118 protein-coding genes and 6 tRNA genes (1 of these 124 running past the window's edge) are annotated in these 107,860 nt (G+C 70.3%); 72 read left to right on the top strand and 52 right to left on the bottom strand.

Features of this window, described 5'->3' with window-relative positions; all coding sequences use genetic code 11:
* The 3 genes from FGM06_RS01190 to FGM06_RS01180 form a co-directional block, all read left to right on the top strand.
* Window positions 1–1,610 carry the 3' portion of a penicillin acylase family protein gene (locus tag FGM06_RS01190; RefSeq protein WP_144796656.1) on the top strand. The gene continues 835 nt to the left of window position 1, outside the view, so the window shows 1,610 of its 2,445 coding nt (coding positions 836–2,445); its start codon lies off the left edge, out of view; the stop codon is at window positions 1,608–1,610.
* A complete protein-coding gene (locus FGM06_RS01185; protein WP_144796654.1) occupies window positions 1,607–1,963 on the top strand; it encodes a hypothetical protein in 357 nt (118 codons plus the stop codon). Before FGM06_RS01190 ends, FGM06_RS01185 begins: the two co-directional genes overlap by 4 nt.
* Window positions 1,964–2,104: 141 nt before the next feature.
* The gene (locus FGM06_RS01180; protein ID WP_144796652.1) at window positions 2,105–2,935 is read left to right on the top strand and encodes a DUF7260 family protein; all 831 of its coding nucleotides are present in this window, start codon (window positions 2,105–2,107) and stop codon (window positions 2,933–2,935) included.
* Window positions 2,936–2,978: 43 nt separating this feature from the next.
* On the opposite strand, the gene FGM06_RS01175 is transcribed toward FGM06_RS01180, so the two are convergent.
* From FGM06_RS01175 to FGM06_RS01165, 3 genes are all read right to left on the bottom strand, one after another.
* The gene (locus FGM06_RS01175) at window positions 2,979–4,400 is read right to left on the bottom strand and encodes an MFS transporter (protein WP_144796650.1); all 1,422 of its coding nucleotides are present in this window, start codon (window positions 4,398–4,400) and stop codon (window positions 2,979–2,981) included.
* Between the two features lie 178 nt (window positions 4,401–4,578).
* Complete coding sequence (locus FGM06_RS01170) at window positions 4,579–4,761, bottom strand: hypothetical protein (RefSeq protein WP_144796648.1); 183 nt, start codon at window positions 4,759–4,761, stop codon at window positions 4,579–4,581.
* A 1-nt stretch (window position 4,762) separates the two neighbouring features.
* Complete coding sequence (locus FGM06_RS01165; protein WP_144796645.1) at window positions 4,763–6,469, bottom strand: L-lactate permease; 1,707 nt, start codon at window positions 6,467–6,469, stop codon at window positions 4,763–4,765.
* Window positions 6,470–6,979: 510 nt separating this feature from the next.
* Here FGM06_RS01165 and FGM06_RS01160 point away from each other — a divergent pair.
* Window positions 6,980–7,561 carry a universal stress protein gene (locus tag FGM06_RS01160; RefSeq protein WP_144796643.1) on the top strand — a complete coding sequence of 194 codons (582 nt, stop codon included), beginning with the start codon at window positions 6,980–6,982 and terminating at the stop codon, window positions 7,559–7,561.
* A 107-nt stretch (window positions 7,562–7,668) separates the two neighbouring features.
* Complete coding sequence (locus FGM06_RS01155) at window positions 7,669–8,706, top strand: NAD(P)/FAD-dependent oxidoreductase (protein ID WP_144796641.1); 1,038 nt, start codon at window positions 7,669–7,671, stop codon at window positions 8,704–8,706.
* A 50-nt stretch (window positions 8,707–8,756) separates the two neighbouring features.
* On the opposite strand, the gene FGM06_RS01150 is transcribed toward FGM06_RS01155, so the two are convergent.
* Window positions 8,757–9,035, bottom strand: a complete 279-nt coding sequence (locus FGM06_RS01150) for a hypothetical protein (RefSeq protein ID WP_241662509.1) — start codon at window positions 9,033–9,035, stop codon at window positions 8,757–8,759.
* A gap of 252 nt (window positions 9,036–9,287) precedes the next feature.
* On the opposite strand from FGM06_RS01150, the gene FGM06_RS01145 reads away from it, so the two are divergent.
* From FGM06_RS01145 to FGM06_RS01125, 5 genes are all read left to right on the top strand, one after another.
* Window positions 9,288–9,692 carry an abortive infection protein gene (locus tag FGM06_RS01145; RefSeq protein WP_144796639.1) on the top strand — a complete coding sequence of 135 codons (405 nt, stop codon included), beginning with the start codon at window positions 9,288–9,290 and terminating at the stop codon, window positions 9,690–9,692.
* 114 nt (window positions 9,693–9,806) lie between these two features.
* Window positions 9,807–10,109 (top strand): hypothetical protein, encoded by a 303-nt coding sequence (locus FGM06_RS01140; RefSeq protein ID WP_144796637.1) that lies wholly within the window; start codon window positions 9,807–9,809, stop codon window positions 10,107–10,109.
* Window positions 10,110–10,202: 93 nt separating this feature from the next.
* Window positions 10,203–11,123 carry a DNA adenine methylase gene (locus FGM06_RS01135; RefSeq protein ID WP_144796635.1) on the top strand — a complete coding sequence of 307 codons (921 nt, stop codon included), beginning with the start codon at window positions 10,203–10,205 and terminating at the stop codon, window positions 11,121–11,123.
* A gap of 108 nt (window positions 11,124–11,231) precedes the next feature.
* Window positions 11,232–11,681 carry a universal stress protein gene (locus FGM06_RS01130; RefSeq protein WP_144796633.1) on the top strand — a complete coding sequence of 150 codons (450 nt, stop codon included), beginning with the start codon at window positions 11,232–11,234 and terminating at the stop codon, window positions 11,679–11,681.
* Window positions 11,681–12,496, top strand: coding sequence for a DUF63 family protein (locus tag FGM06_RS01125; protein ID WP_144796631.1), 816 nt, complete (start codon window positions 11,681–11,683; stop codon window positions 12,494–12,496). The genes FGM06_RS01130 and FGM06_RS01125 overlap by 1 nt, the downstream gene beginning before the upstream one ends.
* Before the next feature lie 65 nt (window positions 12,497–12,561).
* Here the strand turns inward: FGM06_RS01125 and FGM06_RS01120 are convergent, their stop codons facing one another.
* From FGM06_RS01120 to FGM06_RS01100, 5 genes are all read right to left on the bottom strand, one after another.
* Window positions 12,562–13,044 carry a DUF456 domain-containing protein gene (locus FGM06_RS01120; protein ID WP_144796629.1) on the bottom strand — a complete coding sequence of 161 codons (483 nt, stop codon included), beginning with the start codon at window positions 13,042–13,044 and terminating at the stop codon, window positions 12,562–12,564.
* A 66-nt stretch (window positions 13,045–13,110) separates the two neighbouring features.
* Entirely contained in the window at window positions 13,111–13,692 is a 582-nt protein-coding gene (locus FGM06_RS01115; RefSeq protein ID WP_144796627.1) for a DUF2150 family protein, read from the bottom strand.
* A gap of 208 nt (window positions 13,693–13,900) precedes the next feature.
* Window positions 13,901–14,749, bottom strand: coding sequence for a TatD family hydrolase (locus FGM06_RS01110; protein ID WP_144796625.1), 849 nt, complete (start codon window positions 14,747–14,749; stop codon window positions 13,901–13,903).
* Between the two features lie 120 nt (window positions 14,750–14,869).
* A complete protein-coding gene (locus tag FGM06_RS01105) occupies window positions 14,870–15,325 on the bottom strand; it encodes a YbhB/YbcL family Raf kinase inhibitor-like protein (RefSeq protein ID WP_144796623.1) in 456 nt (151 codons plus the stop codon).
* An 88-nt stretch (window positions 15,326–15,413) separates the two neighbouring features.
* Entirely contained in the window at window positions 15,414–16,451 is a 1,038-nt protein-coding gene (locus FGM06_RS01100; RefSeq protein ID WP_144796621.1) for a succinylglutamate desuccinylase/aspartoacylase family protein, read from the bottom strand.
* A gap of 133 nt (window positions 16,452–16,584) precedes the next feature.
* On the opposite strand from FGM06_RS01100, the gene FGM06_RS01095 reads away from it, so the two are divergent.
* Window positions 16,585–17,940, top strand: a complete 1,356-nt coding sequence (locus tag FGM06_RS01095; protein WP_186310938.1) for a putative ATP-dependent zinc protease — start codon at window positions 16,585–16,587, stop codon at window positions 17,938–17,940.
* Between the two features lie 251 nt (window positions 17,941–18,191).
* Here FGM06_RS01095 and FGM06_RS01090 read toward each other — a convergent pair whose 3' ends face one another.
* On the bottom strand, window positions 18,192–18,788 hold the full coding sequence (locus FGM06_RS01090) for a DNA-3-methyladenine glycosylase family protein (RefSeq protein ID WP_144796619.1): 597 nt from the start codon (window positions 18,786–18,788) through the stop codon (window positions 18,192–18,194).
* A 152-nt stretch (window positions 18,789–18,940) separates the two neighbouring features.
* On the opposite strand from FGM06_RS01090, the gene FGM06_RS01085 reads away from it, so the two are divergent.
* Entirely contained in the window at window positions 18,941–20,935 is a 1,995-nt protein-coding gene (locus FGM06_RS01085) for a 3-hydroxyacyl-CoA dehydrogenase/enoyl-CoA hydratase family protein (RefSeq protein ID WP_144796617.1), read from the top strand.
* Complete coding sequence (locus FGM06_RS01080) at window positions 20,932–21,303, top strand: cyclophilin-like fold protein (RefSeq protein WP_144796615.1); 372 nt, start codon at window positions 20,932–20,934, stop codon at window positions 21,301–21,303. The genes FGM06_RS01085 and FGM06_RS01080 overlap by 4 nt, the downstream gene beginning before the upstream one ends.
* Before the next feature lie 57 nt (window positions 21,304–21,360).
* On the opposite strand, the gene asd is transcribed toward FGM06_RS01080, so the two are convergent.
* Window positions 21,361–22,407, bottom strand: coding sequence for an aspartate-semialdehyde dehydrogenase (gene asd / locus FGM06_RS01075; RefSeq protein ID WP_144796613.1), 1,047 nt, complete (start codon window positions 22,405–22,407; stop codon window positions 21,361–21,363).
* 256 nt (window positions 22,408–22,663) lie between these two features.
* Between asd and FGM06_RS01070 the strand changes: the two genes are divergently transcribed.
* On the top strand, window positions 22,664–24,343 hold the full coding sequence (locus FGM06_RS01070; protein WP_144796611.1) for a Na+/H+ antiporter NhaC family protein: 1,680 nt from the start codon (window positions 22,664–22,666) through the stop codon (window positions 24,341–24,343).
* A gap of 429 nt (window positions 24,344–24,772) precedes the next feature.
* On the opposite strand, the gene FGM06_RS01065 is transcribed toward FGM06_RS01070, so the two are convergent.
* The 3 genes from FGM06_RS01065 to FGM06_RS01055 all read right to left on the bottom strand — a co-directional run bounded on the left by FGM06_RS01065 (window position 24,773) and on the right by FGM06_RS01055 (window position 27,466).
* The gene (locus tag FGM06_RS01065) at window positions 24,773–25,318 is read right to left on the bottom strand and encodes a DUF7282 domain-containing protein (protein WP_144796610.1); all 546 of its coding nucleotides are present in this window, start codon (window positions 25,316–25,318) and stop codon (window positions 24,773–24,775) included.
* A 439-nt stretch (window positions 25,319–25,757) separates the two neighbouring features.
* On the bottom strand, window positions 25,758–26,837 hold the full coding sequence (locus FGM06_RS01060; protein WP_144796607.1) for a hypothetical protein: 1,080 nt from the start codon (window positions 26,835–26,837) through the stop codon (window positions 25,758–25,760).
* On the bottom strand, window positions 26,834–27,466 hold the full coding sequence (locus FGM06_RS01055) for a hypothetical protein (protein ID WP_144796605.1): 633 nt from the start codon (window positions 27,464–27,466) through the stop codon (window positions 26,834–26,836). Before FGM06_RS01055 ends, FGM06_RS01060 begins: the two co-directional genes overlap by 4 nt.
* Before the next feature lie 135 nt (window positions 27,467–27,601).
* On the opposite strand from FGM06_RS01055, the gene FGM06_RS01050 reads away from it, so the two are divergent.
* The 3 genes from FGM06_RS01050 (at window position 27,602) to FGM06_RS01040 (ending at window position 31,186) form a co-directional block, all read left to right on the top strand.
* Entirely contained in the window at window positions 27,602–28,582 is a 981-nt protein-coding gene (locus FGM06_RS01050) for a calcium/sodium antiporter (RefSeq protein WP_144796602.1), read from the top strand.
* 60 nt (window positions 28,583–28,642) lie between these two features.
* Window positions 28,643–30,370 carry a sensor histidine kinase gene (locus FGM06_RS01045; RefSeq protein WP_144796600.1) on the top strand — a complete coding sequence of 576 codons (1,728 nt, stop codon included), beginning with the start codon at window positions 28,643–28,645 and terminating at the stop codon, window positions 30,368–30,370.
* 81 nt (window positions 30,371–30,451) lie between these two features.
* Window positions 30,452–31,186, top strand: coding sequence for an MBL fold metallo-hydrolase (locus FGM06_RS01040; protein WP_144796598.1), 735 nt, complete (start codon window positions 30,452–30,454; stop codon window positions 31,184–31,186).
* Between the two features lie 36 nt (window positions 31,187–31,222).
* Here the strand turns inward: FGM06_RS01040 and FGM06_RS01035 are convergent.
* Window positions 31,223–31,295: transfer RNA gene (locus tag FGM06_RS01035), tRNA-His, on the bottom strand.
* 197 nt (window positions 31,296–31,492) lie between these two features.
* Between FGM06_RS01035 and FGM06_RS01030 the strand changes: the two genes are divergently transcribed.
* The 6 genes from FGM06_RS01030 (at window position 31,493) to FGM06_RS01005 (ending at window position 36,737) form a co-directional block, all read left to right on the top strand.
* Window positions 31,493–31,948, top strand: coding sequence for a DUF5814 domain-containing protein (locus tag FGM06_RS01030; RefSeq protein WP_094522079.1), 456 nt, complete (start codon window positions 31,493–31,495; stop codon window positions 31,946–31,948).
* A 514-nt stretch (window positions 31,949–32,462) separates the two neighbouring features.
* Window positions 32,463–33,356, top strand: coding sequence for a COX15/CtaA family protein (locus FGM06_RS01025; RefSeq protein ID WP_394348605.1), 894 nt, complete (start codon window positions 32,463–32,465; stop codon window positions 33,354–33,356).
* Between the two features lie 121 nt (window positions 33,357–33,477).
* Window positions 33,478–34,281 (top strand): basic amino acid ABC transporter substrate-binding protein, encoded by an 804-nt coding sequence (locus tag FGM06_RS01020; protein WP_144796596.1) that lies wholly within the window; start codon window positions 33,478–33,480, stop codon window positions 34,279–34,281.
* A gap of 1 nt (window position 34,282) precedes the next feature.
* Window positions 34,283–35,068 carry an amino acid ABC transporter permease gene (locus FGM06_RS01015; protein ID WP_144796594.1) on the top strand — a complete coding sequence of 262 codons (786 nt, stop codon included), beginning with the start codon at window positions 34,283–34,285 and terminating at the stop codon, window positions 35,066–35,068.
* Window positions 35,065–35,811: an amino acid ABC transporter ATP-binding protein gene (locus FGM06_RS01010; protein ID WP_144796591.1), complete on the top strand. Its 747-nt coding sequence runs from the start codon at window positions 35,065–35,067 to the stop codon at window positions 35,809–35,811. The genes FGM06_RS01015 and FGM06_RS01010 overlap by 4 nt, the downstream gene beginning before the upstream one ends.
* The gene (locus FGM06_RS01005; RefSeq protein ID WP_144796589.1) at window positions 35,811–36,737 is read left to right on the top strand and encodes an amino acid ABC transporter permease; all 927 of its coding nucleotides are present in this window, start codon (window positions 35,811–35,813) and stop codon (window positions 36,735–36,737) included. The genes FGM06_RS01010 and FGM06_RS01005 overlap by 1 nt, the downstream gene beginning before the upstream one ends.
* Before the next feature lie 180 nt (window positions 36,738–36,917).
* On the opposite strand, the gene FGM06_RS01000 is transcribed toward FGM06_RS01005, so the two are convergent.
* Window positions 36,918–37,178 (bottom strand): hypothetical protein, encoded by a 261-nt coding sequence (locus tag FGM06_RS01000; RefSeq protein WP_144796587.1) that lies wholly within the window; start codon window positions 37,176–37,178, stop codon window positions 36,918–36,920.
* Window positions 37,179–37,277: 99 nt separating this feature from the next.
* Window positions 37,278–38,354 carry an alcohol dehydrogenase catalytic domain-containing protein gene (locus tag FGM06_RS00995; RefSeq protein WP_144796585.1) on the bottom strand — a complete coding sequence of 359 codons (1,077 nt, stop codon included), beginning with the start codon at window positions 38,352–38,354 and terminating at the stop codon, window positions 37,278–37,280.
* A gap of 299 nt (window positions 38,355–38,653) precedes the next feature.
* Between FGM06_RS00995 and FGM06_RS00990 the strand changes: the two genes are divergently transcribed.
* Entirely contained in the window at window positions 38,654–39,757 is a 1,104-nt protein-coding gene (locus FGM06_RS00990) for a sensor histidine kinase (protein WP_144798490.1), read from the top strand.
* Window positions 39,758–39,780: 23 nt separating this feature from the next.
* On the opposite strand, the gene FGM06_RS00985 is transcribed toward FGM06_RS00990, so the two are convergent.
* A complete protein-coding gene (locus FGM06_RS00985; RefSeq protein WP_144796583.1) occupies window positions 39,781–41,298 on the bottom strand; it encodes a replication factor C large subunit in 1,518 nt (505 codons plus the stop codon).
* 84 nt (window positions 41,299–41,382) lie between these two features.
* Between FGM06_RS00985 and FGM06_RS00980 the strand changes: the two genes are divergently transcribed.
* A complete protein-coding gene (locus tag FGM06_RS00980; protein WP_144796581.1) occupies window positions 41,383–42,018 on the top strand; it encodes a DsbA family oxidoreductase in 636 nt (211 codons plus the stop codon).
* A 49-nt stretch (window positions 42,019–42,067) separates the two neighbouring features.
* Here the strand turns inward: FGM06_RS00980 and FGM06_RS00975 are convergent.
* The 5 genes from FGM06_RS00975 to FGM06_RS00955 form a co-directional block, all read right to left on the bottom strand.
* A tRNA-Pro gene (locus tag FGM06_RS00975) sits at window positions 42,068–42,138 on the bottom strand.
* 75 nt (window positions 42,139–42,213) lie between these two features.
* A complete protein-coding gene (locus tag FGM06_RS00970; RefSeq protein ID WP_144796579.1) occupies window positions 42,214–43,185 on the bottom strand; it encodes an RNA-guided pseudouridylation complex pseudouridine synthase subunit Cbf5 in 972 nt (323 codons plus the stop codon).
* A 24-nt stretch (window positions 43,186–43,209) separates the two neighbouring features.
* Window positions 43,210–43,788 carry a (d)CMP kinase gene (gene cmk, locus FGM06_RS00965; RefSeq protein ID WP_144796577.1) on the bottom strand — a complete coding sequence of 193 codons (579 nt, stop codon included), beginning with the start codon at window positions 43,786–43,788 and terminating at the stop codon, window positions 43,210–43,212.
* A 107-nt stretch (window positions 43,789–43,895) separates the two neighbouring features.
* Window positions 43,896–44,261: a hypothetical protein gene (locus FGM06_RS00960; RefSeq protein ID WP_144796575.1), complete on the bottom strand. Its 366-nt coding sequence runs from the start codon at window positions 44,259–44,261 to the stop codon at window positions 43,896–43,898.
* The gene (locus FGM06_RS00955) at window positions 44,251–45,291 is read right to left on the bottom strand and encodes a zinc-binding dehydrogenase (protein WP_144796573.1); all 1,041 of its coding nucleotides are present in this window, start codon (window positions 45,289–45,291) and stop codon (window positions 44,251–44,253) included. Before FGM06_RS00955 ends, FGM06_RS00960 begins: the two co-directional genes overlap by 11 nt.
* Before the next feature lie 268 nt (window positions 45,292–45,559).
* Here FGM06_RS00955 and FGM06_RS00950 point away from each other — a divergent pair.
* From FGM06_RS00950 to rpsB, 13 genes are all read left to right on the top strand, one after another.
* A tRNA-Ser gene (locus FGM06_RS00950) sits at window positions 45,560–45,645 on the top strand.
* A 57-nt stretch (window positions 45,646–45,702) separates the two neighbouring features.
* Window positions 45,703–46,227 (top strand): 30S ribosomal protein S13, encoded by a 525-nt coding sequence (locus tag FGM06_RS00945; protein WP_144796571.1) that lies wholly within the window; start codon window positions 45,703–45,705, stop codon window positions 46,225–46,227.
* Window positions 46,224–46,751 (top strand): 30S ribosomal protein S4, encoded by a 528-nt coding sequence (locus FGM06_RS00940; protein ID WP_144796569.1) that lies wholly within the window; start codon window positions 46,224–46,226, stop codon window positions 46,749–46,751. Before FGM06_RS00945 ends, FGM06_RS00940 begins: the two co-directional genes overlap by 4 nt.
* A gap of 6 nt (window positions 46,752–46,757) precedes the next feature.
* Entirely contained in the window at window positions 46,758–47,147 is a 390-nt protein-coding gene (locus FGM06_RS00935; protein WP_004046448.1) for a 30S ribosomal protein S11, read from the top strand.
* A gap of 1 nt (window position 47,148) precedes the next feature.
* Window positions 47,149–47,901, top strand: coding sequence for a DNA-directed RNA polymerase subunit D (locus FGM06_RS00930; protein WP_144796567.1), 753 nt, complete (start codon window positions 47,149–47,151; stop codon window positions 47,899–47,901).
* 167 nt (window positions 47,902–48,068) lie between these two features.
* A tRNA-Leu gene (locus FGM06_RS00925) sits at window positions 48,069–48,153 on the top strand.
* A 39-nt stretch (window positions 48,154–48,192) separates the two neighbouring features.
* Window positions 48,193–48,546: a 50S ribosomal protein L18e gene (locus FGM06_RS00920; protein WP_007999944.1), complete on the top strand. Its 354-nt coding sequence runs from the start codon at window positions 48,193–48,195 to the stop codon at window positions 48,544–48,546.
* Window positions 48,543–48,992, top strand: coding sequence for a 50S ribosomal protein L13 (locus tag FGM06_RS00915; protein ID WP_094557078.1), 450 nt, complete (start codon window positions 48,543–48,545; stop codon window positions 48,990–48,992). Before FGM06_RS00920 ends, FGM06_RS00915 begins: the two co-directional genes overlap by 4 nt.
* On the top strand, window positions 48,986–49,384 hold the full coding sequence (locus FGM06_RS00910; RefSeq protein ID WP_144796565.1) for a 30S ribosomal protein S9: 399 nt from the start codon (window positions 48,986–48,988) through the stop codon (window positions 49,382–49,384). The genes FGM06_RS00915 and FGM06_RS00910 overlap by 7 nt, the downstream gene beginning before the upstream one ends.
* 12 nt (window positions 49,385–49,396) lie before the next feature.
* A complete protein-coding gene (locus tag FGM06_RS00905) occupies window positions 49,397–49,591 on the top strand; it encodes a DNA-directed RNA polymerase subunit N (RefSeq protein ID WP_144796563.1) in 195 nt (64 codons plus the stop codon).
* Between the two features lie 2 nt (window positions 49,592–49,593).
* Window positions 49,594–49,773 (top strand): DNA-directed RNA polymerase subunit K, encoded by a 180-nt coding sequence (locus FGM06_RS00900; RefSeq protein WP_144796561.1) that lies wholly within the window; start codon window positions 49,594–49,596, stop codon window positions 49,771–49,773.
* Window positions 49,773–50,975 (top strand): phosphopyruvate hydratase, encoded by a 1,203-nt coding sequence (gene eno / locus FGM06_RS00895; RefSeq protein ID WP_144796559.1) that lies wholly within the window; start codon window positions 49,773–49,775, stop codon window positions 50,973–50,975. Before FGM06_RS00900 ends, eno begins: the two co-directional genes overlap by 1 nt.
* 16 nt (window positions 50,976–50,991) lie before the next feature.
* The gene (rpsB, locus tag FGM06_RS00890; protein WP_144796557.1) at window positions 50,992–51,792 is read left to right on the top strand and encodes a 30S ribosomal protein S2; all 801 of its coding nucleotides are present in this window, start codon (window positions 50,992–50,994) and stop codon (window positions 51,790–51,792) included.
* 93 nt (window positions 51,793–51,885) lie between these two features.
* Here the strand turns inward: rpsB and FGM06_RS00885 are convergent, their stop codons facing one another.
* The 3 genes from FGM06_RS00885 to FGM06_RS00875 all read right to left on the bottom strand — a co-directional run bounded on the left by FGM06_RS00885 (window position 51,886) and on the right by FGM06_RS00875 (window position 53,213).
* The gene (locus FGM06_RS00885; RefSeq protein WP_144796555.1) at window positions 51,886–52,236 is read right to left on the bottom strand and encodes a DUF4870 domain-containing protein; all 351 of its coding nucleotides are present in this window, start codon (window positions 52,234–52,236) and stop codon (window positions 51,886–51,888) included.
* A gap of 48 nt (window positions 52,237–52,284) precedes the next feature.
* A complete protein-coding gene (locus tag FGM06_RS00880) occupies window positions 52,285–52,473 on the bottom strand; it encodes an archaellin/type IV pilin N-terminal domain-containing protein (RefSeq protein WP_144796553.1) in 189 nt (62 codons plus the stop codon).
* Window positions 52,474–52,664: 191 nt separating this feature from the next.
* A complete protein-coding gene (locus FGM06_RS00875; protein WP_144796551.1) occupies window positions 52,665–53,213 on the bottom strand; it encodes a mechanosensitive ion channel domain-containing protein in 549 nt (182 codons plus the stop codon).
* Window positions 53,214–53,343: 130 nt separating this feature from the next.
* Here FGM06_RS00875 and mvk point away from each other — a divergent pair, with 130 nt between their 5' ends.
* From mvk to FGM06_RS00855, 4 genes are all read left to right on the top strand, one after another.
* Window positions 53,344–54,360 (top strand): mevalonate kinase, encoded by a 1,017-nt coding sequence (gene mvk / locus FGM06_RS00870; protein WP_144796549.1) that lies wholly within the window; start codon window positions 53,344–53,346, stop codon window positions 54,358–54,360.
* Between the two features lie 80 nt (window positions 54,361–54,440).
* Window positions 54,441–55,184 carry an isopentenyl phosphate kinase gene (locus tag FGM06_RS00865; protein WP_144798489.1) on the top strand — a complete coding sequence of 248 codons (744 nt, stop codon included), beginning with the start codon at window positions 54,441–54,443 and terminating at the stop codon, window positions 55,182–55,184.
* Window positions 55,185–55,252: 68 nt separating this feature from the next.
* A complete protein-coding gene (locus tag FGM06_RS00860; RefSeq protein WP_144796547.1) occupies window positions 55,253–56,305 on the top strand; it encodes an Mrp/NBP35 family ATP-binding protein in 1,053 nt (350 codons plus the stop codon).
* Window positions 56,302–56,640 (top strand): hypothetical protein, encoded by a 339-nt coding sequence (locus FGM06_RS00855; RefSeq protein ID WP_144796545.1) that lies wholly within the window; start codon window positions 56,302–56,304, stop codon window positions 56,638–56,640. The genes FGM06_RS00860 and FGM06_RS00855 overlap by 4 nt, the downstream gene beginning before the upstream one ends.
* 24 nt (window positions 56,641–56,664) lie before the next feature.
* Here FGM06_RS00855 and FGM06_RS00850 read toward each other — a convergent pair whose 3' ends face one another.
* Window positions 56,665–57,132 (bottom strand): hypothetical protein, encoded by a 468-nt coding sequence (locus FGM06_RS00850; RefSeq protein ID WP_144796543.1) that lies wholly within the window; start codon window positions 57,130–57,132, stop codon window positions 56,665–56,667.
* Window positions 57,133–57,272: 140 nt separating this feature from the next.
* Between FGM06_RS00850 and FGM06_RS00845 the strand changes: the two genes are divergently transcribed.
* Window positions 57,273–58,403: a CobW family GTP-binding protein gene (locus FGM06_RS00845; RefSeq protein WP_394348604.1), complete on the top strand. Its 1,131-nt coding sequence runs from the start codon at window positions 57,273–57,275 to the stop codon at window positions 58,401–58,403.
* Between the two features lies 1 nt (window position 58,404).
* Here the strand turns inward: FGM06_RS00845 and FGM06_RS15905 are convergent, their stop codons facing one another.
* Window positions 58,405–58,557 (bottom strand): hypothetical protein, encoded by a 153-nt coding sequence (locus tag FGM06_RS15905; RefSeq protein ID WP_004046465.1) that lies wholly within the window; start codon window positions 58,555–58,557, stop codon window positions 58,405–58,407.
* A 162-nt stretch (window positions 58,558–58,719) separates the two neighbouring features.
* Between FGM06_RS15905 and FGM06_RS15900 the strand changes: the two genes are divergently transcribed.
* Window positions 58,720–58,887, top strand: coding sequence for a hypothetical protein (locus FGM06_RS15900; RefSeq protein WP_186310937.1), 168 nt, complete (start codon window positions 58,720–58,722; stop codon window positions 58,885–58,887).
* A gap of 57 nt (window positions 58,888–58,944) precedes the next feature.
* On the opposite strand, the gene FGM06_RS00840 is transcribed toward FGM06_RS15900, so the two are convergent.
* Window positions 58,945–60,114: a glutathione-independent formaldehyde dehydrogenase gene (locus FGM06_RS00840; protein ID WP_144796541.1), complete on the bottom strand. Its 1,170-nt coding sequence runs from the start codon at window positions 60,112–60,114 to the stop codon at window positions 58,945–58,947.
* A gap of 248 nt (window positions 60,115–60,362) precedes the next feature.
* On the opposite strand from FGM06_RS00840, the gene FGM06_RS00835 reads away from it, so the two are divergent.
* The 3 genes from FGM06_RS00835 (at window position 60,363) to FGM06_RS00825 (ending at window position 63,334) form a co-directional block, all read left to right on the top strand.
* A complete protein-coding gene (locus tag FGM06_RS00835) occupies window positions 60,363–60,680 on the top strand; it encodes a DUF5785 family protein (RefSeq protein ID WP_144796539.1) in 318 nt (105 codons plus the stop codon).
* A gap of 519 nt (window positions 60,681–61,199) precedes the next feature.
* The gene (locus tag FGM06_RS00830) at window positions 61,200–62,291 is read left to right on the top strand and encodes a DUF1611 domain-containing protein (RefSeq protein ID WP_144796537.1); all 1,092 of its coding nucleotides are present in this window, start codon (window positions 61,200–61,202) and stop codon (window positions 62,289–62,291) included.
* Window positions 62,288–63,334, top strand: coding sequence for a dipeptide epimerase (locus tag FGM06_RS00825; RefSeq protein ID WP_144796535.1), 1,047 nt, complete (start codon window positions 62,288–62,290; stop codon window positions 63,332–63,334). Before FGM06_RS00830 ends, FGM06_RS00825 begins: the two co-directional genes overlap by 4 nt.
* 48 nt (window positions 63,335–63,382) lie before the next feature.
* Here the strand turns inward: FGM06_RS00825 and FGM06_RS00820 are convergent, their stop codons facing one another.
* Window positions 63,383–64,261, bottom strand: coding sequence for a PspA/IM30 family protein (locus FGM06_RS00820; protein WP_144796533.1), 879 nt, complete (start codon window positions 64,259–64,261; stop codon window positions 63,383–63,385).
* A gap of 166 nt (window positions 64,262–64,427) precedes the next feature.
* On the opposite strand from FGM06_RS00820, the gene FGM06_RS00815 reads away from it, so the two are divergent.
* Both FGM06_RS00815 and FGM06_RS00810 read left to right on the top strand, forming a co-directional pair.
* Window positions 64,428–65,399, top strand: a complete 972-nt coding sequence (locus FGM06_RS00815; RefSeq protein ID WP_144796531.1) for a sugar phosphate isomerase/epimerase family protein — start codon at window positions 64,428–64,430, stop codon at window positions 65,397–65,399.
* A 19-nt stretch (window positions 65,400–65,418) separates the two neighbouring features.
* Complete coding sequence (locus tag FGM06_RS00810; protein ID WP_144796529.1) at window positions 65,419–66,576, top strand: Gfo/Idh/MocA family protein; 1,158 nt, start codon at window positions 65,419–65,421, stop codon at window positions 66,574–66,576.
* Window positions 66,577–66,611: 35 nt separating this feature from the next.
* Here FGM06_RS00810 and FGM06_RS00805 read toward each other — a convergent pair whose 3' ends face one another.
* On the bottom strand, window positions 66,612–67,088 hold the full coding sequence (locus FGM06_RS00805) for a type IV pilin (RefSeq protein ID WP_144796527.1): 477 nt from the start codon (window positions 67,086–67,088) through the stop codon (window positions 66,612–66,614).
* A gap of 204 nt (window positions 67,089–67,292) precedes the next feature.
* Between FGM06_RS00805 and FGM06_RS00800 the strand changes: the two genes are divergently transcribed.
* Both FGM06_RS00800 and FGM06_RS00795 read left to right on the top strand, forming a co-directional pair.
* Window positions 67,293–67,907 (top strand): YIP1 family protein, encoded by a 615-nt coding sequence (locus tag FGM06_RS00800; RefSeq protein ID WP_144796525.1) that lies wholly within the window; start codon window positions 67,293–67,295, stop codon window positions 67,905–67,907.
* Between the two features lie 95 nt (window positions 67,908–68,002).
* Window positions 68,003–70,171 carry a DHH family phosphoesterase gene (locus FGM06_RS00795; protein ID WP_144796523.1) on the top strand — a complete coding sequence of 723 codons (2,169 nt, stop codon included), beginning with the start codon at window positions 68,003–68,005 and terminating at the stop codon, window positions 70,169–70,171.
* Between the two features lie 115 nt (window positions 70,172–70,286).
* On the opposite strand, the gene FGM06_RS00790 is transcribed toward FGM06_RS00795, so the two are convergent.
* Together FGM06_RS00790 and fer are read right to left on the bottom strand one after the other, a co-directional pair.
* Complete coding sequence (locus tag FGM06_RS00790) at window positions 70,287–70,841, bottom strand: DoxX family protein (protein ID WP_144796521.1); 555 nt, start codon at window positions 70,839–70,841, stop codon at window positions 70,287–70,289.
* A 123-nt stretch (window positions 70,842–70,964) separates the two neighbouring features.
* A complete protein-coding gene (fer, locus tag FGM06_RS00785; protein ID WP_144796519.1) occupies window positions 70,965–71,624 on the bottom strand; it encodes a ferredoxin Fer in 660 nt (219 codons plus the stop codon).
* A gap of 161 nt (window positions 71,625–71,785) precedes the next feature.
* Here fer and fen point away from each other — a divergent pair, with 161 nt between their 5' ends.
* The 4 genes from fen to gcvPB all read left to right on the top strand — a co-directional run bounded on the left by fen (window position 71,786) and on the right by gcvPB (window position 76,346).
* On the top strand, window positions 71,786–72,763 hold the full coding sequence (gene fen, locus FGM06_RS00780) for a flap endonuclease-1 (RefSeq protein ID WP_144796517.1): 978 nt from the start codon (window positions 71,786–71,788) through the stop codon (window positions 72,761–72,763).
* Window positions 72,764–73,030: 267 nt separating this feature from the next.
* A complete protein-coding gene (gene gcvH / locus FGM06_RS00775) occupies window positions 73,031–73,414 on the top strand; it encodes a glycine cleavage system protein GcvH (protein ID WP_144796515.1) in 384 nt (127 codons plus the stop codon).
* Window positions 73,415–73,586: 172 nt separating this feature from the next.
* The gene (gene gcvPA, locus FGM06_RS00770; protein WP_144796513.1) at window positions 73,587–74,915 is read left to right on the top strand and encodes an aminomethyl-transferring glycine dehydrogenase subunit GcvPA; all 1,329 of its coding nucleotides are present in this window, start codon (window positions 73,587–73,589) and stop codon (window positions 74,913–74,915) included.
* Window positions 74,916–76,346, top strand: coding sequence for an aminomethyl-transferring glycine dehydrogenase subunit GcvPB (gene gcvPB, locus FGM06_RS00765; RefSeq protein ID WP_144796511.1), 1,431 nt, complete (start codon window positions 74,916–74,918; stop codon window positions 76,344–76,346).
* A 28-nt stretch (window positions 76,347–76,374) separates the two neighbouring features.
* Here gcvPB and FGM06_RS00760 read toward each other — a convergent pair whose 3' ends face one another.
* Entirely contained in the window at window positions 76,375–77,031 is a 657-nt protein-coding gene (locus FGM06_RS00760; RefSeq protein WP_321167639.1) for a helix-turn-helix domain-containing protein, read from the bottom strand.
* Between the two features lie 262 nt (window positions 77,032–77,293).
* The gene (locus FGM06_RS00755) at window positions 77,294–77,770 is read right to left on the bottom strand and encodes a cupin domain-containing protein (RefSeq protein ID WP_144796509.1); all 477 of its coding nucleotides are present in this window, start codon (window positions 77,768–77,770) and stop codon (window positions 77,294–77,296) included.
* A 119-nt stretch (window positions 77,771–77,889) separates the two neighbouring features.
* Between FGM06_RS00755 and FGM06_RS00750 the strand changes: the two genes are divergently transcribed.
* The 4 genes from FGM06_RS00750 to FGM06_RS00735 all read left to right on the top strand — a co-directional run bounded on the left by FGM06_RS00750 (window position 77,890) and on the right by FGM06_RS00735 (window position 83,069).
* Window positions 77,890–78,822 carry an NADP-dependent phosphogluconate dehydrogenase gene (locus FGM06_RS00750; RefSeq protein ID WP_144796507.1) on the top strand — a complete coding sequence of 311 codons (933 nt, stop codon included), beginning with the start codon at window positions 77,890–77,892 and terminating at the stop codon, window positions 78,820–78,822.
* A gap of 106 nt (window positions 78,823–78,928) precedes the next feature.
* Window positions 78,929–79,273: a DUF5802 family protein gene (locus tag FGM06_RS00745; protein WP_144796505.1), complete on the top strand. Its 345-nt coding sequence runs from the start codon at window positions 78,929–78,931 to the stop codon at window positions 79,271–79,273.
* Between the two features lie 475 nt (window positions 79,274–79,748).
* On the top strand, window positions 79,749–80,657 hold the full coding sequence (locus FGM06_RS00740; protein ID WP_144796503.1) for a Vms1/Ankzf1 family peptidyl-tRNA hydrolase: 909 nt from the start codon (window positions 79,749–79,751) through the stop codon (window positions 80,655–80,657).
* Between the two features lie 225 nt (window positions 80,658–80,882).
* Entirely contained in the window at window positions 80,883–83,069 is a 2,187-nt protein-coding gene (locus FGM06_RS00735; protein WP_144796501.1) for a PGF-CTERM sorting domain-containing protein, read from the top strand.
* Here the strand turns inward: FGM06_RS00735 and FGM06_RS00730 are convergent, their stop codons facing one another.
* The 3 genes from FGM06_RS00730 to FGM06_RS00720 are packed head-to-tail and all read right to left on the bottom strand — an operon-like array spanning window position 83,070 to window position 84,819.
* Entirely contained in the window at window positions 83,070–83,477 is a 408-nt protein-coding gene (locus tag FGM06_RS00730; RefSeq protein ID WP_144796498.1) for a rhodanese-like domain-containing protein, read from the bottom strand.
* A complete protein-coding gene (locus FGM06_RS00725; RefSeq protein ID WP_144796496.1) occupies window positions 83,477–83,803 on the bottom strand; it encodes a cupin domain-containing protein in 327 nt (108 codons plus the stop codon). Before FGM06_RS00725 ends, FGM06_RS00730 begins: the two co-directional genes overlap by 1 nt.
* Before the next feature lie 59 nt (window positions 83,804–83,862).
* Window positions 83,863–84,819: an alpha/beta fold hydrolase gene (locus FGM06_RS00720; RefSeq protein ID WP_144796494.1), complete on the bottom strand. Its 957-nt coding sequence runs from the start codon at window positions 84,817–84,819 to the stop codon at window positions 83,863–83,865.
* A 274-nt stretch (window positions 84,820–85,093) separates the two neighbouring features.
* Here FGM06_RS00720 and FGM06_RS00715 point away from each other — a divergent pair, with 274 nt between their 5' ends.
* Both FGM06_RS00715 and FGM06_RS00710 read left to right on the top strand, forming a co-directional pair.
* A complete protein-coding gene (locus FGM06_RS00715) occupies window positions 85,094–86,602 on the top strand; it encodes a sulfatase (RefSeq protein WP_144796492.1) in 1,509 nt (502 codons plus the stop codon).
* Window positions 86,602–87,024, top strand: a complete 423-nt coding sequence (locus FGM06_RS00710) for a GtrA family protein (protein ID WP_144796490.1) — start codon at window positions 86,602–86,604, stop codon at window positions 87,022–87,024. The genes FGM06_RS00715 and FGM06_RS00710 overlap by 1 nt, the downstream gene beginning before the upstream one ends.
* A gap of 13 nt (window positions 87,025–87,037) precedes the next feature.
* Here the strand turns inward: FGM06_RS00710 and FGM06_RS00705 are convergent, their stop codons facing one another.
* From FGM06_RS00705 to trmY, 4 genes are all read right to left on the bottom strand, one after another.
* Window positions 87,038–87,739 (bottom strand): TVP38/TMEM64 family protein, encoded by a 702-nt coding sequence (locus FGM06_RS00705; protein WP_144796488.1) that lies wholly within the window; start codon window positions 87,737–87,739, stop codon window positions 87,038–87,040.
* 180 nt (window positions 87,740–87,919) lie between these two features.
* Window positions 87,920–87,992, bottom strand: a tRNA-Pro gene (locus tag FGM06_RS00700).
* Between the two features lie 95 nt (window positions 87,993–88,087).
* Window positions 88,088–88,555, bottom strand: coding sequence for a CHY zinc finger protein (locus tag FGM06_RS00695; protein ID WP_144796486.1), 468 nt, complete (start codon window positions 88,553–88,555; stop codon window positions 88,088–88,090).
* Window positions 88,536–89,168 carry a tRNA (pseudouridine(54)-N(1))-methyltransferase TrmY gene (trmY, locus tag FGM06_RS00690; protein WP_144796484.1) on the bottom strand — a complete coding sequence of 211 codons (633 nt, stop codon included), beginning with the start codon at window positions 89,166–89,168 and terminating at the stop codon, window positions 88,536–88,538. Before trmY ends, FGM06_RS00695 begins: the two co-directional genes overlap by 20 nt.
* Before the next feature lie 51 nt (window positions 89,169–89,219).
* On the opposite strand from trmY, the gene FGM06_RS15895 reads away from it, so the two are divergent.
* A complete protein-coding gene (locus FGM06_RS15895) occupies window positions 89,220–89,363 on the top strand; it encodes a hypothetical protein (RefSeq protein ID WP_186310935.1) in 144 nt (47 codons plus the stop codon).
* Between the two features lie 33 nt (window positions 89,364–89,396).
* Here the strand turns inward: FGM06_RS15895 and pyrF are convergent, their stop codons facing one another.
* The 5 genes from pyrF to FGM06_RS00665 form a co-directional block, all read right to left on the bottom strand.
* Window positions 89,397–90,227, bottom strand: coding sequence for an orotidine-5'-phosphate decarboxylase (gene pyrF, locus FGM06_RS00685; RefSeq protein WP_144796482.1), 831 nt, complete (start codon window positions 90,225–90,227; stop codon window positions 89,397–89,399).
* Between the two features lie 60 nt (window positions 90,228–90,287).
* On the bottom strand, window positions 90,288–91,037 hold the full coding sequence (locus tag FGM06_RS00680) for a class I SAM-dependent methyltransferase (RefSeq protein WP_144796480.1): 750 nt from the start codon (window positions 91,035–91,037) through the stop codon (window positions 90,288–90,290).
* The gene (locus FGM06_RS00675) at window positions 91,034–91,816 is read right to left on the bottom strand and encodes a hypothetical protein (RefSeq protein WP_144796478.1); all 783 of its coding nucleotides are present in this window, start codon (window positions 91,814–91,816) and stop codon (window positions 91,034–91,036) included. The genes FGM06_RS00680 and FGM06_RS00675 overlap by 4 nt, the downstream gene beginning before the upstream one ends.
* Window positions 91,817–91,888: 72 nt before the next feature.
* Window positions 91,889–93,595 carry a succinic semialdehyde dehydrogenase gene (locus FGM06_RS00670; protein ID WP_144796476.1) on the bottom strand — a complete coding sequence of 569 codons (1,707 nt, stop codon included), beginning with the start codon at window positions 93,593–93,595 and terminating at the stop codon, window positions 91,889–91,891.
* An 82-nt stretch (window positions 93,596–93,677) separates the two neighbouring features.
* A complete protein-coding gene (locus tag FGM06_RS00665) occupies window positions 93,678–94,697 on the bottom strand; it encodes an AI-2E family transporter (protein ID WP_144796474.1) in 1,020 nt (339 codons plus the stop codon).
* 139 nt (window positions 94,698–94,836) lie between these two features.
* Here FGM06_RS00665 and FGM06_RS00660 point away from each other — a divergent pair, with 139 nt between their 5' ends.
* The 4 genes from FGM06_RS00660 to speB all read left to right on the top strand — a co-directional run bounded on the left by FGM06_RS00660 (window position 94,837) and on the right by speB (window position 97,647).
* A complete protein-coding gene (locus FGM06_RS00660; RefSeq protein WP_144796472.1) occupies window positions 94,837–96,012 on the top strand; it encodes an aminotransferase class I/II-fold pyridoxal phosphate-dependent enzyme in 1,176 nt (391 codons plus the stop codon).
* Window position 96,013: 1 nt separating this feature from the next.
* Window positions 96,014–96,298 carry a hypothetical protein gene (locus FGM06_RS00655; protein ID WP_144796470.1) on the top strand — a complete coding sequence of 95 codons (285 nt, stop codon included), beginning with the start codon at window positions 96,014–96,016 and terminating at the stop codon, window positions 96,296–96,298.
* A 115-nt stretch (window positions 96,299–96,413) separates the two neighbouring features.
* Window positions 96,414–96,791, top strand: coding sequence for a translation initiation factor IF-5A (locus tag FGM06_RS00650; protein ID WP_144796468.1), 378 nt, complete (start codon window positions 96,414–96,416; stop codon window positions 96,789–96,791).
* A gap of 7 nt (window positions 96,792–96,798) precedes the next feature.
* Window positions 96,799–97,647 carry an agmatinase gene (gene speB / locus FGM06_RS00645; RefSeq protein ID WP_144796466.1) on the top strand — a complete coding sequence of 283 codons (849 nt, stop codon included), beginning with the start codon at window positions 96,799–96,801 and terminating at the stop codon, window positions 97,645–97,647.
* Window positions 97,648–97,669: 22 nt separating this feature from the next.
* On the opposite strand, the gene FGM06_RS00640 is transcribed toward speB, so the two are convergent.
* Together FGM06_RS00640 and FGM06_RS00635 are read right to left on the bottom strand one after the other, a co-directional pair.
* Window positions 97,670–97,921, bottom strand: coding sequence for a SelT/SelW/SelH family protein (locus tag FGM06_RS00640; RefSeq protein WP_144796464.1), 252 nt, complete (start codon window positions 97,919–97,921; stop codon window positions 97,670–97,672).
* 126 nt (window positions 97,922–98,047) lie between these two features.
* Window positions 98,048–99,673: an amidohydrolase gene (locus tag FGM06_RS00635; RefSeq protein WP_144796462.1), complete on the bottom strand. Its 1,626-nt coding sequence runs from the start codon at window positions 99,671–99,673 to the stop codon at window positions 98,048–98,050.
* Window positions 99,674–99,754: 81 nt separating this feature from the next.
* On the opposite strand from FGM06_RS00635, the gene FGM06_RS00630 reads away from it, so the two are divergent.
* A complete protein-coding gene (locus tag FGM06_RS00630) occupies window positions 99,755–100,204 on the top strand; it encodes a universal stress protein (RefSeq protein WP_144796460.1) in 450 nt (149 codons plus the stop codon).
* Between the two features lie 27 nt (window positions 100,205–100,231).
* Here the strand turns inward: FGM06_RS00630 and FGM06_RS00625 are convergent, their stop codons facing one another.
* Together FGM06_RS00625 and FGM06_RS00620 are read right to left on the bottom strand one after the other, a co-directional pair.
* Window positions 100,232–100,603 carry a hypothetical protein gene (locus FGM06_RS00625; protein ID WP_144796458.1) on the bottom strand — a complete coding sequence of 124 codons (372 nt, stop codon included), beginning with the start codon at window positions 100,601–100,603 and terminating at the stop codon, window positions 100,232–100,234.
* 100 nt (window positions 100,604–100,703) lie between these two features.
* A complete protein-coding gene (locus tag FGM06_RS00620) occupies window positions 100,704–101,699 on the bottom strand; it encodes an alpha/beta hydrolase (RefSeq protein ID WP_144796456.1) in 996 nt (331 codons plus the stop codon).
* A gap of 49 nt (window positions 101,700–101,748) precedes the next feature.
* Here FGM06_RS00620 and FGM06_RS00615 point away from each other — a divergent pair, with 49 nt between their 5' ends.
* A complete protein-coding gene (locus tag FGM06_RS00615) occupies window positions 101,749–103,182 on the top strand; it encodes a DEAD/DEAH box helicase family protein (protein WP_144796454.1) in 1,434 nt (477 codons plus the stop codon).
* 34 nt (window positions 103,183–103,216) lie between these two features.
* Here FGM06_RS00615 and udk read toward each other — a convergent pair whose 3' ends face one another.
* Window positions 103,217–103,912 carry a uridine kinase gene (gene udk / locus FGM06_RS00610; RefSeq protein WP_144796452.1) on the bottom strand — a complete coding sequence of 232 codons (696 nt, stop codon included), beginning with the start codon at window positions 103,910–103,912 and terminating at the stop codon, window positions 103,217–103,219.
* A 256-nt stretch (window positions 103,913–104,168) separates the two neighbouring features.
* Here udk and FGM06_RS00605 point away from each other — a divergent pair, with 256 nt between their 5' ends.
* The 4 genes from FGM06_RS00605 to FGM06_RS00590 all read left to right on the top strand — a co-directional run bounded on the left by FGM06_RS00605 (window position 104,169) and on the right by FGM06_RS00590 (window position 107,775).
* Window positions 104,169–104,798 (top strand): CBS domain-containing protein, encoded by a 630-nt coding sequence (locus FGM06_RS00605; RefSeq protein WP_144796450.1) that lies wholly within the window; start codon window positions 104,169–104,171, stop codon window positions 104,796–104,798.
* A gap of 102 nt (window positions 104,799–104,900) precedes the next feature.
* Window positions 104,901–105,482, top strand: a complete 582-nt coding sequence (locus FGM06_RS00600; protein WP_144796448.1) for a GNAT family N-acetyltransferase — start codon at window positions 104,901–104,903, stop codon at window positions 105,480–105,482.
* Between the two features lie 68 nt (window positions 105,483–105,550).
* Window positions 105,551–105,624 (top strand) — tRNA-Thr (locus tag FGM06_RS00595).
* Between the two features lie 138 nt (window positions 105,625–105,762).
* A complete protein-coding gene (locus FGM06_RS00590; RefSeq protein WP_144796446.1) occupies window positions 105,763–107,775 on the top strand; it encodes a DUF7845 domain-containing protein in 2,013 nt (670 codons plus the stop codon).
* Window positions 107,776–107,860 lie beyond the last annotated feature (85 nt).

Raw genomic sequence — 107,860 nt, 5'->3', positions numbered from 1 at the left:
GGTCGAACAGCTGGGTCGTCGCCGGCGAGCACACCGCGAGCGGGACGCCGACCGTGGCGTACGACCCGCACCTCTCGCTCACGGTCCCGCCGCTGTGGTACGAGCAGCGCGTCGAGACGCCCGAGCGCTCCGTCCGGGGCGCGACGTTCCCCGGCGTCCCCTTCGTCATCGCCGGCGCGAGCGACCGCGCGACGTGGTCGTTCACAAACGTCGGCGCCGACGTGCTCGACTGCTACCGCTACGAGGTCGACGAGGCCGGCGAGCGCTACCGCTACGAGGGGGAGTGGCGCGAGTTCGAGACCGAGACGCGGGAGATCCCCGTCGACGGCGGCGAGGACCGCACGCTGGAGGTCAGGCGGACGGTTCACGGCCCCTTCATCGAGCGCGAGGGCCGGCACGTCGGCGTCGCGTGGACCGGCCACAGCGCCACGCGCACGACGCTCGCCATCGACGAACTGGGGCGCGCAGACGGGTTCGACGACGCGCTGGCGGCGATTCGGAAGTTCGACCTCCCCACCCAGAACCTCGTGTACGCCGACGCCGACGGTCGAACCATGTACTATGCGACCGGACAGCTCCCGATCCGGCGGATCGACGGCGAGGTCGTCGCCGGCGACCGCGTGTTCGACGGCTCCGCGGGCGAGGGAGAGTGGGAGGGGTTCGAGCCGTTCGGCCGCTCCTCGTGGACGGGGTTCGTCCCCTTCGAGGAGAAGCCGCACGCGATCGACCCCGACGTCCTCTCGACGGCCAACCAGCACGTGACCGACGACCCGACCCACTACGTCGGGGTCGACTACGCGCCCCCCTACCGCGGTGCGCGCATCGCCGAGCGCCTCGACGCGGCGGTCGCCGGCGGCGACCCGATCGACCCCGCCTTCCACCGCGAACTCCAGCGAGACGTGCGCGACGGGCGGGCGGATCAGCTCGTTCCGGACCTCGTGGCGGCGGTCGAGGAGGAGGGAGCGGAGAACGCGAGCGGCTCGGCCGCCTCCGAGCGCATCCGGGAGGCGGTCGCGACCCTCGACGCCTGGGACCGCCGGATGGCCGCCGACTCCCGCGGCGCGCTGCTCTTCGACCGGTGGCTCGACCGGTTCCGGGAGTTGGTCTTCGAACCGGCCTTCGACGACGTCGACCTCGGCGAGGCGTACTACCCGAACGACTGGGTGCTCGCGACGCTGCCGCCCGACGACCCGCTGTTCGCCGACCGCTCGCGGGAGGAGGCGATGACCGCCGCGCTTTCGGCGGCGCTCGACGAGATAGACGAGGCGGGGTGGGCGACGTACGGCGACCGGAACACGACGGCGGCGATCGCGCACCCGCTCGGCGGCGAGGCCCCGTTCCTGAACTACGAAACGCTCCCCGCGGACGGCTCGCCGGCGACCGTGATGAACTACCGGTTCGACGACGCGGTCGGGTCGAGTTGGCGGATGGTGGTCCGCCCCGGCGAGGACGCCACGGCGGTGATCCCCGGCGGCAACTCGGGCGACTACTTCTCCGAGCACTACGACGACCAGCTCCGCGCCTGGCTGGCGAACGACCAGAAGCCGATGTCGCTCGCCCCCGACGGCGAGGGCGGCGAGACGGTCTCGTTCAGAGGTGAGTCGTCGTGAGCGACGGCCTCGGCGAGTCGGCCGGGTCGCCGTCGCCGCTCGCCCGGATTCGGGGGGACCCTCGGCTCCGCCTCGTCGCCTTCGCGGGCGCGGTCGCCCTCGGCCTCGCGCTGGCGTCGGTACACTGGATCGGGCTCGTCGCGGCCGGCGTCGCCGCATCGCTCGTCGCGCCCGCGTTCCGCCGCGGGGTCGCGTACGCTCTCGGGACCGGCGCGCTCGCGCTCGCCGCGTTCGCCGTCTCGCTCGGTCCCGCGGCCGCCTCGCTCCCCGAGATGCGCCCCGTGATATACGTCACCGTCGCCGCCGCGTTCGGCCTCCCGCTGCTGGGGTCGCTGGCGAGGGGCGTCGTCTGAACAGGGCGGCCCGAGACCGATTCCCCGAGCCGGATCGTCGGAGGGGGTTCGACCGACCGCTCGGGAGCGCTATTGAGCGCTCGGGACCGACCGATACCCCTCATATAAGCGTTTACGAGGGCGACCGGTCACGGATGTGGTATGCCAACTACTACCGGCGGATCGGACGGGTCCCGAGCGCCCGTCGACGACGCGCGGGAGGCGCTCCGGATCGAGCGACGGCGCACCGTCGACGAGCGCGAGGCCTTCCGGGCGTTCAGGGCCCGGGTAGAGTCGATCCCGACGGAGACGGTCGCGCCGGTCGGATCGGCCGGGAGGCCGAGTCCGACGGACCGCACCGACCTCACCCGCGCACCGGGCTCCGGCGGCGACGGCGGCGCGCCGCCCGGGTCGGGGCTCGCGGCGGTCAGGGACGCGTACGCGGAGACGGTGATGTCGGTGCCGCACTACGAGGAGGAGTACGACGACACCTACGAGCGCAGCGTCGCGGCGGAGCTCGGTCGGGAGCTGGCGTACGCGCTCACCCGGGGCTCAGGCTATCACCCCGAGTACGAGCGGGCCCTGTTCGACGCGATCGACGGCGCGATCGAGGAGCGCGACCGACTTGGAGAGCGGCTGCGGGTCGAGGCCGACTCGATCGACCGGGCCGGCTCGCGGCTCGCGGCGGTCCGGCGAGAGATCGCGTCGCTCGACGCAGTCGTCCCGGACGGCGACTTCGGCGCGCTCGACGCGAGTCGCGCTCGCGCCGGCGTCCTCGTGGAGGACTGCGACCGGATCGCCGCGCGCCGCCAGCGCGTGCTCGCGGAGCACGAGCGCGGGCTCCGACTCGACGGCGACGCCGTCGACCTCCCGACGTACCTGTATCAGTCGACCGACGCGACGTACCCCGTCCTCGCGGCGGTCGGATCGGTCGGCGACCGGCTCGACGACCTCACGCGGCGGACCGAGCGCGCCATCGCGCGGGTCGGGTGATGCGGCCTCCGATCGGAACGGAGGCGGTCGCGGACCGCGGAGGTCAGTCCGCCGCCGTCGGCGTCTCGGTCTCCATTCCCGAACCGCTCGGCGGGCGGAGGACGAGTGCCGCCAGTCCCGCGGCGATCGCGAGGCCGCCGCCGAGCGCGAACGTCGGGACCCAGCCGAACGAGGCGACGAGGTAGCCGGTGACGGTGCCGGCGAAGACGCCGCCGCCGACCTTCGCGGTGTAGAGGACCGCGTAGTTGCCGGAGGAGTTCCGCGCGCCGTAGTAGTCGGCGATCACCGACGGGAAGTAGACGAACAGCGGCGAGGAGAAGAACATCGCGGCCATCACCAGCGCAACGAAGGCGATCCCGGCCTCGGCGCGTCCGGCGGCGATCAGGGCGAGGCGGAACACCCCGGCGAGCACGAAGGAGGCGGCCATCACCTTCTTGCGGTCGAAGCGGTCCGAGGCCTCACCGAGGACCATCCGCGAGACGCCGGCGGCGACGGGCAGCAGGGTCGCCGCTGCGGTCGCGACGACCGCCGCCAGCCCGAACTGCTCGGCGAAGCGGACGACGTTGGCGATGACGATCAGGTCGGCGCCGGCCATCGCGACGAACATCGCGTACAGCAGCCAGAACTGCCACGTCGACAGCATCTCGCGAGTCGTGTACGCCCGCCCGCGGAGGGAGGCCGCGAGCCCGTCGTCGTTCCCGTCGTCCTCGCGGTCCTCTAAGCCCAGCCAGTCGTCCGGCGGGTCCCGCAGGAGGTACGCGCCGACGAGCGTGACGACAAGGATGCCGACCCCGACGTTCCGGAGCACGTCGCCGTACGCCGCCACGGTCGCGTTCGCGCGCACGTACGGCACCACGAGGGCGCTCCCGCCCGCGAACGCCATCGTGCCGATACCCGTCGTCAGCCCCGTGCGGTCGGGGAACCACTTGACCGCGGTGTTCACCGCGACCGTGTACACGATCCCCACGCCGACCGCGCCGAGCGAGTACAGCAGGTAGAGCTGCCAGACGGCGGTCGCGTACGCCAGCCCGATGTACCCGCCCCCGGCCAGAAGCGCTGCGAGGAACGTGAGCGCCCCGGGCCCGCGGCTGTCGCGCCACTTCCCGGCGGGGAACTGCGAGAGCGACTGGAAGACGACGTAGAAGGAGAACACCGCGCCGAGCGCCGGCAGCGCGATGTCGAGGCTCTGGGCGAGCGGCTGCTCGATCGACGACCAGACGTACTGATAGGGGCTCACGGCGGCCATCATCCCCGCGGCGGCGACGATCTGCCACCACCGCGAGAAGCCGAGGATCGACGACGCCCGGCCGGCGTAGTCGACCCCGCCGTCCGACTCGTCGACCGCGGGGTCGTCGCCGACGGAGTCCGGCGCGGGGTCGCCGTCGCCGACGAGATCGCTCCGGTCGGCGTCGGCCGGATCCCCCTCGTCGGCGGCGACGCCGCCGTCGCCGTCCTCGTCACCCATCGTTGCCGTCCGTCGACCGCGTGGTGGTGTTCGGTGTCATGTCGTGTGCCTCGGATCGCGCCGCGGGGACCGGTTCGCCGCGCCGCTCGCGTTCGTACCGGTACTGTTCGGACTGATCGATTAAAACGCGTCGTTGGGGTCGTTCTTGCCTCCTCGATCCCGGAAGAGGGGAGGGTTTTTACAGCGCGTCCGGATCCGCCGCGGTGAACCGGACCGCCGGCGGGATCAGCCCTCCGGCCGCCAGCATCGCGAGGCCGAGCACCCAGAGCGCCGCGAGCCCGGCGGTCGCGCCGTAGCTGATCAGGGGCAGCGAGAGCGCCATCAGGACGAACGCCAGCGTGAACCGGTCGAGGACGTCCATTTCAGGCCACCCCCAGCAGCCCCGCGGCGTTCAACAGGACGATGGCGAGCCCGACCAGCGCGGCGACGGCGGCGACCCACGGGATCGTCACCCGGAGGACGTCGCCCTCGCGGCCGACGATCCCGGCCGCGGTCGTACCGAGGATGACGTTGCCCGGCGAGATCGCGTTGCCGATGGCGCCGCCGGCGCTCTGCCCGCCGAGGATCAGCGCCTCCGAGATTCCGCCGAGCTGGGCCGCCGTCTGCTGCTGGAGCCCCCCGAACAGGATGTTCGACGCCGTGTTGCTCGACGTCATGAACGCCCCGAGCGAGCCGATCAGCGGCGAGAGGAACCCGTAGGAGTTCGGGGTCGCGACGCTCGCGGTCCCTTCCGCGAGGACGAGCACCTGACCGCTGTGGTCCATCAGCTTCGCCATGACGAGGAAGGAGATCACCGCGATCGACGCCGGGATAGCGGTCGCGAGGACCGCCCGCGTGAACGCCGAGCGCTCCCCGTCGACGCGCGACGCGGCGCTCTCGTAGTAGCCGCCGCGCCGGTACGCGAGGAACGCGGCCAGCGCGCTCACGAGCAGGAAGGTCCCCGGGTGCGACAGCGGCGCGAACGGCGAGTACGGCGCCGCCGCCTCGGTCACGACGCCGAGCCCGGTCGCGATCTCGGGAAAGCTCAGACCGACTCGCAGGCTCCCGAGCGCGTCGCCGAGCGGGGTCACGACCGCGGTGACGAACGCGACTGCGGCGAGCACGGCGAACGGTAACGCCGCGAGCCGGAGGCTCATGAGGTCGTCGTCGGGACCGACCGCGTCGGCGGGCGTCGCCACGCCGCCGTCGGCGACCGCCCCGGTCCCGTCTCCGTCGGCGCTCGCGGCGGGGCTCAGGTCCTCGGTCATCACGAGCCGCTTCTCGATCGCGTCGGTCGCGGCCGCGTACCGGTCCCACATCGCGAGCGGCCCGAGCGCGAGCAGCCCCACCGTCGCCGCGAAGAAGTTCGCAAACTCCGGCGGGATGACGGTCACCGCGGCGAGCTGGCCGCCGCCGTGGATTAGCGAAACGATCAGGATCATCGGGGCGGCGTACCGCACCGCGTCCATCCGCCCGTATATCCAGGCGATCGAGAAGCCGGCGATCAGGTTCGGGATCCACAGCAGGGCGGCGAGCGCGAGCGCCGTGACCGCGACGCTCTGCATCTCCGTGACCTGCACCAGCGCCAGCCACGCCACCCCGAGCGTGCCGAAGGTGTTCGCCCACGCGTGGCCGATCAGGGGGATCGCGACCGAGTACACCGGCTTCACGCCGAGCGCGAGCAGCAGCGGGGCGACGACGACGATCGGCGTCCCGAACCCGGAGATCGACTGCATGAACGAGACGAACACCCAGCCGAACGCGAGTACTAAGAACAGCTCGTTGTCGGTGAACGACTTGATCCGGGTGCGCAGCGCCTCGAAGCCGTCCGCCCGCTCGATGACGTGGTAGAACACCAGCGCCGGGAGGATCACGTAGAGGACGAACACCGCGTCCCACACCCCTTTCGCGCTCGCAACCGAGAGCGCCTCGACCGGCATCCCGTACGCGGTCAGCGCGACCGCGGCCGCCGAGAACATCCCGACCGACGCCGCCTCGTGGGCGCGCCACCGCAACACCACGAGCGTGAACAGCAGCAACAGCAGCGGCAGCGCCGCCAGCCCGGCGTAGATCGGGTTAACTGGCAGCACGGCCTACCCCCCGAGAGGCGCCCCCGTTGCACCGTCCCTCGAACGTCCGACCGTCGCGTGTGGTTCCATCTGTCGCCTTTCTCCCCGTACTTCCCTCCACTACGATGTGTTTCTCTACCATATATCGACGACACGATCGGGTTTCGTTAGAATAGTAAAAACATACTCATAATACACGTGTGACGACATGACTCGAGTAAGGAGTGTGAAAATACCTATTATTCGTGCAATTAAAAACTATATTTCGTAACGAATGAGTAGCGGTTTGGATAGTGTCGCCGTATCGCCATCGGTTCGGTCGCTGCGGCCGTCGTCGAGCGTGTCGGCTTTGTGGTCGTCTGTGGACGAAATCCGAATAGATCGTTAGAAACGCAGATCGTTCTGCGAATCGCTACCGGATAGATAATGATAATCGTCTATACTGTCGAAAATTGTTAAGAGGAGGCCGCTCGAAGGTGATACCGAACACGACCGGCGTCCGAGAACGGGCGATTCCGGCAATAGCCACACATGTCCGCCGACACCAACACCACCCACGTCGAGACCACCGACGTCGACGCCGCCGGCACCGCCGATCCGACCGCCACCAGCGAGACCGCCGTCCCGAACGCGGTAGACGACGCGAGCGATCCGACGCGCAGCGTACCCGACTCGACCGGGTCGGCGCGGAGCCCCTCCGTCTTCGATCGCGTGCTCGTCGTCACGGGCGACGACGAGGCCGGCCGCGCCGCGGTCGACGCGGGACTCGACGTCGCCGCCGCTCACGGCGCGACCGTCGACGCGCTGTACGTCGTCGACACCAGCGAGCACTGGGACGTGGTCGTGGAGCGCCGCGAGCGCACGGGCGAGGCGCTCGTCGAGGACGCCGCGGCCCGCGGCGAGGCGCTCGGCGTCGACGTCGAGAAGCGGTTCCGCTACGGCGCTCCCCACGAGGAGGTGCTCGACTTCGCCGACGCCCACGACGCCGACCTGATCGTCGTCGGCTCCGCGCGCCGCACCGGGCTCGACCGGCTCGTCCGCCCCGAGACGCTTCCCGTCCGGGTCCAGCGCGGCGCCGCCGCGCCCGTGATGATCGTCGGCGCCGACGACTGACCGCACCTTTTGATCGGTTCGGCGATTCCCGATCGGTTCGGCGCCTGGTATCGCCCCCGCTGCTCCGCGAGACGACGGGTTAAGTGACCGCGTCCCGTACGACTGTTATGACCGATATCGGCATCGTCGGCGCCGGCGCGGGCGCGGCCGCCGCGGCGTTCGTCGTCGACGAGACGGCGCCGGAGGCGGACGTGACCGTGCTCGAGAAGTCCGGCGGGGTCTGCGGCCGCGCGGCGACCCGTCGCCGCGACGAGCTGACGTACGACTACGGCGCGAACTACCTGAAGTCCGACGACGAGCGCGTCGTCGAGCTGATCACGGAGACGCTCGACGACGAGGGGCTCGTCGACGTCACCGAGCCGGTGTACACCTTCGACGCCGACGGCGCGGTGTCGCCCGGCCGCGACGCCGACGGGCACAAGTGGAGCTACCGGCGCGGGCTCACCCAGATCGCCAAGCGCCTCTTCGGGCGGACCGACGCGACGGTCCACCGCCGGACCCGCGTCGAGACCGTCCGGCGGGCCGGCGAGCGGTGGGAGCTCGACGACGCTGACGGCGAGACGTGGGGACCGTTCGACGTCCTCCTCCTGAATCCGCCGGCGCCGCAGACCGCCGAGCTCCTCCGGGACGCCGAGTGGGAGTCGCCGATCCGCGGGGCGCTCGTCGACGCCGTGGGCGACGTGGCGTACCGGTCGGTGTGGACCGCGGTGCTCCGTTACCCCTTCGCGGTCGACCTGCCCTACTACGGGCTCGTCAACACGGACAAGGAGCACGCGGTCGGCTGGATCTCCCGCGAGGAGTGCAAGGCGGGGCACGTCCCGGACGGCGAGACGCTGCTCGTCGTCCAGGCGAACGACGAGTGGTCGGTCGAGCGTTACGACGACGACCCGGCCGCGAACGTCGCCGACCTCGCGGGGCACGCCGCCGCGATCGTCGGCGACGAGCGGCTGGCCGACCCGGCGTGGACCGACCACCAGGGGTGGCGCTACGCGCTCCCGGAGGGCGGCGTCGACCGCGGGCCGATCGACTCCGCCCGGCGGGAGGACCTCCATCTGCTCGGCGACTGGGTCGCCGGCGAGGGGCGGCTCCACGCCGCCATCGCGAACGGGCTCGACGCGGGCGAACGCGTCGTGCACGGGCTGTAGAGCCGCTTCGAAGGGAAGCTATAGAAAAGCCGAACCGGCGTCCGAACGACCTACCCCCGCGTGAAGCGGTACTCGACCGTGCCGAGGCCCGGCAGGCTGATCTCTCGGACGGTTCCGCGGTCGACGTGGCGGGCGAGCGAGCGCCCCAGCGCGACGAGGGCGACGCCGCCGGCGAGCAGCCCCGCGGAGACGAGCGGGAAGGAGGCCACCACCAGCGGGAGCGCGATCAGTGCCAGAAACGCGAGCGAGACGACGAGGCCCCCGTCGGGCGAGCCGTCGGAGCCGGCCGCGACCGCGCGCGCCGTGTATCCGCCGTTCATCGGTTGCATGTCTTCCCCTCCGTCGCGCGGGAGTAAAAACCTTTCATATTGAGTATGGTTTCTGAGTATCGTTACCACGGATCACTCCCTCAGAGCGTTTCAAACGATTGTTAACGGGGTGTAACGAGTACCATGTTACACCGTCGTACACCTCTCTCGAAACTGGAACGTTTCCTCTGCAGGGCCGGTCGTGGGAGGTGGCGACGCCCGGTCCGCGTCCGGAATCGGAGGGTTTCTCCCGCCCCGTCCCCGCGGTCTCGCATGGTCCGCTCGCCGGCCTCGCCGTCGCGGTCGAACGTCCCCTTCTGGACGACGGTCGCGGTCGCGGCGCTGTACCTGCCGGCGTCGATCGCCGCCCGCGCGCTCGTCGAGCCGGAGTACGCGGCCGCGATCGCGTGGTTGCCCCGCTCGGTCGTCGCGGTCGCGGGCACGTCGATCGGGACGCTCCTGGCGGCGGCGCTGTGGCTCCCCGTCGCGGGCGGCTTCCTCTACGCGTTCGCGACCGAACTGGCGACGATGCGGAGTCGCACCGCGTGGTCGCCACCGGACAAGGGGTACCTCGTCCTCGCGGCCGGTTCGCTGCTGGCACACCCGCTCACGGGGCTCCCGTTCGTGTTCCTCGTGGTCGCCGGCTACACGCTACACCGGACCCTGCGGGTGCGGTAGGCGGGGGGCCGACCGACGCGACTTCCCGATCCGGGCGCCGCACGTCTTCTTTCTTTAGTGATTTACCTCCCGTACTTTTATTTCGTCACGCGTTAACATGAGATACGAACAGCGATGTCAACGACACACGATTCCCCCTCTGTACGGCCGGCGGTGCTCGACGCGGCACAGGCGCAGCGAACGGTCGCCGGGCTCGCCGACGGAACGGTCGAGACGGTCGCGGACCTCCGCGTCCGCGGCCGGGCGGACGAGCTCGCCGACGAGCTCGTCGAGAGTCATCTCCCCGCGTTAGAGGAGGCCGGGTACATCGAGTGGGACCGCGAGGCCGGAACGATCGCGCCGGGACCGAACTTCGAGGAGGCCGCCGCCCACGTTGCCGACCTCCCGAACCCCGACGGCGAGCCGGCCGACGACTGACTCCGGCGGCGACCCGGCGGACGACCGGGTCCGGTCGGACGACGACCGAGCCCGAGACGTTTATACGCCGCCGCGGGGGAGTCCCGACATCGCATGGCCGAGCCGATCCTGAAGTGGGCCGGCGGCAAGCGCCAGCTGCTCGACGAGCTGTACGCTCGGTTCCCGGCCTCCTACGGCCGCTACCACGAGCCGTTCCTCGGCGGCGGCGCCCTCTTCTTCGATCTGGAGCCCGCGGACGCGACGGTCAACGACGCGAACCCGCGGCTGGTCAACTTCTACGAGCGGGTGCGCGACGAGCCGGAGGCGCTGATCGAGCGGCTGGAGGCGTTCGACGACCCGGACGCCGACCCGGACCCGTCGCTGCCGTTCCACGAGGAGACGCCCCGCGGCCGCGAGGTGGAGAGCTACTACTACCAGCAGCGCGCGCGGTTCAACCGGCGCCCCTACGAGGGCGAGTTCGACCCCTCAGCGGAGGCCGCCCTCCTGCTGTACCTCAACCGGACCTGCTACAACGGCCTCTACCGCGAGAACGCCGACGGCGGCTTCAACGTCCCTGTCGGTCGATACGCGAACCCGGACTGGGTCCAGCGCGACCGGATCCGCTGCGCGAGCGACGTGCTCGCGAACGCGACGATTCGCAACGGCGACTTCGCGTACGTCCTCGACGCCGCCGAGCCCGGCGACCTCGTCTACTTCGACCCGCCGTACGAGCCGATGAGCGCGACCGCGAGCTTCAACGAGTACAGCGCCGAGGGGTTCGACCGGGAGGACCAGCGCCGGCTGCTCGACGTCGCGGGCGAACTGGACGACGCGGGCGTCCGGCTCGTGGTGAGCAACAGCGGCGTGATGTACGAGGCGTACGCCGACGCGGGGTTCCGCGTCGAGATCGAGGACGCGACCCGCGCGATCAACAGCGACGCCGACAACCGCGACGCGGTCGACGAGATCGTCGCGACGAACGTTCCTCCGGAGGAGCGGCGCGAGACGCCGCAGCGCGAGCTCTCGGGCTTCTGAGCGAGCCGGCGCCGCCGACGGTCCGACCCGGTGACGGGACCGCCGACGGCCCCGACGCGCCGATCGCATGGGGCGGGCTTTTTGAACTCCCCCGACGACGTCTCGCGTATGACCGATCTCGACATCGACCTCGTCCTCGTTCCCGTCGACGGGAGCGAGGAGTCCCACGAGGCGGTCGACTACGCGATCGCGGTCGCCGCCGAGTACGGCGCGAGCGTCCACGCCCTCTACGTGCTGGACGAGGACGTGGTCCGCGCCATCGACCGCGGCGCGGTCGACGAGAGCGACGTCGCCGACGACACCGAGGCGTTCACGGACTCCGTCGCGCGGCGCGCGGAGGCCGCCGGGGTCCCCCATAGCAACTCCATGGCGTACGGCTTCTCGACGACGGTGAAGACGGTCCATCCCGGCAGCGTCGTCCTCGACACGGCCGAGGAGATCGAGTCCGACTTCATCGTCGTCCCGCGCGAGCCCGTCTCCGGCGACCCGGGCGAGGTGCTCGGGAAGGCCGCCGAGTACGTCCTCCTCTACGCGAGCCAGCCGGTCCTGTCAGTCTGATGGCCGGCGCGATTCCGTTCCTCCCCGCGGGAACGACTCTCCCGCCGCTCCCGTACCTCGTCGCCGTCCTGCTCGCCGCCGGCGCGGTCGGCGTCGCGCTCCGCCGGCGCCCGCCGCGGGTCACCGGTCGCCACGTGCTCGCGCTCGCGCCGTGGATGGCGCTCGGCTCCGCGGCCCACGTGCTGTACGTCGTCGACGCGCTCCCGCCCGCGCTCGCGCCGCTCGCCGGCTCCCCGACCGTCTACCTCACGGTGGGAGCGCTCGCGGGCGCGTCGTGGCTCGCGCTGGCGTCCGCTCCGACCGAACGCGTCCCGACGCTCCTCGCCGGCGCCGGCGCGCTCCTCCTCGCCCCGGTCGTCGGGGCCGCGCTCGCGACCGGAATCTCCCCCGTCGGCGCCAAGTGGTCGACCGTCTCGCTCGCGGCGACGGTCCCGATCGCCGCCGCGGTCTGGGTCGGTCTGACGCGGCTGCGCCCCGAAACCGCGGTCACCGGCGGAGTTGGCGCGCTCGCGGTGTTCGGCCACGCGCTCGACGGCGTGTCGACCGCGGTGGGGACGACCCAGCTCGGCTTCGGCGAGCGCACGCCGGTCTCCCGGATCCTCTTGGAGTTCGAGTGGATCCCGCCGGTCCCGGTGCTCGGCGAGGGATGGGTGTTCCTGCTCGTGAAGCTCGCGGTCGCGAGCGCCGTGGTCTGGCTGTTCGCCGAGTACGTTCGGGAGCGCCCGCCGGAGGGGTACCTCCTCCTCGGCCTCGTCGCCGCCGTCGGCCTCGGGCCGGCCGCGCACAACCTCCTGCTGTTCGCGGTCGCCGGGTGAGGGGTCGGAGGCCCGAGACCGCCGGGCGACGGACTCGGGAACCGCGACTCCGTTCCGCACCGCTCTTATAACACCGAGAGCGCGAACGCCACGGTGACGCCGGCCAGGATGACAGCCTGTACGAACGGGCCGGCGAGGACGCCGATCACCGCGTAAGCCGACCGGCGGACGGCGACGCGCGTCTCGCCGGGGTCCTGGCGGAGGCTGTCGAGGAAGACGGTGCCGCCCAGCCCGACGACGAGGCCGATCGGCCCCATCACGAACAGCAGCGCGACGCCGACCACGGTGCCGACGGCGATGGTCCGCGTCGGCGCGCCGCCGAGCCGTCCGGAGACCATCCCCGATACCAGCTCCACCGCGGAGGCCAGCAGCGAGACGAGCACGAGCGCCACCAAAACGGTGAAGCCCGGCTCGGCGAAGCCGGTGGTGTACGCGTAGCCGACGACGGTCAGCGCCGCGAGGACGCCGCTCGGCACGAGCGGGACGAACGAACTGGCCGTCCAGACGACGAGCAGCGCGACCGCGAGTTCGGCCCCGGAGAGCGCCATACCCCGCTAACGTCGCGCGGGTTCAAAACGGTTCATCTCGGCCGGAGCCGGCGTCCGGCGTCGCGCTCAGTCCTCTTCCTCGACGACTTCCGGGTCCTCGATCGCGGACTGCAGGGAGTCGAGCCCGTTGACCCACTCGGAGACGAGCCCGTACTCCAGCTCCTCGACGACGTCGATGTCGAGCGTCTCGCCGTCGATGACGCGGGTCCCGGCCTGGACGACGTAGCCGAGCGCGGCGTCGAGGTCGTCCTCGGCCTCGGCGTCGGCGGCCGCGCGCACGAACTCGGTCACGTCGCCCTCGACGACGCCGCCGACGACGTACTCCTCGGCCGCGTAGAAGACGGGGACGAGCGAGGTCTGGACGCCGTCGATCAGCATCACCTTGTCCTCGTCGTCGAAGTCGACGTCGGCGAGGACGATGTCGCGCACGCCGCGGATCTCCTCGACCGCGCGGTCCTCGTCGATGCGGTCCTCGTCGAGCGCCGCGAGCACCTTCACGACGGCGATCGCCGCGTCGTCCTGGAGGTTCAACAGGAGCCGCGCCGAGTCCTCGTTCTCGGGGTCGAGGTCCTCTTCCTGCAGGCGATCGAGCCAGTTCTGCCAGCGGTCGTCGGTATAGAACGTTTCGACGGCGTCGTCGTCGGTCATGTGCGGTACGTCGCCCGGACTACTCAAATGCCTTTCCTATCGATCGCCGCGAGAGAGGGCGTCTCACCCGCTCGACGGCGGGATTCCGGAATCGTCGGACGCGCGCCGAACGCGCGTGCCGCGGTCGGAGCGCAGTCGGGCGGTCGCGACGCGATCGGCGCTCTGCGGACGCGCCGCGACCGCGCCGCGACCGATGCGGCCGGCGCCGCTACTCCAGCGTCGCCTCGGTGTCGATCCCGTAGACCGCTCTGGGCGTCTCGACATGCGCGGTGCGGACCGCCTCGTCGTACCCCTCCTCCAGCAGCCACCGGACGCGGCGCGGGACGGTCTTCGGGCCCATCACCATCCCCGGCTTCTCGGGGTCGTCGACGAAGTCGGTCTCCATCAGGAACGGCTCGCCCGACTCGGCGGCGCGCACGAGCCGGTCCTTCTCGCTCATCACGCTCGGGGTCGGGCCCGCGAGGCGCCCCTCGGCGTAGTGTTTCACGACGTTCGTCGGGTCGAGCCCGGATTCCTCGGCGACGGCGGCCAGGTCGGTGAGATCCTCGCTCGCCTCGGTGTGGAGTTGAACGGCGCAGTCGAGCGCGGCGCCGAGTTCGAACGCGCGGCGAGTGACCGCGTTCGAGGCGTCCCAGACCGCGTCGCTCACGTCGTAGTGCGGGCGACCGGACTTCAGCGCGAGCGCCCGGCCGTCGGCGACGAACTCGCTCGCGACCTCCAGGCCGCCGCACATCAGGTCGCGGGCGTCCGCGGGCGAGAAGTCGCGCTCGTCGACCAGCCGGCTTATCAGACCGGGATGGACACCGAGGACGGGCCACGCGCGGCCCGGGAGGACGTCGGTCGCGGCCGCGACCGCGTCGAGCGTCTCCTCGAAGACGGGCCGGAAGTCGGCCGGCTCGTCGGGCTCGACGCCGAGGTGCCACGAGGGCTTGTTCACCACGAGCAGGTGGGTGCCGCCGAGCCGGACGAAGTCCTCGACCGCGTCGATCCCGCGCCCGTGACGGGGGTCGAGGTGGAGGTGGTCGTCCAACACCGGCGTGTCGAGGTCCTCGGTCATGGTCGGTGGTTCGCCCGCGGCGGAATATAAGGCTCGGTCGCGGGGCCATACGGCTCGGTCGCGAGGTCGCTGCGGCCCCGACGCCCGCCGTCGCCCGTCACGGCGGATACGTCCCACCTGTCACGGCGGATACGTCCCCTCGATCCGGGCCTTGGCGACGGTCCGTCCCGTCATCGCGTCGATGAGGTCCTCCCTGTCGGCCGACGGCGGAAGGCCGATCGGCTCCTCGACCGCGTACAGCCGGAAGCGGTAGGCGTGCTCGCGGTCCGGCGGGTTCGGCCCGCCGTAGCCGTGTTCGCCGAAGTCGTTCTGCCCCTCGGTCGCCGCCGTCGGGGACCAGCCTTCGGGGATCGCCTCGCGCCCCGGGTCGATATCCCAGACCAGCCAGTGGTCCCACACCGCTCCCGCCGGCTCCTTGGCGTCCGGGTCGTCGACGATGAGCACGAGCGCCCCCGCTTCGTCGGGGACGCCGTCGATCCGCAGCGGCGGGTTCACGTTCCGCTCCGCGTAGCCGTACTCGTCGGGGATGCGCTCGCCGTCGCCGAACGCCGGGCTCGATAGACTGAGCTCGCTCATGCGATCACCCGTCCGGACCGCGTCCGGACACGTCGTCGTTGGCTCGTCGACGTCAAAAACGTTCCCGCGGATCCGCCGTTCCGACGGGTCAGTCCGCCGACTCCGGCTGCCCAACCGGCGTCGGCGCGTCCCCGGTCTCGATCGCGCGGCGGACCGCCTCGTCGATCTCGACGAGGTGACAGAGGGGGTTGCCGGGGTAGACGACGGGATTTTCGAGAAGGCCGATGAGGAGCCCGGTGAAGGGGGCCTCGATGCCGACCGCGTCCTCCTTGAACGGGTTGGTGATAGTCGCGATCCGGTCGCCCTCGCGGACGAGCGAGCCGCTCTCGTAGTGGGTGTCGACGATACCGCCGGAGTCGGCACGGAGCCACGTCTTCTCGCCCGCGCCGGCGACGATGGTCCGCCAGCCGGGCCAGCGCACCGTGTCCGTTTCGAGCAGGCCGTACTCGGCGAAGACGGAGCGCACGCCGCCGAGCGCGTCGTCGATGAGCGGGCGCTGGAAGCGGTGGGCCTCGCCCATCTCGATCGTGATTGTCGGGGTCCCGTCGGCCGTCGCCTCGCCGCGGAGGGTGCCGCTCGGCCCGTCGCTGTCGATGATCACCTTCGAGCCGAACGCCATCGCGAGGCGGTGGACGCCGGCGTCGGCCATGTCCGCGCGGACGTGGAGCATGTTGGTCCGGCCCCGGGTGGAGGTGTGGAAGTCGAGCCCGAAGTCGCAGGGCGCGATGAAGTTGGAGTAGATCTGGTTCGCCATCCGCTTCGAGCTCGTCGAGCCCGCCTCGCCGGGGAACGAGCGGTTGAGGTCCCGGTCGTAGACGGGGAGGTACCGCTGCTGCGCGATGAATCCGGGGACGTTGAGCACGGGGAGGCAGACGAGGGTGCCGCACAGCGACGAGAGGTCCCACTCGTGGGCGACCTCGCGGACCACCTCGATCCCGTTGAGCTCGTCGCCGTGCGCGGCCGCCGTGAGGAACACCGTCGGCCCGTCGCGCTCGCCGTTGACGATCGTCACGGGGATCCGGACCGGGTCGCCGAGGTACGTCTCGCTGATCCCGTAGCGGATGTTCTGCGTCTCGCCCGGCGGCACCGCGCCGCCGTTGTACGTGAACACCCGGTCGTCGCTCATGTCACGAGGGAGCGGGCGGGGTGGTATATATATGACGACCCGGCGATCGAGACCCGTCGCCTCCCCGACCGGTCGACGGTCAGACCGCTCTCCGATCGGGCGACCTTTTACCCGGGCCCGCGCAGGTGCGCCCATGAGTTCGGACACGGTCCGGGTGGGAGTGCTGTCGTTACACAACAGCAAGGAAACGAAGGCGATCTGCAACGCGGTCGAGGACCTCGGCCACGAGCCCGTCTGGCTCCGCGAGGAGAACGCCGCGATCAGCGTCGACGACGGCGACGTCTCGGTGGAGCCCAGCGTCGACGTCATCGCGAACCGGCTGCTGCTCTCGAACACCGATCAGCCCGCGGAGCTGCTCGGGCTGGCGGCGACGTTCGAGCGCATCCGACCGATGCTGAACGAGCCGAACGCCGTGCTCGCGTCGATCCACAAGTTCGCGACGGCGGCGACGCTCGCGGACTGGAACATCCGCGTGCCCGACGCGCTGCTCGCGCTCTCGAACGACCGGCTCAACGAGGGGCGCGAGCGCTTCGGCGAGGTCGGCGTCTACAAGACGGCCATCGGCACGCACGGCGGCGGCACGTGGAAGGTCGACCTCACCGAGCGCGTGAACCCGAAGGTCGGCAACCGGCAGGCGTTCCTCCAGAAGCTGATCGACCGCGACGACGAGAAACACCGCGACCTGCGCGTCTACATCGTCGGCGACGAGATCGTCGGCTCGATGTACCGCTACGCGCCCGAGGGCGACTGGCGCACCAACGTCGCGCTCGGCGGCGCGGTCGAGGACGCGACCGACGACATGCCCGACGAGGCCGCCGAGACCGCGCTGTACGCGGCCGACGTGATGGACCTGGACTACGCCGGCGTCGACCTCGTCGAGGGGTTCGACGGCTGGTACGTCCTCGAGGTGAACCCGACGGCCGGCTTCAAGGGACTCTACGAGGCGACGGGCACCAGCCCCGCGCCGCACATCGCGAGGCTCGCGATCGAGCGGGTCGACGGCGAGGTGGACGACGACGACGTCGAGCGCATCGCCGCCACCCTCGACGACTCGCGGCCCACCTGCGCGCCGGCCCCCAAGCCGAACACGGCCGAACAGCCCGACATCGGCTACATCGAGGAGGTCGTCGTCACCGGCACCTCCGGCTCCACGCAGGCGCTCGCGAAGTCCGACACGGGTGCGACCCGGACGAGCATCGACACGCAGCTCGCCGCCGAGATCGGCGCCGGCCCGATCAAGAGCATGACCCGAGTCAAGTCGGGGAGCGTGAAGGGCGGGAAGGCCCGCCCCGTCGTCGACCTCGTGATCGGCATCGGCGGGAACCAGCACACCGTCACCGCCAGCGTCGAGGACCGCGGCCACATGGAGTACCCGCTCCTCCTCGGCCGCGACATCCTCACCGACTACCGCGTGGACGTCCGGCGGCGCGCCGACACCGACGAGACGGAGCGCGACGAGGCCGGGGAGATCCTCGAAGAAGAGGAGTAGGCCGACGCGCCGTCGACGATTCACGAAGAGCTGCGGTGGCGCGCGCCTTCGAGCGCCCGAGAGGCGCGAGAAGCGCGTGCGAGGGAGCCCGCGGCCGCCGTCAGCGGCCGCGGCGAGGCTGGGGAGGCGCGAGGTTCGATCGCGGTGTAGGGCGGGGCTTTGGGAGTGTTCTCCGCCGATCCTCGGGCGACCGTTTATACCCACGCCGCTGGGGCGTTAGAGGTGTTCACCGCCAATTCGCACGCAACCACTCACGACTCGTACTCGGCCCAGACGTACCGCGTCCCGTAGCTCCGATAGGGACGCCACGTCTCGGCGATCTCGCGCATCTCCGCCCGCGAGAGCTCCGCGCCGTCGTTGTACACCCGCTCGATCCCCTTCCGCACAGCGAGGTCGCCGAGCGGCAGCACGTCCTCGCGGCCGAGCGCGAAGATGAGGTACATCCGCGCGGTCCACTCGCCGACGCCGCGGATCTCGGTGAGCGCGTCGACGACCGCCTCGTCGCTCGCGCCCGCCAGCCCCTCGCGCGTCAGGTCGCGGTCGCCGTCGCGGAACGCGCCGGCGGCCTCGCGCAGGTACTCGACCTTCGTCCCGCTCAGCCCGGCCTCGCGCAGGGCCGCCTCGTCGGCCGCGAGCACGCGGTCCGGGGTCGGGTCGCCGCCGAGGACGTCCACGAAGCGCTCGTGGATGGCCGCCGCGGAGGCGGTCGAGAGCTGCTGGTTCACGATCGAGGTGCAGAGGCGCGCGAACTCGTCGTCCGCGGGATCGATCGCGAGCGGGCCGTGCCGGTCGATAAGCGCCGCCATCGTCGGGTCCTCGCGCAGTGTCGCCGCGACTCGGTCGTCCATCGCCCCCACGTTCGAGCCGGAGCCACCCGACCGTTTCGGTCGCGGCGGCGGTCGCGCTCGGCGCCCGCTCGCCGCCCACTTAATAAACTTACAGCGAGTTTTCCGTTTGGAAGATGGAAACGTTCAACCATGGCGGTTCCGACCCTTGCCGTATGCAGCTCGAAGACGTCCAGCACGTGACGGTCCTCGGCGCCGGGAACATGGGTCACGGCATCGCGGAGGTCGCCGCGCTCGCCGGCTACGACGTGGCGCTGCGGGACATCGAGGAGGAGCTCGTCCAGGACGGGTACGACCAGATCGAGTGGTCGCTCGGCAAGCTCGCCGAGAAGGACCGCATCGGTGACGACGAGGCCGAGGCGGCGCTCGACCGCGTCCGGACGTTCGTCGACCTGGAGGCCTCGCTCGCCGACGCCGACGTGGTGGTCGAGGTCGTCCCCGAGAAGATGTCGATCAAGAAGGACGTGTACGACGAGGTCGTCGAGTACGCGCCCGAAGAGGCCGTCTTCGTCACCAACACCTCCAGCCTCTCGATCACCGAGCTCTCCGAGGTGACCGACCGCCCCGAGCGCTTCTGCGGGATGCACTTCTTCAACCCGCCGGTCCGGATGGACCTCGTCGAGGTCATCTCCGGGAAACACACCTCCGAGGACACCCTCGAACTGATCGAGGGGCTCGCGGAGGAGATGGGGAAGACCCCCGTCCGCGTCCGGAAGGACAGCCCCGGCTTCATCGTCAACCGAATCTTGGTCCCGCTGATGAACGAGGCGGCGTGGATCGTCGAGTCCGGCGACGCCACGATGGAGGCGGTCGACTCCACGACGAAGTTCGACGTGGGGCTCCCGATGGGCCTGTTCGAGCTCACCGACCAGGTCGGCATCGACGTGGGATATCACGTTTTGGAGTACATGCACGAGACCCTCGGGGAGGCGTACCGTCCCTGCCCGCTCCTCGTCGAGAAGTTCGAAGGGGAGGAGCTCGGCAAGAAGACCGGCAAGGGGTTCTACGACTACGAGGACGGCGGCGTCCAGATTCCCACGGACGCGATCGACGAGGACGTCCGGAAGCGGCTGCTCGCCGTGATGGCCAACGAGGTCGCGGGGCTGATCGGCAACGACGTCGCCGACGCGCCCGCCATCGACCGCGCCGTGATGCTCGGCGCCGGGTTCCCGGACGGCCCGGCGAAGCTGGCGGACAACGAGGGGCTCGCCGCCCTCGTCGACGTCCTCGACGACCTCCACGAGGAGACCGGGGAGGAACGCTACGAGGCGACCGAGTACCTCCGGGAGGCCGCGACGGCGGGCGGGTTCCACGGCGGGGACGGCGTCGAGGGAAGCGACGCCGAGGACGGGGGCGACCCCTTCGCCGCCTACGACACCCTCAACGTCTCCGTCGCGGACCGCGTCGGCCACGTCGAGATCGACCGCCCGCACCGGATGAACACGATCAGCGGGGAGCTGCTCGACGAGCTCGCCGACGCGATCGACCGACTCGACGCCAGCGACGACGTGCGGGCGATCCTGCTGTCCGGCGCCGGCGACCGCGCCTTCTCCGCCGGCGCCGACGTACAGAGCATGGCCGCCGGCGGCGCGGACCCGATCACCGCCGTCGAGCTCTCGCGGGAGGGACAGCAGACGTTCGGCAAGCTGGAGGACTCCGACAAGCCCGTCGTCGCCGCCATCGACGGCTACTGCCTCGGCGGCGGGATGGAGCTCGCGACCGCGGCCGACATGCGGGTCGCCTCCGAGCGCTCGGAGCTCGGCCAGCCCGAGCACGACCTCGGGCTCCTCCCGGGATGGGGCGGCACGCAGCGGCTCGCCCGGATCGTCGGCGAGGGGCGCGCGAAGGAGATCATCTTCACCGCCGAGCGCTACGACGCCGAGACGCTGGCGGGGTACGGCTTCGTCAACGAGGTCGTCCCCGGCGACGAGCTCGACGAGCGCGGGCGCGAGCTGGCCGAGTCGCTCGCGGCCGGGCCGCCGATCGCCCAGAAGTACACGAAGCGCGCGATGCACGCCGGCCGCACCGACGCCGAGGCCGGCCTCGAGGTGGAGGCGATGGGCTTCGGCCACGTGATGAACACCGACGACCTCATGGAGGGCGTCACGGCGTTCATGGGCGACGGCGAGCCCGAGTTCGAAGGAAAATGAGCGACCTGCGGGTCCGCGTCGGCGACCGCGAGCTGACGGCGACGTGGACGGACGACGCCCCGGAGACCGCCGACGCGATCGAGAGCGCGCTCCCGCTCGCGGGCGACGCGGCGCGGTGGGGCGACGAGCTGTACTTCGACGTCCCGGTCGACGTTCCGGCGGAAAACGCGCGCGAGACGGTCCCGGTCGGGGCGATCGCCTACTGGCCCCGCGGGAACGCGCTCTGCCTGTTCTGGGGACCGACGCCCGCCAGCACGGACGGGGACCCCCGCGCCGCCGGTCCGGTGACCGTAGTCGCCGAGATCGACGACGCGAGTCCGCTTCGGTCGCTCGACGGGGGCGCGCGAGTCGAACTCAACCGAGAATAGGCGTCGTAGCCGAGGGAACGCGCCGCCGGATCGAGACGCGACCGTCGCCGCGGCGGTCTATACGTACCCTTCCTCGACGAGCAGCTCGCCGTTCAACAGCGAGGCGCCCGCCGCGCCGCGGATCGTGTTGTGCGCGAGGCAGTTGTACTTCGCGCCGGCGTCCGTCGACTGGACGCCGCCGGCGACGATGCCCATCCCGTCCGCGTACGTGCGGTCGAGGCGGGGCTGGGGGCGCTCCGGCTCGTCCTCGCCGAACACCTTGATGAGCTGGTCGGGCGAGCTCGGGAGCGCGCCGGCGCCCTCGAACGAGCGCATCGCCTCGCGGAGGTCGGCCGGGGACGGGTCCTCGGCGAACTCAGCGAAGACGTTCTCCAGGTGGCCGTCGAGGGTGGGGATCCGGTTACAGGAGGCCGCCACGTCGGCGCCGTGGAGGTGGACTTCCGCGCCGTCGAACTCGCCGAGGAGCTTGCGCGACTCCGTCTCCATCTTCTCCTCTTCGCCGCCGATGTGCGGGATGGCGTTGTCGATGATCTCCATCGAGGTGACGCCCGAGTAGCCCGCGCCCGAGACCGCCTGCAGGGTGGAGACGCGGACGCTCTCGACGCCGAAGCGGTCGATCGCCGCGAGCGTGGGCACCATCGTGATCGTCGAGCAATTCGGGTTCTTCACGAGCGCGCCGTCCCAGCCGCGCTCGTCGCGCTGGACCTCGATCAGGTCGAGGTGGCCGGGGTTGATCTCGGGGATCGTGAGCGGGACGTCCGCGGCCATGCGGTCGTTCGAGGAGTTCGAGGAGACGACGTACCCCTCCTCTAAGAAGGCGGGCTCGACCTCGGCGGCGACGCCCGAGGGGAGCGACGAGAACAGGAGGTCGACGTCGTCGTCCGCGATCCCCGCGGGCGTCGTCTCCGCGACTTCCATCTCCGCGACGCCCTCGGGAATCGGCGTGTCCACGCGCCACTTGGCGGCCTCGCGGTACGATTTCCCGGCGCTCTCCGCGCTCGCGGTGACGGCGGCGAGGTCGAACGTCGGGTGGTCGTCGAGCAACTGGATGAACCGCTGACCCACGGCGCCGGTGGCGCCGAGGATGCCGACTCGTACAGACATTGCGCGTGGGTCGGTCGCAGGGACGTAAGTGCGTTCGGATACGCGCCGATACCGCCGGTCGCGGGCGGGAACCGTCGGCCGACACCCCAATTCGGCAAATCTCGAATCCGGATCCGGAAACGGAAATCGAGCGACGAACGATCACCGCAGCCGTCATCGACACGCGATCAGTTCGCGATCGGGACATATTCTCGTCGATTTATCAGTCTATGATCACGAGGTGGTATTAAATACTCTCGCGCGAGTGGTGGCGGTTATGACCGACTTCGGAGCGCTGTCAGTCGCCCCGCCGCTGCTCGCGATCGTGTTGGCGGTGATCACCCGCAAGGCGGTGCTGTCGCTGTTCCTCGGCATCTGGTCGGGGGCCGTCATCGTCACCGGCGGGCTCGGGATCGTCCAGACGTTCGAGTGGATCGTCGCGGCCGTCTCCGACGAGTTCCAGGCGACCATCCTCGTGTTCACCCTGCTGCTCGGCTCCGGCGTCGCCATGGTGTGGAACCTCGGCGGCACCGCCGCGGTCCGCGACTGGGCGCTCGAACGCCTCGACTCCCAGCGACAGGCCGGGCTGGTCGCCTGGGGGCTCGGAATCGTCCTCTTCTTCGACGACTACGCCAACACCGCGATCGTCGGCTCGGCGATGAAGGACGTCTCCGACCGCCTCCGGATCTCCCGCGAGAAGCTCTCGTATATCGTCGACTCCACCGCCGCGCCGGTGGCGACGCTGGGGATCTCCTCGTGGGTCGCGTTCCAGCTCTCGCTCATCACCGAGGGGTACGAGTCCGCCGGGGTCGCGGAGGCGAACCGTCCCGGCACGTTCGAGGTGTTCGTCTCGTCGATCCCGTTCAACATGTACGCGATCCTCGCGATCGTGATGGTCCTCCTGATCGTCGGCTCCGGGCGGGACTACGGCGAGATGCTAACCGCGGAGCATCGCTCGTGGACCTCCGGGAAGGTGACCCGCGACGAGGCCGTGCCGATGCAGGACGTCGCCGGCGAGCTCGGCGAACCGCCGGCGTCGACGCCGCGGCTCGCCAACTTCTTCGTCCCCGTGGGGGTGCTCGTCGCCGTCACGGTCGGGACCGCGCTGTGGTCCGGCGAGTTCTCTCCGGTCGGCTTCGGCGGCGACCTCCTCGCCGGCGAGTTCGGCGCGGCCGGCGGGCGGCTGTGGGACGCCGCGCTCAACGCCTCCTACGAGGTGGCGCTCATGATCGGCTCGTTCGCGATGGTCGCCAGCGGCTTCGTCCTCGGGCGGGTCTACGACATCTTCGGGTTCGGCGACGCGACCGAGTACACCATCGACGGCTTCGGGATCATGCTCACCGCGGCCTCCATTCTCGTGCTCGCCTGGGGGATCGGCGGGGCGATCGACGCCCTCGGAACCGGGGAGTACGTCGCGAACGTCGCCGTGGGCTCCGTCTCGCCGGCGCTCCTGCCGGCTCTCGTGTTCGTCGTCGCCGGCGTCATCGCCTTCTCGACCGGCACCTCGTGGGGGACGATGGGGATCGTCACCCCGATCGCGATCCCGATCGCGTGGGAGATCAGCGGCGGCGGAGCGGCGGGCCACACGCTCGTCGCGGCGATGGTCGGCGTCATCTTCTCGGGCGCCATCTTCGGCGACCACAGCTCCCCGATCTCCGACACGACCGTCCTCTCGGCGACGTTCACCGGCGCCGACCTGATCGACCACGTCCGGACGCAGATCTACTACGCGGTCACCGTCGCCGCCGTGGTCGCCCTCCTGCTCGTCGTCTGGGGAATCACCCGCGTGACGCCGCTCGTCCTGCTCCCGGTCGGCGCCCTGCTGCTCGCTGGGCTCGTGTACGGCCTCTCGGAGTTCGACGCCTCCCGCCGCGGGATCGACCCGGTCTCGGTCTCGGAGCGGCAGGAAGACGACGGCGATCGCGTGGTCGTCGCCGGCGCCGAGCAGGACGACTGAGCGCGGGGCGGACCGTTTAAATCGGTCCGTCGGCTACGTCCGACTGCGCGCCCTCAGTCCCCGCCCGAGTACTCCCCGATGGGAGCGATGACAGCGCGGAGAACCCAGGCGCGTCACATCCGGTCGCTGACGCGACCCGCCCGTCGCCGCGCAGGCGACCGCCCGCCACGAGGGTTTCCCGGTCGACGCGGCACGCCGCCGGAGATGAGACCGGTCGTTAGTGTTGCGGGCGACATCTCAGATTTGCAGTAGTGCTATCTATAACTGATATATCGGATCTCGAACAGCCGACCATCGGTGAGACCAATTATCGAAGAATCATTGGTCGAGTTCGACTAATTCGGCGACCGACGACGTACCGCTCTCAAAAAATGCTTGACGAACGGTTAGTCGGCGGCGGCGTGAGTAGCGACTACCAGTGTCGTACCGCTAGAGGCTCACGTCGGCTACGTCGTTGACTGCGCCGTCGGCAGGAAGGTCGGTCCGGAGCCGACTCCCCTCCGAAAACGGAACGTCGACTGACGAATCGAACTTCTCACTGTGGTCCATGTCCCTGTGGGGAACCGCGATCAACGTCTGGCTCTCCGTGAGTCGCTCCTGCTCCGCGACCTCCGGCAACACGCCGGTGTCAGCATCGAACAGTTCGACGGTCTCGTCCAGATGCTCTTTCCCTTCGCCGTTCTCCCCCGCTTCGAGCAGCCGTGACGCCCCGATCAGCGATCCGGCCCCGTCCTGCTGGGTAACCAAATCCCACGTGTGGATCGTGATGAACCCGTCCTGTTCGACGTAGGTCCGGTCCACCGTCACGGAGGTTCCGTCCGACCGCTGGTCGCTGAAAGCGATTTCTGCGAAGTTTTTCTCTCCGGACCCTTCCTCGTGGGAAGCGAAGTCGGTACCACTCACCAGTCCCGCCACCGTCAGGCCGCCGATTCCTCCCAGTACGTCCCGTCGCGAAAACGCATTGAATTTTGTCATTTTCTCTCGTCTCCCTCGGCAATGCAAATTCTATATGCAAGACGGATTAGTGTTGGTATCTTTGTATTATTTTCCTAATTTGCCAAAAACGTTCAAATATATTCGGATATTTTTGCCATTATTTCAGGAATAATCGGATACCACAGTCGAGCAGTCAGCGTGTGGAGTAGGGGTTGGGCGACGCTCGTCGACGACCTTGGATCGGCGATTCAGTTGCCGACACGGAGTAGTCGGAACGACGCGGTCGAATCAGTCGCCCCGTTCAGCCGTTATCAGGATTCCCGTGTGACGGAGCTCTCGAGTTCAAACGCTTCCTCCGGTGAACGGTGCCCGTCCGGCCGCGACGTGACGGCCGCGTACTCCCTCACCGGGTGTGTTAGTGGATTCCCGCCCGGTAGTTTCGCGGGCGACATTCTCACGCCCGGAGGGCGGCGCTCGCCTACTCCGAGTCCCGCAGCACCAGCGGCCCGATGGCGAGCGTCCGCTTCGCGAGGGTGAGGACGCGGAGCACGTAGGAGACGAAAAGGGAGAACGGGAGCAGCGTGACGGCGAACGCGCCCGCGACGACCAGCGTGAGGTGGTCGACCCCGAGCGTGCTTCCCGTGAACGTCCCGGTGTCGACGACCGCGACCATGGCGCCCGCGACGACCAGCGCCGGCACCGCGGCGTACAGTATCAGCCGAGAGAGGTCGATCAGCGCCCACTGGAAGTACAGCGTCTTCACGTGCTCGCGGGCGGGGCCGAATAGCGACAGCGACTCCTTCAGCTCCCCGAGCAGGTCGTGCTCGTCGGCGGTGAGCGCCTCGCCGTGGTCGTCGTCGAGCCGTTCGACCCGCCCGATCTCCCGGCCGTACGCGAAGTCCAGGGCGGCGAACACCACGTCGAAGGAGCCGAACCGAGCGCCGTCGAGCCGCTCGCGAACGGCCTCGGTTTCCCCGACGACGGTCGACGCCAGTTCGTCGACGTCCTCCCCGAGGGCGGACTCGTCGGGGCGGTCGGCCTCACCGGACCCGTCCGCGCCGCGGTCGCGAACCGACTCGCGGAGGGCGTCGGCGCGCTCCGACGCGGCGCCGAGGAGCGCGTCGAGGAACGCGGCCGGGTCGGTCGGGGCCGGCGAACCGGTCAGGTCCGCGACGGAGTCCCGGACCGCGAGCGTGCCGTCCATTCGCTCCCGCTGATCGCCGAGCGGCCCGTTCTCCTGCGTGAGCACGAGCTGGCCGATCGTGACGACCAGCGTCGCCCCGGTGACGATCGCCGTGATCATCGCCGAGAACAGCGTCTCGATCGGGTCCTTCGCCCCGACCTTCTCCGCGAGCGAGGGCGAGACCCCCGCGGCGACCGCGACCGACGCGACGAAGACGAGGGCCGTCAGGACCCCCGCGACGACGAGCCGGTCCGCCCGAAGCAGCAGCCAGAGCTTCACCCGGCTCTCGCCGGCCCGCCCGCGCATCGTGTCGGCGGTGTCGTCGCCGGTGCTATCGTCCGGCGCGTCGTCCGCGCCATCGGTCCCGCGGGTCATCGGGCCTCGACGCGCACCGAGAGGTCGTCGACGTAGTGAGTCGCGTCCGCCTCCCAGATCACGGCCGTGCCGACGGCGAGGTGGAGCGTGTCCGTCGACAGCTCCGGCGTCGTCCACTCGAATGAGTAGTCGCGCCAGCCGTCGGCGAGCCACAGCGCGTCGCGGAGCCCGCCGTACGGAGTCTCGCCGAGGTCCGTGGTGTTGAGCCCGGGCTGCGGGAAGTCCTCCTCCCTCTCCGGCGGCTCCGGGGCCAGCCGCATCAGCGCGTGTCGGATCGTGTTGAACGACTCCGACTCGCTCCAGAACCGCCCGCTCACCTCGATCCGATACGACTCGCTGGAGTCGATCGGGACCGGGTGGACGGCCCACGTGACGCCGTCGTCGTAGTCGCCCTGGTTCCAGATCCGGAGCGAGCGCTCGCCGGCGGCCGCCGCCTCCTCGGAGACGCCGACCTCCCACGCGAAGTCCTCGAGGTCCACTTCGGGGCCGATCGCGGCGCCGGCCTCCCAGTCGCCGATGCCGTCCTCGAACCCCTCGGTAAACGCCGGTTCGTCGCCGTCCCTCGCACACCCCGCGAGACCGGCCGCGCCGGCCGCGACTCCCGCTCGGACCAGGTCTCGGCGCCTCACGGAGTCTCACGTCCGTACATGCGATGACGTGACGACCGGCCGACGGATAAGTACAGGGTGGGAAACGGGGCCGGTCCGAGAGCGCGCGGCTCCGTGGACGGATTTTATTACCGCCTCGCGAGACGTGTCGCTCATATGGCCCTGGGATCGGCGATCGGTCAGTTGGCGATCGGCGGAGTCACCGTCGTCGGCCTCTGGATCGGCGCCCGCGCGCTCGTCGACTCGGCGGTGCGGATCGCGCGGCGCTTCGGCGTGAGCGAGCTCACGACCGGGCTGACGATCGTCGCGATGGGCACGTCGACGCCGGAGCTGGTCGTGACGGTCGACGCCGCGCTGGCGGGGCTCGGCGAGATCGGCGTCGGCAACGTCGTCGGCTCGAACGCCTACAACCTCGCCTTTATCCTCGGCGCGGTGTCGCTGCTGCGGGTGATCCCGGTCGAGCGGTCGCTCGTCCACCGCGACGGGGTCGCGCTGGTGTGCTCGACGCTGGCCGGGGTCGCCGTCCTGTTCGACCGGACCGTCACCGCGGTCGAGGGCGCCCTCCTCGTCGGGGCGTTCGCCGCGTACACGCTGTACCTGATCCGGGACGAGAGCACGGCGCACTCGATCGAGACCGAGTACACGGACTCCCGGCTCACCGGCGCGGTCCCGACGCGGCTCTCGCACCGCGCCCGAGACGCGCTGCTGCTCCTCGGCGGGCTGGCCCTCGTGCTCGTCAGCGGGCACTTCATGGTCGAGGCCGCGTCGTCGCTGGCGCGGGGCGTCGGCGTCTCGGACTGGGCCATCGGCGGGACGATCGTCGCGGCGGGCACGTCGACGCCGGAGCTCGCCGTCTCGCTCGTCGCCATGCGACAGGGCCACGTGGGGATGTCGGTGGGCAACGTCGTCGGCAGCAACGTGTTCAACGTGCTCGGCATCCTGGGGATCGCGGCGCTGATCCGCCCGCTCGCGGTCGGGGGTGCGGCGATCGAGACGCTGCTCTGGCTGACGGTCCTCACGGTGCTGATGGTCGCGGCGCTGTGGTCCGGGCGGCGGCTCTCCCGGTCCGAGGGCGTCCTCTTCGTCTGCTCCGAACTGGCGCGGTGGACGCTCGGACTCCTGCGGATCTTCGGATAGGTAAGCGGCGACATCCGAACCGTTATCGGACGCCGCGCCGAGGTACGCCACGTTCGACACATGGACCCGGTCTTGCTCGCTCACGTCTCCGTCTTCTCGGCCTCGGCGCTCGCGTGCGTCGCGGCGGTTCCCCGTGCGCTGCAGATTCGCCACCCCGAGACGCGCGAGGGGTTCGTCGCTCTGCTGCTCGCCGTGACGCTCTGGGCGGGCGGCTACGTCGGGTACCTCGTCGCCCCCGGCGAGGCGGCGAAGGTCGGGTTCTACATCGTCGGGTTCGTGTTCGCGCTGTTCGCGGTCGCCGCGTGGCTCTACTTCTGTGCCGCCTACACCGGCCGGTCGCCGCGACACGCCCCCTACCGGCGGGCGGCGGCCGCCGTGTTCGCCGCGACGGCCCTCCTGAAGTTCACGAACCCGGTCCACGGGCTCTACTTCTCGACGGCGTGGACGACCGAACCGTTTCCGCACCTGGCCATCCGGCACGAGCTCCTCTACTGGGCGGTGCTCGGGCTCTCGTACGCCGTCATCGCCGTCGGCTTCTTCATGCTACTCGAACAGTTCTTCTACACGGGCACCGACAGCCGGCCGCTGATCGCGCTCGTCGCGGCCACCGCAATCCCGACGGTCGGCACCGTCTTCGGGGCCTCGTCCCCGCGGCTCCTCCCGCTGATGTACGAGCCGCCGGGCGTGGCGCTGTTCGCGCTCGGCACGCTGTTCGTCTACTTCCGACGGTTCCAGACGATCCAGTTCGCCGCCGAGAGCGACGCCGCCGCGGTCTTCCTGGATCAGACCGGTCGCGTCCGCGACTTCAACCGCGCCGCTCGGCTCCTGTTCCCGGAGCTTCGCGACGCGGTCGGCGAGCCGTTCGACGCGGTCCTGCCGCATCTGGCGGTCGACCGAGGCGAGGACGACGTGATCCGCGTCGGCTCCGGCGAGAGGCAGCGCTTCTACCAGGTCTCCCGGAACGCGTTCACGTCCGGCGGGGCGACGAGCGGCGAGCTGCTCACGGTGGACGACGTGACCGGTCGCGAGACGTATCGGCTCCGCCTCGAGGAGCGAACCGAACAGCTCGAGGCGCTGAACCGCGTGGTGCGCCACGACATCCGCAACGACATGGCGGTGGTCCACGGGTGGGCCGAGACGCTTCGGGACCACGTCGACGACGACGGGCGCGACGCGCTCGAACGCGTGCTGCGGAAGTCGGAGCACGTCATCGAGCTCACGGAGCTCGCCCGCGACTTCGTCGACTCGCTCGCGGACGACGTCGCTCCCGAGACGAAGCCGATCGATCCCGCAGAGCTGCTCGAAGGCGAGCTCCGGGCGGCGCGCGACTCGTACCCCGAGGCGACGTTCCGGGTCGTCGGCGAGCTCCCGTCCGTCACCGTCCGCGCCAACGGGATGCTGGCCTCGGTGTTCCGGAACCTCCTGAACAACGCCGTCCAGCACAACGACACCGAGACGCCGACGGTGACCGTCGAGAGCGAGGTCACGCCGGACCGCGTTCGGTTCCGAATCGCCGACGACGGCCCCGGCGTCCCGGCCGAGCTTCGCCCGGAGCTCTTCGGTAAAGGCAGGAAGGGCATCGACAGCACCGGGTCGGGAATCGGGCTCTACCTCGTGTCCGTCCTGACCGAGCAGTTCGGCGGCGACGTCTGGGTCGAGGACAACGAGCCGCGCGGCGCCGCCTTCGTCGTCGAGCTTCCGAGAGCCGACGGCGAGGGCGAGGGCGAGGGCGACGGCCGACCGGCGGAATCCGCGGAGTCGGTGCGTCCGCCGCCGTCACCCGAGTGAGCACACCGACCGGGGCGCCGATCGGTCGACGGCGCCGGCCCCGGCGCAAGCCACAACCGCGCGCCCGCCGAAGGGACGTCCATGGCAACGAACCCCGACGTCAGCGTCACCCTCGCTCGCAACGCCACGGTCCTCGCGACCGTCGGCGGGACGACCTTTCTCGTCGATCCGCTGTTCGCGTCGCAAGGCGCGCTCCCCCCGATCGACGACACACCCAACGACCGGAACAACCCGCTCGTGCCGATGCCCGACGTCGATCTCTCGCACGACGCGGTGATCGTCACCCACCGCCACCCCGACCACTTCGACGACGCGGCGAAAGAGGCGCTCGACCCGGGCGTCCCCCTGTTCTGCCAGCCGGAGGAGGCCGACGCGTTCGTCGAGGAGGGGTTCACCGACGTGCGCCCCGTCGAGGACGCGGCGTCGTTCGCTGGCGTCGACCTCTACCGGACGCCCGGTCGACACGGTCACGGGGAGCTGGCCGAGAAGATGGGCCCGGTCTCCGGGTTCGTCCTCGCGGGCGACGAGACGCTGTACGTCGCCGGCGACACGGTGTGGTACGAGCCGGTCGCGGAGACCCTCGCGCGGTTCGACCCCGACGCGGTCGTCCTCAACGGCGGCGCGGCGCGGTTCAACCACGGGGAGCCGATCACGATGGGTGTCGAGGACGTCGCCGCCGTCCGCGAGGCGACCGACGCCGCGGTCGCCGTGGTCCACATGGAGTCGATCAACCACTGCCTGCTCTCGCGCGAGGAGCTCCGCTCGGAGACAGATGGCGTGCTGGTGCCGGAGGACGGGGCGGAGATCGAGTTCTAGCCGCGCGGCTGCTCAGATAGCGGCGTTTCGAAGAAGGTCCGGGTGCGAGAATTGAACCCGCGTCTCAGCCTCCACAAGGCTGAAGGATAGTCCACTACCCTAACCCGGACACGCGTCGATATCTATCCCGCTTTGATAAATAACCGTTACGACTCCCGGACGGGCGTGTGACCCGGTGCCGTTCGGCGATCGACCGCACTCGCCCCGGGGCGGTGGTCGGGCGCGCTCGGTCTCGGACGGACGTCCCGCGGACGGCGACAGCGACCACGCCGCTTTTACTGCCAGCCGGCGTATCTCGCGGTACCCGTGGCGTTCACCGACAAGATCTACGTGAAGAACCACCGGCAGCTCGCCTCCCAGCTGGAGACGAACGTCCCGAAAGGCGCGTTCGCCGGCGCGACCCTCGACATGCTGTTCACCGGTGACGGCCTCTCGAAGCTCGACTCCACGACCCGCGACCGGATCCTCGACTTCGCCGAGGACTTCCTCGACTGCGACTGTCAGGCGAACCCTTACTGCGGCTGTCCCGAGGAGAAGTTCATGCGGTACGTGTTGGAGCTCCGCGCCGAGGGGCTCGGCCCGCAGGCGATCGTGGACGTGATGACGGACGACTACATGGTGTACGCCTACACCGGCGACGTGCTCTCGTTCCTCGACGACGCGGTGCGGAACCTGGAGGCCGTCGAGACCCTCGCGGACGTCGAGGGCAACGAGGAGATGTCCGAGCGGGCGCGGCGAGCGAAGCGCGAATTATCGGGATAGGACGTTTATCGGGACCGCGGTTCTGTCGGTGTCGTCGGTTGCTTATAAGCTGTCGCTGGCGACGGCTCGACGGACGGCCGCCGAGTCCAGCCACTTCCTTATAACCACTCGTTGACAGCGTGGTGACCGCCTCCAAAGCCCCAGTCGCGACGACTCGGGGGCCTCGGTGCGCTCCTCGCTCGTTCGCTCCGCTCACTCGCTGCGGTGCTTACTTCGGCCGCCTTCGTCGTCGCGACTGCCCCTTTGAGTCCCACCCCACACCGCTCCGCACAGCACCTCACACCACCCCAGCCTCGCGGTTCGCGCTCTTCGAGCGCTCACCGCGTCCCTCGCACGGTCGTTCGCGGGCCTTCGGCCCGCTCACGGCGTGCGCCACCGCACGGCACCGCGCCGTTCGTTTATAAGAAGTCGGCGCAGTCGGGCGGTCGTGACACCCGTCCTCTTCGTTCGGTCTCGTTCCCGCTCGTGTGGAGCGTCCGAACGGTCTAAGTGCGCTCGCGCCCGAACTCGGCTAATGAGTCTTCGGCCCGCGTGGCTGACCTTCAGGCGATACGCGGCGGCGACGACGGGGATGACGCTGACGCTGTTCGCGCTCGGCGTCTACACCGCGGCGACCGGCTCCGGGCTGGCCTGCGAGGCCCAGTGGCCGCTTTGCTCCGACCAGCTGATCCCCGCGCTGACGATCAACCCGGACTTCATCGAGTGGTTCCACCGCGCGTGGGCGATGGTGACCGGGTTCCTCATCATCGGGACCGCGGGCTGGACGTGGCTCGGGAGCTTCGACCGCCGGACGCGGCTCGCGGCCACCCTCGCGGTCGCGATCCTCCCGCTGCAGATCACCGTCGGCGCGATCACCGTCACGGTCGGCGGGCTCGTCCCCGGCGGCTACACCGTCTCGACGCACGCGGCCCACCTGATCGTCGCGCTGACGATCTTCACGCTGCTCGGGCTGGCGACCATCTGGGGCGGCGGCCGGGGGTCGGCGCGGCTCCTCCGGATCGCGGCGACCGTCGGCCTCGCCGGAATCGTCGCCAGCGCGGTCTTCTCGCGGGCGGTCCCGTTCGTCACCTACTCGCCGGGCGCGCAGGCCGGCTTCTACGTCACCGGGCTCGCGGGCCACCTCGGGCTCGTCGCGACGGTCGCGTTCGCCACCGAGGCGGTCCGGTCGGGCTACGCGGACGTGAGCGCCTCCGCGGCCGGGAGGGTCCGCCTGCTCGCCGCCGGCGCGATGGCCGCGCTCGTCGTGACGCTGCTGTTAGGTCGCGATCTCGTGTTGTACACCGCGGGCTGGGCACGCATTAACCTCGTCGCGCTCGGCGTCGCGGCCGCGCTCGCCGCGGGCGCGGCGTGGGTCGCCCGCGACGCCGACGGCGCCGGACCCGCCACCGAGCCGATCGGCGGCGACTGACACGACCGACGGCGGGCCCCTCTTCGATTCGCCGGATCGATCGGGTGAGATTCGGACGACGACCGGCGAGACGCCCGTCCGCGGAGGAAAGGTTGAAATCAGTCCCCGTTCTCCCACCCGTATGCCATATCGCACGGAAACCGACGTGAGTCGTCGGACGTACCTGAAGCTGACCGGCGGCGCCAGCGCCGTCGGGCTGTCCGGCGTCGCCGGGTGCCTCGGCGACGGCGGGAGCGGCACCACGATCACGCCCGGTACCGCGCCGGGGTTCCCGCCGTTCGAGATGCAGCAGGACGGCGAGCTCGTCGGGTTCGACATCGACCTGCTCGAGGCGGTCGTCGAAGAGACCGAGTACGAGATCGGCGAGTGGGCCACCTTCGAGTTCAGCTCGCTCATCCCGGCGCTCACGCAGAACGAGGAGATCGACGTCATCGCGGCGGCGATGACGATCAACGACGAACGCCGGGAGACGATCGCCTTCTCCGACCCCTACTGGGAGTCGGACCAGGCGATCCTCGTGCGCGAGGGCGGCGACTTCCAGCCGTCGGGCTGGGAGGACTTCGAGGGCGTCAGCGTGGGCGCGCAGTCGGGGACGACCGGCGCCGACCAGGTGCAGTCGAACCTCGTCGAGCCGGGGATCATCGGCGAGGACGACGCCAGCACGTACGGGAGCTACGTCCTCGCGGTCGAGGACCTCGAAAACGGCAACATCGACGCCGTCGTCGTCGACAACCCGGTCGCCGAGACGTTCGCGGCCAACCGCGACGTGACGATCGCGTTCGTCGAGGAGACCGGCGAGCGGTTCGGCTTCGGCCTCCGCCAGGGCGAGTCCGAGTTCCAGTCGGCGCTGAACGACGGTCTCGCGACGGTCCGCGAGGACGGCACGTACGAGGAGATAACCAGCACCTGGTTCGGGCAGGAGTAGGATGTCGGTCGCGGGGACGCTCGCGCTCGCGTCGGTCGAGAGCCTCGGCGTCGCGCCCGCCCAGCCGGTCGTCAGGGCCGGTCCCGCCTTCGTCGGCGAGGCCGCCGACTGGGAGTTCGTCCTCAGGAACGCGGACTACCTCGGCGTCGGCGCCCTGCTGACGATCGGGCTCACCGTCGCGTCGATCCTCCTCGGCTTCCTCGTCGGCTTCCCGGCGGGCGCGGTCGAGGTGTACGGCGACGGCTACCTCAAACGGGTCGTCAGCGTCGTGGGGATCGTCCTCCGGGGAACGCCGATCGTCGTGATCCTCATCGTGATGTACTTCGTCGTCGGGGTTCCGCAGATCAACCTCGGAGTCGCCTCGATCTCCTCGGCGGTCACCGCCGGGATACTCGGGCTCGGCCTCCGCAGCGCCGCCTACCAGTCGCAGATCTTCCGGGCGGCGCTGTCGAGCGTCGACGCCGGCCAGCTGGAGGCCGGTCGCTCGATCGGGCTCTCGCGGTTCGAGGCGGTCCGGTACGTCGTCGTCCCGCAGGCCCTGCGTCGGTCGATCCCGGGGTTCCAAAACGAGTTCACCATCGTGTTGAAAGACACCAGCATCGTCTTCGCGATCGGGCTCGCGGAGCTCCTGACTCGGGGGTACGACCTGTTCTCTGAGCAGACGACCGCGGTGCTCGAAGTCATCCTCTTCATCAGTGCAATCTACTTCGTCCTCACGTTCACGACGAACCGCGCGCTCGATTACCTCGGCGGCCGCTACGCCATCCCGGAGGGTGAGTCGGCGTGAGTGACGGCGACTTCCTCCGGGTGACCGACGTCTCGAAGTGGTACGGCGACGAGCAAGTGCTCCACGACGTCTCCTTCGAGATGGACCGGGGCGACGTCACCGTCCTCATCGGCCCGTCCGGCTCGGGCAAGTCGACGATGCTGCGCTGCGTCAACCGGCTCGCGGAGGCGCAGGAGGGGTCGATCCGGCTCGACGGACAGGAGGTGCTCTCGCCCGACCTCGACATCGACGAGCTCCGCCGAGAGGTCGGGATGGTGTTCCAGGGGTTCAACCTGTTCGCGCACCTGACCGCGCGCGGCAACGTCGCGCTCGGCCCGCGTCGGGTGCTCGGCCTCCCGGAGGCCGACGCCCTCGAGCGGGCGGAAGAGCAGCTCGAGCGCGTCGGGCTTGCCGACCAGCTCGACTCCTACCCCGCGGAGCTGTCCGGGGGGCAACAGCAGCGCGTCGGCATCGCCCGCGCGCTGGCGATGGAGCCGAAGCTCATGCTGTTCGACGAGCCGACGAGCGCGCTGGACCCGGAGCTCATCGGCGAGGTGTTGGAGGTGATGCACGGGCTCGTCGACGAGGGGATGACGATGCTCGTCGTCACCCACGAGATGAGCTTCGCCCGGGCCGTCGCCGACGAGATCGTGTTCCTCGACGAGGGCCACGTGATCGAGCGCGGGCCGCCCGAACAGCTGTTCGAACGACCCGAGAAGGAGCGGACCGGCCGCTTCCTCGAACGCATCGCGAGTCACGACTGATGGCGAGCGCGACGAGACCCGCGACGGTCCGGGAACGCGTCGCGGAGTCCGACCGCTCGGTCGGCCGGCTCCTCCTCCTCGCCGCCGGCGCGCTGTTCTGGGGCTGGCTCGTCGTCAGCTGGGTCAACCGGTGGCTCGGCGGCGTCCTCGTCCCGGTCGGCGACCCGCTCGTGCCGGCGGGGACCGTGGAGGCGGCGGTCGCCGCCCTCCCCGGGCTCGCGGCGTACGCGGCGGACGCCGCGTTCGTGGTCGAGCTCACCCCGGAGCTCGCGCGGGGGACGTGGCTCACGGTCGTGATCACCGGCGTGAGCCTCGTCTTGGGCTTCTTCATCGCCGTCCCGCTGGCGGTGGCCCGCGTGTACGGTCGGTTCTCCTCGTGGCTCTCGCTCGGGTACACGGAGCTCTTGCGCGGCACGCCGCTGTTGGCCCAGCTGTTCGTGCTCTACTACGGGCTCAACCTCGCGAGCTACGTCCCCGGGGCGCTCTCAGGCGTCTTCCCGCGGAACGTGGTGTGGGTGGCGATCCTCGGGTTCACGCTCAACGGCGCCGCCTACCAGGCGGAGTACATCCGCGGCGCCTTAGAGAGCGTCGAGGAGGGCCAGATCACCGCCGGCCGCGCGATCGGGCTCTCGAAGCTGGAGACGATCTACTACGTGGTGCTGCCGCAGGGGCTCCGCTACGCGATCCCGTCGTGGACCAACGAGTTCGTCTACCTGATCAAGTACTCGTCGCTGGCGGCGTTCATCACCGTCCCGGAGCTGTACTACCGAGCCGACCGGATCGCCTCCGAGACGTTCCGGTACACGCTCATCTTTATCGTGACCGGCGTGACGTACCTCGCCCTCGTGCTCACCGCGTCGAAGCTGATGGCTCGCGTCGAGGAAGGCGTCGCGATCCCCGGGCTCGGCGCCGAGCGGGAGGAGTGAAGAGCAATTCGTCGATTGTCATTCCCAATTGAGACGTGTCATGGGGTCAGGCCCTCATCGCGGCTGGGAAGCGCCTCAATTGGAGGGAAGGGTACAGCCGGGGGTTCTCGGCGTGATAATCTCGGGTTCGAAGCGATTCTGTCGGACACTCATCCAATTTTCGGAAAGGAAGTATTCGACTTACCTGCCCTGTGATGCGATGACGAGTAGGAGTGATACAAGTAGAATCATCAACCCAAGTGGACCCACGAGATCAGCTATTGTATCTCCAAGAGATAGTGTGAGTTTGTTACATGCATCGGTGAAAACACCTGAATCATCACAACGTGTTGCAAATGGTGAGAGGAGCCTGAGGCCGATCATCCCCACTACCGCTGCAGTTACGAGAGTGATTATTGCACCGTAAATTGCTCCCGGAGATATGTCACCTCGATTGTCCATAATTAACACTAAATTGATATGATAATGAATCTTCGGAAATAGCAGTAGCCTCAAAGAAGTTTTATTTTCTCCCAGTTCCCGGACAGAGTACGTAACCGGTCACCCCTCGAACTCGGTGACGACCTCGACGCCGTGCACGTCGTACTCGCCCAGCGCGGCGAGTCGGTCAGAGACCGCCGAGAGGGCAATCTCGTCGCTCACGAGCGCGCCGGGGTCGACGTCGGTCGCCTCGATCAGCGCGAACAGGTCCTCGTAGCTCGTCGGCGGCATGCCCCGAGAGCCGACGAACGACACCTCCCAGCGGGTCATCCAGTCGGTCGGCAGCGACACCTCGCCGCGCTCGGCCTCGGTGGTCAGGCCCACCTGCACGTGGGTCCCGCGAGGTCGCACGGACCGGACCGAGTTGCGGCAGGTCTCGGCGATCCCGAGCGCGTCCATCGAGACGTCGGCGCCGCCGTCGGTGAAGTCTCTGACTCGGTCCGGGACGGACTCGCCGTCCGGGACGTTACTCGGGTTCACGACATCGTCGGCGCCGAGGTCGCTCGCGAGGTCGAGCGCGTCGTCGTCGACGTCGACGGCGACGACCCGGGCGCCGAGGGCGTCGCCGAGCTGGACCGCGGAGAGGCCGACGCCCCCGCAGCCGTGGACCGCGAGGGCGTCGCCGCCTCCGAGGCCGGCCCGTTCCGCGAGCGCGTGGTAAGCGGTCATGTACCGACAGCCGAGCGCGGCCGCGGCGGGCGCGTCGAGCCACGGCGGGCGCTCGACGAGGTTGTAGTCGGCGGCGGGGACGGCGACCCGCTCCGCGAACGCCCCCGGCGCGGCGGCCTCGAAGCCGAGCGCGCGCCCGTCGGCGCAGACGTTGCCGGCGCCTCGGCGACAGTACGGGCAGGTGCCGTCGCCGAGCGAGAAGGGGACGACGACCCGGTCGCCGGGCGCGAAGCGCTCGACCGACCGTCCGACTGCGACCACCTCGCCCGCGGGCTCGTGGCCGAGCACCTGTCCGCGCGGGACGCGGTCGTCGGCCCACTCTCCGTGGCCCATCCAGGCGTGCCAGTCGCTCCGACAGACGCCGCAGGCCGCCACGCGGACCACGGCCTGGTCCGGTCCGGGGTCCGGGGCGGGGACGTCGCGGACCGCCAGCGGTTCGCCGTACTCGCGAAGGATCGCCGCACGCATGGCCGAGCCGAGGAGACGGAGCGAGGTAAAACCCCCCCGACCTCGGATCGCCTCGGAGTTCGCGCGCCGTCTCGGGTGGGCCCGGATCACCCCGGTACACGCCGTCAGACACGTATTCGGTTCGTGATACGAATATATCGGTACCGATCGCAAAAGTCGGTCTCTCGACTCGAACTACTCTTTTCGCTCTCTTGAGCCTTGATTTCACGTCGAATCTAGTTGATACTGAACGTCAGACAACTGATAGATAGATAAGGTTTAATATACTACAGGATAGCGATCGGTACGTGTTACCGCAGATGGAGCGTCGACCGGGCGTCGCCTACCGACGGCCGGACGGCGATCCGGATCGGTTCGTCGTCGAAGCCGCCGGCGAGCCGCGGCTGGACGTCGACGCTCTCCCCCGGAACGACTGGATGGAGGCCACGGTCGAGGAGGACCGCGAGCGCCTCCGATCGGCGCTCGACGACGACGATGTCGACGTCACCTACCGCCTCGCGGTCGACGACGGTCCCACGTGGGTCCGGGAGCGCGGGCGTCGCGACGAGAGCGGCGACGTGGTCGGTTACCTCCTCCCCGCAGGCGAGGAGGACGAGCGCCGCCGCAGACTGGAGCGGCAGCGCGAGCGCTTGGAGGAGTTCGCCGGCGTCGTCTCCCACGACCTCCGGAATCCGCTCTCGGTCGCCGTCGGCAACGTCGAACTGGCGAGGGAGTTCGACGGCGAGGCGGCCGACGAGCGGCTCGACCGCGCTCGCGACGCCCTGGACTGGATGGACGACCTCACCGCCGACCTCCTGGCGCTCGCCCGCGAGGGGCGCATCGTCGAGGGGACCGAGACGGTCGATCTCCGGTCGGTCGTCGACGCCGCGTGGCGCACGGTCGGAGCCGGCCCCGAGACCGCGCTCGTCGTCGAGGGGGCGCTCCCGACGGTCGAGTGCGATCGAAGTCGACTCCGGCAGGCCCTGGAGAACCTCTTCCGCAACGCGATCGAACACGGGGCGTCAGACGGCTGCTCTCCCGGCGAGGTGTCGGGCGGGGACGACACGGACGCCGGTGACGCGTCGAGTCGACGCGGCGGGCCGGCGGACGCGTCACTCCGGGTCTTCGTCGGCGCGCTGCCGAACGGGTTCTACGTCGCGGACGACGGCCCGGGGATCGACCCCGCGGAGCGGGAGTCGGTGTTCGAGCCCGGGCGGACGACCGCGGCGGACGGCACCGGCTTCGGGCTCGCGATAGTCGAGCGGATCGCCGAGGCACACGGCTGGTCGGTGTCCGCGACCGAGGGCCGGGCGGGCGGCGCGCGCTTCGAGTTCGCGGGCGTCGAGAGCGTCGACGAGGTCGACTCGACGGGGCCGGGTCGCGGGAGCCTCGCCACCGAGTCCGGCGGCTCGCCGACGACGTAGCACCGCGGGCGACGGCGGGGACCTCAGAAGAAGTCGCTCAGCCCGGCCTGTCCGTCGTCCTCTCCGTTCCCGTCTGCGGCGTCCGGATCGCCTGCGTCCGGGTCGGCGGCGTCGCTTCCGGCCGCGTCCGCGGTCCCGCCGCTCGCGTCCGAATCCGACTCGTCGCCGCCGTCGGCACCACCCGTCCCGTCCGCGTCGAGCCCCTCCGCCGACCGCGTGCCGCCGGCGAACGCGCCCTCGGCGTGGTCCTCCATCCGCTCCTCCCGGAGCGCCTGCGCGTCCTCCACGATCGACGCGACCTTGTTGGTGGACTCGCCGGAGCCGGTGACGAAGGCGACGCCCGCCTCGTCGAGGTCGTAGGCGGCCGCCATCGCCACCGTCAGCTCGCGCGGCTTGCAGTGGTGCGTGACCGTCTCCAGGAAGGGGAGCACCTCGCGTCGGGCGGTCGCGACGCTGCAGCCGCTCCTGGCCGCGATCTGCCCGACCACCTCGTCGGCGGTCGCGTCCGAGGAGCTCCAGAACTGCGGGCGGCCGTACCGCGTCCACCCGCCTTTCTCCCCGTCGCGGGCGGCGGCGACCCCGGCGGCCGCGTTGTCGGTCGCGTAGCGCCAGTAGGTGTAGTTCTGCGTGGCGCGCACGCGGCCGAGCCACACGTCGGCGTTCGCGAGGAAGTCGTACGCCCGGACCGCCTCGGCCGGCTCGTACACGTCGAGGACGTTGTTCTCGATCCACTTCGTGAGGTCGTCGGGCGTCTCGTCGACGGCGTACGCCGACTGCAGCGCCTCCTCCGCCGACTCCTCTTTGAGGACCGCGTCGAGGAACGGGAACAGCCCGAGCGCCTTGTCGCGGTCGCCCGTGACAACGTCCTCGACCGCGATCGAATCTCGCCCCTCCGTCGCCGCCTGCAGGTCGTTGATCGCGCCGCGGAGGTCGCCGCGGTTGCGCTCGGCGATCCGCTCTAAGGCGTCCGACTCGAACTCGATCCCCTCCTTCCGGCAGACGTCCCGGAGGACGGGGACGATGGAGCGCGCGGAGACGTCGCGGAACTCGATCTCTTGGGTGGCGTCGCGAAGCCCGCGCGCCATGTCGTAGTAGTCGTTGGCGATCAGGACGATCGGCTGGCCCGACTCCTTGACGAGCTTCGTGATCGCCGAGGCGCCGCCGCGGTCGTAGTTGCCGTGGATGTTGTCGGCCTCGTCGAGGACGACGAGCTGGCGGGAGGCCGTGTCGCCGCCGGTCGCGCCGCCGCCGGCCGCGCTCCCGCCGAGGGTGGCGTTGCGGGCGGCCCGCCCCGCGAAGCGCTCGATGACGTCGGCGGTGCGCTGGTCGGACGCGTTCAGTTCGACCGTCTCCCAGCCCATGTCGCTCGCCAGCGCGTGGGCCGCGCTCGTCTTCCCGACGCCCGGGCTCCCGTGGAGCACGACGGCCTCGCGGTGGTCGTCCCACGAGCGCGCCCACTCAGCGAACGCGTCGCGGGCCTTGTCGTTGCCGCGGACCTCCGAAAGGGTGCTCGGGCGGTACTTCTCCGTCCAGTCGGCCATTACCGGCGGTAGGTCGGTGCGGCGTTTAGTGGTTCCGGAGGCGCGTTCGATCCCTTATCAGGCGGGCGACCGTACCGACTCGCCATGGAGGAACGCGACGAGCGGATCGCGGTCTACTCGGACTACGTCTGCCCGTTCTGTTACCTCGGTCGCCGGTCGCTGGCGGCGTACCAGGAGACGCGAGAGCGCGAGCTCGATATCGACTGGCACCCGTACGACCTCCGCGGCCACAAGCGCGGGCCCGACGGCGAGATCATCCACTCGATCGACGACGGGAGACACGAGGAGTACTTCGAGCGGGTCCGACGCGACGTGGACCGCCTGCGCGATCGGTTCGGCGCCGACGAGATGCTCGACCTCGACGACCTCCCCGAGCGCGTGGACTCGTTCGACGCGCAGGTCGCCTCGCTGTACGTGAGCGAGGAGCGCCCCGACCGCTGGCTCGACTTCGACGAGGCGATATTCGAAGCGCTCTGGGTCGACGGGCGGGACGTCGGCGACGTCGACGTGCTGGCCGACCTCGCCGAGGCCGTCGGGATGGACGGCGACGAGATACGGAGCGCGGTCGCCGACGAGGCGCGGCGCGACCGGCTTCGGACGGCGTTCACCGAGGCGCGAGACGCCACGATCGGCGGCGTCCCGACGTTCAGGTACGACGGGCGCACGGCCAGGGGCGCGGTGCCGCCCGAACAGCTGGAGCGGCTCGTCGAAGGGGTCTGAGGACGACCTTCGTCGACTGCGGCGGCGCTAACTGTTTGAGAAGTCGAAGTGGGACCGCTGAGAGTCGAACTCAGGTCATACGGACCCCATCCGCATAGGATACCACTACCCCACGGTCCCCGTCTGCATCCGAAAAAACGAGAGTCCGGTAATTAAGGACTTCGTTTCACACCTCGCCGCCCGGCCGCGACCCCCTCAGACGAGGACCCGTTCCAGCGAGACGACGACGCCCGACTCGGCGTCCGGGTCGCCGACGAGCCGGCCGAGACAGACCGCAACGCCGTCGGGGGTGTGGCAGGCGACGAGCGGCGGGTCGTCGCTTTCCGGCGTCGCATCGAAGGTCGCCCCCGCGTCCGCGTCGATGACGCCGGGAGCGTAGACGGGCGCCCCGGTGGCCACGTTGCGCGCGGCCGAGGGGGCGACCGTGACCGACGGGAGGTGCACCAGCGCCTCCTCCGCCGGCCGGACGACCTCGCGGAGCAGCGACTCGTCGCCCTCTCGCGCCCACGCGAGCCCGTCGACGAGGTCCTGCAGCGCGTGGAGGTCGCCGTCGTCGAACGGGTCGGTGGCGGTCCGGCGAAGATGCCCCATGTGAGCGCCCACGCCGGTCGCCAGGCCGACGTCGTGACACAGCTTTCGGACGTACGTCCCCGACTCACACCGGATCCGGAGCAAGGCCTGCCGCTCCCGGACTTCGAGCACGTCGAGGTCGTGGATCGTCCGGGTCCGGAGCCGGCGGGTAACGGCGCTCTTCCGCGGCGGCTTCTGGTAGATCTCCGCCTCGAACTCGCCGACCACCTCGCGGAAGTCGCCCGGAGGCGACCCGTGGAGCTCGAGGACCGAGACGTACTCCTTGCTCCCCTCCAGGAAGACCTGGGCCGCCCGGGTCGCGTCCCCGGTGAGCGTCGGCAGACAGCCGGTGACCTTCGGGTCGAGGGTGCCGGCGTGAGCGACGCCGTCGATCGGCTCGCCCTCGGGATCGAGCGCGTCGAGGGCGTCGTTGATCGCGTCGCGCACCCACGCGGAGAGCTGGTGGGAAGACGGGCCGGCGGGCTTGTCGACGTTGACGACGCCGAACCGGAGCAGCTCGGGGATCGAGCGCTCGTCGGGCGGGGCTCGGAGCGGGTCGTCAGCGGGCGCGGGAGCGTCGTCGTCTGTGTCGGTCATTGAGAGATAGCGTGCGGTCGCGGCTCAGAAGTCGTAGGTGACGCCCTCGATGGGCGCCTTTCCCTCGTCGGCCGCGGGGTCGTACGCGTCGACGGTGGCGACGAGCGCATCGAGGAAGCGGTCGGGGCCCCAGCGAGCGGTGTTGTACGCGGCGTCGTAGATGGAGAGGTCGTCGATGTCGACGCCGTAGAGCTCGCGGTACCGCTTGCGCTCGGACTCCTCGCGCCGCTCCGTCTCGGCCCGCGCCCGGTCGACGGGCTTCTCCTCCCGGTCGGCGATCCGCTCGGCGCGGACCGAGAGCGGGGCGTCGAACCAGAAGCGGAAGTCGGCGTGCTCGGCGGCGAGCCACCCGGCGAGCCGTGACTCCAGGACGAGCTCGTCGCGGGTCGTGGCGATCTCGCGGAGGCGCCGGTCGAGCTTGCGGTCGAACTGCGGGTCCTCCTCCGCGAACTCGTTGAACTCGACCGGCGTCATGTCGCGTTCGGCCGCCATCTCGCGGAAGATGTCGCCGCCGGAGACGTGTTCCATCCCGAGCCGATCGGCGAGCCCCGCGGCGTTCGTGCTCTTCCCGCTGCCAGGCGGGCCGGAGACGGTGATCAACATATCGCTACTGCGCGGGTGTCGTTCAAAACGGTTGTCGTTCGGCGCTCGCGGGCGTCGCAGTCCGCGGGTGACTCGGCGGCGGCGGATGGCTTGTCGGCGGCTCCCCGTTACCGGTCCCGCGTCGCCGCGGTCATCGACCAGACGGCGACCAGCCCGAGGAGGACGGCCGGGACGAGTGGGAGCGCGAGGTACGTCGCGAAGAACGGCAGCCCAAACCAGCCGGCGGCGTACGGGTAGAGGTAGATGACCCCGGGGATGACGATGGCGCAGAGGAACAGCACGGCCGTCAGCGCCCATCCCCTTCGGCCGAAGCCGTCGGCGGTCGGCCCGTCGGTCCCCGGTTTGCCCGATCCCGGGTCCGACGCGGCGGGGTCGGCGGTGCCGGCGGCGCCGTCGCTCTCGGCGCCGGTATCGGAGTCAGGGACGTGAACGTAGCCGCCCGTGCCCCCGTCAGCGTCGGTCTCAGAGCTCACTATCCGGTTTAACTACTACCTTGCCAAAGCCCTCACGGTTCTCGATCATCTCGTGGGCGCGCGCGGCCTCGCTCATCGGGAGCGTCTCCCGGACGTACGGTTCGAAGGTGCCGTCCCAGACGAGTTCGAGGACGTCGTCGACCTCGCCGGGCGTCGCCATCGTGGATCCGATGACGGAGAGCTGGTTCCAGAAGATGCGGTTGAGCCCCGCGTCGGGGTTCGGGCCGGTGGTCGCGCCGCAGGTGACGAGGCGGCCGCCCTTCGCCATCGACTTCAGCGAGTCCGGGTACGTCGCCGCGCCGACGTGGTCGACGACGACGTCGACGCCGCGGCGGCCGGTGATCTCGGCGACCTCCTCGGCGAAGTCGTTCGCCTCGTAGTCGATGACGTGGTCGGCGCCGCACGACTCGGCGTGCGCGAGCTTCTCCTCGCTGGAGGCTGTCGCGAACACCTCACAGCCCGCGTGGTCGGCGATCTGGACGGCGGCGTGGCCGACGCCGCCGGAGGCGCCGAGCACGAGGACCTTCTCGCCCGCCTCGACGTCCGCGCGGGTCTGGAGCATCCGCCACGCGGTCTGGAAGACGAGCGAGGCGGAGCCGGCGACCTCCCAGTCGACGCCCGCGGGGACGGGGACGAGGTTCTCGGCGGGGACGGCGGCCTTCTCGGCGTGGACGCCTCGGACGTGCTCCCCGATGATGTGGAACGAGGGGCACAGCGACTCCTCGCCGTGGCGGCAGAACTCGCACTCGCCGCAGGAGACGCCCGCGCTCACGGCGACGCGGTCGCCGGGCTCGAACCGCGTCACGCCCTCTCCGACCGACTCGACGACGCCGGCCGCGTCGCTGCCGGGGATGTGGGGCATCTCCAGGTCGATACCGGGCATCCCGCGACGCGTCCAGATATCGAGGTGATTCAGCGCGCCCGCCTTAACGTCGACGACGACCTCGCCGCGGTCGGGCTCCGGGTCCGGGAAGTCGCCGTACTCGATCACGTCGCGGTCGCCGTGGGAACCGAACTGGACGGCCTTCATGGATCGGTCCACCCGCGGCACCCACTAAACAGTACGCCAAACGGAACCCCTCGCGGAAGCGAGATCCGCGGACCGTCGGGTTCGACGGATTCCGGTTCACCCGCGACGCGGATCCCCGTCCTCCCGTGACAACCCCTCACACCCGTGCGAACCGGGCGCATTCGCTCCGCCCTTCCGTGATGTTTAAGTAGCGAAAGCGGGACCGTACGGATGCACGAACTGCAGGGGCGCCGGGTCCCGAGTCCACGAGGGCGACGATACGACGCGAGTTGCGGTAGCCAAGCCTGGCCCAAGGCGCAGGGTTGCTAACTCTGTGGCGTCACTGCCTCCGGGGTTCGAATCCCCGCCGCAACGCTCGAACGGACCGAGCACCGCCGGATTCGCGCCGGTAGGGCTCACCACAACCAACACATGAGCACGGAAGAATCACAGGACGACTCACCGGAGGAGGAGGAAGACCTCCAGTACTTCGTCCGGATCGGGGGCGCGGACCTCGACGGGACGAAGACGGTCGAGCGAAGCCTGTCCGAACTCGACGGCATCGGCACGCGCACGGCGCGGCTGGTCGCCGAGAAGGCCGACGTGGACCGCAACGCCACGTTCGGTCTCCTCGACGAGGGCGACATCGACGCGGTGGTCGACATCGCCGAGAACCTCGAAGACCACGTCCCGTCGTGGATGACGAACAGACAGAACGACTTCTACTCCGGAGAGACGACGCACCTCGTCGGCACCGACGTCAGCGAGAAGCGTCGCCACGACATCAACCGGATGAAGGTCATCGAATCGTACAAGGGCGTTCGCCACAAGCGCGGCCAGAAGGTACGCGGCCAGCGCACGAAGTCCACGGGGCGGTCCGAGGGCACCATCGGCGTCAACGTCGAGGAGATCCGCGAGGAGATGGCGGAGGAAGAAGCGGCGGGTGACGACGAATGAGCACCGGCAAGAACACGAAGGGCTACGAGACGCCGAACCACCCGTACCAGGGCGAGCGCATCGCCGAGGAGTCCGATCTCCTCTCGCGGTACGGCCTGAAGAACAAAGAGGAGTTCTGGCGCGCCCAGTCCGAGCTGCGCAGCATGCGACGCGAGGCGCGTCGCCTGCTCGGCGAGGCCCAGGGCGACGTCGACGCCGCCCAGGAGGCCGGCGCGGAGTTCGTCTCGCGACTTCGCCGCATCGGCATCCTCGGCGACAACGACGACATCTCCGCGGTCCTCTCGCTGGACGTGACCGACCTGCTCGAGCGCCGTCTCCAGACGGTCGCCTACCGGCAGGGGTTCGCGTCCTCGACCCAGCAGGCCCGCCAGTTCATCGTCCACGGCCACATCACCGTCAACGGCGCGCGCGTCACGCGCCCCTCGGTGAAGGTCGACGTGGACGACGAGGGCGCCATCGCCTTCGACGAGACGAGCCCGCTCGCGGACGATCTCCACCCCGAGCGCGCGGAGTCACAGGAGTAACCAACCATGAGTGAATCCGAGGACGGAAAGTGGGGCATCGCCCACGTGTACGCGTCGTTCAACAACACGCTCATCACGGTCACCGACGAGACGGGCGCCGAGACGATCGCCAAGTCGTCCGGCGGCACCGTGGTGAAGCAGAACCGCGACGAGGCGTCGCCGTACGCCGCCATGCAGATGGCGGAGGTCGTCGCCGAGCGCGTCAAGGACGCCGGCTTAGAGGGCGTGCACGTTCGCGTGCGCGGCCCCGGCGGCAACCTCAACAAGTCCACCGGACCCGGTGCGCAGGCGACGATCCGCGCGCTCTCGCGTGCGGGCGTCGAGATCGGCCGGATCGAGGACGTCACGCCCATCCCGCACGACGGGACGAAGGCGCCAAAGAACAAGCGAGTCTGACATGACGGAAGACGAATTCGACGTCCAGTACGTCGAACGGGACGAACGCAGCGCGCGGGTGCTGATCCGCGGGCTCACGCCGGCGTTCGCGAACGGCATCCGCCGCGCGATGATCGCCGACGTCCCGACGTTCTCGATCGACACCGTCCGGTTCGTCGAGAACTCCTCCGTCATGTTCGACGAGATGATCGGCCTCCGGCTGGGGCTGGTGCCCCTGACGACGCCGCTCGACGACTTCGAGGTCGGCGACGAGGTCACCCTCGCGCTCGACGTCGAGGGACCGGCGACGGCGTACTCCGGCGACATCGAGAGCGCCGACCCGCTCGTCGGCGTCGCCGACGAGAACGTGCCGATCATCGAGCTGAAGGAGGGACAGCGGCTGGAGTTCGAAGCGGACGCGGTGCTGAACACCGGCAAGGAGCACGCCAAACACCAGGGCGGCGTCTCCGTCGGCTACCGCCACCTCCAGCGCGTCTCGGTCGAGGGCGACCTCGGCGAGTTCGACGACGACGAGCCGCGGATCCTCCGCGGCGTCATCGAGACGCCCGACGGTTCGATAGAGCTCACCGACGAGTTCGACAACGACCTCTCGGAGCGGTTCCCCGGGAAGGAGGTCGCGATCGAGGACGTCCCCGGCGCGTTCGTCTTCCACATCGAGACGGACGGGTCGTTCAGCGTCGAGGAACTGCTGCTCCGCGCGATCGACTCCATCGAGGAGCGCGCGGACGAACTACAGACGAAAGTCGCGGTCTAACGTAATGACGGACCTTCAGACCACGCGGCCGGCGCTCGCCCCTGCACGGAGCCGCGGCGCCGCGTCCCGATCCGACGCCGCGTCGGATCGCGCCGGACCCGAGTCGGGCCGTTCCGACGGCGGGACCGAAAGTGGTTTGAAGGGAGCCGGGTTACGCAGGAGTGCACGCAGGGATAGCCAAGTCAGGCCAACGGCGCAGCGTTCAGGGCGCTGTCCTGTAGAGGTCCGCAGGTTCAAATCCTGCTCCCTGCACTCCGTTTTCACTAACTCTCCGCTTCAGGAGGGACAGCTATGAGTAGCAAGACGAATCCGAAACTACAGAACCTCATCGCCGATCTGAAGTCGGTCTCGCGCGACTCCGGTGCCAACGTGTGGCAGGACGTCGCCGACCGACTGGAGAAGCCACGGCGCACGCACGCTGAGGTCAACCTGGGCCGTATCGAACGATACGCGCAGGAAGACGAGACGGTCGTCGTCCCCGGCAAGGTGCTGGGCAGCGGTGTGCTCGAAAAGAACGTCACCGTCGCCGCCGTCGACTTCTCGGGAACCGCCCGCACGAAGATCGACCAGGCCGGCGAAGCGGTGTCGCTTGAACAGTTCGTTGAACAGAACCCCGAAGGGAGCAACGTCAGGGTGATCCGATGAGTCTCGCGAAGATCGACGCGGACGTCGTCGTCGACGCCCGCGACTGCATCCTCGGTCGCGTCTCGTCGAAGGTCGCCCAGCGCGTCCTCGACGGCGAGACGGTCGCCGTCGTCAACGCCGAGCGCGCGGTCATCACCGGCAACGAGGAGGCGACGATGGAGACGTACCACACCCGCGCGGAGCTCGGCTCCGACAGCGGGCCGTACTACCCCAAGCGCCCCGACCGCATCTTCAAGCGCGCCATCCGCGGCATGCTGCCGTACAAGACCGAGGACGGCCGCGAGGCGTTCTCGAACGTCCGCGTCTACGTGGGTAACCCCTACGAGCGCGACGAGGACGCCGAGACCGTCGTCCTCGACGGCACCTCGCTCGACCGCCTCTCGAACATCAAGTTCACGACGCTCGGGGAGATCTCCGAGTCTCTGGGAGCCAACGTCACATGGTAACTAACACCTCAGGCAAGAAGAAGACGGCCGTCGCCCGCGCCACCGTGCGCGACGGCGAGGGTCGCGTTCGCATCAACTCCCAGCCAGTCGAGCTGGTCGAACCGGAACAGGCGCGGCTCAAGATGCTCGAGCCGTTCCGCATCGCGGGCGAGGAGCTCCGCGACGGCGTCGACATCGACATCAACGTCGAGGGCGGCGGCTTCAGCGGCCAGGCCGACGCGACGCGGACCGCCATCGCGCGCGGTCTCGTCCAGCACCTCGGCGACGCCGAGCTGCGCGACGCGTACATGAACTTCGATCGCACGCTGCTGGTCAACGACGTGCGCCAGTCCGAACCCAAGAAGTGGGGCGGACCCGGCGCGCGTGCCCGCTACCAGAAGTCCTACCGCTGAGGTGATCCAGTCATGATGATCCCCGTCCGGTGTTTCACGTGCGGCAACGTCATCGGTGAACACTGGGAGGAGTTCAAGCAGCGCGCCCGCGACGGCGACGAGGACCCGGGCGACGTGCTCGACGAGCTCGGGGTCGACCGGCACTGCTGCCGCCGGATGATGGTCAGCCATCGCGACCTCGTCGACGTCGTCTCGCCGTACCAGTAACAATGTCAACACAGCGATACAATCGATACGAGAAGGCACGCATCCTCGGCGCGCGAGCGCTGCAGGTGTCGTACGGGGCGCCCGTGCTGATCGACACGGACCAGACGGAGCCCATCCTCGTCGCCGCGGAGGAGTACGACGCGGGCGCGCTCCCGTTCACGGTCCGGAGGGAGTCCAACTGATGACCCGCATCACCGGCGTCTCGCTGCGTCGCGTGCTCGACTCGCGGGGGAACCCGACCGTCGAGGCCGACGTCCTCACCGAGTCCGGCGGCTTCGGCCGCGGGGCGGCGCCCAGCGGGGCGTCCACCGGCGAGTACGAGGCGATCGAACTCCCCGCAAGCGAGTCGATCGCGAAGGCTCGGGAACACGCCGTTCCCCGGCTGGAGGGCCTGTACGCCGGCGACCAGCGCGCCGTCGACGGCGCGCTCCGCGCGGCCGACGGCACGGACGACTTCTCGGCCATCGGCGCCAACAGCGCCGTCGCCATCTCGATGGCGGCCGCGAAGGCCGCCGCCGACGTGCTCGGCGCGCCGCTGTATCAACACCTCGGGGGCGCGTTCCGCGGCGACAACTTCCCGATCCCGCTCGGCAACGTCGTCGGCGGCGGGGAGCACGCCAAGGAGGCGACCCACATCCAGGAGTTCCTCGCCGCGCCAGTCGGCGCGCCTAGCGTCTCGGAGGCCGTCTTCGCGAACGCCGCGGTCCACGCGGCGGTCGCGGACGTGCTCGACGAGCGCGGCGTGCCGGCCGCGAAGGGCGACGAGGGCGCGTGGGCGCCCCCGATCTCGGACGCGGAGGCGTTCGAGGTCGTCGAGGAGGCGGTCGAGCTGGTCGAGGACGAAGTGGGCTTCGAGATCCGCTTCGGCCTCGACATGGCCGCCGCCGAGCTGTACGACGACGACAGCGAGTCGTACGTCTACGGCGACGAGACCAAGACGACCGACGAGCAGGTCGAGTACGTCGCCGGCCTCGTCGACGAGTACGACCTCGCGTACGTCGAGGACCCCCTCGACGAGAACGACTACGAGGCGTTCGCGGAGCTGACCGACCGGGTCGGCGACCGGACGCTGATCTGCGGCGACGACCTGTTCGTCACCAACGTCGAGCGGCTCCGCGAGGGGATCGACGTCGGCGCGGCCAACAGCATCCTGATCAAGCCGAACCAGATCGGGACGCTGTCGGACGCGTTCGACGCGGTCGAGCTCGCCGCCCGCAACGGGTACGAGACGGTCATCTCGCACCGCTCGGGCGAGACGGAGGACACCACCATCGCACACCTCGCCGTGGCGACCGACGCCGGGTTCATCAAGACCGGCACGGTCGGCGGCGAGCGCACCGCCAAGCTGAACGAACTGGTCCGCATCGCGGACGACGCGGTATGACGGGCCCACACCACGCATGAGCGAAGACAACGACGCGGTCGAACTCGACGACGACGCGGAGACCGAGGCGGTCGACGCGGCGGTCGAGGAGGAGACCGACACGACCGAGGAACCGACCGCCGACGCGGCCGCCGAGGAGGCGTCCGCTGACGCCGAGATCGAAGACGACGAGGCCGACGACGCCGCGGACGAGGAGGAGGCCTCCCCGTTCGACGACGACGTCATGCCCGACGACGACGTCGACCTGCTGATCCCCGTCGAGGACTACCTCTCCGCCGGTGTCCACATCGGGACCCAGCAGAAGACGGCGGACATGGAGCGGTTCATCCACCGCGTCCGCGACGACGGCCTGTACGTGCTCGACGTGAGCACGACGGACCAGCGCATCCGGACTGCCGCGGACTTCCTCTCCAACTACGACCCCGAGCAGATCCTCGTCACGTCCTCGCGGCAGTACGGCCGGTTCCCGGCCGAGAAGTTCGCGGACGCCATCGGCGCCCGCGCCCGCACGGGGCGTTTCATCCCCGGCACGCTGACGAACCCCGACTACGCCGGCTACATCGAGCCGGACGTCGTCGTGGTGACCGACCCGATCGGCGACGCGCAGGCCGTCAAGGAGGCCATCACCGTCGGCATCCCGGTCATCGCGATGTGCGACTCCAACAACCAGCTGTCGAACGTCGACCTGGTCATCCCGACGAACAACAAGGGTCGACGCGCGCTGTCGGTCGTCTACTGGCTGCTCGCCAACGAGACGCTCGACCGCCGCGGCGCCGACACGGTCTTCGCCCTCGACGACTTCGAGGACGAGCTGTAACCGGTCTTCGACGTCGAGTTCGACTTTTCCGACGCTTCGACACCGCGGAGCCGCCGCCGTCGCCGCCGTGTGAAAATAGCCCCTCCGCGGCCCTCAGAGGATGTCCGGCGTGTACGGGTACGAGTAGACCTGCCCCTCGTTGGCCTTCAGCGTGGCCATCAGAACCAACACGAGGTCGATCAGTCCGATCAGCGGGAGGAGCAGGAAGCCGACGAGCACGACCGTCAGCAGCCCGGAGACGATCATCGCGACGAGGACGACGATCTGGAAGTTGAGCGAGTTCTTCGCGTTCCGCTTGACGAGTTCGTCGTCGTCGTCCGCGAGCACTAAGAACAGCAGCGGTCCCAGGAACGAAGCGACCAGCGCCGACGCGTGCGAGAGGGCGGCGAGGGTCGTGTCTCCGTCGACCGTCTCTCCGGCGCTCACGTCCTCTTGAGATGACATGGCGCGGATTTCTCAGACTGAATTGATAAGTATTTGGCCCGTTACATACTAACATACAGGTTCGACTACTGACTGAGCTGCACCAAGGTTCGCGTTACAGACGGTTTCGGATAGCCCTAATCCGAGTGCAAAGACACCTACAGTCGTCGCCAAAAGGACGGTGATCCCGACGAGCAGTACGATCCCGATTACAGATGACGTGGCACGATTATCGTTATTTCTGAGTGACTGATCCATGAAAAGGACATGCAAGACTGGCTACATAATTCTGATCCCTAGAGTGACAATCGATCAGTCGGATACGCTCGACGACGATTTCGAAAAATCACTAGAGTTGCAGATAGTTCGTAAGCCTGATCCACCCAGCTGTATACGGCGTACAGAGTACGGGGCTATCTGAACAGCATCTACGCGCTCGGGCCGCGAGATCAGGACTCTTGGTCCGGCACGTCGTGAGTCCAGCGCGACTCTATCTCCCGGTTCGCCATCACGATCCGGTCGCCGGCGTCCGTGTCGATCCGGGTCTTCCGGAGCTCGATCGCGGCGACCGTTCCGGTCACGCCCTTCGCCTCAACGCGGTATCCCGGGTTGAAGTCGGGGTCGCGGAGGAGGTAGACGCCCGCGACCGTGTCCTCGATCATCTCGGAGAGCGCGTAGGAGACGCCCAGCGCGATGAAGCCGACGGCGGTGCCGAGGCTCGCCGCGATGTCGCCCATCCCGACGACTTTCAGGAACGTCAACGCGACGCCGAACCACAGGAAGATCGCCACGAGCGTGACGATGAGATCGCCCACGAGCTCGCGATCGCCGATGTAGATCCGCTCGATCGAAGAGCGGACGAGCGAGAGGACGATCCGCACCGTCACGTACGCCAGTGCGAGGAAGATCAGCCCCGAGAGCAGCCGCGGGATCGCGACCGCCACCCCTTCGACGAAGTTCGCGAACGACCGGGTCAAAAGTGACGGGAGCGTCGTCATGGCGCGCACGACGGCGGCCGACGGTGAAAAGGTGGCGGGAGCGGAGACCCTCGCCGTCCCGCGTTCGCGGGGCGTCGACGGCGACCCGACAAGCGCAACGCCTGTATGCCCCCGGAGAGAGGGGGTTCGTATGACCGTCTGTGAAGCGCCGGGGAAGGTGTACCTCTTCGGCGAACACGCCGTCGTCTACGGCGAGCCGGCCGTGCCGGCCGCGATCGAGCGACGCGCAACGGTGACCGCCGAGCCGCGGGCCGACGACCACGTCCGCGTCGCGGCCGAGGACCTCTCGCTGGACGGGTTCACGGTGGAGTACTCCGGCGGCACCGGGGATCACCCCGACGTGGACGTGCCGACGCCGCTGGTCGAGGCCGCGATGGGCTACGTCGACGCCGCCGTGCGGCAGGCCCGGGACGCGGCCGACGCGCCGGACGCCGGCTTCGACATCACCGTCGAGAGCGACATCCCGCTCGGGGCGGGGCTCGGCTCCTCCGCGGCCGTCGTCGTCGCCGGCATCGACGCCGCGACGCGGGCGCTCGGGGAGCCGCTCGACCGGCGCGAGCTGGCCGACCGCGCGTACCGCGCCGAGCACGAGGTGCAGGACGGGCAGGCCTCCCGCGCCGACACCTTCTGCTCGACGATGGGCGGGGCGGTCCGCGTCGAGGGCGACGACTGCGAGCCGATCGAGACGCCGAACCTGCCGTTCGTCGTCGGCTTCGACGGCGGCGCCGGCGACACCGGCGAGCTCGTGGCCGGCGTCGGCGAGCTCCGCGAGGAGTACGGCTTCGCGGCGGACGCCGTCGAGTCGATCGGCGACCTCGTCCGGACCGGGGAGGGGATGCTCGCGGAGGCCGAGTCCGACGCGGAGCCGTCGTCGGAGCTGCTCGCGGAACTCGGCGAGCTGATGGACTTCAACCACGGGCTGCTCTCGGCGCTCGGCGTCTCGGCGCGCTCGCTCGACGCGATGGTGTGGGCCGCCCGAGACGCGGGCGCGCACGGCGCGAAGCTCACCGGCGCGGGCGGCGGCGGCTGCATCGTCGCCCTCGACGAGAGCGACGCGACGGAGACCGCGCTCTCGTTCACGCAGGGCTGTGAGGAAGCGTTCCGCGCCGAGCTGGCGACGGAGGGCGTCCGGGTGGTGGAACCGTGACGGGCGGCCGTGACGGCGTCTCCGACTCCGGCGCCGCGGCCGACGTCGATCGCGACGCACCTTCCCCGGCGCCCCCCGTCGTGCTCAAGCTCGGCGGGAGCCTGATCACGGAGAAGGACCGGCCCGAGACGCTCGACGACGACGCGCTCGCGGCCGCCTGCGACGCGGTCGCCGACGCCCTCGCCGACGGGCCGGTCGGGCGGCTCGTCGTCGTCCACGGCGGCGGGAGCTTCGGCCACCACCACGCCAGCGAGCACGGCGTGTCGACGACCGCGGGGACTCACGACCCGGCGGCGGTGATGGACGTTCACGGCGCGATGACGTCGCTGAACCGCGCGGTGCTCGACCGACTTCACGAGCGCGGCGTCCCCGCGGTGCCCGTCCATCCCCTGTCGCTGTCGGCCCGTCCCGAGGGGCCCGACGGCGACCTCGACCTCCCGCTCTCGTCGACGGCGACGCTGCTCGACGAGGGGTTCGTGCCGGTGCTCCACGGCGACGGCGTCGCGACCGCGGGTGCGGGCGTCACGGTCGTCTCCGGCGACGAGCTGGTCGTCGAGCTCGCGACCGGCCTCGGCGCGCAGCGGGTCGGCGTCTGTTCGACCGTGCCGGGCGTCCTCGACGCCGACGGCGACGTGATCCCCGCGATCGATGACTTCGAGTCGGTCGCCGACGCGCTCGGCGCGAGCGACGCGACCGACGTCTCCGGCGGGATGGCCGCGAAGGTCCGGGAGCTCCTGGCGCTCGACGCCCCGGCTCACGTGTTCGGCGCCGAGGGATTGGCGCCGTTTCTCCGGGGGGAGGACGCGGGGACTCGCATCGACTGAGGGGCGGCCGCCATCGCGTCGGAGACGGGTACCGAACCCTTATTCGCCCCACCGCCCTCCCTCCGGGCATGAACGAAGCGGACGTGCGGGAGCGGCTCGCGGACGTGCAGGACCCCGACCTCGGGGGCGACATCGTCTCGCTCGGGCTGGTGAACGACGTCACCGTCGAGGAGGGGGACGGCGACGGGGGGACGGTCCGCGTGTCGCTCGCGCTCGGCGCGCCCTTCTCGCCGCACGAGTCGGCGATCGCCGAGGACGTGCGGGCGACGCTCGCCGACACCGAGTTCGACGTGGAGCTCTCGGCGTCGGTCCCGGACGAGCTGGACGCTGACGAGCAGGTGCTCCCGGGCGTGAAGAACGTGATCGCAGTCGCCTCCGGGAAGGGCGGCGTCGGGAAGTCGACGATGGCCGTCAACGTCGCCGCGGGGCTCTCGGAGCTCGGCGCGCGCGTCGGGCTCTTCGACGCCGACGTGTACGGGCCGAACGTCCCGCGGATGGTGTCGGCCGAGGAGCGCCCGCAGACCGACGGGGAGACCATCGTTCCGCCCGAGCGGTTCGGCGTGAAGCTGATGAGCATGGATTTCCTCACCGGCGAGGACGACCCGGTCATCTGGCGCGGGCCGATGGTCCACAAGATCATCACGCAGCTCGTCGAGGACGTCGAGTGGGGCGAGCTCGACTACCTGATCATGGACCTGCCGCCGGGGACCGGCGACACCCAGCTCACCATCCTCCAGACGCTCCCGCTGACGGGCGCCGTGATCGTCACGACCCCGCAGGAGGTCGCGCTCGACGACGCGGTGAAGGGGCTTCGGATGTTCGGCAAACACGACACGAACGTGCTCGGGATCGCCGAGAACATGGCCGGCTTCCGCTGTCCGGACTGCGGCGGCTTCCACGAGATCTTCGGCTCCGGCGGCGGGAAGGCGCTGGCACAGGAGCACGAGCTCCCCTTCCTCGGCGGCGTCCCGCTCGACCCCGCGGTCCGGACAGGCGGCGACGAGGGCGAGCCGGTGGTACTCGGTGAGGGCGAGACCGCCGACGCGTTCCGCGTGATCGTGGAGAACGTCGCGAACAACGCCGGCGTCGTGCGCCGCCGCGGGGTGAGCGAGGGGCGATGAGCGGGGAGCGTGGAGGCGACGGAGATGGCGACCAGCCGACCGAGAGCCGCGACCCCGCCGACCCCCTCGACGCGGCCGGCGTCGATCCGGTCGTCCCGGAGTCGGCCGCGGCCGCGGCCGCCGGGGAGTTCCCGGACGACGACGAGGTCCGGGAATTCCTCCGCGAGGTCGCCGCCGACGTGCGCGGCGACAGCTCCGAGAGCAAGCAGCTCTCGGCGATCCTCTACCGAGTGTCGGACCTGTACGATTCAGAGGAGCAGACATCGCCCGAGGAGATCTACCTGAACGTCCGGCACATCATGAAAATCAAAGAGCAGGGCGGGATCGAGCGCTGACCCGCGTCCGGAACCGCCCGCGGATTACACCTCCTCGTCGAGCACCGTCTCGTCGCCGTGGCGGACCTCGACACGCTCGGGAACCGACGCCTCGATGAACGCGACGGCGACCTCGTAGGGATGCGTTTGGCCGATATCGGAGCACGGATCACCGTCCCAGTCCGGGTCGTCCTCCGTGGTCAGTCGGAGCAGCAGGCGGTCGTCGTCGAGTGTCGCCTCGATCAGGTCGACCTGATAGCACTCTCGCGACCCGTCGAGCAGCCGTCCCCTGACGGTGAGGCGTGGCGGATCGGCGTCGACCGCGCGGATCAAGACGGCGTCGTCGTGCGGACTCGGCTCCTCGAATTCGAACTCCCCGGTGTGCTCGCGCCGGAGCGTCACCTCGGCGCCGTCGACGGTCTCGGGGATCTCGCCCCACGGCGATACGGGACAGCCCGCGAGCGGGGCAGTCGAGACGGCGGCCGCGGTCGAGAGGAGGGCTCTGCGGCGCATGCGCGGAAACGGTCCGGCCGTCGGGGAATGCTTTGTGGGACTCGGGGCCCTCGTTCGCCCGGTCGACGGCGCCGTCGGCGTCGGTGACGCTCCCACCGATCGATCGTTTCATACTGGTAGCACGTCTCGTGGTAACACACATGATCGACGACGACCGGATCCCCGTCACCGTCCTCAGCGGGTACCTCGGCGCCGGGAAGACGACCATGGTGAACCACCTGCTCGCGAACCCGGGCGACAGGCGGATCGCCGTCATCTTAAACGACATGGGCGAGGTGAACGTCGACGCCGAGCTCGTCGCGCGCGAGAACGACGAGGAGGGGATCGTCGACCTCTCGAACGGCTGTATCTGCTGTCGGCTCCAGGACGATCTGCTGAGCGAGGCCGCGGCGCTCGCGGAGTCGCGGGAGTTCGACTACCTCCTCGTGGAGTCGTCGGGGATCTCCGAGCCGATCCCGGTCGCGCGGGCGTTCACGGAGGGGACCGACGACTCCGATATCGACCCCACCGAGCGCTTCCGGCTCGACACGATGGTGACGGTCCTCGACACGTACGGCTTCTGGAAGGAGTTCGACGCGGGCGAGTCGCTCCCGGGCGACGGCGAGCCGGCGGCCGACCGCCCGCTCGCGGACGTGCTCGTCGAGGGGATCGAGTTCTGCGACGTGCTCGTGTTGAACAAGACGGACATGGTCCCCGACGACGTGCTCGACGAGATCGAGTCGGTCGCCGATCGCCTCGGCCCGCGGGCGAAGCGGATCCGGACGAGCTACTCCGAGGTCGATCCCGGCGACGTGCTCGACACGGGGCTGTTCGACTTCGAGACGGCCACGCGGTCGCCCGGGTGGAAGCGCGCGATCGCGGAGAGCGAGGCCGACGGCCACGGCGAGGTGGGCGGGGCGGGCGAGGGACACGGCCACGACCACGCGGAGGGCGCCGCCGCGGCCCACGGCGTCGACTCGTTCGTCTACCGCTCCGCGGAGGCCCTCGACCCCGAGCCGTTCGCGGCGTGGCTCGACGACTGGGACGGCGCCGTCGTGCGGGCGAAGGGAGTCGCGAACGTCGCGGGGACCGACGAGGTCATCGGGGTGAGTCAGGCCGGCCCCTCGGTGCAGGCCGGGCCGATCGGCGAGTGGGGGCCGGACGACGACCGGCGCACGCGGCTCGTGTTCATCGGCAGCGAGATGGACGAGGCGCGGATCCGGCGAGAGCTCGACGAGCTGGCCGCGCCTGCCGGCGACGCGGCGTCGGCCGTCGACGCCTTCCCGCTCTGACTCAGATCCCCAGCTCGGCCTGCAGGTCGTCCCAGTCCTCGTGGAACCCGTGGGTGGACTCGGTCTCGGCGCCGACCGCCGACTGGTAGACGTCGTCGTACTTCAGCAGCTCGCCCCACCCGTCGTGGAACGCCCAGTTGCAGTACTTACACATACGGGTCGCAACGCGCGGGACTGACATACGGGTTTCGGCGGTGCGGGCGGTGGGGTCCCTCTCCACGCCGACGGGGAACACGAGTCGCGAGCGCCGACAGAGTGAAGCCCGCTCGTGGCGTACGGTACCTATCGACGCGGTATCGACCGCGACGAGACACTCATGGTCACGTACAGGCGCGGCGGACACGTACAGGGCGGGGACGAGGCGGTCGAACGCACCTGCGAGCACTGCGGCTGGCACTGCGTCGCCGACGGCTACCCGGAGCTGATCGGGCGGTACCAATCGCACCTCCGAGACGAGCATCCAAAGGCGTGGCTCCGGGCCTGACGGTCGGAGACGTTCGAAAAAGTCGGAACGACGGCGGCGAGGCCGCGCCTCGGCGACTCAGGGTTCGAGTAGGACCTTCGTGACGCCCTCCTCGCGGGCGTCGAACGCCTCGTACATCTCGGGCGCCTCGTCGAGGTTGACGCGGTGGGAGACGACCCAGCTCGGGTCCGCGCGCCCCTCGATGATCATGTCACGGAGGTACCGGTTGTACTCCTTCACGTTACACTGGCCCGTGCCGCACTTGAGTCCCTTCTCGAAGAACTTCCCGAAGTCGATGCCGAGACGGCCCTGCGCGGCCATGTCGTCGGGCGCGCCCGGGTCCTCCGGCACGTAGAGGCCGGGGATGCCGAGCTGGCCCGTCGGTCGGACCACGCGAATGAGGCTGTTGATCACGACCGCCGGATTCTCTTTGGCCGGCTGGTAGGAGTAGTCCTCGGATTCGGTGTCGACGTCGTCCGGGTCGGTCGCCTGATAGCCGACCGCGTCGACGCCCTTGTCGACCATTCCGCCGTGCTCTTCGATGATCTGGTCCACCGGGTCGCCCTCGGAGAAGTCGATCGGGGTGGCGTCGCAGTGGTCCTCGGCCAGCTCTAACCGGCTCGGGACCTGGTCGACGACGTAGATCTCTGCGGCCCCCTTGATCTTCGCGCTGTAGGCGGCCATCAGGCCGACCGGGCCCGCCCCGAAGATGGCGACGGACTCGCCGGGCTGGAGGTTCGCCAGCTCCGTGCCGTGCCACCCAGTCGGGAAGATGTCCGCGAGCAGCGAGAACGCGTCCTCGTGTTCGCGTCCCTCGGGCAGTTTCAGCGCGTTGTGGTCGGCGTACGGGACGCGCAGCTTCTCCGCCTGTCCGCCCGGATACGGCCCCATGGCGACGTAGCCGTACGCGCCGCCCGCGAAGCCGGGATTGACGTTGGTACAGAAGCCGGTGTACCCCTCCTCGCAGTTCTGACAGAAGCCGCAGGAGACGTTGAAGGGCATCACCACGCGGTCGCCCTCCTCTAGGGTCGAAACGGCCTCGCCGACTTCGGAGACGATCCCCATGTTCTCGTGGCCGAACACGATCCCCTCTTCGGCCGCGGTCCGACCCTCGTACATGTGCAGGTCGGAGCCGCAGATGCACGACGTCGTGATGTCGACGACGACGTCGTTCGGGTGTTCTATCTCCGGGTCATCTACTTCTTCTACGGCCACGTCGTACGGGCCTTGATAAACGACAGCCTTCATGATGTGATCCAACGTAACACAACATCGCAGACATTCTAAATGTTTTTCCGTTATTGATATGGTTAATAAATTATAGTACAATTCAATTAATCTTCAGTTACTTGGTGATCGGAGGGCCCTGCACGCGTCGAAGACTCGGGGCCGGGCGCGGGGACCTCCGTGTCGGTGGTCTGAGGTGGGGCCGTCGGGGGATCGAACCGGCGCCCGGGGAGCGCAACGACTTTCCTGCGGCACGGTAAACGGGGGGTATGGACTGGCCACACGACCCCGACGGCGAGCAGGGCAGCGAGGGCAGGCGGCAGTACGGCCACGCCGTGCTCGCGAAGAAGATCGACGAGGCGGAGGACTTCCCGCTGACGGCCGCGGAGTACGTCGAGCAGTACGGCGACCACCCGATCCGGATCGACTTCGAGACGGTCGTCTCCGTCGCGGAGATCTTCGAGGGCGTCGAGAAGGAGGAGTTCGCCGACTTCGTCGAGTTCCACCAAGAGCTCGGCCGCGCGATGCGCGAGAACGGCTACTGGTTCTACGAGGGGGCCGACCAGTTCGTCGACGGCAGCGCCTGAATACGCGGTTTTGGATCTCGGTGTCGTTCTCTTATACGAAGCCCTCGTCGTTCGGCTATACGTAGTCGAGGAGAGATCGACGGAGAACTCGTTCAAAGCCCCAACCGCGAGGACGGCGCACGCTCGCTGTGCGCTTCGGTCGTTCACTTCGTTCACTCCCTGCAGTGCTTACGTCGTCATCAGAACGCGAAGCGTTCTGATTGGCTCACGAGAGCTCCGCTCTCGTGAACGCCTGCGCCGTCCTCGCGACTGCCCCTTTGGATCCCGCCCCGCACAGCGACCGCAGCCTCACACCTCCCCAGCCTCGTCGGTCGTCCTCCGCGTTGCTCCGGACGACCGAGCTCTCTCGCGCGTGCTGACTCGCGCCCAACCGGGCGCTCGCAGGCACGCGCCACCGCAGTTCGTTTATAATATGTCACGGCGTGCGTTCGACTCACGCTCGGTGAGAGTGTCGCGACCGAGCCGACCGGTCGTCGGGCGCCCGACTCTTTTAAGCCCGCCCGGGGCGAGCGCTCGGACATGAGCGACGAACGGATCGTCATCCTCGCCCACGAGAAGTTCCCCGACCGCGCGAAGACCGCGCTCGGCGTGATGCGCTACGGCGACCAGGACGTGCGCGCCGTTCTCGACCGCGACCGCGCCGGCGACCGCGTCGCCGACCACGCGCCGGACCTCGCGGACGCGCCGATCGTCGAGTCGTTCGACGAGGCGTACGCGGCCGCCGACGGCGACGTCGACGCCCTCTACATCGGGATCGCGCCGATCGGCGGCGGCTTCGACGAGTCGTGGCGCGGCGACGTCGAGGCCGCGATCGAGGCCGGCTGCGACGTCGTGAGCGGGCTCCACTACTTCCTCAACGAGGACGAGGAGCTCGCCGCGCTGGCCGCCGAGCACGGCGTCGACCTCGTCGACGTGCGCGAGCCCGACGACGACCTGACGGTGGCGACGGGCGCCTCGGGCGACGTCGACGCCGACGTGGTGTGTACGGTCGGCACCGACTGCTCGGTCGGGAAGATGACCGCCTCGCTGGAGATCGTCGCCGCCGCCCGCGAGCGCGGGATCGACGCGGCGTTCGTCCCGACCGGGCAAACCGGGATCATGATCGCCGGCTGGGGGAACCCGATCGACCGCGTCGTCTCCGACTTCACGGCCGGCGCGGTCGAGGACATGCTCGTCGAGATCGGCGACGACCACGACCTCCTCGTCGTCGAGGGACAGGGGAGCATCATTCACCCCGCCTACTCGGCGGTCACCTGCGGTATCCTCCACGGCTCGATGGCGGACGGGCTCGTCCTCTGTCACGCGGCGGGTCGCGAGGCGATTCACGGCTACGAATCCTTCTCGCTCCCGCCGCTCGCCGACTACATCGGCCTCTACGAGGGGCTCGCGGCCCCCGTCCGCGAGGCGAGCGTCGTCGCCGGCGCGCTCAACACGAAGGACGTCGCCGACGACGGCGCGGCCGCCGACGCCGTCGCCGGATTCGCGGCGGAGGTCGGGGTGCCAGCCGCCGACCCCGTCAGGGACGGCGCCGACGCGATCGTCGACGGGATCGTCGCGGCCGGGCTCGGCGGAGAGATCGCGGCCGCCGACGGGGAGACCGGCGACGAATGAGCCTCGAGACCGAGTTCGAGCGGGTCTCGCTCCCCCTCGAGGACCCGTTCACGATCTCGCGCGGCACGCAGACCGAGGCCGAGAACGTGATCGTCCGGATCGCGGACGACGCCGGGATGACCGGCGTCGGCGGGGCCGCCCCCGCGGCCCACTACGGCGAGACGGCCGCCACCGTCGAAGCGGTGCTCCCGGACCTCCTCGCGGTCGTCGAGGCGGTCGATGATCCGCACGCGATCCGCGAGATCGAGTCGGAGATGGCGGCCGCGATCGGCGACAACCCGGCCGCCCGGGCCGCCGTCTCGATCGCCGTCCACGACCTCGCCGCGAAGCGGCTCGGCGTCCCGCTGTATCGGCTGTGGGGCCTCGACCCGTCGACCGCGCCGGCGACCTCCTACACGATCGGGCTCGACGAGACGGAGCGCGTGCGCGAGAAGGCCGCGGCGGCGGTCGACGCCGGCTACCCGATCCTCAAGATCAAGCTCGGGACCGACCGGGACCGCGAGCTGATCGACGCGGTGCGGGAGGCCGCTCCCGACGCCCGGCTCCGCGTCGACGCGAACGAGGCGTGGACCCCCCGCGAAGCGGTCGAGAAGAGCGAGTGGCTCGCCGGCCGCGACGTGGAGTTCGTCGAGCAGCCGGTGCCCGCCGAGGACCCCGAGGGCCTCCGGTTCGTCTACGAGCGCTCCGCGCTCCCGATCGCCGCCGACGAGTCGTGCGTGACGCTCGAAGACGTCCCCGCGGTCGCCGACCGCTGCGACATCGCGAACCTGAAGCTGATGAAGACCGGCGGCCTGCCGGAGGCGCGGCGGATGATCGCCGCGGCGCGCGCCCACGGGCTGGAAGTGATGTGCGGCTGCATGATCGAGTCGAACGCGTCGATCGCGGCGGCCGCGCAGCTCGCGCCGCTCCTCGATTACGCCGACCTCGACGGCTCGCTGCTGCTCGCGGAGGACCCGTACGACGGGACCGGAATGGAAGGCGGAGAGATCCGACTCGGAGGGCAGGAACGGGCGGGGACCGGAGCGCGGCTGCTGTCGGAGTAAGAGACGGAAGCGGAACGAAATCGGGGACTGGAACGCGGAGACGCGACGTCAGTTCCGCGGCTCGTCCGCGTCGACCTCGGACTCCTCTAGCTCTACGTCAACCTCCTCGTCGGCGTCACCATCGAGGTCGGCCTCGAGGTCCTCCTCGTCCATCTCGCTCTCGATGTCGGCGAGCTCCGCGTCGATCTCCTCGTCGGTGCTGGCGTCGGCGTCGTCGCTCGCGGGTTCGCCCTTCCCGAGCTCGCCCTTGAGCGTCTCCAGCTCGGCGTCGACCTCGCTGTCCGTCGAGAGGCTCTCCAGCTCGCGGTCGATGCTGTCCTTGTCGGAGAGCGCGTCCTCGAAGGCGCCGGACTCCTCCAGCTCGTCCATCGCCTCCGCGCGCGCCTCCATCTCCTCGGTGCGCTCCTCGGCGCGCTCGATCGACCGGCTCACGTCCTCCATCTCGTCGCCGACGCCGGTCATCGCCTCCGAGACGCGAGAGGACGCCTCCGCGGCCTCGTAGCGGGCCTTCATCGTCTCCTTCTTCGTGCGGAACTCCTCGATGCGGTTCTGGAGCTTGTTCTTCTTCTCGACGAGCTGATCTTGGGTGTCGTTCAGCTTCGCGATCTGCCCCTCCAGCTCCTCGATCTGGGTCATCTTCGACTTCTTCTTCTCGAGGGCCTTCCGCGCGAGGTCGTCGCGGTCCTGCTGGACCGCCTCGCGGGCCTGTCGGTTGTGCTTCTCGACGTTCTCCTCGAGCTTGCGCTTCTGGATCTCCAGGCGCTTCTTCTGGGTCGTCAGGTCGGCGATCCCCTGTTTGACGTCCTGGAGCTCGTCGCGCATCTGTTCGTACGAGTAGTCGAGCGACTCCGTCGGATCCTCCGCCCGGTTCAGGAGGGCGTTCACCTTCGAGCGGATGACGTAGGAGGCGCGCGAGAGGATTCCCATAGTCCGTCATACGCGTTCCACCCGTTAAAACCTCATGTGGTTCGCGGCCTTGCGTCGGGCCGAAACGGGGCCGAAACCGCCCGGAACGGGAGCGGGACTCGGTCACAGACCCGTCTCTACCGTCACTACCTGAAGATTTATTCGAGGTGTTGTACTATTTTCGCGCATGGACATCGGCGTACTGACCGTTCCGTTGGGCGGTGAATCGATCGAGGACGCGGCCGCGTATCTCGACTCCATCGGGGTCAACGCGGTCGAACTGGGCGTCGGGGGGTGGCCGGGCGAGGACCACGTCGACCGCGAGGCCCACCTCGCAGACGAGGGCGCGCGCGAGGAGCTGCTCGGGCTCCTCGACGAGCACGGCCTCCGGGTCTCGGCGCTGGCGACCCACAACAACCCGCTCCATCCCGACGAGGAGCGGGCGGCCGAGGCCGACCGCGAGCTCCGGGAGGCGATCGAGCTGGCCGACCTGCTGGGCGTCGGCACCGTCACCTGCTTCTCCGGACTCCCCGCGGGCGCGCCCGGCGACTCGACGCCGAACTGGGTCACGGCGCCGTGGCCGAGCGAGCACGCCGACGCCCACGAGTACCAGTGGGACGAGGTCGCGATCCCGTACTGGGAGGACCTCGCGCAGCACGCCGAGCATCACGGGGTCGACGTCGCCATCGAGATGCACCCGAACATGCTCGTCTACGAGCCGACCGGGATGCTCGCGCTGCGCGAGGCGACGAACGAGCGGATCGGCGCCAACTTCGACCCGTCGCACCTCTACTGGCAGGGGATCGACGTGACGGAGGCGATCCGCTTTCTGGGCGATCACGACGCGATCCACCACTTCCACGCGAAGGACACGAAGGTGTACGACTCCATGGCTCGCGTGAAGGGCGTGCTCGACACGACGAGCTACACCGAGGAACCCGACCGCTCGTGGCTGTTCCGCTCGATCGGCTACGGCCACGACGAGGGCCACTGGAAGGACGTCGTCTCGACGCTCCGGATGGTCGGCTACGAGGGCGCGCTCTCGATCGAACACGAGGACTCGCTCACCTCCTCGCGCGAGGGGTTAGAGAAGGCGGTCGACGTGCTCGACCGCGCCGTCTTCGAGACGCGACCGGGCGACGCCTACTGGGCGGAGTAAGACGGAGGGCGAGATCACGATGACACGAGAGCCACTCAAGATCGGCGTGCTGGGGTATCGGTTCATGGGCAAGGCGCACGCGAACGCGCTGGCGAGACTCCCGATGTTCTTCCCGGACGCGCCCGCGGTCGAGCGACATACGCTCGTCGGGCGCGACGAGGAGGCGCTCGCCGAGGCCGCGGAGCGGTTCGGCTTCGCGCACACCGCGACCGACTGGGAGGACGCCCTCGACGAGGTGGACGTCTTCTACAACCTCGGGCCGAACCACGTCCACGCGGAGCCGTCGATCGCGGCCCTCGAGGCGGGCGTCCCGGTCCTCTGCGAGAAGCCGCTCGCGCCGACGCTGGACGAGGCGGCGGCCATGCGCGACGCCGCCGCCGACGCCGACGTCCCCGCGGGGACCGCGTTCAACTATCGATTCGTCCCGGCGATCCGCTACGCGAAGGGCCTGATCGAGGACGGCGAACTCGGCGAGATCCGACAGATCCGCGGGCGATACCTCCAGGACTGGCTCGCGGACCCCGACGCGCCGTGGGCGTGGCGGATGGACTCCGAGATGGCGGGCTCCGGCGCGCTCGGTGACCTCGGCGCGCACACGATCGACCTCGCCGACTTCCTCGTCGGCGACGAGGTCGGCGGGATCGACCGGCTCTCCGGCCACCTGAAGACGTTCGTCGACGAGCGGCCCGTCTACGAGGACGGCGAGGGCGGGAACGACGGCGGTGAGCGCGACGTGGCGGAGTACCGCGACGTGACCGTCGACGACGCCTACTCCGCGCAGGTCGCCTACGAGTCGGGGGCGATCGGGACGTTCGAGGCGAGCCGGTTCGCGACCGGCCATAAGAACGACCACGCGGTCGAGGTCCACGGCTCGAAGGGGAGCCTGAAGTTCTCCTTGGAGCGGCTCAACGAGCTGGAGGTGCTCCGCGAGGGCGACCGCGGCTACCAGACGGTGCTCGTCACCGACGAGACGGACCCGTACGTCGACCGGTGGTGGCCCCCCGGACACGTCATCGGGTGGGAGCACACCTTCGTCCACGAGAACTACGAGTTCCTCTCGGCGGTCGCCGAGGGCGGCGAGTTCTCCCCGTCGTTCGCGGAGGGGTACGAGGTCCAGAAGACGCTCGACGCGATCGAGCGCTCCGACGAGCGCGGCGAGTGGGTGTCGGTGGAGTAGCGAGCGCGGCTCGGCTCGATTCGTCTCCGTGTCCGTCAGAACCCGCCGCCACCGCCGCCGAGCGGGTCCGCGCCGGCCCCGCCCTCCTCGGCCCACTCGCTTATCGCCGAATCCTCGCCGTCGTAGCTGCCGAGCGTCTCGCGGGTGTCGAACGCCACCGGCTCCCACACCACGTCGAACTGCTCGTTCCCGGTCGCGTTCGGGACGACCACGCGGTCGCCGGGCTCGACGACCCCGTCGCCGGGCCACGCGCCGAACTCGACCTCGCCGTCGGGGTCCTCGCCGCGGACGTACAGCTCCTCGGCCGGGACGGGCTCGGGGCCGGCGGCGACGACGACGAGGTCGCCGCCATCCCGCTCGACCTGGAACTCCGCGTCCGGCGGCGCGACCCCGTCGATCAGGCCGAACATCGCGGCACCCACGATCGCCAGCAGGAGGACGACGACGCCGACGAGCAGCCCCGTGCCGGCTATCGGGGTGAACCCCCGTTCGTCGCTCCGGAAGGCGCGCATTCGGCTACCGCTCCGCGCGCCCCGGTATAAGGGTTTACCCGCCGCTTATCAGACGGGAGAACGGGCGGATGCCGACGCCGACCTCGCCCGAGCGGCGGCGCCTCGGCCGCGATCCCCTCCTCGATGACCGCCCGCGGGCGCCGGGAGCCGCGCGGACCGCTCCCGAACCGGAACCCCGTTATCCCACCCGGACGAAGGGCGGGCGTGACACACTGGACCGAGGACCCGGTCGGCGGGCGAGCGCGGGGACCGCGCGGGCTCGCTCGCGCCTGGGTCGAGGCCCTCGTCCGGCCGCGTCGCCTCTTCGCGAACGGCGTGGCGCCCGGCGACCAGGCGCCCGCGCTGACGTTCGCCGTCGCCGTCGCCGGCGCGTTCGCGCTCGGCTGGATGGTCGCGGACCCCGCCGCAGTCCCCGGAGTGGTCGCCTCGGTGCCGGTCTCCGCGTTCGTCGCCTTCCTCGTCGTGATCGCGCTCGCGGCCCCGGTCGGGCTCCACCTGACCGCGGCTGTCGCGACGGTGAGCGTCATCCTCGCCAGCGTCGAGATCGACGGCGGGCTCTCGCTACGGGACCGCGGCGGGGTCAGCGAGACCGTGCAGGTCGTCGCGTACGCCAGTTCGCCGATGGCGCTCGCCGGGCCGCCGGTCCCGGCGCTGCGGATCGCCTGCGGCGCGTACGCGGCGGCCCTGCTGCTGATCGGCTTCCGGGTCGTCCACGGGACCTCGTGGCCGCGCACGCTCGTCGCCGCGATCCCGCCCGCGCTGCTCGGCTACGGCGTCGGCTACCGCGTGATCGCGTCGGCTCGAACGCTGTTCGCGTAATCCGTCCGGCGGTCGCCGCGGCGGGCGTTTCCGTCGAGAGGCTCCCGCGAGGCTTTCGACAACCGTTTTAGGCCCGAGGCTCTCGGTGTACTCAAATGGGATCCTGTATCATCTGTGGCGTCGACGTCGACGGCGGCGGGCGCATCTGCGACCCGCACCAGGAGGACGTTGTGTTCGACTTCCGCGGGAACTCCCCCGACCAGCTCGTGTCCGACCGGTTCTACCGCGGCGTCGTCGACGGCTACGCCGAGTTCGGCGTGTTCGTCGACCTCTCCCCGGGCGTGACCGGGCTGCTCCACCGGTCCGAGCTCGACCGCCGGCTCGACAGCCTCGACTGGGAGCCGGGCGACGAGGTGTTCGTCCAGGTGAAGGGCGTCCGCGACAACGGGAACATCGACCTCGCGTGGTCGATCCGACAGGCCGACCGCGAGTTCCGCGGCGTGCTCGTCCAGGACGGCGACACCGAGTACCTGCCGGACGAGGACGCGGAAGACGAGGAGACGGACGACGGGGACGCGGCCGACGAGACGGAGTCCGACGAGGCGGCCGAGGAGGAAGCGGCCGACGAGGGCGAAGTAGCCGAGGACGAGGAGAGTGAGGCGACTGCCGAGACGGTCGAGGACGACGAAAGCGAAGCGGACGAGACGGAAGCGGTCGACGCGGCGAAGGGATTCGAGGCCGACGAGCCCGAGCCCGACGCGGTCGACGCGGAGTCCGAGACCGACGATGACGCCGGAACCGACGAGCCGGACGAGCTCGACGACGACCGCGAGCGCGTCGAGATCGGCGGACTCTCCGAGGCCGTCGGTGACGCGGTCCGGATCGACGGCGAGGTCGTCGGCGTCCGGCAGACGGGCGGCCCCACCGTCTTCGAGGTGCGCGACGAGACCGGCGTCGTCGACGTGGCGGCGTTCGTCGAGCCGGGCGTCCGCGCGTACCCGAACGTCGAGGTCGGCGACGCGGTCCGGATCGACGGCGAGGTCGAGAGCCATCGGGGCGACGTGCAGGTCGAGTCCGAGGCGCTCGTCCTCCTCGAGAGCGAGGAGGCCGAGGCGGTCCGCCGCCGGCTCGCGGAGGCGCTCACGGACGAGGCGCGCCCCGAGGGGCTCCAGCCGCTCGCGGGCGACGAGACGGTCGCGCAGCTCGCCGACGGGCTGCTCGATGCCGCGGAGGCGGTCCGCCGCGCGGTCCTCGAATCGCGCCCGATCGTCGTGCGCCACCCCGCCACCGCCGACGGCTACGTCGCCGGCGCGGCGGTCGAGCGCGCCGTGCTCCCGCTGATCCGCGACGAGCACGCCAAGAGCGACGCCGAGTACCACTACTTCACCCGCCGCCCGCTCGACGACCCGGTGTACGGGATGGACGCGGCGACGAACGACGCGACCCGCATGCTGCAGGACCGCGACCGCCACGACGAGAAGCTCCCGCTGTTCCTCCTCGTCGGCACCGGTTCGACGGTCGAGTCCGCGGACGGCATCGACCTGCTCTCCGTCTACGGCGTGGACGCGGTCGTCGTCGACGCCGAGGTCGCCGACCCCGAGACACGCGAGGCCGTCGACACACTCGTCTCGCCGGAGATCGAGTCGATCGAGGGCGACCTCTCGACGGGCGCGCTGGTCGCCTCGCTGGCGTCCGCGATCAACGACGAGGTCCGCGCGGACCTGCGGCACCTCCCGGCCGTGAGCTACTGGGCCGAGACCCCCGACCGCTACGTCGACCTCGCCCGCGACGCGGGCTACGACGTCGAGCGCGTCGCGGAGCTCCGCGAGGCCGTCGCGCTGGAGGCGTACTACCAGTCGTACCAGGACAAGCGCGAGCTCGTCGCCGACCTCCTCTTCGAGGACGGCGGCAACCTCGCCGCGCACGTCTCCGAGCAGTTCCGCGAGAAGCTGGAGACCGAAGTCGAGACCGCGACCGCCAACGTCGTCACCGAGGCGGTCGACGGCGTCGAGTTCGACGTGCTCGACACCGACGGCTACACCCACCGCTACGACTTCCCGCCGACGCCGCTCCTGCTCGACGACCTCCACCGTCGGCGTGCGAACGGCGAGGCGCACGCGACCGTCGGCATCGGCACCGACGAGCTGTACGTCCGGACGAGCGAGGCGGTCTCCGTCCGCGACGTGGCCGAGCGCGCGGCCGAGCTCGCGCCCGGCGCCGACGTCACCACGGCCGGGCTCCGCGAGGGCAAGATCGAGTTCCTCTCGGGCGAGCGCGACGCCGTGGAGGACGCCGTCGTCGCCGCCGTCGCAGAGGAGTTCTAAGAGACCCCGACGGGGACGCGGTCGGCGCGCTTTCGCGGAGTGACGAGGTGGCTCCCGAGGGATCGAATTCTGCGGACGGCTCTGGTTTTCAAGTCGACTCGGCCGAAGGCGGCGGTCAGCCGAGGAGGTAGCGCGTCCAGGGGTACCGCTCGACGAGCGGCTGCCCGCCGACCTCGTACTGTTCGACGTACGAGTCGAGGCCGAGGACGCGCCCGGCACCGAAGGCGGCGACCGAGAGGAACACGAGCATGTACGCGAAGTCGCCGTTGATGTAGCCGTGCGAGATGTCCCAGTTCCCGAGATAGAAGAGGAGCATCATGAACGCGCCCCAGAACGCGGCGAGCCGCGTGAGCAGGCCGACGATCACGCCGAGCCCGATGAGGAGCTCTCCCCACGGCACCGCGACGTTCACGAACTCGACGAACCACGCGGTCTCGCCCATCGCGGCGAACAGCCCGGCGGCCGGACTCCCGTTCCCGGCCGGGGCGTTCAGGAGGTAGCCGGACGCGCTGAACTCCCCGCTCAGGACCTTATCGAGGCCGCTCTGGAAGAACGCCAAGCCGATCATCAGACGCAACGCGAGGATGAACCAGACGCTGAGCGTGTGGAGCTGTCCCTCCACCGAGATCCCGCCGACCGTGCTCCGAAGTGTCACCTCACTCGAACTCATATCAGACGACAAATCAACAATCACATATATAACTATCTTTGGGGATGATTGGTCGGCACCGAAATTCACTGTCTTCAGGCTCCGAACGGCTCGTTCCCGGGGCGAAGCGGCTTTCGCGTTCGATCACCGCCGCGTAAACGGTCCCGGCGGCAGGATGAGGTCGTCGAGCTCGGCGAGGTGTTTCACGTTGAACACGACCTTCAGCTCGTCGCTCAGCGGGTAGCCGTTACACGAGAGGCGGAACCCCTCCTCGGCGAGCTCGTCGGGCATGATGTGGTTGGCCGGCTGCGAGAGCTCGCCCTCGACGAGGTACACCGCGCAGTTCGCGCAGGCGCCGCCGCGACAGGAGAACGGCCAGCCGAATCCGCGATTTTCGGCCGCTTCGAGCAGGCTCTCGTCCGGCCGGACGAGCAGGCGACCGTGCTCGGCCGCGCCGAGGTCGGCGTGCGACGCCTTCCGGAAGAGGGCGTCGTCGTCGAGCGACCAGCCGTAGTCGGCGAGCGCGTCGTAATCGAGGAACTCGACGCGCGCCGGCTCCACCTCGGCGGCCTCGCCCTCGTCGTCCGTCAGGTCGACGTCGGCGGCGGCAACCGCGCCGTCGCTCCCGTTCCCGTTTCGGCTCCGCTCGTCGAGCTCGCGGTAGGCGCGCCTGACGAGCTGGAACTCCTCGAGCGTCCCCCCCTGGTCCGGATGCGCCTCCTTCACCCGATCGCGGTAGGCGCGCTCGACGGCGGCCTCGTCGGCGTCTTCGTCGATCCGCAACACCTCGAACGGCGAGACCATTCGCTACCGAATCCTAGTCGACTGACGCACATAAACGCCCCACAAGCCGGCAGCGCGGGACGGCGGCTCGGCGCACGGAGACCGGCGCGCGCCGGCCCCGAAATAGGGCCACCGCCGCGCGAGTCGATGGTTTAAGAGCCGCGGCGCCCAGCAAATGCGTAATGGGAAACGCGGACTTGCGCGCTCTCGCGGCGATCCGGGACGTCGCCTTCGAGGAGATAGAGGGGAGCGTCGTCGCCGTCGACGCGCACAACTGGCTGTATCGGTACCTCACGACGACGGTGAAGTGGACGTCCGAGGAGAAGTACACCACCGCCGACGGCGTCGAGGTCGCGAACCTGATCGGCGTCGTCCAGGGGCTCCCCAAGTTCTTCGAGCACGACCTGATCCCGGTGATGGTGTTCGACGGGGCGGTCACCGACCTGAAGGCCGACGAGGTCGCGGACCGGCGCGAGAAGCGCGAGCGCGCCGAGGAGCGGCGGGCCGCGGCCGAGGAGCGCGGGGATACGGTGGAGGCCGCCCGGCTGGAGGCCCGCACCCAGCGGCTCACCGACACGATTCAGGAGACGACCCGCGAGCTGCTCCGCCTGCTCGACGTGCCGATCGTCGAGGCCCCGGCCGAGGGGGAGGCGCAGTGCGCCCACATGGCCGCGACGGGGACCGTGGACCACGCCGGCAGCGAGGACTACGACACGCTGCTGTTCGGTGCCCCGACGACGCTCCGCCAGCTCACGAGCAAAGGCGACCCGGAGCTGATGGAGCTCGCGGCGACGCTCGACGAGCTCGAACTGGACCGGCAGGGGCTGATCGACGTCGCGATGCTCTGCGGCACCGACTTCAACGAGGGCGTTCACGGCGTCGGGCCGAAGACCGCGGTGAAGGCGGTGAAAGAGCACGGCGACCTCTGGGGCGTCCTCGACGCGCGCGGTGCCGAGATCCCGAACGCCGCCGAGATCCGCGAGCTGTTCATGGACCCGCCGGCGGCCGACGTCGACGTCGACGCCGACGTGAACCCCGACGTGGCGGCCGCCCGCTCGTACGTCGTCGACGAGTGGGGCGTCGCGGCCGACGAGGTCGAGCGCGGGTTCGAACGCATCAGGGAGTCGCAGGTCCAGACCGGGCTCGACCGGTGGTCCTAGCCGGTCCGAGGAGATCGCGCCCCGCCGCGCCTCGCCGCGCTGCGGACGAGCGGACCGGCGAGACGACGGCGCGGTGGCCGCGAACATACCTTTTATTTCCCCTCGCGGGAAGGGAGGATCACACGTGTCGTGGACCATCTCTCGGCCGAGGGTTCCGCCGGTCGACGCCTCGCGGGGACCGGCCCGTCGGCGCCGCGCGGCCCGGCGGTGCGCGTCGACCGGATCCCGCCGGTCCGGCCGAGCGTCCCACGACGACCCCTTTCACCTATGAGCTTCGAAATTCCCGACGAGTTGCGGTACCTGGAATCGCACGAGTGGACCACGACCGGCGGCGACACCGTCCGGGTCGGCGTCTCCGACTTCGCGCAGGACGAGCTCGGCGACGTCGTCTTCGTCGAGCTCCCCGAGGTCGGCGACGAGGTGACCGCCGGCGAAGCCTTCGGCGTCGTCGAGTCGATCAAGGCCGTCTCGGACCTGTACGCTCCCGTCTCGGGCGAGGTCGTCGCCGTCAACGAGGACCTGTTCGACCGGCCGGAGCTCGTCAACGAGGACCCGTACGGCGACGGGTGGCTGCTCGAGGTCGACCCGGCCGAGGGCGGGGAGGCCGAGGGGCTCCTCGACGCCGACGAGTACGACGCGCAGATCGCGTAGCGAACGCGCACGACGTACCGAACCGATCCCCGGACGCGGGACCAACCAGCGGACACACGACCATGACCACCTCACCACTCGACGGACGACCCGGAACCGGACGACAGAGCGACGGCGGACGCGCGGGAGCGGGCCGACGCGCGGGATCAAATCGGCGTGCGGGAGCGGACCGATGAGCGGGGCGGACGGCACCCCGTACGCGCCCCACACGGACGCCGAGACCGCCGAGATGCTCTCGGCGATCGGCGTCGACGACGAGGAGGCGCTGTTCGACATCCCCGACGAAGTCGCCTTCGACGGCGAGTTCGGGATCGAGCCGCGGACGGAGCGGGAGATCCGCGCGGAGTGTTCGCGGATCTTCGGGCGGAACGACGACCTGACCGAGTTCCTCGGCCGGGGCCACTACGGCCACTACGTGCCGAGCGTCGTCGACCACCTCTCGGACCGCGCGGAGTTCCTCACGAGCTACACCCAGTACCAGCCGGAGATCTCGCAGGGGTTCCTCCAGGCGCTGTTCGAGTACCAGTCGATGCTGGTGGAGCTCACCGGGCTCCCGGTCGCGAACTGCTCGATGTACGACGCCGCGACCGCGCTCGGCGAGGCGGCGACGCTCGCGGACCGCGTCCGGTCGACCTCGGGCGACACCGTCCTCGTCCCCGAGCAGCTCCGCGAGGGGAAACGCGAGGTGCTCGCGAACTACTGCGCCGGCGCCGGTCTCACCGTCGAGCGGTACCCGATGGCCGACGGCAACGCCGACGTCGACGCCATCGCCGACCGCGTCGGCGACGACGTCGTCATGGTGTACGCCGAGAACCCGACGGTCCGCGGCTGTATCGAGGAGCGCCTCGGGGCGGTCGGCGACCTCGCGGCCGAGAGCGACGCGCTGTTCGTCCTCGGGTCGGACGTGGTGTCGCTGGCGGTTCTCGAGGAGCCGGCGAGCGTCGGCGCCGACGTCGTCGTCGGCGAGGCGAGCGTCCTCGGGCTCCCGACCGCCTACGGGATGGGGCTCGGGATCTTCGCCTGTAGCGACGAGTTCCTCCGGCAGGTTCCGGGGCGGCTCGTCGGCGCGAGCGAGGACGCCGGCGGCGACCGCGCGTACACCCTCACGCTCCAGACCCGCGAACAGCACATCCGGAAGGAGCGGGCGACCTCCAACATCTGCACGAATCAGGCGTGGGTGGCGCTCCGCGCGGCGATCCACGCCGCGTCGCTCGGGCCGGACGGGCTCGTCGACCTCGCGAACGACTGCGTCCGCGAGGCGGCCGCCCTCGCCGACCGGATAGACGGGTTGAAGGGCGCCGTCGCGCCGGTCCACGACCGACACCACGTCCGGGAGTTCGCCGTGCGCGTCGACCAGCCGGCCGCGGCGATCGCCGAGGACCTGGAGGCCGAGGGGTTCGCGGTCCACGTCGTCGGCGAGCACCTCCTGCAGGTGTGCGTGACCGACCTGAACGCCGGGCGAGCCGACGACCTCGTCGCGGCGTTCGAGGAGGTGATCTGAGTGATCCACGACCAGGCCAACTACGAGCGCGAGACCGAGGACGTCCGTGAGCCGCTGCTCTCGGAGAAGGGGGAGGCGACCGTCGACGTGACGGACGACTCGCCGCTGCCGGACGACCTGACTCGGGACGAGCTCACCTTACCGTCGCCCTCTGAGCCGGAGATCGCCCGCCACTACACCCGGCTCTCGCAGATGAACTGGGCGATCGACTCCGGGCCGTACCCGCTCGGGAGCTGCACCATGAAGTACAACCCGAAGTTCACGGAGGACGTCGCCGCCGACCCGAACGCGGCGGTCCACCCGGACCGCTCCGAGCGGTCGACGCAGGGGAACTTAGAGCTCCAGTACCGGCTCCAGGAGTTCCTCGCGGAGATCGGCGGGATGGACGCCGTGACGCTCCAGCCGCCGGCGGGCGCGGCCGGCGAGCTCACGGGGATCCTCGTCGCGAAGGCGTACCACGAGCACCACGGCAACGACCGCTCCGAGGTCGTGATCCCGGCCTCGGCGCACGGGACGAACTTCGCGACCGCCGCGACCGCCGGCTACGACGTGGTCGAGCTCCCCTCCGGCGACGACGGGCGCGTCGACGTCGAGGCGCTGGAGGCGGCCGTCGGCGACGACACGGCCGCCCTGATGTTGACCAACCCGAACACGGTCGGGCTCTTCGAGCGCGACATCGCGGAGATCGCCGACATCGTCCACGACGCGGGCGGGCTGCTCTACTACGACGGCGCGAACCTCAACGCCCTGCTCGGCCGCGGCCGCCCCGGCGACATGGGGTTCGACGTGATGCATTACAACGTCCACAAGACGTTCGCGACGCCCCACGGCGGCGGCGGGCCCGGTGCCGGCCCGGTCGGCGTCGTCGACGAGCTGGCCGAGTTCCTCCCGGCGCCGCAGGTCCGCGAGAACGAGAACGCCAGCGGGTACGAGGGATTCGAGCCGGAGCGCACGATCGGGAAGGTGCACGGATTCACCGGCAACTGGCTCGTCCTGATCAAGGCGTACGCGTACATCGCCCGCCTCGGCGACGAGGGGCTCGCGGACGCGGCCGCGAAGGCCGTGTTGAACGCGAACTACCTCGCCGAGCGGATCGACCTCGACGTGCCGCACGGCCCCTTCCACCACGAGTTCGCGGCGACGGCGGGCGAGCGCGACGCCGCCGACGTCGCCAAGCGCATGCTCGATTTCGGCGTCCACCCGCCGACGACGAAGTGGCCCGAGATGGTCCCGGAGGCGATGCTGACGGAGCCGACCGAGATCGAAGGGCAGTCCTCGCTCGACGACCTCGCGGAGGCGTTCGACCTCGCGTACGCCGACACCGACGAGGCGCTCGACGCGGCGCCGAACCGGACCGCCGCGGGCCGCATCGACCAGGTCTCGGCCGCGCGGAACCCGCGGCTCTCGTGGCAGGCGCTCGACGGGGAGTAAGGGGAGCCGAGCGTTCCCCCCTCGCCGGCTACGGTTCCGTCGCCGTCACGCCCGACGCCTCGGAGCCGCGGGGCGCGTCGTCCTCTCCCCCGTCGGCGATCTCGTCGATCGACGAGACCGACCTCTCGGTCCCGGCGTCGGCGGGAGCGACCGCACCGAATCCGTCCTCGACGAACCGCCGCATCACCTGTCCCTCGGCGCGGTGGAGCGTCTCGCTGCAGGTGGACTTGGCGATGTCGCGGTCGGCGGCGAGCTCGGTGAGCGTGCACTCCCGCGGCGTGTCGTAGTAGCCCGCCTCGACGGCGGCGCGGACGAGGTCGCGCTGGGCCTCGGTGAGGAGCGGGTCGGGCTCGTCGTCGCCGGTCGACTCGACGGTGGCGCCCGCGACCGCGAGCCGGCGGCCGAACGCGGAGAGCCGCTCGCGGTCGTCGGCCACCACGAGGGTCGCGCACCCGTCCGCGACCTCGACGGGCGACTCGACCGGGACGCCGGCACGGCGCGCGGCCGCGACGTACGACGGCGGCGGCCCGGCCACGCGAACGACCGTCTCCGCTCCCTCGTCTTCGACCACCTCGACCCGATCGACGCGGTCGCGACCGCGGAGGGATTCGACGATCCCGGCGCGGTCGCCCCCCGCCGCCAGCGCGGTGACGTCGCCCCCGTCAGCGGCCACGGTCCCCGTCACGCGGAGCGCCGCGTCCGGACGGGAGCGCGAGGCCTCGCGAGCCAGGAGTCGGTCGGGAGGTCGAGCCGCAGTCGCGTCCGGCTCATCGGTCCCACTCCGCGGTCGTCGTTCTGCCGTCGTGTCGGGACATACGTCTAGAGGCTCCGGCGCCCCGCTCCCTCCCGCTATCTCTTCATGCGTTTCGACGTTAAGTAGCCGATCAACGGTTCGAGGTCGTCGGAATCGGTGCATCCGACCGGTGCATCGAAGTCGAGGGCGACCCTCACATCTCCCAGTAGTCGACGTCGCCGTCGATCTCGTAGTACCCCTCCAGCGAGCGCTCCTCGCGGCCGCCCGGCGGGGACCCGACGTAGACGCCGAAGGTGTCCGAGTCGGGGTAGACGGTCACGTCCGGTTCGGTCATCGTCGACATCGCGAGGTACCGGACCGGCTCGTCGCCCTCGTTGACGACGCGGTGGGCGCCGGACGCGTCCGCCGCGAACGCGACGTAGTCGCCCGCCTCGACGGTCTCGGTCTCGCCGTCGTGCCGCAGGGTCGCCTCGCCCGCGAGGACGTAGATCGCCTCCTCGTTGGCGGCGTGGTAGTGGTACGGCCACGACTTCGCGCCGGCCGGGAGCTCGTAGAGGCTGCAGCCGATCCCCTCGCCGCCGGCCGCCTCGGAGAGCTGCTTCCGGCGGAACCGGGTCTCGCCGCGGTCCGTCTCCGTCCAGTCGAGCTTGCTCTCGTTAACTCGTGGCATGGACGTGGCACTCGGGGGAGGGGCAAAACGGTTGGGGGGTCGCGCGAACGCAGTGACGGGCGCGCGGAGACGGCCGTCGAACCGGAACCACTACGGCGGGCGGTCGCCACCCCTCGCGCATGGAACTCGGCGTCATCGGACTCGGGCGGATGGGGCAGATCGTCGTGAACCGGTCGCTGGAGGCGGGCCACGACGTGGTCGCGTTCGACCTCTCGGCCGAGGCGACGGCGACCGCGGCGGAGGCGGGCGCGGAGCCCGCGGACTCGGTCGAAGACCTCTACGATCGGTTGGACGGGTCCGACGGAGGCGAGAGCGCCGAGGGCGGCAAGCGCATCTGGCTCATGGTGCCCGCCGGCGACGCGGTCGACGCCACCCTCGCGGACCTGGAGCCGCACCTCGACGGCGACGACGTGGTCGTCGACGGCGGCAACTCGCGGTTCCGCGAGTCGGTCCGGCGCGCCGAGGAGACGGACGCCGCCTACCTCGACTGCGGCACGTCGGGCGGGCCGGCCAGCGCCGAGGCGGGGTTCTCGCTCATGGTCGGCGGGCCGGCGTGGGCGTACGAGGCGATGACCCCGGTCTTCGACGCGGTCGCGACCGGGCCGAACGGCCACGACCGGATGGGCGAGTCGGGCTCGGGCCACTACGTGAAGATGGTCCACAACGGCGTGGAGTACGCGCTGATGCAGGCGTACGGCGAGGGGTTCGAGCTGCTCGCCGAGGGCCGGTACGACCTCGACATGGAGTCGGTGGCGCGCACGTGGAACAACGGCGCCGTCATCCGGTCGTGGCTGCTGGAGCTCTGCGAGGAGGCGTTCCGCGAGGAGGGGTCGGACCTCGGCGACGTCGCCGATCACGTCGCCGGCGGCTCTACCGGGACGTGGACCGTCGAGGAGGCGCTCGAACAGGAGGTCCCCGTGCCGATCATCTATCAGGCGCTCGCGGAGCGGTTCGACTCGCGGAACGAGGGTCGCTTCTCGCGGCGGCTCGCGAACAGACTGCGGTACGGGTTCGGTCGTCACGAGGTCGCGCGGCGGTCGGGCGGGGAGTAGGCGTCGATTTATTTTCGGTCGACCGTCGCTGCGTGTCGATTATCAATTTCGACCGTGCTCCGGGTAACGCTTATATACAACCGTGGCAGAGGATGTCACGCATAGCATGTTCGAGCGATTTTCCAGCGGCTACTATCTGGGGGAACTGTACGTCGAGCCCCACGACGGCGACCGCGCCGTCATCCGGCGGGCCGACCACGAGCAGGTCAACGAGCAGCTCTACGCGGACGGCGAGGGGATCGAGCGGCTCGACGCGCCCCTCGTGATGAAGGTCGGCTCGGGTCACATCCCGGTCGCCGGCGACGACGACGTGCCGAGCGGGACGCTCGCGCTCCCCCACGAGCTCGCGGACGAGACCCTCCCGGACCGGAGGAAGGTGTTGCTGGCGGACGCCGATCGGGCGGAGGCGCTGCTGCGGTGGGAAGGGTGGGAGCCGTTCGTGAACGCGTAGTACGACGTGATGGATCTGGTGTTGCGTATCGGTGTCGTCTATGCCTTATAAGTAGTCAGCCGGTGAGCGACGCTGAACACCTCCAAAGCCCCAGCCACGAGGACGGCGCACGCTCGCTGTCGTTCGAGACGCCAAAGGCGTCTCGTGATGACGAAACGGCGGAGCCGTTTCGAACCACGCGCTTCGGTCGTTCGCTTCGCTCACTCCCTGTAGTGCTTCCGTCGCCTGCGCCGTCCTCGCGGCTGCCCCTTTGAGTCCCACCCCGCAACCGCACAGCCCCGCGCCTCACGCCTCCCCAGCCTCGTCGCTGGCGCCGTCGGCGCCAGCGACCTCCCTCGCGCGCGCTGACTCGCGCCCGATGGGCGCTCGCAGGCGCGCGCCACTGCGATTATTTGTAAACAAATATTTATAAACAGAGCCTCATTCGCCTCGCCGCAGACGCACCTTTTAGGTCGCCGGCGGTCGCGGGTTGGGTATGATCGACAGGCTGCTCGGGCGCGCCGAGCTGAAAGAGCGGATCGCGGAGTTGGAGGAGGAGAAGCGCCACCTCGAACGCCGCGCCGAGGCCGAGGAGGAGCGGCGGTCCGATGCGGTCGCCGACCGCCAGCGCGCCGAGGAGCGCGTCAACGATCTCGAACACCGGATCGAGTCGCTGGAGGAGCGGCTGAGCCGGGCGGAGGGCGGGGAGGAATCAGTCGAGTTCCGCCGCGTGAGCGACGCCCGCGGCGCGCGCCTGAGCGACGTCCTCGACCGGTTCCGGGCCGTCGAGAGCGCCGACCCGGAGGGGCTGCTCACGGCGTTCGTCCCGAGCGACGACGCGGTGCCGACGAGCGTGTCGGAGTGGTTCGGCGACCGGACTCGGCTGGTCCGGCGGGCCGCGCCCGCGGTCGTCCTCGCCGACGACTCGGGCGCGGTGAGCGCGGCGATCGCGCCGCCGATCGAGCCCGAGCCCTTCGACCGGTGGGACGACGCCTTCCGGCTGGAGGAGCCGTGGTTCCGTCCGACCGGCCGGTTCGCCTTCGCCGTGGTCCGGTCGGACACGTTCGCGATGGGCACGTACGAGGGGACCGAGCGCGTCGCCTTCGAGGGGTTCGCCTCCGACGTGAAGGGAGCCCACTCGAAGGGCGGCTTCTCGCAGGGGCGCTTCGAGCGCCGCCGCGAGGGCCAGATCGACGACCACCTGAAGAAGGCGAACCGGGAACTGGCCGCCGTCGCCGACGCGGGCGACGTCGATCGCGTGATCGTCGTCGGCGAGCGGAGCGTCCTCGGCGAGGTCCGCGAGCACGCCGACGTCACCGACGTCTCGGACGCGACCGGGAAGCCGAAGGCGGCGCTCGAGAACGCCTTCAGCGACTTCTGGACCGCCCGGATCCACGCGATCTGACCCGAGTCGTCGACACGGGCGCGGGGTCGACCGGACCCGGTGATAGGGAGTGTATAACTATGAAGATCAGTGACAAACTACCTCACGGAGGGACGTCACACGCTCCCTCTCCCCCCTCTCGGCGTTCGTTTTTTCGATCCGTTCCGGAGTTCCGAGCGACGCGTGCTCTCGTCGACCGCCGCCGAGAGGAACAGGCATATGTCGGCGTCGCACGGTGATGGATCCATGACACGGTCGGGTTCGGATCCCGCGGTTCGGTCTCTCCTCGCCGTCTCGCTCGTCGCGGTCCTGCTCGTCGCCGCGCTGGGGGTCGCCGGAGGCGCGGCGGGCGGCGACCGCGGTGCGGCGGGCGAGACCACCTTTCACGGATCGGTCGGCCCCGCCTCGTTCGACGGGGACGAGACCGCCGGGACCGCCGGAGCCGCCGACGGGGAGCGAGGCACCGGGACGAGCCAGGTCGGCGACTCTGACGCGATCCGCCTGCGGAACGAGCTGTTCGCGACCGAGGAAGCCGGGACGGTCGGCGTCACGACGCGGGCGGAGCTGCCCGACCGCGTCACGGAGTTCCGGGTGACCCTGCTCAGCGCGAACGGGGACGCGGTCGAGGCCGACGGCTTCGAGCGGGCCGACGACGCCGGCACCGATGGATCGACGTGGGCGTGGGACGGGGAGACGCGGAACCCCTCGCTCACCTACGCGACGGACGCCAACGACACCGTCGAGGAGGCGGGGCCGCTCGGCGCCCGCGGCTCCTACCGGTTCGTCGACACGGGCGAGTGGGCGTTGGTCCGGACGCCGCGGACGAGCGCGAGCTGGTCGTACACCGGGCAGTACGACGGACAGGTCCGGCTGACGCGGGAGAACGCCGTCGACGGCGAGGGAGTCGCTTCCCAGGCGATGGCGTTCATCGGCCCGTACGAAGAGCACGTCCGCGAGGCGGACGGCCAGCGTTATCGGCTGATCGTCCCCGCGGCGGCCGACCTCGAGGCGACTCCCGAGGAGGTGTTCGGCGTCTTCGAGTCGGCGTCGACCGCGCTGCAGGTGGGCGCGCGCGACGAGACGGTGTTCGCGGTGGCGGCGCCCACCGACGGCGCCGAGTGGGGAGTCCGCGGGCTCCAGATCGGCGACGCCGACGTGTGGGTCCGGGACACCGAGCCGGCGGGCACCGCCGACGACGTGTGGACCCACGAGTACGTCCACACGCGGCAGGCCTACCGTGCCGACGCGAGCGGCCGGTGGATCACCGAGGCGAGCGCGACCTACTACGCCGCGCTGTTCGCGCTGGACCGCGGAGACGCCGACTTCGAGGCGTTCGAGCGGACCCTGGCGCGCGGCGAGCGCGATCCCGACGCCTCGGCGGTGCTCGCCGACCCCGGCACGTGGGAGCGGAACCCGGACTACACGAAGGGCGCGCTCGTCGCGGGCGAGATCGACCGCCGCCTCCGCGTCGCCACCGGCGGGAGCGCCTCCCTCGCGACGGTCCTCCGCGACCTGAACGCCGCGGACGGGCCGATCACCAACGAGGACGTCCTCGACGCGGTCGAGGCGGCCGCGGCCGAGGGGGCCGACGCCGAGACCGCGGCCGAGATCCGCGCCGAGGCCGAGCGCCTGACGACCACGCGGGAGACGGCGGAGACGTGGGACCGCGCGGCCCACGCCGAGGCGTTCGGCGAGACGCCGGCGCAGGTCGGCTACGCGCTCGCGGACGACGGTGTCCGCGCGACCGGCGAGTACCGCGATCGCCCCGTCGCCCGCGACCCGGTGGAACTCGTCGCGGGCGAGACGCTCGCGGTCGCGGTCGACGTCGCCAACACGGGCGGCGTCGCGGGCGAGTACGACCTCGCGCTGACCGTCGACGGCGAGGCCGTCGAGTCCCGGTCCGGAACGGTCGACGCGGGCGCGGAGACGACCGAGCGCTTCGAGCACTCGTTCGCGGAGCCGGGCGAACACGCGGTCCGGATCGCCGGCGAGCGCATGACCGTCGTCGTCTCCGAGCCCGCGCCGCCGTCGGTCCGCGGCGTCTCGACCGGCGCGGACCGCGTGACCGCGGGCGAGTCGGTTCGCGTCGTCGCGACCGTCGAGAACGACGCGAAACTCCCCGCCGGCGGCGACGTCGAGTTCCGCGTCGACGGCCAGACGGTCGGAACGGCGCCGGTCCGGCTCGACGCCGACGACAAGGGGACGGTCGCCCGGAACGTCACGCTCGGGGGGTCGTCCGGCGGGATCGGCGGCGACCGGACGGTAACCGTGAGCGTCGTCGGACCGGCAGACGAGGCGTCGACGACCGTCACCGTCGAGGGCGACGGACCCCTCGGCGGAGCCACCGACGACGGCGTCCCCGGGTTCGGTCCCGTCGCCGCCGTGGTCGCGCTCGGCGCTGCCGCCGGGCTGTTCGGTCGGCGCGACCCCTGATCAGAAGGGGGCCTCGGGGCCCTCGTCGGCCGCGCCGTCGCTCGCGTCGGGGTCGTCGTCCCCTCTCGCTGTCGTCGCCAGATCGCCGACCTCGCGCTCCCACCCCTCGATACCGCCGCGGAGGCTCTCGACGCGCGCGTCCTCGACGCCGGCGTAGCTCCCGATCAGCTGGGCGGCCTGCCGGCTGGCGATCCCGTGCGGGCAGACGGTGACGATCCGCGAGGCGCCCGCCAGCTCCTCGACGCGGGTCGTCAGCTCCGGGAACGGGACGCACTCGCTTCCCGGAAGGTGGCCGCGGTCGAACGCCCGCCGGTCGCGGATGTCGACGATCCGGAGGTCGGTCGGGGGGTATTCACCCTCGCCGTCGAGGAGCGCCGCCAGCTCTTCGGGGTCGATCTCGCCGTCCATCAGGGGAGCGGGCAGAGGCTCGCCGTGAGCACGGCTCGCTCGTCCGTGTCGTTCCGGGCGCCGTGGACCGCGCCGCGCTCGTTGAGGACCACCGCGGGCGCCGCGAGCGCCTCCGCGGTCCCGTCTCTGACGACCGTCGGCTCTCCCTCGATGACGTGGAAGACGTTGGTCGCGTCGACGTGTTCGTGCGGGTCGACGGCGGCGTCCGGACCGAGGACGAACGCCTTGACGAGCACGTCGTCGGTGACGACGAGCTCGGCGGTCTCCACCTCGCCCGCCGCGGGGTCGAGGTCGGCGACGGCGTCCGCGTATCTGTCGAGCGTCATGGCCGACGGTCGTCGCCGTCGATATAAAAGGTACGTGGCGGAAAAGACCCGCGGCGAGGCTACTCGCGCGCGCCGGGCGGGAGCGGGTCGGCGTGGTCGGCGATCGCCTGCGCGACCCGGTGCGGCTCCTCGTGGACGGCCCAGTGCGTCGCGGCGTCGAGGGTCAACAGCCGGCCGTCCGCGCAGTACTCCACGCTCCGGCCCGCCATCCGCTTGGTGAGGAACCGGTCCTTCGCGCCCCAGATCACCAGCGTCGGAACCTCGACGCGTGTGCGCTCGGGCTCGGGTCGGTCCCGGACGATCGCCCGGTACCAGTTCACCATCGCCTCGAAGGCGCCCTCGCGGTTCCACGCGCGGCGATAGCGTCGAATGTCCTCGTCTCCGAACGTGCCGGGGGTACTGGAGTCGCGGAGCCCGCGGACGGCCAGCCGCCAGTTCCCCGCGCTGGCGACCGCCTCGGGGAGCTTCGGGAGCTGGAACGCGAGCATATACCAGCTCTTGAGCCGCTGGTCCCACGAGCTCCGGAGCGTCTCCCTGAAGACGGTCGGGTGCGGGACGTTGACGGCGACGAACTCGGAGACGCGGTCGGCGTGGTGGAGCGCGAGCCACCACCCGACCGCCGCGCCCCAGTCGTGGCCGGCGACGGCGGCGGTCTCTCGGCCGTACGCGTCGACGATGCCGACGACGTCGCGGGCGAGCTCGCCGATCCGGTAGTCGCTCACGGCCGGCGGCTTCTCAGAGAGGTTGTACCCGCGCTGGTCGGGGACCACCACGCGGTACCCGGCGTTGGCGAGCGTCGCGATCGCCTCGTGCCACCCGTACCAGAACTCGGGGAAGCCGTGGAGCAGGACGAGCAGCTTCCCGTCCTCCGGCCCCGCCTCGACGACGTGGAGCCGGACGCCGTTCGTCTCGACCGCTCGCGACTCGGCCGGCACCGACTCGGGGATCTCGTCAGTCGGGACGTGGGCGTCGAGGGCGTCGACGCCGCGGACCGCCTCGGTCGTCGCATCGGTCATGCGTTCCACTTCGCCCGCCCGCGGCAAATAGCTACGCTCGCCGCCGTCTCCGAGATGCTCGCCGCCGTCTCCGAGATCGAAATCCTCAAGCCGCTGGCATGCGCTCTCTGGGGTATACTCGTGTTGCTGACGCGCGGCTCGAAGAGGCGGGGGTCGGTCGCCGGCCCGTCTCCTCGTCAGAGAACCGTGTCCCGCTCCAATCGCCGAGGGGACGGGACACGACCGGTCGGGCCGTCTCGCGGCGTCGCGGCGTCTGAGGTACCCATAGCATAACATGGCACCGGACACGTCACACTCGGACGAGACGGAATCGGAGTCGTCCACTGCGGCGGGGTCGCCGACGACGGAATCGGAGCGCGAGGTCTCTAACGTCGTCCTCGTCACGATCGATTCGCTGCGGGCCGACGCGATCGCGCCGTACGACGCCGATCGGATCTCGCCGGTGCTCACCGATCTCGCCGCCGACGGAACGACGTTCGACCGGGCGTTCGCGACCGGGAACTGGACGCCGTTCTCGTTCCCGTCGATCCTCGCGTCGGAGCCCGTCTTCGCCCGGAACGGCGACATCGGGGTAAAAGACGCGCGGACGCTCGCCTCGGTGCTCTCGGAGGCCGGGATCGCGACCGGCGGCTTCAACGCCGCGAACGGCTTCCTCACGTCTCACTGGGGGTACCCCGAGGGGTTCGACGAGTTCGAGCCGTTCGTCACCAGCGTCGGGTCGAGCCGGTACAGCCGGTACCTCGCCGCGCACCCGACGGTCGAGGCGTGGATCCAGCTGCTGGCCTCGCCATTCCGGCGCCTCAAATCCAAGGTCAGCGGTCAGAGCGACGACCGACCCTTCCTCGACGCCTCGCGGATGTTCGACGTCGAGGACGCCGCCACCGAGTTCATCGACGAGACGGACGGCCCCTTCTTCCTGTGGACCCACTACATGGACACCCACACGCCGTACGTTCCGGCGCCGCGGTACATCCGCGAGGTGTCCGACGGGCTCGTCGGGACCCACCGGATGCTCCACGCGCACACCCGCACGAGCCTCGGGCTCGAAGTGGGCGAGCGGACCCTCCGCGACCTCCGGACGCTGTACCAGGCGACCGTGCGGCAGGTGGACGCGAGCGTGGGCCGGCTGCTCGACGCCCTCGAGGCGGCCGGTGTCGCCGACGAGACCGCGATCGTCGTCGCGGGCGACCACGGCGAGGAGTTCCAGGAGCACGGCCACCTCGCGCACTACCCGAAGCTGTACGACGAGCTCATTTCCGTTCCGCTCATCGTGAACGTCCCCGGCGAGGACGGCGGGCGCGTCTCCAGGCACGTCGGGCTCGACGCGATCCCGCCGACCGTGGCCGACCTGCTCGGCGTCGAGTCGCCGCCGGAGTGGCGCGGGGAGTCAGTCGCGCCGGCGGTCCGAGGCGACGGCGAAGCCGATCCCGACCGAGACCCCGTCGTCTCCGTGACCGTCCGGGGCGAGGAGGTGACCGAGCAGCCGATCCCGCGGTCGATGGCCGACGGCGACCTCCTCGTGAGCGTCCGCGACGCGGAGTGGACGTACATCGAGAACGCGGACACGGGGGAGACGGAGCTGTACCACCGCCCCTCGGACCCCACCCAGCAGGAGGACCTGTCCGCGGACCCGACCGACGAGGAGCTGGCCGTCGTCGAGCGGTTCGCGCCGATCGCCGCGGACCACGTCGCCGAGCTCCGCGACCGGGAGGGGGAGGCCGCCGGGGACGACGAGGTCGACGAGGACCTCGAGGCCCGGCTCGAGGCGCTCGGCTATCGGTGATGGTCCGGGCGATCCTCCGCAACCTCGTCAGCGGACCGATCGCCGTTCAGATGCGCCGGTTCGTCGTCGTCGGCGCGTTCACCGCGGGGATCCAGATGGGGCTGCTCTGGCTGTTCGTCGACGCCGCCGGGATCAACTACCTGATCGGCGCGACGGTCGCCATCGAGATCACCATCATTCTGTCGTACGTGTTCAACAACGCGTGGACGTTCGAGGCGAGCCAGAACACGGGCACGGCGGAGTACCTCTCCGGGCTCGCGAAGACGAACCTCGTCCGCGGCACCGCGATCCCGATCCAGCTCGGCGTCCTCTACGCGCTCGTGGAGTGGGGCGAGGTCATGTACCTCGTCGCGAACGCGGTCGCCATCTTCCTCAGCGGGCTCTACCGGTTCGCGCTCGATTCGCAGTGGACGTGGGGATGACTCCGGTCCGCGGTCAGAAGGGAAGCCGGGGTTCGACGCGAGCGATGACGTCGCGGATCGCCTCCTGCTTGTAGTAGCCGACCACAGACGCGATGACGACGACGAGGATGAGCGCGATCCCGGAGAGGAACCGCCCGCTCGCGAGCTCGCCGCCGGCGTACACCGTGAGCACGTACGCGGGGAGTCGACCGACGGCGATGACGCCCATGAACGCCGGGAGCTTCCACTTCGTGAGCCCGCTCAGGAAACAGATGGCGTCGTCCGGGAGCCCGGGGATGATCACGAACGCGAACAGCCCCGGGAGCCCGACCGTGTCGACGAACCCGTCGAACCGATCGATCACGTCCGCGTGGATCACGTCCTCGACGAACGACCGGCCGTAGCGCTTCGACAGCGAGAACGCGATCGCGCTTCCGATGAGCACGCCCGTGACGCTGTAGACCGTGCCGGCGAGTGGGCCGAAGAGGTACCCCGCGACGAGGGCGACGACCTGTCCCGGGATCGGCGCGACGATCACCTGAAGCGCCTGGATCGCGATGAACACGAGCGGCGCGAGCACGCCGAACTGCCGGAGCCACAGCCGCAGGGCCTCGGCGTCGGTGAGGAACGCGGCGTACTCCCGAACGAAGAGGTAGAGCCCGGCGAAGGCGACCGCGACGGCGACGATCGCGAGGATCCCCCGCCGCCGGTCCGACGCCGAGGCGAAGAGCTTCATTCGTGTTACACCCGGCCAGCGGTGGACTTGAAGGTTGTCAAAAGCGCGATTCGGAGTTGCGGATCCTCCCCGGTTGGCTCCGTGGCCGGGGGAGCGCTCTCATCGTCGTCTCACGCCTGCCGGTGAGCCGCCGTCTCACGCGGTACGGGCCGCTACGCGGTTCAAAACGGATGCGGGAAGTGGGCCGGCACGAATTTGAATCGTGGTTACGGCCACCCGAAGGCCGAAGGATACCAAGCTACCCCACCGGCCCGCACTCGACAGAAGGCCGTTCGTTCTTTTAACCTTTCCGAATGCCGGAAACGGTGGCCGCTCGGCCCCGGCTCGATCCGCCGCCGAGCGACCGGCTCACGCCTCGAAGTACCGATCGCGGTGCTCGCGACAGCCGGGGTTGAACTCGACGCCGCAGCGCGGGCAGGCGTCGTCACCGGGCGAAGCCCGGTTGCCCGAGGGACCGTGTCCCTCGCTGTCGTCGGGCTTCGCCCGACTGTCAGAGGCGCGTTGCGCCTCTCCGTCGCCGTCGAGGTACTCGCGGGCCGAGAGGGTCGCGCGGCAGACCCCGCAGAGCACCGCCGGCTCGTCGAAGCGGTCCCGAGGCCACGGCTCGGCCGGGTGATCCGCCGCGGCGTCGTGACAGGCGTCGCAGGGGTAGTAGGCCTCACAGCAACCGAACCGGAGCGCGATCACGTCGACGGGGTCGTCCCAGTGAGCGCAGCGCGTCTCGGGGTCGACGGCGACCCCGCGCAGGGGGACCGCGAACCGGTCGTCGGTCGCGGGCGCGGTCGTGGTCCGCCGGTCAGTAGGACTCGTAGCCATCGGTGTCGAGCCAGTTGTGGACGACCGAAACGGCGTGGTCGGCGTGGAGCAGTTCGGGGCCGACGCGGACGCGGCGCTCCGCGCGCTCGGCGAGCAGCGACTCCTCCCCGTCGGTGAAGTCGCGGTGGTCCGAGAGGACGAACACCGGGTCGTCGGGCGGCGCGGCGTCGACGAGGGGGTCGCCGTCTTCGTGGAGCTGGACGAGGGTCGGGTCGGTGGCCCCGCCGCTGGCGCCGCCCGTCCCGTTCGAGTCCAGCAGCCGGTCCAGCGTCGCTTCGAGCCCCATCCGGCGGAGCTCGACCCCCGGTGAGACGTCGGCGGGCATGTGCCCGATCGCGTCGGGCTTCGCGGCGAGTGCGTCTCGAACCCGGGCGGCGACGTTGCGCTCGTCGGGGTGGAGGTGGCGGAGGCTGTCGGCGTCGAAGGTGACCGTGAGCGCGTCGTCGACGACGAGGTGGACCCGCACGGAGTCGCGGATCCCGTGCGAGAGGAAGACGCCGGTCGCGACGCACCGGCAGAGCAGGTCGAGCCGGCCCGCGCCGGGCAGGTCCGACAGCGAGACCGCGTCCGGATCGGTCGGCGCCTCGTGGGCGACGACGACGAACTGGCGCATACGGTCGGGTCGACCCGGACCCTGATAAGGCACGCGACCGGAGATCGGCGCATGAGCGTCGCCGGACTCTGTCAGGTGTGCGAGGCGGCACAGGCGCGCCACGGCTGCCCGCGGTGCGGCCGCGCCGTCTGCGACGACCACTGGAACGACGGCGCTGGCGCCTGCACGGCGTGTCTGCAGGGGCGCCAGCAGTAGCGGAGACGCCGACGGCGACCCGGCGCGAGCGCCCTATCGATACCGGTTCAGCCGCTTCTTGAGCCGCTTCGCCGCGTCGCCCGCGGCGCCGAAGTACGTCGCCTCGTCGCCCGGGCGGCTCGACTCCTCGCCGGCGAAGATGATCCCGCGTGAGGAGTTGACCAGGCCGACGTCGACGTCGGCGTCCGGCCGGGCGGCCAGCCCGTGTTCGACCGCGGCTTCCGCGTCGCCGCCCTGCGCGCCCACGCCGGGGACGAGGAAGGGAATCTCCGGGACGATCTCGCGGACCTCGGCCAGCTCCTCGGGCGCGGTCGCGCCGACCACGAGCCCGACGTTGCCGTTTCCGTTCCACACGTCCGCGAGCGCCGCGACGCGCTCGTAGAGCGGTTCGCCGGAGGCGAGTTCGAGGTCCTGGAGGTCGCTCCCGCCCGGGTTCGAGGTTCGGCAGAGGACGAACACGCCCTTCTCCGCTCGGTCGAGGAACGGCTGGAGGGAGTCGCGGCCGAGGTACGGGTTCACCGTGATCGCGTCGGCATCGTCGAGCGCCGCGGCGTACCGCCGGGTGGTGTTCCCGATGTCGGCGCGCTTGGCGTCGAGGAGGACGGGGACGTCCTTCCCGTGGGCGTAGGCGATCGTCTCCCGGAGCGCGCGCCAGCCGTCGGCGTCCTCGTAGAACGCCGCGTTCGGCTTGTAGCAGGCGGCGTGCTCGTGGGTGGCGTCGATGATCCGGCGGTTGAACGCCCACCGCGGCAGGTCGGCGTCGGCGACGGAGTCGGGGAGCCTGCTCGGGTCCGGGTCGAGGCCGACCGAGACGACGCTGTCCGTCGACTCGATCCGGGCCGCCAGCGTCTCGAAGAAGCTCATGCTCGACCGTGCGTCCGGGGGCGCGCTAAACGTTGCGTTCCGCCACGCGGCTCGCGCCTCTCAATCGTCCACGGGCCCGTGTCCGGCGTACATCGCGATCGTCCCGAACAGGTACCGCGCCTCCGTCACCGTCTCCGCGTTGTCCGCGAGCGCCCGCCGCGCGGCCGCCGTCCGCGCGTCCAGCCGTTCGAGGGGGTCGTCTGCGTCCAGGTCGAACAGCCGACCGTTCATGCGTGCGAACGCCGAGAGCGCGGCGTTCGCGGGGCGGCTCCCGCGCGGCGCGAACGCCGCGACGACGACCGTGTCGGCCAGCCCGCACCAGTCGCTCACGACCGCGTACGGGTCGGAGAACAGCGACGTGACGAACGTCGCGAGCACCGCGTCGGCCGACCGGACCGGCGGATCGGTCGCGTCGCCCCGCACGAACGCGACGTTCTCCCACCCTCGGCGCTCCGCCAGCCCTCGCGCCCGGTCGAGCATCGCGCCGGTGACGTCGACGCCGACGACGCGTCCCGTCGGGCCCACGGCCTCTCGAAGGGCGGGGACGTTGACGCCGGGCCCGCAGCCGAACTCGACGACGGTGTCGCCGGGTTCGAGGTCGAGCGCCCGCACGCAGCCCGCCCGCACGCCGCCGACCGACGCGGTCGCCCGCGCGAACCAGTCGTAGGTCCGCGCCCACGCGGCGTAGCCGCGCTGGATTCTGTGCGCTGCGGACTCGTCGGCGGCCGCCGCGGAGGGGCCGCCGCCCGAGCGAGTCTCGCCGGTCCGCGCCGCCGACCGCGACCGCGGGCGCCGACGGTCCCGGGTCACGACCGGGCGCGCACCGCGGCGGGGGCGGTCTTCGGCCACCACAGCTCCGGCCCGTCGCGCGCGACCGTGGAGTAACACCGCTCGCTCCCGTCGCAGTCCCGCGGGCGCTGGTAGTCGATCCCCCGCTCCGCGAGGTACGTCACGTAGCCGTCGTCGACGCGGTCGAGCTTCTCGTGGCACACCCACTTCTCGCCGTAGATCCGCGCGCCCACGTCGCGGTACGGGCAGGTGAACTCCGTCCGCTCCGCGCCCGCCTCGCTCTCGGTCTCGTCGATGTCGACGCCCACCGACCGGTACGCCAGCCTGAGCCGCCGGACGACGCGCTTCGGCGACGACGCGCCGAGGAAGAGCCCGTGCGCGAGGGCGTAGCCGAAGCCGTGGAGCAGCCGCTCGACCCGCGTCAGGTCGTCCGGGTCGTCGTCGAGCATCGACCGCAGGGTCGCGTACCACCCCGCGACCTCGGTAACCTCGTCGGCCGCCTCGTCGGCCGCCGCGAGCGCCCGGCGCTTCTCCGGGAGTGGCGCGGCGCCGTCCGAGAGCCGGAACGACGGCACCGCCTCGACGTGTTCGAGCACGTCCTCGCGGAGGATCTCGCCCGCGGCGTACGTCTCGGTCAGCTTCCCGAGCTCGGGGTACCACTCGCGCGTCAGTCTGCCGTACGTCCCGTCGAGGAGGTCGTCGACGCGATCGGTCGCGTCGGAGTCGACCGATTCGGCGCCGTCCGCCGCGGGGAACGCGTCGACGACCCGCCGCAGTTCGGCGGGATCCGGTCCTGCCATGGTCTCACGTGGCGGGCGACCGACTTGAATCCGGAGGTCGCCCGGGAGACTCCCCCTCAGCCGTCGTCCGAGCTATCTCAGCCCGACCCGCTCTTTCAGCCGACGCGCGCCCCGGCTCGCTTTCCGGCCGAGCGCGGTCGCGGCGAATGCCCCGCGCACGAACCAGTCGGTCGGGATCCGGTCGGGGAAGCCGAGCGGGCCGACGCGGGAGACGCCGATCGTCCGCGACTCGGCGTACCGCCGGATTCCCTCCGGGCCGTGGCGGCGGCCGAGCCCCGAGTCGCCGAACCCGCCCATCGGAGCGTCGACCGCGCCCCACGTCGCGAGGAAGCCGTCGTTGACGTTGACGGTGCCGCAGTCGATCTCGCGGGCGACCGCCGCGCCGCGCTCGCGGTCCGCGGTCCACACGCTCGCGTTGAGCCCGTACGGCGAGTCGTTGGCGGCGGCGACCGCGGCGGCCGCGTCCGGGACCGGCGTCACGACGGCGACCGGGCCGAACGTCTCCTCGCAGGCGACCGTCGCGTCCGGCTCGACGTCGGTCAGGACGGTCGGCTCGTAGCAGTACGGCGCCACGTCCGGCCGGTGGGTCCCGCCCGTTTCGACGGTCGCACCCGCCTCCCGGGCCGACTCCACGTGGTCCCGGACGCGGTCGAGCTGGTCGGCGTCGATCAGCGAACCGAGGTCGGCGTCGTAGTCGTAGCCGGTGCCGAGCGAGAGCGCCTCCGTCTCCCGGACGAACGCGGCGAGGAACGGCTCGTAGGCGGACTCCTCGACGTAGAGCCGCTCGGCGGAGAGGCAGAGCTGGCCGGCGTTCGAGAAGCAGGCGTCGACCGCGCCGCGGGCCGCCTCGTCGACGTCGGCGTCGCCGAGGACGACGAGGGGGTTGTTGCCGCCGAGCTCCAGCGAGCAGCCGATCAGGTTCCGGCCCGCGCGCTCGGCGACGGTCCGGCCCGTCTCGGTGCTCCCGGTGAACGCCACGTGGTCGACCGCGTCGATAAGCGCGGGCCCGACCGTCGACCCCTCGCCCGTGACGACCTGGAAGAGGTCGTCGGGGAGGCCGGCGACCTCCAGCAGTTCGGAGAGCACGAGCGCCCCGTAGGGCGTCTTCTCGTCCGGCTTGCAGACGACCGCGTTGCCCGCGGCGAGCGCCGGGAGCGCGTCCGCCATCGACAGCGTCAGCGGGTAGTTCCACGGCGAGATGACGCCGACGACGCCGACCGGGTCGTAGGTGACCGTCGCGGTCGTGAGCCCCGGGACAACCCCGCGACGGCGCTCGTCGGCGAGGACGCCGGGCGCCTCGTCCGCGAGGTAGCCGCAGCCGGTCGGCACGTCGAACAGCTCCTCGACCGCGGTCCGACGGGACTTCCCGGTCTCCAGCTGGAGGAGATCGAGGAGCTCCTCGCGGTGGTCGAGCACGAGGTCGCCGAACCGGTCGATGACGGCGGCGCGCTCCGTCGCGGGCGTTTCCTCCCACGCGGCCTGCGCCGCACGCGCGCGCTCGACCGCGGCGGCGACGTCGGCGCCGTCGCAGGCCGGAACCGAGCCGATACGCTCGGTCGTCGCCGGGGCGAACACGTCGATGGTGGCGCCGTCGGCGGACGCGCCGCTCCCACCGGACGGGTCGCTCGCGCCGGGCGAATCCGTCGAGGCGGGCGAGGACGCTGGCGCCGAGCGACGCACGCGCTCCGCGAGGTCGTCGAGCCGTCGCGTCGAGAGGCGCGGCGCGTCCGCGAGCGCGGCGGGCGTGTCCGTCTGGGACGGCGGGTCCGTCGGGGACATCGGTTGTCCGAGGGAGGGTCGGGAGCGGGAAAGCCGTGCCGGTGAATCGGCCGCCGACCGGTCCGGTCGTCCCCGTCTCCGGTCACTCCGTCGAGTCGATCGCCGGCTCGGCAGGGATCGACGTCCCCTCGTGTTCGGAGAGCAGCTCGATGATCTCCAGCAGGAGCGACACGACGAGCGGCCCGACGATGATCCCGACCGCCCCGACGGTGAGGATGCCCCCGACGAAGCCGACGAGGTAGAGGCCGGGGGATATCTTCCCCGTCCAGTCGGCGAGCTGCGTCCGGATCACCGCGTCCGGGACGAAGGAGACGACGCCGAGGCCGAAGACGACCACGAGGACCGCCCGCGTCGTCTCGCCGAGCAGGAGGTCGCCCGCGCCGAGCGTGACGACGAGCACGCTGGGTCCGACGACGGGGACGAACTGGAGGACGCCCGCGATGACGGCCAACAGGGCCGGTGACTCGTATCCGAGGATCGAAAACAGGGCGAACGCGAGCACGAAGGTCGCGGCGGCCGTGGCCGCCTGGAGGATGTAGATGGAGTACAGGGTCGTGCGCGTTCGATCGTGCAGTCGCGTCGGGATGTCGCGGTACTCCGGGGGAACGACCTTGAAGACGGCGGTGCCGACCGCGTCCGGCCGGAGGAGGAGCCCGTACACGAGGATCGTGAACACGATGAGCTCGAGCGCGATCCGCGGCGCCGCGGCGGTGAGCGCGAGCGCGAGGTCCCGGAGGGCGATCCGGACGGCCGACACCACCGGCGCCACCTCGATCGGGAACCGGAGGCCGAGCGCTTCCACGACGAGGACGTCGGGGATCTGTCCGAGGAGGTCGATCAGCCGCGACCGCTGCCGGTAGAGGACGTACAACAGCGGAATCACGAGGAGCGCGGCGGCGAGGAAGGAGACGACGGTGGACGCGGCGCTGGCGACTCGCCGCGACAGTCCGCGGCCGACGAGCCGCTGCCGAAGCGGATAGAGGACGTACGCGAAGGTGACCGCGAAGACGACGGTTCGGAGCACCTCGGCCAACACGAACGCCGCTATCGCGGCCGTCGCGACGAGCAGCGCGCCGAGGACCCGGGAGCGAGAGAGTATCATGCCGTCACGTCTCGACGGCGGATGAAAGTCGTTCCGACGGCCGAACTGGCCGTCCGAGCTGTCCCCGCCTGAGCGGTCCGGGACCCGCGTCGCCGTCAGGGACCGTAGCACCTAACCTCGCGCCACTCCCACGTCCGGTATGCGCATCGACCCGTTCGGCCTCGAACGCTGGTTCGCGGAGTACGAGCACGAGGCCGACATCATGTTGGCCGAGAGCGGGATCCGCTCGCTCGACGCGAGCCGGTTCGATCTGGACCCCGGTCGGCTCGACTACGTCATCCCGACGAACGGTGACCCCGAGTTCCGCGCGTCGGTCGGCGACCGCTACGGCCGAAGCGCCGACGAGGTGCTGTTCACCTGCGGGACGCAGGAGGCGAACTTCCTCGCGTTCCTCTCGCTGCTCGGCGACGAGGCCGGCGTGGGCGGCGAGGGATCGAGCGACGACTGGGCGGACGACGCCGACGCGATCGGCTCCGGCACCCACGCGGTCGTTGTCACACCCACGTACCAGGCGCTCCACGCCGTTCCCGACGCGTTCGGCGACGTGACCCGCGTCGAGCTGGAGCCGCCGGAGTGGGAGCTCGACCCGGACGCGGTCGCCGACGCGGCCCGCGACGACACCGCCGCGATCGTCGTGAACAATCCGAACAACCCCACCGGCCGGTACCACGACGAGGCGGCGATGCGGGCGGTGTACGACGTCGCCGTCGAGCGCGACGCGTACCTGCTCTGCGACGAGGTGTACCGGCTGCTCGCGGACGAGCCGCACCCCCCGGTCGCGAGCTTCGGCTCGCACGGGATCTCGACGACGAGCCTCACGAAGGCGTACGGGCTCGCCGGGCTCCGGTTCGGCTGGATCGCCGGTCCTGAGGCGGTCGTCGAGCGCGCGTGGCGGTGGAAGGATTACACCACCATCTCGCCGTCGCTGTTCGGCCAGCACGTCGCGAGGCAGGCGCTCGGCCGGCGCGAGCCGCGGATCTTAGAGGAGAACCGCGAGCTGGCGGCGACGAACCGCGCGATCGTCGCCGATTGGCTGGACCGCCACGACCTCGACTGGTACGATCCCGTGGGCGTCAACGGGTTCGTCACCGTTCCCGACCGCTTCGACGACGCCGAGTCGTTCTGCCGGACCGTCGTCGAGACGGAGAGCGTCGTGCTCGCCCCCGGCGACCTGTTCGGCTTCCCGGACCGCTTCCGGATCGGGTTCGGCCTGCCGACCGAGGAACTGGAGGAGGGGCTAGAGCGCGTGAGCCGCGTGATCGAGGGCGCCGGAGAGGCCACGAGCGAAGGCGACGACGCGGAGGGGGGTGCCTGAGATGGGCTTTTTCAGCGAGCTCAAAGAGGACGTCGTCGGCTTCGTCCGCGACCCGACCGACGAGCAGAAGGCGCTGTTCGTCGCCTTCGTCGCCATGGCGATCGCCGACCGCGCGCTCTGGTGGATCGACTTCCCGTTCGTCGTGCGGACGACCGCGGCGGTCGGGGTCGGCTTCATCGGGCTGTTCGTCGCCAGCTACCTCATCACCGGGCGGTTCGTCCCGCCGGACGGGAACGCGGACGACGAGGACGAGCCCGAGGAGTACGTCGACGAGATGGATCCCTGACGCGGGCCGCCCCCGAGGCGCTCCGTCCCCCGAGCGTCGGCGGCGACCCGGCGCCGAACGCCGGCGTCGACGCCGTTCCAAACCGTTTATACCCGCGCCGGAAAAAGTAGCGCGCATGCCGCGAGAGCAGAAGCAGGTTCGCGAACTCCAGGAGGGCAGCTACGTGATGATGGACAGTTCGCCCTGCAAGATCAACCACTACAGCACAGCCAAGCCCGGCAAACACGGGAGCGCCAAGGCGCGCGTCGAGGGCAAGGGCGTCTTCGACGAGAAGAAGCGCTCGCTCTCCCAGCCGGTCGACGCGAAGGTCTGGGTCCCGATCATCCAGCGGAAGCAGGGCCAGGTCGTCTCCGTCTCCGGAAACGACGCGCAGGTCATGGACCTCGACACCTACGAGACGTTCACGATGCGCATCCCCGAGGGCGAGGACTTCTCCTCGGACGACAACATCGAGTACCTCGAGTACGAGGGCCAGCGCAAGGTCGTCGGGTAGTCGAGGCATGTTCCCCGGAGCGACGACCGACCGCGAGGCTGCTTCCTACGTGGTCGTCGGCGCTCCCCTCGACGCCACGACCACTTTTCAGCCGGGCACCCGGTTCGGACCGGACCGGATCCGGCGATTCGCCGAGACGTACGACGACTACGACCGCAGGACGGACAGCCGCTTCTCCGCGCTCGGCGTCCACGACGCCGGCGACGTCCGCCCGTGGGACGACGTCGAGGCGTACCTCGATCACCTCGCCGCCGAGCTCCGGAGCGTCGCCCTCGACGACGCCGTTCCCCTCCTCGTCGGCGGCGAGCACACCGTCACCTACGCCGGCGTCGAGGCGGTCGACCCCGACGTGCTCGTCGTCTGCGACGCGCACCTCGACCTCCGGGACGCGTACGACGGCAACCCGTGGAGCCACGCCTGCGTGACGCGCCGATGTCTCGATGACCTCGGCGTCGACCGGGCCGTGATCGTCGGCGCGCGCACCGGCTCCGAGGCGGAGTGGGACCGCGCCGCCGAGGCCGACGTCGAGGTCGTGCCGCCGGAGGAGGCGCGCGAGTGGCTGGACGGGCTCTCCGGAGACGCCGCCGACAGCGACGACCCCTTCGCCGGCGAGTCCGTCTACTGCTCGGTCGACGTCGACGGGCTCGACCCCGGCTTCGCGCCGGGGACGGGGACGATGGAGCCGTTCGGGCTCGCCCCGCGCGAGGCCCGCGACCTCGTGCGGGCGGTCGCGCCCCGCGCCGACGGCTTCGACGTCGTCGAGGTGAACGACCGCGACGACGGGCAGGCCGCGGCGGTCGCCGGCAAGCTCCTCCGGGAGTTCGTGCGGACTCACGCGGCGGTGCGCGACGACTGAGTCTCTCTTCGAGCGCGACCGCTTACGACAGCTCCGAGAGCCGCCGCCGCGCCGCGCTGACGGCCTCCATCGCGTCGATCCACTCGCGCGGGTCCGTACACCAGATGCGGTCGCCCTCGACGCTGACGCAGAACACGGAGTCGGCGGAGGGCGAGAGGGTTACCCCGTCGACGTCGGACCGGTCTCCGAGGTAGGCGTCGATCAGGCGTCGGGCCGTCTCCGCCTCCGGCTGGAGGCGACTCCCGGCCGCGTACTCGATGGCTATCTCTGCCATGTCCGGATATACGAACTACATGATTAATAACTACTGTTTTCTGGCAGCGCTTGCGGCGTCCCCGAGAGGGGGGTCGTCGCGCGCCGGCGGTGGCCGTCGCGTCGCAGTCGCGACGACGCGACCGACTCAGCGCCCGTCGTACACGACCTCGCCGTCGACGACCGTCATCGCGACGTCGACGTCGCGGATCGCGTCCGGGTTCTCCCACGGCGACGCGTCGAGCGCGACGAGGTCGGCGCGCTTGCCGACCGCGACCGTGCCGAGCCGGTCCTCGTCGAAGCCGGCGTACGCCCCCCCGCGGGTGTACGCGCGCAGCGCCTCGGTCACCGTCAGCCGCTGGGCCTCCGCGGGGGCGTTGACCGCGTGGTGGACGCCGAGGAGGGGGTCCATCGGCATCCCGTCGGAGCCGAACGCGAGGCGCACGCCCGCGTCGAGCATGTCGCGGTAACGGTTCGTTTCGGCGGTCCGCTCCGGTCCGAGTCGGGACTCGTAGAGCCCGCCCTCGCCCGCCCACTTGAGGAAGTTCGGCTGGACGCTGGCGACGACGCCCGAATCGGCGAGCCGCTCGATGGCGGCGTCGTCGGCGAGCTCGACGTGCTCGACCCGGTGTCGCGCCTCGCCCGGATCGGTCTCGGAGGCCCCCTCGTACGCGTCGAGGACGGCGTCGACCGCCTCGTCGCCGATGGCGTGGGCGGTGAACTGGTAGCCGGCCGCGGTCGCCTCCGCGACCGTCGCCGCCAGCTCCTCGGGGTCGACGACCCACTGGCCGGTCTCGTCGGGGGCGTCCGCGTACGGCTCGGAGAGCCGCGCGGTCCGGCCGCCGAAGCTCCCGTCCGTGTACGACTTGATCGCGCCCGTTTCGACCGTCCCGCTCCCGTCGTTCGTCCCGAGACCGACCTCGCGGAGCGCGTCGAGGTGGTCGCTCCAGTAGTTGATCCGGACCCGGGCGGTCAGCTCGCCGGCCGCGTCGAGCTCGCGGTAGGCCCGCGGCGCGTGGGAGTTGCGCACCATGTCGTGGAACCCGGTGATCCCCTTCGCGGCGCAGTCGTCGAGCGCGGCCGCGACGATCTCTCGGGTCTCGGCCGGGCCGGGCTCGACCGCCTCGTAGATCGGGTCGATCGCGCTCTCCAGGAGGACGCCGGTCGGCTCGCCGTCCGCGTCGGTCGGCACCGTCTCGTCCGGGCCCGCGTCGATCGCGTCGGCGAACCGGTCGAGGGCGACCCCGTTGACCGCGGCGACGTGCATGTCCTCGCGGAAGGCGGCGACGGGCCGCTCCGTCGAGACGTGGTCGAGGTCCGCCCGCGTCAGGTAGCGGTCCTCCGCCCACGTCGACTCGTCGTAGCCGTAGCCGAGGACCCACTCGTCGCCGGCGCCGTCCTCATCGGCGACCTCGCCAGCGCGTTCCGCGTCTCCCGCCCCGGCCGCGCGTTCCGCGTGCGCCACCTCCTCCGCCCGCTCCGCCAGCAGGTCGACCGCCTCGTTCGGGGAGTCGGCCGCCGAGAGGTCCGCGTGCACGAGGTAGCGGCCGACCGTCGTCAGGTGGGTGTGCGCGTCGACGAAGCCGGGGAGGAGGACCCGCCCGCCGAGGTCGACGACGTCGGTGTCGACGCCTTCGAGGAACTCGACCTCCCGGGTGGAGCCGAGCCTGACGATCTTCCCGTCCCGGACCGCGACCGCCTCGCGTGTCTCGTCGGGCGCCGCGAGCGTGTGGACCTCCCCGTTCACGAACAGTCGATCCGCGGCGGCTGTCATGGCCGACTCCGGGGCTGGCAGCGTGTTAACCGTTCGGGAAACGGCGACCAATTTATTCGGTGACGCCGCGAATCGCCGGGTATGTACGACCGCATCCTGCTCCCCACCGACGGCAGCGAGGGCGTCGACCGCGCGATCGACCACGCCGTCGACGCCGCGGACCGATACGGCGCGACCCTCCACGTGCTGTACGTCGTCGACAGCGACGTGATCAACGCCTACTCCGGCGACGAGTTCGTCGACGGGGCGGAGGGAGCGGAGGAGACGCTGGAGGAGCGCGGACGCGAGGCGCTCGACGCGGTGGCGGCCCACGCTGCCGACGCCGGCGTCGACGTCGTCACCGACCTGGTGTACGGCGTCCCCCACGAGGAGATCCTCCGGTATGTCGACCGGGAGGACATCGACCTGACGGTGATGGGGTCGAAGACGCGCTCCGGCGACTACCGGCGGATGCTCGGATCCGTCACCGAGCGCGTCTCGCGCCGGTCGACCGCGCCGGTCAGCATCGTGAAGACGACCGTCGCGGAGTGAGGTCGACGGCCGCAGGAGCGGCCGCGTTCAGACCGCGCTCAGCGACCGAACGAAGGGGATCCCCACGGCGTCGGTGACGCCGGCGAACGGGAGCAGCGCGAGCACGAGCACGGCGGCGGCCCAGGCGACGAAGCCGATGACCCCCGCGTGGAGCCACGAGACGCCGTAGCGCCGCCGGATCAGCCACACCCACGCGACGAGCGGCATGAACTCCCCGATCAGCGGGAGCCACGAGAGGAACAGCGCCGCGAGCGCCCAGACGATCGCGCCGAACAGCGCCGTGAACACGGCGTGCTCGTAGTCGCGCGTCCCCGTGACGACCGCGGCGGCGACGAAGATCGCCAGTCCGCCGACGAGCAGTCCGACGACGAACGTGACGGCGGAGCCGATGAGCGACATGCCTCACCTCTCTCGGCGAGCCACTTGGGGTCGTCGCCGCGGTGTCCCAACGGGTCCGCCGTTCGGGACCGACGCCCTACAGCCGTTCGGGACCGACTCCCTACAGTCGCTCGCGCACGTCGCCCGCCACCGCCGACAGCGCCGCCTCCGCGACGGCGACGCGGTCGGCGAGGCTGCAGAACCCGTGGGCCATCGCCGGGTAGTGGCGGTGCTCGACGGGCGTCCCCTCCTCGCCGAACCGCTCCGCGAGCGCGACGCCGTCGTCCCGGAGCGGGTCGAAGCCGGCGGTGACGACCGTCGCGGGCGGGAGCCCGCCGAGGTCCGCCGCGCGGAGCGGCACCGCGAACGGATTGTGCGCATCGACCGGGCTCCGGAGGTACCGGTCGTAGAACCACCGCATGTCCGCGCGGGTGAGCAGGGGGCCGTCGGCGTTCTCGCGGTACGACTTCGTCTCGAAGTCGTCGCCCGCGATCGGGTAGAGGAGGAACTGTCCGGCGACCTCGACGGGGTCGCCCCTCATATCTCGGTCGTACAGACACGCCGCGAGCGCGAGCGTCGCCCCCGCGCTGGTGCCGGAGACGCCCAGTCGGTCCGGGTCGCCGCCGAACGCGGCCGCGTTGTCCGCGACCCACTCCACCGCCGCGGCCGCCTCGTCGACGGCGACGGGGAAGGGGTGTTCGGGCGCGAGCCGGTAGTCGACGGAGACGACGACGGCGTCGGTTCGTGTCGCCAACTCGCGGCAGGGGCCGTCGATGGAGTCGAGGCTGCCGAGCGTCCAGCCCCCGCCGTGGAAGTGGACGAGAGTGCGAGCGCCCGCGGCGTCGCCATCGTCGCCGTCATCGCCGAGGCCGCCGCGGGAGCCCGCCGCGTCGATCGCCGCCTCGGGCCGGTACATCCGCACCGGCACCTCGCCGTGGGGGCCGTCGAACGCGAGGTCCCGGACCTCGGCGACGGCGGGCTCCGGCTCTCCCGAGAACACCTCGTCCTCGACGCGCCTCGCGGCGTCGACGGAGAGGGCGTGCCACTCGGGGAGCCCGAGGGCCTCGATCTCGTCGACGACGGCGGCGAGTTCGGGGTCGAGTTCGTCCGCGCGCATGGCGGACGGAGGCGGTGCCCCTTTGTAAGTCGGTCGGCAACGTCCGGCGATGAACGTCCGGCTGACCTACGAGGGAGGGACGATCCGGGTCGACGCCGGGAGGTCGGCCGGTGAGACGGAGGGGTCGGTCGACGGCACCGGGGCGCCGGTCGACGGCGGCGGCCTCGACTCGCTCCCGCCGCTCCCGGGCGTCGAGGTCGACCCCCGCTCGGGGACCGGGCGGGCCCCCGCGTACCGCTACGCCGCGATCCGGCGGGCCCTGGAGGTCGCCGGCGTGAGCGTCGAGGACCGCGTGCTGGACGCGAGCGATCGCGCCGCGCGCGAGGCCGGGCTCCCGGACGCGCTCGCGACCGACTACGACCTGCGTGAGTACCAGCGCGAAGCCCTCGACGCGTGGCGCGACGCGGGCGACCGCGGCGTGCTCGAACTCCCGACCGGCGCTGGCAAGACCGTGATCGCGATCCGTGCGATGGTCGAACTGGGGGTTCCGACGCTCGTCGTCGTCCCCACGGTCGACCTGCTCGACCAGTGGCAGCGGGAGCTCGAGCGGGAGTTCGACGTCCCGATCGGCCGGTTCGGCGGCGGCGAGCAGCGCCGCGAGGCGATCACGGTGTCGACGTACGACTCGGCGTACCTGAAGGCCGACGGCGTCGGCGACGCCTTCGAATTCGTCGTCTTCGACGAGGTCCACCACCTCGGCGGCGAGGGGTACCGCGACGTCGCGCGCCTGCTCGCGGCGCCCGCGCGCCTCGGCCTGACGGCGACGTTCGAGCGCCCCGACGGCGCCCACGAGGCGGTCGCGGAGCTGATCGGCGACCGCGTCTACGCGCTCGACGTCGACGACCTCGCGGGCGACCACCTCGCTCCCTACGACATCCGGCGGATCGAGGTGGAGCTGACGCCGGAAGAGCGCGAGCGCTACGACGAGAGGCAGGGCACCTTCGTCGAGTACGTCCGCGACGCGGGGATCACCTTCACCAGCGGGAGCGACTATCAGGAACTGGTCAAGCGCTCCGGCAACGACCCGGCCGCCCGCGAGGCCCTCCTCGCGAAGCAGGACGCCCGCGAGATCATGATGAACGCGGATCGGAAGGTCGACCGCCTCGAATCCGTCCTCGACCGCCACCGCGGCGACCGCGTGATCGTGTTCACCGCCCACACCGACCTCGTCTACCGGCTCTCCGAGCGGTTCCTCCTCCCCGCGATAACCGCGGAGACGGGCGCGAAGGAGCGCCGCGAGATATTGGAGCGGTTCCGCGACGGGACCTACGGCCGGGTCGTGGCCGCGAACGTCCTCGACGAGGGCGTCGACGTCCCGGACGCGAACGTCGCCGTCGTGCTGTCTGGGTCCGGGAGCGAACGGGAGTTCACCCAACGGCTCGGGCGCGTGCTCCGACCGAAAGAGGACGGCGGCCGGGCGACCCTCTACGAGGTCGTCAGCGCGGAGACGGCGGAAGAGCGGGTGGCGAGCCGCCGGCGGTGAAGAGGGGAAGCTGTTTAAATAGGCTCCCGTGCGCTCAGTCCCCGTCCACGTCGAGCGAGCGCTTCTCGCCGAGTTCTTCCTCCAGGCTCCCGCGCTCCCAGCTCCGGACCGCGTCGCCCTCGACCTCGGCGCGGAGCTTCTCCTCTAAGAGGTTCACGGCGACGCTGTTGGCGCCCTCGGGGATGATCACGTCCGCGTGCTTCTTCGACGGCTCGATGAACTGCTCGTGCATCGGCTTCACCGTCGAGAGGTACTGGTCGATGACGCCCTCCAGGTCGCGGCCGCGCTCGATCACGTCCCGGCGGATCCGGCGCAGGATGCGGACGTCGGCGTCGGTCTCGACGAACAGCCGGAGGTCCATCATGTCGTTTATCTCCTCGTCGTACAGCGCCAAGATCCCCTCGAGCACGATGACGTCGGTCGGCTCGACCGTGACCCGCTCTGCTTTCCGGTTGTGGATCTCGAAGTCGTACTGCGGCATCTGGACGGACTGGCCCTCCAACAGGGCTTCGAGGTGTTCGCGGAGGAGCTCCCACTCGAACGCCGAGGGGTGGTCGTAGTTGACCGACTGCCGCTCCTCGAAGTCCAGGTGCGAGAGGTCCTCGTAGTAGTTGTCCAGCGGGATGCGGGTGACGCTGTCGCCGAGGTCGCGGGTGACGAGCCGAGAGACGGTCGTCTTCCCCGCGCCGGTCCCCCCCGCGATCCCGATCACGAACGAGGGAATGGTCATGTGCCCGCTCGAACGCCGGAGGGTTTGAACCCTCCTCTTCGGCCCGCGGCGACGAGCCGAGCGGTGCGTCGACGGTGAACGCGTCGCAACGCGGGAGGGCACGTCGCAGGGGGCGTCGAACACGCCGGCGTGTGAAGACGACGGAGAGCGAACACGACGGAACCGTCGTTTTCCGTGCCGATCGGGTTCCTACGTTCGGAACCCGTATAACGATATCGGGGGCAGCTTTTAGCCGTTCGCGTCGGATCCTCGCTCCATGCGAACAGACACCACGGTTCGTGACGTGATGCATCGCGAGTTCCTCGGCGTGAGCGAGTCCGACGGCCTGGCCGACGCGGCGGGGCTGATGGTCGAGGAGGAGACCGACTGTCTCGTCGTCGTTCGCGGCGGCGAGCCCGTGGGGCGGCTCGGCTGTCGGGACGCGCTCGGCGCGCTCCTCGACGCCGACGATCGGAGCGACGGCAACGCCGACGCTCACACGGTCGGATCGGTGATGGGCCCGCCCCTCCCGACGGTGACGCCGGACGACTCGCTCGCGGCCGTCGAGGAACGGCTCGTCTCCGAGGGCGTCGACCGCGTCGTGGCGGTCGAGGCCGGCGAGGCGGTCGGCGTCGTCACCGCCGGTGACGCGCTGGCCGCGGGGGCGCCGCGGACCGGCGACGGCGCCCGCGAGGCCGCCGTCGGCGACGAGACGCTCCGCGGAACGCGGCGCGGCGACGAGGGGATGCTCGGCTCGGACGGCGGCGTCGCTCCGGCGAGCGAGGCCGCCACGACGGACGCGGCGGAGTCGCCGACGCAGGGGGTCTGCGAGAGCTGCGGGGCGCTCGTCCCCGACCTGGTGACCGCCAACGGGCAGGCCGTCTGTCCCGACTGCCGCGAGGTGTGAGCCGCGCGGCCGTCTCTCCTCCCGCCCTCCCGACCGGTGGTCACGGCCGCTCCCCCGCCGCGTCGGTACCCTCATGCCGCGCCGCGCCGAACGGGCGGTCGAATGTCCGACGACGAGCGGTCGACGGTCGCGCCGGCGATGGTCGACGACGTCGACGACGTCACGGACCTGTGGGTCGCGCTGGCGGAGGATCAGCGGAGCCACGGCTCGACGCTGCTCGCCGAGTCGAACCGCGCCGCGGTGCGCGAGTGGGTCGCCCGCTCGGTCGTCACCGGGGAGCTACTCGTCGCTCGCGAAGGTGACGATGGCGATAGCGACGGCGGCGACGGCGACGGCGACCCGATCGGCTTCGTCGGCTTTTCGATCGACCGCGAGGGATACGAGCGCGAGCGCGTCCGCGGCACGGTGAGCAACCTGTTCGTCGTCCCCGAGCGACGCGGCGAGGGGGTCGGCGCCGACCTCCTCGACGCCGCCGAGCGCGCCCTCGCGGCCGAGGGCGCCGAGACCGTCGCGCTGGAGGCGCTCGCCGACAACGGCCGGGCCCGCGCCTTCTACGCCACCCACGGGTACGACGTCCACCGCGTCGAGCTGACGAAGCCGCTGGCGGAGGGGGCGGGCGACGGGACCAGCGGCGAGACCGACGGCGGCGAGTCTGAGAGCGACCCCGCGGGCGGAACCGAGTGACCGCGAGCGGGCGTCACGCTCGCCGAAAGCGACACGCACTCATACGAGGCCCGAGTACGCCAGCCTGCGCCAGGGGAGCATGGGCGGTTCATGCACTCGACTTGTAATCGAGACTTCCGGGGTTCAAATCCCTGCCCTGGCTTGAAACGGTTCGTTCAATTTCCCCTGCTAAAGGGGAGTTCGCACCTGATACAACTAGTGTCCACCCAAATAAAATGGGGTGTCGCGCGAGCCGACCCGTGGCTCCGCGCGCCAGCGGCGACGGAAGCGGGTGGTCGCAGTGACCGACCCAGACGATTTCATCGGACAGCTCGACAAGGCCGAGGCGGTCACTAACGACCAAGCCGACTCGATTCAGTCGTCGGTCGAACGAACGGAGACTGACGAGCGTCGGGAGAGCGTCGACACCTCCTTGGATGCGTCTGTATCAAAGGGATCGCGTCGACGAGTTGGGGCGTCTCGTTTTGTAGCTCGTTGTCGGTTCTGTCGGTGTAAGTTCCAACAGCATCGCATCGCGGTGAGACATGAGGGTAGGTGCGACGCGGAACCGGTCGCGCAGTATCGATACTGCGGCGAGACACATCCCCGGACTGACGACCCGGACATCCATCTCAAGACCTGTGAGACGTACGAGCGCGCCGAGAAACGCCTCGACGACGAGGCCGAGTCGGATGGAGATGATAACGGTCAGGAGACTGAGACCGCCAACTCTGACGACGACCACTTCTCCCGTCGGTTCATCGACCCACAACCCCACGAGTTCCACGCCTATCTCAAATGGAACTGTGAGGACCTAGCTAATCCGCTTCGATCGTACTTCGGCCTGCGCTCCCTTCAGGGAGAGCACGACTTCGAGCAGCACGGGCGACTCAGGACGACGGCCGAAATCGATGGAACCGAGTGGAACGTTGAGTTTGGTTTCAAATCCTCCGGGCTTGCCCCACGCGCTGCCGAGAATTTCCAACTCGATGAGGTCCGTGAGTACCTCGTATATGTCTATCCGAAAGGATACGACTCATGGGGTGCTGCCAAGTCGGAAGCTCGGAAGCGCGCGTACTTCCGAATCTCTCCTCGGTGGCCAGACATCGAGACGAAGGAGGGGAACAGGGCGATGTCCAATCCCTACGACCTAGAGGGATACGACGTGGAAGTTGAGGGGTCATATTGGGACTTCGAGCAGTACCCGACGGTGCTCCGGCAGTCGCTCGATGCGCTCGCGGCACGTCAGGGGTTCCGGTTCAACAGTCCGACCCCCATCTACCCAGGCGACTTTGACGAGGACCGTCTGCATAAGTCGTCAAATATCGTCGACGCGGAGCTGTACGTCAGAGTACTCAACGGAGAGACCGGTAAGGTCATCGCGTACGACGGAACGCTTCACGAGATTTCCCTGTTGCTCGCCGGCGACCGCGAGGGATACACGAAGTCGGTCCGCGACGACCGTGAGTGTCCCGGTCACTACCATACCGCGACGATCGACTCCCGCCGTGCTGCCGAATTAGTCGGCGGTCACGAGCTCGCGAAGGAGTTCAAACATTACCACATGCGAAACCCCGACGCGGTCGAGGGGATTGCTCTCGAAAATCCGAAGATTGGGGTCTCCTTCCAGAATTCAATCCACGACGACACGCTGTACTGGAACGACCTCGACACGCTCGTCACGGAGCTCGACGAGGCGCTGTTGAACGTCCTCAACTGGTCGAACATTCCGACCCGTCCCGATGGCCAGATCTTCGTCGCAGACGACTACTTCGAGGTGACCGGTTCTCGTCGGTGGCGGAAGCTACTCCCCGACCGTCTGCCGCGAATTGAGGACAAACAAGACGACCAGATCTTCGCGACGGCGGCGCAGATGAACGAGACGGACACAGAGATGGTCGAGACGCTACTCACAGACGGCAGAGAGACGTCGCCGAAGGAGTTGGCCAATCCATCGGCGTTCATATCGACACCGTCTATCGCGCTCTCAAGCGGCTCTCTCCGCTCGTGGATCATACCTACGGAGAGGTTCAACTCGGATCGAAGTACATCGCCCAGGAGCTCACAGGGTACATCGACTCGGTGTCGAACAGCATCAAGTCCGGCTTGGAGAACGCTCTTGACGGGCTCACCAGAGCGGAGGCTCACGGCGGTGGCGACGATCCGTGGAGTCGGTGGCTCGACAGGTACGGCGGAGAGATCAGCCGGACGGAGGGGCCGGATCCAGACAAGCTTGACATCGGATTCCAGCCCGACTCCCTCGCTGAGGCGCGTCGGCTCTTCCGGAGTGGGGCGAGCCAGTGGTCGAAGGTGACGGGTGAAGACCTTCGGCAGTTCGCGTTCGAGTTCGCGCCAACGATCACTCTCGTCGACGGTCGGATATACGAACCCCGTCGCTT

Source organism: Halorubrum depositum, assembly GCF_007671725.1.
Classification (GTDB): domain Archaea; phylum Halobacteriota; class Halobacteria; order Halobacteriales; family Haloferacaceae; genus Halorubrum; species Halorubrum depositum.
Note: the sequence above shows the minus strand (reverse complement) of the source record. Positions and strands in the feature narration are given on the sequence as shown.

Bases quoted from the DNA above. Each gene is read 5' to 3' on its own strand.
- FGM06_RS00750 (WP_144796507.1), top strand. From the start codon at position 77,890: ATGGAACTCGGCGTCATCGGACTCGGGCGGATGGGGCAGATCGTCGTG.
- FGM06_RS00735 (WP_144796501.1), top strand. From the start codon at position 80,883: ATGACACGGTCGGGTTCGGATCCCGCGGTTCGGTCTCTCCTCGCCGTC.
- FGM06_RS00635 (WP_144796462.1), bottom strand. From the start codon at position 99,673: ATGACAGCCGCCGCGGATCGACTGTTCGTGAACGGGGAGGTCCACACG.
- FGM06_RS00820 (WP_144796533.1), bottom strand. From the start codon at position 64,261: ATGGGAATCCTCTCGCGCGCCTCCTACGTCATCCGCTCGAAGGTGAAC.
- FGM06_RS01180 (WP_144796652.1), top strand. From the start codon at position 2,105: ATGCCAACTACTACCGGCGGATCGGACGGGTCCCGAGCGCCCGTCGAC.
- FGM06_RS01000 (WP_144796587.1), bottom strand. From the start codon at position 37,178: ATGGACAATCGAGGTGACATATCTCCGGGAGCAATTTACGGTGCAATA.
- FGM06_RS01125 (WP_144796631.1), top strand. From the start codon at position 11,681: ATGGCCGGCGCGATTCCGTTCCTCCCCGCGGGAACGACTCTCCCGCCG.
- asd (WP_144796613.1), bottom strand. From the start codon at position 22,407: ATGTCTGTACGAGTCGGCATCCTCGGCGCCACCGGCGCCGTGGGTCAG.
- FGM06_RS01110 (WP_144796625.1), bottom strand. From the start codon at position 14,749: ATGACCGAGGACCTCGACACGCCGGTGTTGGACGACCACCTCCACCTC.
- FGM06_RS00730 (WP_144796498.1), bottom strand. From the start codon at position 83,477: ATGGACGGCGAGATCGACCCCGAAGAGCTGGCGGCGCTCCTCGACGGC.
- FGM06_RS00625 (WP_144796458.1), bottom strand. From the start codon at position 100,603: ATGTCGCTCATCGGCTCCGCCGTCACGTTCGTCGTCGGACTGCTCGTC.
- FGM06_RS00825 (WP_144796535.1), top strand. From the start codon at position 62,288: ATGAGCCTCGAGACCGAGTTCGAGCGGGTCTCGCTCCCCCTCGAGGAC.
- FGM06_RS00740 (WP_144796503.1), top strand. From the start codon at position 79,749: ATGATCGACAGGCTGCTCGGGCGCGCCGAGCTGAAAGAGCGGATCGCG.
- FGM06_RS00910 (WP_144796565.1), top strand. From the start codon at position 48,986: ATGGTAACTAACACCTCAGGCAAGAAGAAGACGGCCGTCGCCCGCGCC.
- FGM06_RS00940 (WP_144796569.1), top strand. From the start codon at position 46,224: ATGAGCACCGGCAAGAACACGAAGGGCTACGAGACGCCGAACCACCCG.
- udk (WP_144796452.1), bottom strand. From the start codon at position 103,912: ATGACCATTCCCTCGTTCGTGATCGGGATCGCGGGGGGGACCGGCGCG.
- FGM06_RS01045 (WP_144796600.1), top strand. From the start codon at position 28,643: ATGGACCCGGTCTTGCTCGCTCACGTCTCCGTCTTCTCGGCCTCGGCG.
- mvk (WP_144796549.1), top strand. From the start codon at position 53,344: ATGACCGTCTGTGAAGCGCCGGGGAAGGTGTACCTCTTCGGCGAACAC.
- FGM06_RS00985 (WP_144796583.1), bottom strand. From the start codon at position 41,298: ATGGCCGACTGGACGGAGAAGTACCGCCCGAGCACCCTTTCGGAGGTC.
- FGM06_RS00695 (WP_144796486.1), bottom strand. From the start codon at position 88,555: ATGGCTACGAGTCCTACTGACCGGCGGACCACGACCGCGCCCGCGACC.
- FGM06_RS01020 (WP_144796596.1), top strand. From the start codon at position 33,478: ATGCCATATCGCACGGAAACCGACGTGAGTCGTCGGACGTACCTGAAG.
- FGM06_RS01140 (WP_144796637.1), top strand. From the start codon at position 9,807: ATGTCAACGACACACGATTCCCCCTCTGTACGGCCGGCGGTGCTCGAC.
- FGM06_RS01005 (WP_144796589.1), top strand. From the start codon at position 35,811: ATGGCGAGCGCGACGAGACCCGCGACGGTCCGGGAACGCGTCGCGGAG.
- FGM06_RS01025 (WP_394348605.1), top strand. From the start codon at position 32,463: ATGAGTCTTCGGCCCGCGTGGCTGACCTTCAGGCGATACGCGGCGGCG.
- FGM06_RS00930 (WP_144796567.1), top strand. From the start codon at position 47,149: ATGACGGAAGACGAATTCGACGTCCAGTACGTCGAACGGGACGAACGC.
- FGM06_RS00875 (WP_144796551.1), bottom strand. From the start codon at position 53,213: ATGACGACGCTCCCGTCACTTTTGACCCGGTCGTTCGCGAACTTCGTC.
- gcvPA (WP_144796513.1), top strand. From the start codon at position 73,587: ATGAGCGGGGCGGACGGCACCCCGTACGCGCCCCACACGGACGCCGAG.
- FGM06_RS00745 (WP_144796505.1), top strand. From the start codon at position 78,929: ATGTTCGAGCGATTTTCCAGCGGCTACTATCTGGGGGAACTGTACGTC.
- FGM06_RS00665 (WP_144796474.1), bottom strand. From the start codon at position 94,697: ATGATACTCTCTCGCTCCCGGGTCCTCGGCGCGCTGCTCGTCGCGACG.
- FGM06_RS00605 (WP_144796450.1), top strand. From the start codon at position 104,169: ATGCGAACAGACACCACGGTTCGTGACGTGATGCATCGCGAGTTCCTC.
- FGM06_RS00920 (WP_007999944.1), top strand. From the start codon at position 48,193: ATGAGTAGCAAGACGAATCCGAAACTACAGAACCTCATCGCCGATCTG.
- speB (WP_144796466.1), top strand. From the start codon at position 96,799: ATGTTCCCCGGAGCGACGACCGACCGCGAGGCTGCTTCCTACGTGGTC.
- FGM06_RS00710 (WP_144796490.1), top strand. From the start codon at position 86,602: ATGGTCCGGGCGATCCTCCGCAACCTCGTCAGCGGACCGATCGCCGTT.
- FGM06_RS00810 (WP_144796529.1), top strand. From the start codon at position 65,419: ATGACACGAGAGCCACTCAAGATCGGCGTGCTGGGGTATCGGTTCATG.
- FGM06_RS00970 (WP_144796579.1), bottom strand. From the start codon at position 43,185: ATGACCGACACAGACGACGACGCTCCCGCGCCCGCTGACGACCCGCTC.
- FGM06_RS00905 (WP_144796563.1), top strand. From the start codon at position 49,397: ATGATGATCCCCGTCCGGTGTTTCACGTGCGGCAACGTCATCGGTGAA.
- cmk (WP_144796577.1), bottom strand. From the start codon at position 43,788: ATGTTGATCACCGTCTCCGGCCCGCCTGGCAGCGGGAAGAGCACGAAC.
- FGM06_RS00945 (WP_144796571.1), top strand. From the start codon at position 45,703: ATGAGCACGGAAGAATCACAGGACGACTCACCGGAGGAGGAGGAAGAC.
- FGM06_RS00885 (WP_144796555.1), bottom strand. From the start codon at position 52,236: ATGTCATCTCAAGAGGACGTGAGCGCCGGAGAGACGGTCGACGGAGAC.
- FGM06_RS00980 (WP_144796581.1), top strand. From the start codon at position 41,383: ATGGAGGAACGCGACGAGCGGATCGCGGTCTACTCGGACTACGTCTGC.
- FGM06_RS01080 (WP_144796615.1), top strand. From the start codon at position 20,932: ATGAGCGACCTGCGGGTCCGCGTCGGCGACCGCGAGCTGACGGCGACG.
- FGM06_RS00720 (WP_144796494.1), bottom strand. From the start codon at position 84,819: ATGACCGATGCGACGACCGAGGCGGTCCGCGGCGTCGACGCCCTCGAC.
- FGM06_RS00795 (WP_144796523.1), top strand. From the start codon at position 68,003: ATGGGATCCTGTATCATCTGTGGCGTCGACGTCGACGGCGGCGGGCGC.
- FGM06_RS00715 (WP_144796492.1), top strand. From the start codon at position 85,094: ATGGCACCGGACACGTCACACTCGGACGAGACGGAATCGGAGTCGTCC.
- FGM06_RS00755 (WP_144796509.1), bottom strand. From the start codon at position 77,770: ATGCCACGAGTTAACGAGAGCAAGCTCGACTGGACGGAGACGGACCGC.
- FGM06_RS00850 (WP_144796543.1), bottom strand. From the start codon at position 57,132: ATGCGCCGCAGAGCCCTCCTCTCGACCGCGGCCGCCGTCTCGACTGCC.
- FGM06_RS00600 (WP_144796448.1), top strand. From the start codon at position 104,901: ATGTCCGACGACGAGCGGTCGACGGTCGCGCCGGCGATGGTCGACGAC.
- FGM06_RS01100 (WP_144796621.1), bottom strand. From the start codon at position 16,451: ATGAGCGACGACCGGGTGTTCACGTACAACGGCGGCGCGGTGCCGCCG.
- FGM06_RS00630 (WP_144796460.1), top strand. From the start codon at position 99,755: ATGTACGACCGCATCCTGCTCCCCACCGACGGCAGCGAGGGCGTCGAC.
- FGM06_RS01175 (WP_144796650.1), bottom strand. From the start codon at position 4,400: ATGGGTGACGAGGACGGCGACGGCGGCGTCGCCGCCGACGAGGGGGAT.
- FGM06_RS00805 (WP_144796527.1), bottom strand. From the start codon at position 67,088: ATGCGCGCCTTCCGGAGCGACGAACGGGGGTTCACCCCGATAGCCGGC.
- FGM06_RS01155 (WP_144796641.1), top strand. From the start codon at position 7,669: ATGACCGATATCGGCATCGTCGGCGCCGGCGCGGGCGCGGCCGCCGCG.
- FGM06_RS01150 (WP_241662509.1), bottom strand. From the start codon at position 9,035: ATGCAACCGATGAACGGCGGATACACGGCGCGCGCGGTCGCGGCCGGC.
- FGM06_RS01115 (WP_144796627.1), bottom strand. From the start codon at position 13,692: ATGACCGACGACGACGCCGTCGAAACGTTCTATACCGACGACCGCTGG.
- FGM06_RS00840 (WP_144796541.1), bottom strand. From the start codon at position 60,114: ATGAAGGCTGTCGTTTATCAAGGCCCGTACGACGTGGCCGTAGAAGAA.
- FGM06_RS00860 (WP_144796547.1), top strand. From the start codon at position 55,253: ATGAACGAAGCGGACGTGCGGGAGCGGCTCGCGGACGTGCAGGACCCC.
- FGM06_RS15895 (WP_186310935.1), top strand. From the start codon at position 89,220: ATGAGCGTCGCCGGACTCTGTCAGGTGTGCGAGGCGGCACAGGCGCGC.
- FGM06_RS01105 (WP_144796623.1), bottom strand. From the start codon at position 15,325: ATGAGCGAGCTCAGTCTATCGAGCCCGGCGTTCGGCGACGGCGAGCGC.
- FGM06_RS00615 (WP_144796454.1), top strand. From the start codon at position 101,749: ATGAACGTCCGGCTGACCTACGAGGGAGGGACGATCCGGGTCGACGCC.
- FGM06_RS00845 (WP_394348604.1), top strand. From the start codon at position 57,273: ATGATCGACGACGACCGGATCCCCGTCACCGTCCTCAGCGGGTACCTC.
- fen (WP_144796517.1), top strand. From the start codon at position 71,786: ATGGGAAACGCGGACTTGCGCGCTCTCGCGGCGATCCGGGACGTCGCC.
- FGM06_RS00660 (WP_144796472.1), top strand. From the start codon at position 94,837: ATGCGCATCGACCCGTTCGGCCTCGAACGCTGGTTCGCGGAGTACGAG.
- FGM06_RS01170 (WP_144796648.1), bottom strand. From the start codon at position 4,761: ATGGACGTCCTCGACCGGTTCACGCTGGCGTTCGTCCTGATGGCGCTC.
- FGM06_RS01130 (WP_144796633.1), top strand. From the start codon at position 11,232: ATGACCGATCTCGACATCGACCTCGTCCTCGTTCCCGTCGACGGGAGC.
- FGM06_RS00955 (WP_144796573.1), bottom strand. From the start codon at position 45,291: ATGAAGGCCGTCCAGTTCGGTTCCCACGGCGACCGCGACGTGATCGAG.
- FGM06_RS15905 (WP_004046465.1), bottom strand. From the start codon at position 58,557: ATGTGTAAGTACTGCAACTGGGCGTTCCACGACGGGTGGGGCGAGCTG.
- FGM06_RS01015 (WP_144796594.1), top strand. From the start codon at position 34,283: ATGTCGGTCGCGGGGACGCTCGCGCTCGCGTCGGTCGAGAGCCTCGGC.
- FGM06_RS00705 (WP_144796488.1), bottom strand. From the start codon at position 87,739: ATGAAGCTCTTCGCCTCGGCGTCGGACCGGCGGCGGGGGATCCTCGCG.
- FGM06_RS15900 (WP_186310937.1), top strand. From the start codon at position 58,720: ATGGTCACGTACAGGCGCGGCGGACACGTACAGGGCGGGGACGAGGCG.
- FGM06_RS00655 (WP_144796470.1), top strand. From the start codon at position 96,014: ATGGGCTTTTTCAGCGAGCTCAAAGAGGACGTCGTCGGCTTCGTCCGC.
- FGM06_RS01060 (WP_144796607.1), bottom strand. From the start codon at position 26,837: ATGACCCGCGGGACCGATGGCGCGGACGACGCGCCGGACGATAGCACC.
- FGM06_RS01120 (WP_144796629.1), bottom strand. From the start codon at position 13,044: ATGGCGCTCTCCGGGGCCGAACTCGCGGTCGCGCTGCTCGTCGTCTGG.
- FGM06_RS00670 (WP_144796476.1), bottom strand. From the start codon at position 93,595: ATGTCCCCGACGGACCCGCCGTCCCAGACGGACACGCCCGCCGCGCTC.
- FGM06_RS00650 (WP_144796468.1), top strand. From the start codon at position 96,414: ATGCCGCGAGAGCAGAAGCAGGTTCGCGAACTCCAGGAGGGCAGCTAC.
- FGM06_RS00935 (WP_004046448.1), top strand. From the start codon at position 46,758: ATGAGTGAATCCGAGGACGGAAAGTGGGGCATCGCCCACGTGTACGCG.
- FGM06_RS00835 (WP_144796539.1), top strand. From the start codon at position 60,363: ATGGACTGGCCACACGACCCCGACGGCGAGCAGGGCAGCGAGGGCAGG.
- trmY (WP_144796484.1), bottom strand. From the start codon at position 89,168: ATGCGCCAGTTCGTCGTCGTCGCCCACGAGGCGCCGACCGATCCGGAC.
- FGM06_RS01090 (WP_144796619.1), bottom strand. From the start codon at position 18,788: ATGGACGACCGAGTCGCGGCGACACTGCGCGAGGACCCGACGATGGCG.
- FGM06_RS00855 (WP_144796545.1), top strand. From the start codon at position 56,302: ATGAGCGGGGAGCGTGGAGGCGACGGAGATGGCGACCAGCCGACCGAG.
- FGM06_RS01135 (WP_144796635.1), top strand. From the start codon at position 10,203: ATGGCCGAGCCGATCCTGAAGTGGGCCGGCGGCAAGCGCCAGCTGCTC.
- FGM06_RS00900 (WP_144796561.1), top strand. From the start codon at position 49,594: ATGTCAACACAGCGATACAATCGATACGAGAAGGCACGCATCCTCGGC.
- FGM06_RS01040 (WP_144796598.1), top strand. From the start codon at position 30,452: ATGGCAACGAACCCCGACGTCAGCGTCACCCTCGCTCGCAACGCCACG.
- FGM06_RS00990 (WP_144798490.1), top strand. From the start codon at position 38,654: ATGGAGCGTCGACCGGGCGTCGCCTACCGACGGCCGGACGGCGATCCG.
- FGM06_RS01160 (WP_144796643.1), top strand. From the start codon at position 6,980: ATGTCCGCCGACACCAACACCACCCACGTCGAGACCACCGACGTCGAC.
- FGM06_RS01050 (WP_144796602.1), top strand. From the start codon at position 27,602: ATGGCCCTGGGATCGGCGATCGGTCAGTTGGCGATCGGCGGAGTCACC.
- FGM06_RS00790 (WP_144796521.1), bottom strand. From the start codon at position 70,841: ATGAGTTCGAGTGAGGTGACACTTCGGAGCACGGTCGGCGGGATCTCG.
- FGM06_RS01085 (WP_144796617.1), top strand. From the start codon at position 18,941: ATGCAGCTCGAAGACGTCCAGCACGTGACGGTCCTCGGCGCCGGGAAC.
- FGM06_RS01095 (WP_186310938.1), top strand. From the start codon at position 16,585: ATGAGTTCGGACACGGTCCGGGTGGGAGTGCTGTCGTTACACAACAGC.
- FGM06_RS01065 (WP_144796610.1), bottom strand. From the start codon at position 25,318: ATGACAAAATTCAATGCGTTTTCGCGACGGGACGTACTGGGAGGAATC.
- pyrF (WP_144796482.1), bottom strand. From the start codon at position 90,227: ATGAGCTTCTTCGAGACGCTGGCGGCCCGGATCGAGTCGACGGACAGC.
- FGM06_RS00915 (WP_094557078.1), top strand. From the start codon at position 48,543: ATGAGTCTCGCGAAGATCGACGCGGACGTCGTCGTCGACGCCCGCGAC.
- fer (WP_144796519.1), bottom strand. From the start codon at position 71,624: ATGGTCTCGCCGTTCGAGGTGTTGCGGATCGACGAAGACGCCGACGAG.
- FGM06_RS00620 (WP_144796456.1), bottom strand. From the start codon at position 101,699: ATGCGCGCGGACGAACTCGACCCCGAACTCGCCGCCGTCGTCGACGAG.
- FGM06_RS01145 (WP_144796639.1), top strand. From the start codon at position 9,288: ATGGTCCGCTCGCCGGCCTCGCCGTCGCGGTCGAACGTCCCCTTCTGG.
- FGM06_RS00725 (WP_144796496.1), bottom strand. From the start codon at position 83,803: ATGACGCTCGACAGATACGCGGACGCCGTCGCCGACCTCGACCCCGCG.
- FGM06_RS00640 (WP_144796464.1), bottom strand. From the start codon at position 97,921: ATGGCAGAGATAGCCATCGAGTACGCGGCCGGGAGTCGCCTCCAGCCG.
- FGM06_RS01070 (WP_144796611.1), top strand. From the start codon at position 22,664: ATGACCGACTTCGGAGCGCTGTCAGTCGCCCCGCCGCTGCTCGCGATC.
- FGM06_RS00815 (WP_144796531.1), top strand. From the start codon at position 64,428: ATGGACATCGGCGTACTGACCGTTCCGTTGGGCGGTGAATCGATCGAG.
- gcvH (WP_144796515.1), top strand. From the start codon at position 73,031: ATGAGCTTCGAAATTCCCGACGAGTTGCGGTACCTGGAATCGCACGAG.
- FGM06_RS00880 (WP_144796553.1), bottom strand. From the start codon at position 52,473: ATGGATCAGTCACTCAGAAATAACGATAATCGTGCCACGTCATCTGTA.
- FGM06_RS00995 (WP_144796585.1), bottom strand. From the start codon at position 38,354: ATGCGTGCGGCGATCCTTCGCGAGTACGGCGAACCGCTGGCGGTCCGC.
- FGM06_RS00830 (WP_144796537.1), top strand. From the start codon at position 61,200: ATGAGCGACGAACGGATCGTCATCCTCGCCCACGAGAAGTTCCCCGAC.
- eno (WP_144796559.1), top strand. From the start codon at position 49,773: ATGACCCGCATCACCGGCGTCTCGCTGCGTCGCGTGCTCGACTCGCGG.
- FGM06_RS00675 (WP_144796478.1), bottom strand. From the start codon at position 91,816: ATGGCAGGACCGGATCCCGCCGAACTGCGGCGGGTCGTCGACGCGTTC.
- rpsB (WP_144796557.1), top strand. From the start codon at position 50,992: ATGAGCGAAGACAACGACGCGGTCGAACTCGACGACGACGCGGAGACC.